Annotated in this window: 113 protein-coding genes, 2 tRNA genes and 1 pseudogene (1 of these 116 cut by a window edge); 56 read left to right on the top strand and 60 right to left on the bottom strand. The window is 56.6% G+C overall.

The features are described from left to right. The 3 genes from rpmG to GC165_18635 all read right to left on the bottom strand — a co-directional run. On the bottom strand, window positions 1-149 hold the 5' portion of the coding sequence (gene rpmG, locus GC165_18645; GenBank protein ID MBI1334890.1) for a 50S ribosomal protein L33. 22 nt of this gene lie to the left of the window's left edge; the window shows 149 of its 171 coding nt (coding positions 1-149); it begins with the start codon at window positions 147-149; the stop codon falls past the left edge of the window. A 110-nt stretch (window positions 150-259) separates the two neighbouring features. Further along, a complete protein-coding gene (locus GC165_18640; GenBank protein ID MBI1334889.1) occupies window positions 260-640 on the bottom strand; it encodes a hypothetical protein in 381 nt (126 codons plus the stop codon). Window positions 641-773: 133 nt separating this feature from the next. Further along, a complete protein-coding gene (locus GC165_18635) occupies window positions 774-2,117 on the bottom strand; it encodes a hypothetical protein (GenBank protein ID MBI1334888.1) in 1,344 nt (447 codons plus the stop codon). Between the two features lie 102 nt (window positions 2,118-2,219). On the opposite strand from GC165_18635, the gene GC165_18630 reads away from it, so the two are divergent. The 3 genes from GC165_18630 to GC165_18620 all read left to right on the top strand — a co-directional run bounded on the left by GC165_18630 (window position 2,220) and on the right by GC165_18620 (window position 4,746). Further along, complete coding sequence (locus GC165_18630) at window positions 2,220-3,656, top strand: peptidase S10 (GenBank protein MBI1334887.1); 1,437 nt, start codon at window positions 2,220-2,222, stop codon at window positions 3,654-3,656. 120 nt (window positions 3,657-3,776) lie between these two features. Beyond that, complete coding sequence (locus GC165_18625) at window positions 3,777-4,520, top strand: prepilin-type N-terminal cleavage/methylation domain-containing protein (protein MBI1334886.1); 744 nt, start codon at window positions 3,777-3,779, stop codon at window positions 4,518-4,520. Between the two features lie 46 nt (window positions 4,521-4,566). After that, on the top strand, window positions 4,567-4,746 hold the full coding sequence (locus GC165_18620) for a hypothetical protein (GenBank protein MBI1334885.1): 180 nt from the start codon (window positions 4,567-4,569) through the stop codon (window positions 4,744-4,746). Between the two features lie 16 nt (window positions 4,747-4,762). On the opposite strand, the gene GC165_18615 is transcribed toward GC165_18620, so the two are convergent. Both GC165_18615 and GC165_18610 read right to left on the bottom strand, forming a co-directional pair. Next, on the bottom strand, window positions 4,763-5,110 hold the full coding sequence (locus GC165_18615) for a hypothetical protein (protein ID MBI1334884.1): 348 nt from the start codon (window positions 5,108-5,110) through the stop codon (window positions 4,763-4,765). 94 nt (window positions 5,111-5,204) lie between these two features. Beyond that, window positions 5,205-6,707: a peptidase S10 gene (locus GC165_18610; protein ID MBI1334883.1), complete on the bottom strand. Its 1,503-nt coding sequence runs from the start codon at window positions 6,705-6,707 to the stop codon at window positions 5,205-5,207. Here GC165_18610 and GC165_18605 point away from each other — a divergent pair. From GC165_18605 to GC165_18580, 6 genes are all read left to right on the top strand, one after another. Continuing rightward, on the top strand, window positions 6,691-7,269 hold the full coding sequence (locus tag GC165_18605) for a DUF4166 domain-containing protein (protein ID MBI1334882.1): 579 nt from the start codon (window positions 6,691-6,693) through the stop codon (window positions 7,267-7,269). The genes GC165_18610 and GC165_18605 overlap by 17 nt on opposite strands. Continuing rightward, a complete protein-coding gene (locus tag GC165_18600; protein ID MBI1334881.1) occupies window positions 7,266-7,763 on the top strand; it encodes a hypothetical protein in 498 nt (165 codons plus the stop codon). Before GC165_18605 ends, GC165_18600 begins: the two co-directional genes overlap by 4 nt. A gap of 47 nt (window positions 7,764-7,810) precedes the next feature. Next, window positions 7,811-8,506 (top strand): AIM24 family protein, encoded by a 696-nt coding sequence (locus tag GC165_18595; protein MBI1334880.1) that lies wholly within the window; start codon window positions 7,811-7,813, stop codon window positions 8,504-8,506. Between the two features lie 187 nt (window positions 8,507-8,693). After that, complete coding sequence (locus GC165_18590; protein ID MBI1334879.1) at window positions 8,694-9,110, top strand: helix-turn-helix domain-containing protein; 417 nt, start codon at window positions 8,694-8,696, stop codon at window positions 9,108-9,110. Between the two features lie 47 nt (window positions 9,111-9,157). Then, window positions 9,158-9,568, top strand: coding sequence for a VOC family protein (locus GC165_18585; GenBank protein ID MBI1334878.1), 411 nt, complete (start codon window positions 9,158-9,160; stop codon window positions 9,566-9,568). Window positions 9,569-9,589: 21 nt separating this feature from the next. Next, window positions 9,590-10,009, top strand: coding sequence for a hypothetical protein (locus tag GC165_18580; GenBank protein ID MBI1334877.1), 420 nt, complete (start codon window positions 9,590-9,592; stop codon window positions 10,007-10,009). A gap of 77 nt (window positions 10,010-10,086) precedes the next feature. Here GC165_18580 and GC165_18575 read toward each other — a convergent pair whose 3' ends face one another. Further along, entirely contained in the window at window positions 10,087-11,121 is a 1,035-nt protein-coding gene (locus GC165_18575; GenBank protein MBI1334876.1) for a response regulator, read from the bottom strand. A gap of 171 nt (window positions 11,122-11,292) precedes the next feature. Next, entirely contained in the window at window positions 11,293-12,330 is a 1,038-nt protein-coding gene (locus GC165_18570) for a response regulator (protein ID MBI1334875.1), read from the bottom strand. Between the two features lie 718 nt (window positions 12,331-13,048). Between GC165_18570 and GC165_18565 the strand changes: the two genes are divergently transcribed. Together GC165_18565 and GC165_18560 are read left to right on the top strand one after the other, a co-directional pair. Continuing rightward, a complete protein-coding gene (locus GC165_18565; GenBank protein ID MBI1334874.1) occupies window positions 13,049-14,908 on the top strand; it encodes a S8 family serine peptidase in 1,860 nt (619 codons plus the stop codon). 151 nt (window positions 14,909-15,059) lie between these two features. Beyond that, the gene (locus GC165_18560; GenBank protein ID MBI1334873.1) at window positions 15,060-17,387 is read left to right on the top strand and encodes a glycoside hydrolase family 127 protein; all 2,328 of its coding nucleotides are present in this window, start codon (window positions 15,060-15,062) and stop codon (window positions 17,385-17,387) included. Here the strand turns inward: GC165_18560 and GC165_18555 are convergent, their stop codons facing one another. The 4 genes from GC165_18555 to GC165_18540 all read right to left on the bottom strand — a co-directional run bounded on the left by GC165_18555 (window position 17,388) and on the right by GC165_18540 (window position 20,946). After that, window positions 17,388-19,139 (bottom strand): hypothetical protein, encoded by a 1,752-nt coding sequence (locus GC165_18555; protein ID MBI1334872.1) that lies wholly within the window; start codon window positions 19,137-19,139, stop codon window positions 17,388-17,390. It lies immediately after the preceding gene. A gap of 96 nt (window positions 19,140-19,235) precedes the next feature. After that, window positions 19,236-19,430, bottom strand: coding sequence for a hypothetical protein (locus GC165_18550; protein MBI1334871.1), 195 nt, complete (start codon window positions 19,428-19,430; stop codon window positions 19,236-19,238). A gap of 7 nt (window positions 19,431-19,437) precedes the next feature. Beyond that, entirely contained in the window at window positions 19,438-20,334 is an 897-nt protein-coding gene (locus GC165_18545) for a prepilin-type N-terminal cleavage/methylation domain-containing protein (protein MBI1334870.1), read from the bottom strand. Between the two features lie 114 nt (window positions 20,335-20,448). Continuing rightward, window positions 20,449-20,946: a MarR family transcriptional regulator gene (locus tag GC165_18540; GenBank protein ID MBI1334869.1), complete on the bottom strand. Its 498-nt coding sequence runs from the start codon at window positions 20,944-20,946 to the stop codon at window positions 20,449-20,451. Between the two features lie 204 nt (window positions 20,947-21,150). On the opposite strand from GC165_18540, the gene GC165_18535 reads away from it, so the two are divergent. The 3 genes from GC165_18535 to GC165_18525 all read left to right on the top strand — a co-directional run bounded on the left by GC165_18535 (window position 21,151) and on the right by GC165_18525 (window position 23,803). Further along, window positions 21,151-21,819 carry a DUF1080 domain-containing protein gene (locus GC165_18535; protein MBI1334868.1) on the top strand — a complete coding sequence of 223 codons (669 nt, stop codon included), beginning with the start codon at window positions 21,151-21,153 and terminating at the stop codon, window positions 21,817-21,819. 70 nt (window positions 21,820-21,889) lie between these two features. Beyond that, entirely contained in the window at window positions 21,890-23,209 is a 1,320-nt protein-coding gene (locus GC165_18530) for a gfo/Idh/MocA family oxidoreductase (protein MBI1334867.1), read from the top strand. A gap of 75 nt (window positions 23,210-23,284) precedes the next feature. Then, complete coding sequence (locus GC165_18525) at window positions 23,285-23,803, top strand: GrpB family protein (protein ID MBI1334866.1); 519 nt, start codon at window positions 23,285-23,287, stop codon at window positions 23,801-23,803. Here the strand turns inward: GC165_18525 and GC165_18520 are convergent. Then, entirely contained in the window at window positions 23,800-25,263 is a 1,464-nt protein-coding gene (locus GC165_18520) for a DUF3459 domain-containing protein (GenBank protein MBI1334865.1), read from the bottom strand. The genes GC165_18525 and GC165_18520 overlap by 4 nt on opposite strands. Before the next feature lie 154 nt (window positions 25,264-25,417). Between GC165_18520 and GC165_18515 the strand changes: the two genes are divergently transcribed. The 10 genes from GC165_18515 (at window position 25,418) to GC165_18470 (ending at window position 34,436) form a co-directional block, all read left to right on the top strand. Then, the gene (locus GC165_18515) at window positions 25,418-25,858 is read left to right on the top strand and encodes a cupin domain-containing protein (GenBank protein MBI1334864.1); all 441 of its coding nucleotides are present in this window, start codon (window positions 25,418-25,420) and stop codon (window positions 25,856-25,858) included. Continuing rightward, entirely contained in the window at window positions 25,855-27,141 is a 1,287-nt protein-coding gene (locus tag GC165_18510; GenBank protein MBI1334863.1) for an aminotransferase class I/II-fold pyridoxal phosphate-dependent enzyme, read from the top strand. Before GC165_18515 ends, GC165_18510 begins: the two co-directional genes overlap by 4 nt. Before the next feature lie 8 nt (window positions 27,142-27,149). Then, window positions 27,150-27,680: a CoA-binding protein gene (locus GC165_18505; protein MBI1334862.1), complete on the top strand. Its 531-nt coding sequence runs from the start codon at window positions 27,150-27,152 to the stop codon at window positions 27,678-27,680. Between the two features lie 73 nt (window positions 27,681-27,753). After that, complete coding sequence (locus GC165_18500; GenBank protein ID MBI1334861.1) at window positions 27,754-28,827, top strand: aminotransferase class I/II-fold pyridoxal phosphate-dependent enzyme; 1,074 nt, start codon at window positions 27,754-27,756, stop codon at window positions 28,825-28,827. A 27-nt stretch (window positions 28,828-28,854) separates the two neighbouring features. Next, window positions 28,855-32,049, top strand: a complete 3,195-nt coding sequence (locus GC165_18495; GenBank protein ID MBI1334860.1) for a hypothetical protein — start codon at window positions 28,855-28,857, stop codon at window positions 32,047-32,049. Window positions 32,050-32,069: 20 nt separating this feature from the next. After that, on the top strand, window positions 32,070-32,267 hold the full coding sequence (locus GC165_18490) for a hypothetical protein (GenBank protein ID MBI1334859.1): 198 nt from the start codon (window positions 32,070-32,072) through the stop codon (window positions 32,265-32,267). Then, complete coding sequence (locus GC165_18485) at window positions 32,216-33,112, top strand: hypothetical protein (GenBank protein ID MBI1334858.1); 897 nt, start codon at window positions 32,216-32,218, stop codon at window positions 33,110-33,112. The genes GC165_18490 and GC165_18485 overlap by 52 nt, the downstream gene beginning before the upstream one ends. A 26-nt stretch (window positions 33,113-33,138) precedes the next feature. After that, the gene (locus tag GC165_18480; GenBank protein ID MBI1334857.1) at window positions 33,139-33,576 is read left to right on the top strand and encodes a hypothetical protein; all 438 of its coding nucleotides are present in this window, start codon (window positions 33,139-33,141) and stop codon (window positions 33,574-33,576) included. A gap of 8 nt (window positions 33,577-33,584) precedes the next feature. Beyond that, on the top strand, window positions 33,585-34,142 hold the full coding sequence (locus GC165_18475) for a sigma-70 family RNA polymerase sigma factor (protein MBI1334856.1): 558 nt from the start codon (window positions 33,585-33,587) through the stop codon (window positions 34,140-34,142). A 24-nt stretch (window positions 34,143-34,166) separates the two neighbouring features. Continuing rightward, on the top strand, window positions 34,167-34,436 hold the full coding sequence (locus tag GC165_18470; protein ID MBI1334855.1) for a hypothetical protein: 270 nt from the start codon (window positions 34,167-34,169) through the stop codon (window positions 34,434-34,436). Between the two features lies 1 nt (window position 34,437). Here GC165_18470 and dnaE read toward each other — a convergent pair whose 3' ends face one another. Both dnaE and GC165_18460 read right to left on the bottom strand, forming a co-directional pair. After that, entirely contained in the window at window positions 34,438-38,088 is a 3,651-nt protein-coding gene (dnaE, locus tag GC165_18465; protein MBI1334854.1) for a DNA polymerase III subunit alpha, read from the bottom strand. Next, a complete protein-coding gene (locus GC165_18460) occupies window positions 37,931-39,091 on the bottom strand; it encodes a hypothetical protein (protein MBI1334853.1) in 1,161 nt (386 codons plus the stop codon). Before GC165_18460 ends, dnaE begins: the two co-directional genes overlap by 158 nt. A gap of 232 nt (window positions 39,092-39,323) precedes the next feature. Here GC165_18460 and GC165_18455 point away from each other — a divergent pair, with 232 nt between their 5' ends. From GC165_18455 to GC165_18435, 5 genes are all read left to right on the top strand, one after another. Beyond that, window positions 39,324-39,872, top strand: coding sequence for a hypothetical protein (locus tag GC165_18455; protein MBI1334852.1), 549 nt, complete (start codon window positions 39,324-39,326; stop codon window positions 39,870-39,872). 172 nt (window positions 39,873-40,044) lie between these two features. After that, complete coding sequence (locus GC165_18450; protein ID MBI1334851.1) at window positions 40,045-40,851, top strand: fumarylacetoacetate hydrolase; 807 nt, start codon at window positions 40,045-40,047, stop codon at window positions 40,849-40,851. Between the two features lie 9 nt (window positions 40,852-40,860). Beyond that, window positions 40,861-42,747, top strand: coding sequence for a YjhG/YagF family D-xylonate dehydratase (locus GC165_18445; GenBank protein ID MBI1334850.1), 1,887 nt, complete (start codon window positions 40,861-40,863; stop codon window positions 42,745-42,747). Between the two features lie 95 nt (window positions 42,748-42,842). Then, window positions 42,843-43,649, top strand: coding sequence for a glucose 1-dehydrogenase (locus tag GC165_18440; GenBank protein ID MBI1334849.1), 807 nt, complete (start codon window positions 42,843-42,845; stop codon window positions 43,647-43,649). Window positions 43,650-43,661: 12 nt separating this feature from the next. Next, window positions 43,662-46,244, top strand: a complete 2,583-nt coding sequence (locus tag GC165_18435) for a glucosidase (protein MBI1334848.1) — start codon at window positions 43,662-43,664, stop codon at window positions 46,242-46,244. A 118-nt stretch (window positions 46,245-46,362) separates the two neighbouring features. Here the strand turns inward: GC165_18435 and GC165_18430 are convergent, their stop codons facing one another. Genes GC165_18430 through GC165_18420 form a run of 3 tightly spaced genes read right to left on the bottom strand, consistent with a single transcriptional unit; the run spans window position 46,363 to window position 48,527 of the window. Next, window positions 46,363-47,286 (bottom strand): aldo/keto reductase, encoded by a 924-nt coding sequence (locus GC165_18430; GenBank protein MBI1334847.1) that lies wholly within the window; start codon window positions 47,284-47,286, stop codon window positions 46,363-46,365. A gap of 35 nt (window positions 47,287-47,321) precedes the next feature. Continuing rightward, window positions 47,322-47,789 (bottom strand): hypothetical protein, encoded by a 468-nt coding sequence (locus GC165_18425; GenBank protein ID MBI1334846.1) that lies wholly within the window; start codon window positions 47,787-47,789, stop codon window positions 47,322-47,324. A gap of 21 nt (window positions 47,790-47,810) precedes the next feature. Next, the gene (locus GC165_18420; protein MBI1334845.1) at window positions 47,811-48,527 is read right to left on the bottom strand and encodes a prepilin-type N-terminal cleavage/methylation domain-containing protein; all 717 of its coding nucleotides are present in this window, start codon (window positions 48,525-48,527) and stop codon (window positions 47,811-47,813) included. A gap of 39 nt (window positions 48,528-48,566) precedes the next feature. Here GC165_18420 and GC165_18415 point away from each other — a divergent pair, with 39 nt between their 5' ends. Continuing rightward, window positions 48,567-49,199, top strand: coding sequence for a hypothetical protein (locus tag GC165_18415; protein MBI1334844.1), 633 nt, complete (start codon window positions 48,567-48,569; stop codon window positions 49,197-49,199). A 661-nt stretch (window positions 49,200-49,860) separates the two neighbouring features. Here the strand turns inward: GC165_18415 and GC165_18410 are convergent. Beyond that, window positions 49,861-50,010, bottom strand: a pseudogene (locus GC165_18410) (prepilin-type N-terminal cleavage/methylation domain-containing protein). A 187-nt stretch (window positions 50,011-50,197) separates the two neighbouring features. Between GC165_18410 and GC165_18405 the strand changes: the two are divergent. Together GC165_18405 and GC165_18400 are read left to right on the top strand one after the other, a co-directional pair. Then, window positions 50,198-51,043, top strand: coding sequence for a phytanoyl-CoA dioxygenase family protein (locus GC165_18405; GenBank protein MBI1334843.1), 846 nt, complete (start codon window positions 50,198-50,200; stop codon window positions 51,041-51,043). 109 nt (window positions 51,044-51,152) lie between these two features. Then, entirely contained in the window at window positions 51,153-51,686 is a 534-nt protein-coding gene (locus GC165_18400) for a hypothetical protein (protein ID MBI1334842.1), read from the top strand. Here GC165_18400 and GC165_18395 read toward each other — a convergent pair. Next, window positions 51,683-53,182, bottom strand: coding sequence for a proline--tRNA ligase (locus tag GC165_18395; protein MBI1334841.1), 1,500 nt, complete (start codon window positions 53,180-53,182; stop codon window positions 51,683-51,685). The genes GC165_18400 and GC165_18395 overlap by 4 nt on opposite strands. A gap of 194 nt (window positions 53,183-53,376) precedes the next feature. On the opposite strand from GC165_18395, the gene GC165_18390 reads away from it, so the two are divergent. Continuing rightward, window positions 53,377-54,279 (top strand): hypothetical protein, encoded by a 903-nt coding sequence (locus tag GC165_18390; protein ID MBI1334840.1) that lies wholly within the window; start codon window positions 53,377-53,379, stop codon window positions 54,277-54,279. Between the two features lie 44 nt (window positions 54,280-54,323). Here GC165_18390 and GC165_18385 read toward each other — a convergent pair whose 3' ends face one another. The 20 genes from GC165_18385 to GC165_18290 form a co-directional block, all read right to left on the bottom strand. Then, window positions 54,324-56,129 carry a hypothetical protein gene (locus tag GC165_18385; GenBank protein MBI1334839.1) on the bottom strand — a complete coding sequence of 602 codons (1,806 nt, stop codon included), beginning with the start codon at window positions 56,127-56,129 and terminating at the stop codon, window positions 54,324-54,326. Between the two features lie 34 nt (window positions 56,130-56,163). Beyond that, window positions 56,164-56,547: a hypothetical protein gene (locus GC165_18380; protein ID MBI1334838.1), complete on the bottom strand. Its 384-nt coding sequence runs from the start codon at window positions 56,545-56,547 to the stop codon at window positions 56,164-56,166. Window positions 56,548-56,589: 42 nt separating this feature from the next. Continuing rightward, window positions 56,590-57,189: a YceI family protein gene (locus GC165_18375; GenBank protein ID MBI1334837.1), complete on the bottom strand. Its 600-nt coding sequence runs from the start codon at window positions 57,187-57,189 to the stop codon at window positions 56,590-56,592. 65 nt (window positions 57,190-57,254) lie between these two features. Next, window positions 57,255-57,971 (bottom strand): helix-turn-helix domain-containing protein, encoded by a 717-nt coding sequence (locus GC165_18370; GenBank protein MBI1334836.1) that lies wholly within the window; start codon window positions 57,969-57,971, stop codon window positions 57,255-57,257. Between the two features lie 9 nt (window positions 57,972-57,980). Next, window positions 57,981-58,931, bottom strand: coding sequence for a CBS domain-containing protein (locus tag GC165_18365; GenBank protein ID MBI1334835.1), 951 nt, complete (start codon window positions 58,929-58,931; stop codon window positions 57,981-57,983). Window positions 58,932-58,978: 47 nt separating this feature from the next. After that, window positions 58,979-59,740: a hypothetical protein gene (locus tag GC165_18360; GenBank protein ID MBI1334834.1), complete on the bottom strand. Its 762-nt coding sequence runs from the start codon at window positions 59,738-59,740 to the stop codon at window positions 58,979-58,981. Continuing rightward, window positions 59,689-60,168 (bottom strand): rRNA maturation RNase YbeY, encoded by a 480-nt coding sequence (gene ybeY, locus GC165_18355; GenBank protein MBI1334833.1) that lies wholly within the window; start codon window positions 60,166-60,168, stop codon window positions 59,689-59,691. The genes GC165_18360 and ybeY overlap by 52 nt, the downstream gene beginning before the upstream one ends. Window positions 60,169-60,217: 49 nt before the next feature. After that, complete coding sequence (gene rpsU, locus GC165_18350; protein ID MBI1334832.1) at window positions 60,218-60,388, bottom strand: 30S ribosomal protein S21; 171 nt, start codon at window positions 60,386-60,388, stop codon at window positions 60,218-60,220. 98 nt (window positions 60,389-60,486) lie between these two features. Continuing rightward, entirely contained in the window at window positions 60,487-60,948 is a 462-nt protein-coding gene (locus tag GC165_18345; protein ID MBI1334831.1) for a prepilin-type N-terminal cleavage/methylation domain-containing protein, read from the bottom strand. 54 nt (window positions 60,949-61,002) lie between these two features. Beyond that, entirely contained in the window at window positions 61,003-62,235 is a 1,233-nt protein-coding gene (locus GC165_18340; protein MBI1334830.1) for a hypothetical protein, read from the bottom strand. Further along, the gene (locus GC165_18335; GenBank protein MBI1334829.1) at window positions 62,235-63,947 is read right to left on the bottom strand and encodes a type II secretion system protein GspE; all 1,713 of its coding nucleotides are present in this window, start codon (window positions 63,945-63,947) and stop codon (window positions 62,235-62,237) included. The genes GC165_18340 and GC165_18335 overlap by 1 nt, the downstream gene beginning before the upstream one ends. Continuing rightward, the gene (locus tag GC165_18330; protein ID MBI1334828.1) at window positions 63,944-65,494 is read right to left on the bottom strand and encodes a hypothetical protein; all 1,551 of its coding nucleotides are present in this window, start codon (window positions 65,492-65,494) and stop codon (window positions 63,944-63,946) included. The genes GC165_18335 and GC165_18330 overlap by 4 nt, the downstream gene beginning before the upstream one ends. Further along, entirely contained in the window at window positions 65,491-66,237 is a 747-nt protein-coding gene (locus GC165_18325; GenBank protein MBI1334827.1) for a hypothetical protein, read from the bottom strand. The genes GC165_18330 and GC165_18325 overlap by 4 nt, the downstream gene beginning before the upstream one ends. After that, window positions 66,234-66,803 (bottom strand): hypothetical protein, encoded by a 570-nt coding sequence (locus tag GC165_18320; GenBank protein MBI1334826.1) that lies wholly within the window; start codon window positions 66,801-66,803, stop codon window positions 66,234-66,236. Before GC165_18320 ends, GC165_18325 begins: the two co-directional genes overlap by 4 nt. Before the next feature lie 2 nt (window positions 66,804-66,805). After that, window positions 66,806-67,399, bottom strand: coding sequence for a hypothetical protein (locus GC165_18315; protein ID MBI1334825.1), 594 nt, complete (start codon window positions 67,397-67,399; stop codon window positions 66,806-66,808). Further along, window positions 67,365-68,540 carry a type IV pilus assembly protein PilM gene (pilM, locus tag GC165_18310; protein MBI1334824.1) on the bottom strand — a complete coding sequence of 392 codons (1,176 nt, stop codon included), beginning with the start codon at window positions 68,538-68,540 and terminating at the stop codon, window positions 67,365-67,367. The genes GC165_18315 and pilM overlap by 35 nt, the downstream gene beginning before the upstream one ends. A gap of 1 nt (window position 68,541) precedes the next feature. After that, window positions 68,542-70,209 carry an HD domain-containing protein gene (locus GC165_18305; GenBank protein MBI1334823.1) on the bottom strand — a complete coding sequence of 556 codons (1,668 nt, stop codon included), beginning with the start codon at window positions 70,207-70,209 and terminating at the stop codon, window positions 68,542-68,544. Between the two features lie 88 nt (window positions 70,210-70,297). Continuing rightward, complete coding sequence (locus GC165_18300) at window positions 70,298-71,329, bottom strand: hypothetical protein (GenBank protein ID MBI1334822.1); 1,032 nt, start codon at window positions 71,327-71,329, stop codon at window positions 70,298-70,300. Continuing rightward, window positions 71,329-72,000: a hypothetical protein gene (locus GC165_18295; GenBank protein ID MBI1334821.1), complete on the bottom strand. Its 672-nt coding sequence runs from the start codon at window positions 71,998-72,000 to the stop codon at window positions 71,329-71,331. Before GC165_18295 ends, GC165_18300 begins: the two co-directional genes overlap by 1 nt. Further along, window positions 71,993-72,397: a hypothetical protein gene (locus GC165_18290; GenBank protein MBI1334820.1), complete on the bottom strand. Its 405-nt coding sequence runs from the start codon at window positions 72,395-72,397 to the stop codon at window positions 71,993-71,995. Before GC165_18290 ends, GC165_18295 begins: the two co-directional genes overlap by 8 nt. 65 nt (window positions 72,398-72,462) lie before the next feature. Between GC165_18290 and GC165_18285 the strand changes: the two genes are divergently transcribed. Then, window positions 72,463-72,789 carry a hypothetical protein gene (locus GC165_18285; protein ID MBI1334819.1) on the top strand — a complete coding sequence of 109 codons (327 nt, stop codon included), beginning with the start codon at window positions 72,463-72,465 and terminating at the stop codon, window positions 72,787-72,789. 1 nt (window position 72,790) lies between these two features. Here GC165_18285 and GC165_18280 read toward each other — a convergent pair. Then, window positions 72,791-72,876: transfer RNA gene (locus GC165_18280), tRNA-Leu, on the bottom strand. A gap of 74 nt (window positions 72,877-72,950) precedes the next feature. Here GC165_18280 and GC165_18275 point away from each other — a divergent pair. Then, window positions 72,951-74,879, top strand: a complete 1,929-nt coding sequence (locus GC165_18275; protein MBI1334818.1) for an ATP-binding cassette domain-containing protein — start codon at window positions 72,951-72,953, stop codon at window positions 74,877-74,879. On the opposite strand, the gene GC165_18270 is transcribed toward GC165_18275, so the two are convergent. The 5 genes from GC165_18270 to GC165_18250 form a co-directional block, all read right to left on the bottom strand. Then, window positions 74,876-75,811, bottom strand: a complete 936-nt coding sequence (locus GC165_18270) for a hypothetical protein (GenBank protein MBI1334817.1) — start codon at window positions 75,809-75,811, stop codon at window positions 74,876-74,878. The two genes, GC165_18275 and GC165_18270, sit on opposite strands and share 4 nt — an antisense overlap. Before the next feature lie 9 nt (window positions 75,812-75,820). Beyond that, on the bottom strand, window positions 75,821-76,618 hold the full coding sequence (locus GC165_18265) for a TerC family protein (GenBank protein ID MBI1334816.1): 798 nt from the start codon (window positions 76,616-76,618) through the stop codon (window positions 75,821-75,823). A gap of 91 nt (window positions 76,619-76,709) precedes the next feature. After that, window positions 76,710-77,144, bottom strand: coding sequence for a type II toxin-antitoxin system death-on-curing family toxin (locus GC165_18260; protein ID MBI1334815.1), 435 nt, complete (start codon window positions 77,142-77,144; stop codon window positions 76,710-76,712). A 9-nt stretch (window positions 77,145-77,153) separates the two neighbouring features. Then, window positions 77,154-77,369: a hypothetical protein gene (locus GC165_18255; GenBank protein MBI1334814.1), complete on the bottom strand. Its 216-nt coding sequence runs from the start codon at window positions 77,367-77,369 to the stop codon at window positions 77,154-77,156. 50 nt (window positions 77,370-77,419) lie between these two features. Then, a complete protein-coding gene (locus tag GC165_18250; protein ID MBI1334813.1) occupies window positions 77,420-78,772 on the bottom strand; it encodes a beta-glucosidase in 1,353 nt (450 codons plus the stop codon). An 85-nt stretch (window positions 78,773-78,857) separates the two neighbouring features. Here GC165_18250 and GC165_18245 point away from each other — a divergent pair, with 85 nt between their 5' ends. Together GC165_18245 and GC165_18240 are read left to right on the top strand one after the other, a co-directional pair. Beyond that, window positions 78,858-79,853 (top strand): gfo/Idh/MocA family oxidoreductase, encoded by a 996-nt coding sequence (locus GC165_18245; GenBank protein ID MBI1334812.1) that lies wholly within the window; start codon window positions 78,858-78,860, stop codon window positions 79,851-79,853. Continuing rightward, on the top strand, window positions 79,850-80,752 hold the full coding sequence (locus GC165_18240; protein ID MBI1334811.1) for an aldo/keto reductase: 903 nt from the start codon (window positions 79,850-79,852) through the stop codon (window positions 80,750-80,752). The genes GC165_18245 and GC165_18240 overlap by 4 nt, the downstream gene beginning before the upstream one ends. On the opposite strand, the gene GC165_18235 is transcribed toward GC165_18240, so the two are convergent. After that, on the bottom strand, window positions 80,731-81,453 hold the full coding sequence (locus GC165_18235; protein ID MBI1334810.1) for a phytanoyl-CoA dioxygenase: 723 nt from the start codon (window positions 81,451-81,453) through the stop codon (window positions 80,731-80,733). The genes GC165_18240 and GC165_18235 overlap by 22 nt on opposite strands. A gap of 20 nt (window positions 81,454-81,473) precedes the next feature. Then, on the bottom strand, window positions 81,474-82,319 hold the full coding sequence (locus GC165_18230; protein MBI1334809.1) for a prepilin-type N-terminal cleavage/methylation domain-containing protein: 846 nt from the start codon (window positions 82,317-82,319) through the stop codon (window positions 81,474-81,476). 2 nt (window positions 82,320-82,321) lie between these two features. Between GC165_18230 and GC165_18225 the strand changes: the two genes are divergently transcribed. Together GC165_18225 and GC165_18220 are read left to right on the top strand one after the other, a co-directional pair. Continuing rightward, window positions 82,322-82,660: a DUF503 family protein gene (locus GC165_18225; GenBank protein MBI1334808.1), complete on the top strand. Its 339-nt coding sequence runs from the start codon at window positions 82,322-82,324 to the stop codon at window positions 82,658-82,660. Between the two features lie 12 nt (window positions 82,661-82,672). Next, window positions 82,673-83,548, top strand: a complete 876-nt coding sequence (locus tag GC165_18220; GenBank protein ID MBI1334807.1) for an FAD-dependent thymidylate synthase — start codon at window positions 82,673-82,675, stop codon at window positions 83,546-83,548. Window positions 83,549-84,268: 720 nt separating this feature from the next. On the opposite strand, the gene GC165_18215 is transcribed toward GC165_18220, so the two are convergent. Then, window positions 84,269-85,912 carry a hypothetical protein gene (locus GC165_18215; GenBank protein ID MBI1334806.1) on the bottom strand — a complete coding sequence of 548 codons (1,644 nt, stop codon included), beginning with the start codon at window positions 85,910-85,912 and terminating at the stop codon, window positions 84,269-84,271. Window positions 85,913-86,030: 118 nt separating this feature from the next. Between GC165_18215 and GC165_18210 the strand changes: the two genes are divergently transcribed. Then, on the top strand, window positions 86,031-86,834 hold the full coding sequence (locus tag GC165_18210; GenBank protein MBI1334805.1) for a polysaccharide deacetylase family protein: 804 nt from the start codon (window positions 86,031-86,033) through the stop codon (window positions 86,832-86,834). A 410-nt stretch (window positions 86,835-87,244) separates the two neighbouring features. Here the strand turns inward: GC165_18210 and GC165_18205 are convergent, their stop codons facing one another. Then, entirely contained in the window at window positions 87,245-88,333 is a 1,089-nt protein-coding gene (locus GC165_18205; GenBank protein ID MBI1334804.1) for an aminotransferase class V-fold PLP-dependent enzyme, read from the bottom strand. Then, complete coding sequence (serA, locus tag GC165_18200) at window positions 88,330-90,219, bottom strand: phosphoglycerate dehydrogenase (protein MBI1334803.1); 1,890 nt, start codon at window positions 90,217-90,219, stop codon at window positions 88,330-88,332. Before serA ends, GC165_18205 begins: the two co-directional genes overlap by 4 nt. A gap of 80 nt (window positions 90,220-90,299) precedes the next feature. Between serA and GC165_18195 the strand changes: the two genes are divergently transcribed. The 12 genes from GC165_18195 (at window position 90,300) to GC165_18140 (ending at window position 101,334) form a co-directional block, all read left to right on the top strand. Then, entirely contained in the window at window positions 90,300-91,223 is a 924-nt protein-coding gene (locus GC165_18195; GenBank protein MBI1334802.1) for a YHYH protein, read from the top strand. Between the two features lie 92 nt (window positions 91,224-91,315). Further along, window positions 91,316-92,206 carry a hypothetical protein gene (locus GC165_18190; GenBank protein ID MBI1334801.1) on the top strand — a complete coding sequence of 297 codons (891 nt, stop codon included), beginning with the start codon at window positions 91,316-91,318 and terminating at the stop codon, window positions 92,204-92,206. A 111-nt stretch (window positions 92,207-92,317) separates the two neighbouring features. Further along, a complete protein-coding gene (locus tag GC165_18185) occupies window positions 92,318-93,334 on the top strand; it encodes a HupE/UreJ family protein (protein ID MBI1334800.1) in 1,017 nt (338 codons plus the stop codon). Between the two features lie 107 nt (window positions 93,335-93,441). Beyond that, window positions 93,442-93,900, top strand: coding sequence for a hypothetical protein (locus tag GC165_18180; protein ID MBI1334799.1), 459 nt, complete (start codon window positions 93,442-93,444; stop codon window positions 93,898-93,900). Between the two features lie 16 nt (window positions 93,901-93,916). Then, complete coding sequence (locus GC165_18175) at window positions 93,917-94,477, top strand: hypothetical protein (GenBank protein MBI1334798.1); 561 nt, start codon at window positions 93,917-93,919, stop codon at window positions 94,475-94,477. Continuing rightward, window positions 94,440-94,979 carry a hypothetical protein gene (locus tag GC165_18170; protein MBI1334797.1) on the top strand — a complete coding sequence of 180 codons (540 nt, stop codon included), beginning with the start codon at window positions 94,440-94,442 and terminating at the stop codon, window positions 94,977-94,979. Before GC165_18175 ends, GC165_18170 begins: the two co-directional genes overlap by 38 nt. A gap of 34 nt (window positions 94,980-95,013) precedes the next feature. Next, a complete protein-coding gene (locus tag GC165_18165) occupies window positions 95,014-95,538 on the top strand; it encodes a hypothetical protein (GenBank protein ID MBI1334796.1) in 525 nt (174 codons plus the stop codon). Between the two features lie 3 nt (window positions 95,539-95,541). Continuing rightward, window positions 95,542-97,071 (top strand): histidine ammonia-lyase, encoded by a 1,530-nt coding sequence (hutH, locus tag GC165_18160; GenBank protein ID MBI1334795.1) that lies wholly within the window; start codon window positions 95,542-95,544, stop codon window positions 97,069-97,071. Beyond that, window positions 97,068-98,705 (top strand): urocanate hydratase, encoded by a 1,638-nt coding sequence (gene hutU, locus GC165_18155; protein ID MBI1334794.1) that lies wholly within the window; start codon window positions 97,068-97,070, stop codon window positions 98,703-98,705. Before hutH ends, hutU begins: the two co-directional genes overlap by 4 nt. 114 nt (window positions 98,706-98,819) lie before the next feature. After that, complete coding sequence (locus GC165_18150; protein MBI1334793.1) at window positions 98,820-99,698, top strand: hypothetical protein; 879 nt, start codon at window positions 98,820-98,822, stop codon at window positions 99,696-99,698. Next, window positions 99,695-100,927 carry an imidazolonepropionase gene (locus GC165_18145; GenBank protein ID MBI1334792.1) on the top strand — a complete coding sequence of 411 codons (1,233 nt, stop codon included), beginning with the start codon at window positions 99,695-99,697 and terminating at the stop codon, window positions 100,925-100,927. The genes GC165_18150 and GC165_18145 overlap by 4 nt, the downstream gene beginning before the upstream one ends. Window positions 100,928-100,983: 56 nt before the next feature. Beyond that, window positions 100,984-101,334: a VOC family protein gene (locus GC165_18140; protein ID MBI1334791.1), complete on the top strand. Its 351-nt coding sequence runs from the start codon at window positions 100,984-100,986 to the stop codon at window positions 101,332-101,334. A 525-nt stretch (window positions 101,335-101,859) separates the two neighbouring features. On the opposite strand, the gene GC165_18135 is transcribed toward GC165_18140, so the two are convergent. The 4 genes from GC165_18135 to GC165_18120 form a co-directional block, all read right to left on the bottom strand. Then, window positions 101,860-102,534: an HAD-IA family hydrolase gene (locus GC165_18135; protein ID MBI1334790.1), complete on the bottom strand. Its 675-nt coding sequence runs from the start codon at window positions 102,532-102,534 to the stop codon at window positions 101,860-101,862. Next, window positions 102,476-102,922: a hypothetical protein gene (locus tag GC165_18130; GenBank protein ID MBI1334789.1), complete on the bottom strand. Its 447-nt coding sequence runs from the start codon at window positions 102,920-102,922 to the stop codon at window positions 102,476-102,478. The genes GC165_18135 and GC165_18130 overlap by 59 nt, the downstream gene beginning before the upstream one ends. 346 nt (window positions 102,923-103,268) lie before the next feature. Next, on the bottom strand, window positions 103,269-104,381 hold the full coding sequence (locus GC165_18125) for a PEP-CTERM sorting domain-containing protein (protein MBI1334788.1): 1,113 nt from the start codon (window positions 104,379-104,381) through the stop codon (window positions 103,269-103,271). Window positions 104,382-104,444: 63 nt separating this feature from the next. After that, window positions 104,445-105,056, bottom strand: a complete 612-nt coding sequence (locus GC165_18120; protein ID MBI1334787.1) for a hypothetical protein — start codon at window positions 105,054-105,056, stop codon at window positions 104,445-104,447. Window positions 105,057-105,137: 81 nt separating this feature from the next. On the opposite strand from GC165_18120, the gene GC165_18115 reads away from it, so the two are divergent. Next, window positions 105,138-105,368, top strand: coding sequence for a hypothetical protein (locus GC165_18115; GenBank protein MBI1334786.1), 231 nt, complete (start codon window positions 105,138-105,140; stop codon window positions 105,366-105,368). A gap of 271 nt (window positions 105,369-105,639) precedes the next feature. Here the strand turns inward: GC165_18115 and GC165_18110 are convergent, their stop codons facing one another. Beyond that, entirely contained in the window at window positions 105,640-106,347 is a 708-nt protein-coding gene (locus GC165_18110) for a PEP-CTERM sorting domain-containing protein (GenBank protein ID MBI1334785.1), read from the bottom strand. A 345-nt stretch (window positions 106,348-106,692) separates the two neighbouring features. Here GC165_18110 and GC165_18105 point away from each other — a divergent pair, with 345 nt between their 5' ends. Continuing rightward, entirely contained in the window at window positions 106,693-107,745 is a 1,053-nt protein-coding gene (locus GC165_18105) for a hypothetical protein (GenBank protein ID MBI1334784.1), read from the top strand. Window positions 107,746-108,641: 896 nt separating this feature from the next. Here the strand turns inward: GC165_18105 and GC165_18100 are convergent. From GC165_18100 to GC165_18085, 4 genes are all read right to left on the bottom strand, one after another. Beyond that, window positions 108,642-108,716, bottom strand: a tRNA-Val gene (locus tag GC165_18100). A gap of 98 nt (window positions 108,717-108,814) precedes the next feature. Beyond that, window positions 108,815-110,422, bottom strand: a complete 1,608-nt coding sequence (locus GC165_18095; protein ID MBI1334783.1) for a hypothetical protein — start codon at window positions 110,420-110,422, stop codon at window positions 108,815-108,817. 2 nt (window positions 110,423-110,424) lie between these two features. After that, the gene (locus GC165_18090; protein ID MBI1334782.1) at window positions 110,425-111,807 is read right to left on the bottom strand and encodes an SAM-dependent methyltransferase; all 1,383 of its coding nucleotides are present in this window, start codon (window positions 111,805-111,807) and stop codon (window positions 110,425-110,427) included. Beyond that, a complete protein-coding gene (locus tag GC165_18085) occupies window positions 111,804-112,001 on the bottom strand; it encodes a hypothetical protein (protein ID MBI1334781.1) in 198 nt (65 codons plus the stop codon). The genes GC165_18090 and GC165_18085 overlap by 4 nt, the downstream gene beginning before the upstream one ends. 207 nt (window positions 112,002-112,208) lie before the next feature. Here GC165_18085 and GC165_18080 point away from each other — a divergent pair, with 207 nt between their 5' ends. Further along, entirely contained in the window at window positions 112,209-112,862 is a 654-nt protein-coding gene (locus tag GC165_18080) for an HAD-IA family hydrolase (protein MBI1334780.1), read from the top strand. A gap of 321 nt (window positions 112,863-113,183) precedes the next feature. Here GC165_18080 and GC165_18075 read toward each other — a convergent pair whose 3' ends face one another. Further along, the gene (locus GC165_18075; protein MBI1334779.1) at window positions 113,184-114,140 is read right to left on the bottom strand and encodes a hypothetical protein; all 957 of its coding nucleotides are present in this window, start codon (window positions 114,138-114,140) and stop codon (window positions 113,184-113,186) included. Window positions 114,141-114,201: 61 nt separating this feature from the next. Here GC165_18075 and GC165_18070 point away from each other — a divergent pair, with 61 nt between their 5' ends. Further along, complete coding sequence (locus GC165_18070; protein MBI1334778.1) at window positions 114,202-115,317, top strand: hypothetical protein; 1,116 nt, start codon at window positions 114,202-114,204, stop codon at window positions 115,315-115,317. Window positions 115,318-115,343: the final 26 nt, after the last annotated feature.

Genomic DNA, 115,343 nt, shown 5'->3' with positions numbered 1-115,343 from the left:
GTGTACTTGCGCAGGTTCTTATTGAACTTCATCAGCTCAAGTCGGTCGGGAGTGTTTCGCTTGTTCTTGGTGGTCGTGTAATAACTCTTCCCATCCTCGGTGCACACGAGCCGGATAATTTCTCTGATTTCGCCTTTTTTCTTCGCCATGGGACAATCCTCAACTCGGTGCGGCTTTGATGAGATTCGGGCGCGCACCCGGCAGAACCTTTATTATGGTCAAAAACTGAATCGTTTTGCAACGGGTCTTCGTCTGCGTTTCAGATCTTTGCGAGTTGCTCGTTTCCTTTGCGGATATCGTCCTTCGCTTTCTCGAAATACAGACCGACCGCGTCGACCGTTTTCTTAGTTCGAATCACCTCGTCGGAAACCGTTGCGTAGGTCTTCTTGGCCGAGTCCACCCAGGTGGCAAACTGCTCGCGATTGAGTTTCGAAACATCGACTTTTGGCATGGATGCCAGCGATTTTTCGGCAGAAGCTAACCAGCGCGATCCGACGTGCTGATGGAATTCGCTAGCCTTACCTTGGACGATGCCAAGTTTGGCCGCCATCGCGTGACGTGTGCCTGCTGGAGCAAACCAAATGCCCAGACCGGCACCTATTCCGAGCAGAAGCCCGGCACGAACAAAACTCTTCAACATGGTCAAAAACCTCAAGTACTTTGTTATGTTTGGCGGTTTTTGCCGGAACTGGAGGCCCGCTGTATATTTTGAGGAACCTACAAAGCAAAGCCCTCACCGTTGAACGGTGAGGGCTTTTAGACGGCTGTACTGGCTAGTACTGCTTGAGCGTGTAGCCCTTTCGATACTTTCGCGAGTAGGACAGGTTGTTCTTGCCGTTGTTGCCAATCACGTCCATCTTCTTCTTGTCGAACTTCACCGTTTGCCCAGAGTACAGGGCCATGTTGGAAAGGTGGCAGGCGATGGTCGTCTGGCCAACTGAGTGAAGATCGGATCGCGGCTTCTCTCGGCTCTTGACGCAGTCGAGGAAGTTTCGCCAGTGATCCGAATCCAACGGCGCCGCTGGTTCTTTTTCAAGTTCTTTTCCGTTGGCATCGAGAATGAGCCAGTTGCCTCGCCAAACTCGTAGCGTTCGTCCATCGGCTGAGATAAATTCGCAACCGTTGCCATCCTTGCCGGGATGATCTCTCAAGAGGGACCAGGTCAGGACGAAATCTGGATCACTGAATCGCATCACCGATTCCACGCTGTCAAAGGTGTCGCGATCGTCGCCGTCGGAAGCCCAGAGTCCGCCGTAGGTTGCGACCTCATCGGGCATCACCAGGTCGAGTCCCTTGCTCATACCCAGCAGGGCAATGTCGATCATGTGGACTCCCCAGTCGGTGGTGATTCCGCCGCCGGTATTTCGAACCCATCGCCAATTGTAGTGAGTCTTGTTCGCTTGGTACGGCTTCATTTCGGCTGGTCCGCACCACATGTCATAGTCGAGGGTCGAAGGAGGGGTTGTCGGGCTTTGATGGCCGATCTTGGTTCCGTCCCATCCCCAGACGCGGCAGTGGGTGATTCGGCCAAGCTTTCCGGCGCGAATGTATTCGATCGCATCGTGAAACTCTCGCGTACTTCGTTGCCAAGTTCCAACCTGCACGACTTTGTTGAAGTGCGCTTTGGCCGCCATCATCGCCTTGGCTTCGACAAAGTTGTGGCTGATCGGCTTTTCGCAGTAGGCGTCTTTGCCCGCCTCACAAGCATGAATCAGGTTGAGGGCGTGCCAGTGGTCGGGCGAGCCGATGACCACCGCATCGATATCCTTTCGCTCCAGCATTTTGCGATAGTCCGTGTAGGTGTCCGGCTTTTTGCCGTTCTTGTCGGTCAGGAATTTGATTTCGTCTCCCATGCGCGAGGTATCGACATCGCAGATAGCGGCAAACGCACAGTCGTCGTAGTTGAGCAGGTTGCGCATATTGGCGGCGCCCATGCCGTGGCAGCCGATGAGGCCCATGACGATTTTGTCACTGGGTGCGGCTTTTTTCTTGGCGCCTTCCGGCATCTTTTCGATACCCATGCTGGCGAATGACGATGTGCCCAAGCTGAGCCCGGCGGCGGTCGTCGCGGTGGTTTGGAGGAATTTTCGGCGGGAGAAGTTCTGATTGGAATCCATGAGTCAACCCTGACTCCTGAATCTTACTACCATCGTACTGATTCGTTCAATGTCAAACCGAGAGTCCACCAATCCATCCCGTCCGGCGGGTAAAAGTTACGAATGAGCGAAGCGCCTCCGAAGGCCGAAGAAGGCAAGAAGGAACAGACTTACCCCCTCGATTTCTCCAAGGGTCCGGTTGTGACCAAGCATAAGGTCGGTGACCTAAAGTACACCGCCACCGTCGGCCTGATGCCGATCAACGATGAATTTGGCGAGCCGGAAGGCGGCATTTTCTACATCGCCTACACCAAAGACGGCGTCAAGGACCCCTCGAATCGCCCTGTGATGTTCAGCTTTAACGGCGGACCGGGAAGCTCGTCGGTCTGGCTTCACCTTGGTGTCGTTGGCCCGAAGCGAGTCGTGATGGAAGCGGACGGCAACATGCCGAAGCCGCCCTTCAAACTCGTCGACAACGAGTACACCTGGCTGGAGAACACCGATCTCGTCTTCATCGACCCGATTGGGACCGGCTATAGCCGCCCGGCCAAAAAGGATGGTGGCAAGAAGTTTTGGAGCTTGGAAGGCGACATCGAGTCGATCGGCGAGTTCATTCGGCTCTACCTGACGCGAAACAACCGATGGGGTTCGAAACTGCACCTGGTGGGCGAAAGCTATGGAACCACGCGAGCGGCTGGTCTGTCCGGTCACCTCATCGAAAAGGGCATTGCGTTCAATAGCATCGTGCTGGTTTCGTCGATCCTGAACTTCCAGACCGCGCGCTTCAACAAAGGCAACGACTTGCCGTACCAAGTCTTTCTGCCGACCTACACCGCCACCGCGTGGTTCCACAAGAAGACGAAGTACAAGACGCTCGAATCCGCCCTGAAAGCAAGCGAGGAGTTTGCCGCCAGCGATTACGTGTTGGCTCTGGCGAAAGGCGCATCGATGACCGATGCGGAGCGCAAGACCGTCCGTTCGAAGTTGTCAGCACTGACCGGATTGAGCGAAGACTATGTGGAAGCCACCGATCTTCGCGTCAATATCCACCGCTTTTGCAAGGAGCTTCTGCGCAACGAAAAGCGTACGGTTGGCCGCTTGGATAGCCGGTTCAAAGGCATCGATGAGAACGCCGCGACCGAGCACCCTGAACACGATCCGTCCATGACCGCGATCATGGCTCCCTATACGGCGACGATCAACGACTACCTTCGCCGGGAGCTTGGCTGGGAGACCGACCAGCCTTACTACGTGTTCAACCCCGGCGAGCTTTGGAAGAATTGGTCCTACGGCGATGCGGGCGCCGGCCACCCGGATACGTCCGAGTCACTGCGCGCCGCACTGTCAAAGAATCCGTACATGAAGGTGTTCATCGCCTCCGGTTACTACGACCTGGCGACCCCGTACTTTGCCACCGAATACACCCTCAACCACCTGGGTCTGGATTCCACCCTGCGAGACAACATTCAGACGAAGTACTACGAAGCCGGACACATGATGTATATCGACGAAGGATGCCTCAAGAAGCTCCACGAAGACATCTCCGATTTCTACAAGTAAGAGACCGACCGTGCATACCAAAGCCACCCTTCCAAAGAGGGTGGCTTTTTTTTCATCCCGAATGAATTCATATAGATACATATACCCCCTATAGGTATATAATATTCGCCGGAGAACCTTATGCGCAGAGCTTTCACTCTTATCGAACTGCTCGTCGTGATCGCCATCATCGCGATCCTCGCCGCCATCCTTTTCCCCGTCTTCGCCCAAGCAAAGGCGGCGGCGAAGAAAGCGGTCGACCTCTCGAACCAAAAGCAGATCGTCATGGCGATCATGCTGTATGCAGGCGACAACGATGACCAAACCTGCAAGACCCACCACGACCTCGCCGCCAACGAGACCATCGCCGACCTGTACACCTGGTTCCAACCGCTCCAGCCGTATATCAAGAGTCGGGACATCTTCCGCGATCCGGTCCTCAATGACACACCGACCCTCTTCCCTTATCCGGTAACCCTTGCCGATTGGCAGACCTACCGCACCGACTACCTCATCAACGGCTTCTTCGCCCACGGCGCAAACCTCACGATGTTTTCGCGGCCAGCCGAGCAGATCATCCTTGGCGAACGTCATGCCGGTATCGCCTTCTTCGACTACCACCCGTGGCCGTCGGCGCCGGATGACAACTGGGAGCGGGGCTTCCTCGACGGCTCTGGCTATCAAATCGGTGATATCGACACGGATTCGCAGATTCCCGATCCGAAGAACGTTGGGCGACACACGAACGGCAATAACTACGCCTTCGTGGATGGCCACGCCAAGTGGTTCCACTTCGCCTCGACCTTGGACAAGACGCTTCCGCAGTTAGACGTTCACAACTGGGGCATGCACAACATCGACAACTTGCCCTCCAACGAGGAATGACCCAAGCTTCGCCCGTCGCTTTCAGACGGGCGGACCCAACTTCCCTATGTCAGCTCAGCAAAGCCAGTCGACGGCCAGCACCGTCAAAATTGTCATCGCCCTGATTGCGATTGCCTTAGCGGTCGCGATCATCGTCATTCTCTGGACCCGAGGAAGCAATTCGTCGGGCACGGTTCAGACCGAGGTCAGGCAGATGAAAGCCGGTGCTCGGTCGAAGGGGCGGTAGTTTCCGCCCCTTCCCCTTAATGGTGATGGGGGATCAGATTGAGCGCGATCACGATGATCGCAATGATCCACATGGTGATGATCCGAACTCGCCGGGCATGCTTGTCATCCTCTCCACAACAACCTTTGTGTGACCGATACGCATTGCGGAAGCCCCACACCAACTGAACTACCATGAACGCCAGCAGGTAGGGCCGATAAGGGTCCAATACCTTTGCAAATCGCGCACCCGTTCCTCCGACGGCGAGCAGAAGCGGCGGCACCCAGCAACAGGCGTTCGCCAATGCCGCAACCCCGAGGGTTGCCAATGCGCTCTTCACAATTTGCAAACGGTGCTGAGACGGAGATGAGACATTCGATATCATGGCGCTAAGGTCAATATACCCTATGGGGGTATATTGACCCTCCTCCTTAAACTAAAATTCCCCGAGGAATCTCGGGGAATTCAATGTTGGGACGCTAGTTGCTGCCGGTCAGGCAGTCGTGCTCGAACTTCTCGACGTCGTCGTGAAGTTTCACACGCGAACTCTTTTCGATGTACATCATGTGGCCAGCCGGATAGTACGCAAACGAGAGGTGCTTTCTCGTTTCTTCATCGAGGCCCATGTGGTCGATCGTATAGAGGGTGGCGTTGAGAGGGCAGGCGAGGTCGTAGTACCCGCAGCAGTAGAGCACGCGCAGGTGCTGGTTCGCGGCGAGAACGCTCCGCAGGTCGGACGACGTCTCTGGATAGCTCCCCTCCGGGCTCTCCCAAGGGTAGACATTGCCAAAGTTGTTGTATTGGAGGTCGGTTTTCAGCCCTAGGTCGTTTAGGAAGTAGTCGTGGATCGCGCTAGTGAACGGCGGCGTCACCGCATCGTCACTTGGGTCATTGGCTTGTTGGCCCCCGACCTTCAGCTCTTCTTTGGCTATCAGTCGACCATCGTACCGGCCGATTGACAGCCCCTCGTCCCGAAGCAGTTCTTTGAAGAACTGCCATTCGGGAACACGAAGATTTGAACCGAGACAGTACTTTTTGGTGAGTCCAAGATACTCGGCCAGCTTGCCGGCGACCTCGTCCTTCTCCTTGGCCGAAAGGTTATCGCCACGAAGCAAAGCGGGGCCGTAGACATCGTCAACCCACTTTGTCGATTCAGCTACGACCTGCTCGACGCTCTTGAACCGCGGAGCCGCCTTGTGGTGGTACCAAGCGCAGGCAGCCATCGACGGCAGAAAGCCGATGTACGTCGCATCGTTGCCACGCATTCCGTCGAGCGTGAGGAAGTTGCTGGAGCCGGAGATGCTCACGAATCCGTTCAGGGCAATACCGTTCTGGAAGAGGCTCTGGGCCAGACCCGAGCCGCGTATGCCGCCGTAGCTTTCGCCCGCCACGAACAAAGGCGACTTCCAGCGGTTATGGACGCTCAGCCATTCCTTGACGAAATTGGTGAACGCCCGGATGTCCTGGCGGACCCCGAAATACTTCTTCCCAAGCTCGGGTTTGGCGAGACGGCTGTAGCCGGTGCCGGGGGCGTCGATGACGACGACATCGGTGAAATCCAGCCACGTGTCTGGGTTATCGACAGCCTGATAGGGTGGCTTCGGCAGTGACCCGTCGTCGGGCATCGGGGCTCGCTTGGGTCCCAGTGCACCCATGTGGAGCCACATCGTCGCACTTCCCGGACCACCGTTGAAAGCAAAGGTCACCGGGCGAGACGATGCGTCCGCGCCATTCTTTTCGTAGGCCACGTAGAACATGCGGCACTCGACTTCGCCCTGCTCGTTTCGAAGCGGGATCTGGGCGGCGGTCGCCTTATAGTCCAGTTTCTTTCCGCGAAGTTCGATGCTGTGATTGGTGACAGACGGCTTGATTTCGATGTTCGCCTGGGCGTCCTTTTTCGGCTCGGTTGGCTTGGGCGGCTCCTGAGCAAGGCAAGCGATCGGCAAAAGGAGGAGGATTCCTGTGATGGCCCGAAAATGCATGGGCAGATGTTACCTATTAGGCCCTAGACGTCAGGCGCATAATCTAGTCGTGGGTCTGTACCGCGATCTGTTGGGGCCGGAGTACGAGCGGTTGGCTCCGTCGCTCCAGACATTCCACGATGGACTGGGTGCAGAGGGCACGTTCGACGTGGTCTGGTCCCCAGGTTGGACAAGCAGACTGGCCTGTTGGATCATGCAGTTGCCGAAACCCGGAAGCGATCTTCCCACCCAACTATTAATCAGCTCGAACAACGGAACCGAGGTGTGGGACCGAACGTTCAAAAAGTCAAAACTCGTCACCATCCAGACAGAGAACAAGGGCTACTTATGCGAGACGAAGTGGCCGATTTCCTTCGAATTTGAAGTGCGGATTGTGGACGGCGGGCTGGACTATTCCTCCATACGAACGCGATTGATGGGTTGCCCTTTGCCGAATTTCTTAAGCATCAGAATCGAGGCTACCGAGCGCCCTAGCGAAAGGGGCTTGCACACAAGGGTGCGATTCCTTTTGCCGGGGCTAGGCCAGATTTGCCAATATGAGGGAGAGTTGTGCTCGACATGAAAACGGCAATCTGGATTCTCTTGGTGCAAGCTATCCTCGGCGCGACCGACACGCTCTACTACCACGAATACAAACTTCGCCTGCCCCACGGCGACCACACGCAAACCGAACTGCGCCTCCACGCCGTGCGCGACTTCTGCTACGCAATTATCATCGGCTCGCTGGGGTTCGTCACCTGGCGAGGACCGTTAGCTTGGATTCTTTTTGCCATCCTGCTTGCCGAAATCGTGATCACCCTGTGGGATTTCGTCGAGGAAGACAAGGTTCGCAAGCTGCCGCCAGGTGAGCGATGCATGCATACCGTCATGGGAATCGTCTACGGCGCGTTCCTCGCTTATCTCCTGCCCGAGCTATACAAGTGGAGCCAAGGGCCCCTCGGTTGGGGACCCAGCTACCATGGCTTCCCGGCTTGGATTCTGTTGCTCATCGCCACCGGCGTCGCCGTCAGCGGGGTCCGGGATCTCATCGCCAGTTTCCGCCCTGAAAAATCCTAGCTTGGTGACTTAAGTACGAATCTGTATAATGGCGTGAGGTAAAGAAGATGGCTGTACCCGTCGCAAAACAAACCAACGTCATGGATGAGAATTTCGGTGGCGTGACCTATCACATTCAGGGCGAACTCGTTCCCGTTCTTCAAATTGAAATCTCTGAGATGCCGGTCTACTTTGAGCACCACATTTTGCTTTGGAAAGACCCGGCGCTCAATATTGGGGTGAAATCTCTCGCTGGCGGACTCAAGCGAATGGTAGCGGGAATGCCGCTATTCATGGTCGAGACGCAGGGACGAGGTCGAATTGGCTTCAGCCGCGATGGCGCCGGTCACGTTTTCGGCATCCACCTCCGCCACGGCGAACGTTTGGACGTTCGCGAGCATCAGTGGTTGGCGGCAACGAATAACTTGGACTACACGTTCACGAGAGTCAAGGGCCTGGCCAACATGCTCTTTTCGGGCACCGGCTTCTTCATCGACACCTTCACCTGCTCCGGCCCAGAGGGCATTTTGTGGATGCACGGTTATGGCAATGTTTTCGAAGTGACGCTCGCTCCCGGTGAGATGATCGACATCGAGCCAGGTGGTTGGATCTACAAAGACGTGACGGTGAAGATGGACACGATTATGCAGCGGCTCTCGACTGGGCTCTTCGCCAGCGCCGGAAATTTGGTGTTCAACCGATTCACCGGTCCGGGGCGCATTGGCCTCCAGTCCATGTATCTGCACCTGGCCAGTTCCGAGTAAACGCCGACGCGCGAACATGAATATTACATGAACAAATTCGGTAGTCCCGACTCAAATTGGGACTACTTGCCTCCGCGCGTCCTAAAATTGCACTTGGGTTAAGCGCGTGTGGGGTTACGCACCTGAAACTTCGTCTTGATTGGGGCTCGCCTAGGGCCCCACGACGAACTCGTGATACGATAGAAGTATGGATCGAGAGGTCATCCACCGACTGGCGGTCTCCCGCGACTTCCTCGCAGACAATTGCGCGGGCGGCGTGTCTTTGAGCGAGGTCGCTGATGCCGCGACGATGTCTCCGTTCCACTTCCATCGTCTGTTTTCCCAGCGGTATGGCATGACGCCTCAGGAGTTCAAGACTCAGCGTAGGCTTGAACGCGCTAAGGAACTTCTGCTTGAAAATTGTCTCTCCATTACCGAGATCGCGTTCGAGCTTGGCTATGAAAGCCCGGCGACATTTTCAACCCTCTTTCGAAAGCGTTTCGGGCTGAATCCGACCGAATTTCGGTTCAGAGCCTGCCGCGCATACGCGCTTGGACGTATTTGGGGACATCGGTTCATTCCCCACTGTTTCACCACCCAGCGGTACTCCCTGCCAACAAAATAGCAAGATCGAAAAAGAAGAAATCGCGTCGTCGCGATATCATCGTAAGCATGGTTACGCGATTCTCACACGCTCCCATCTTCGTCAAGGATCAGGATTCAGCCTACGACTTCTATGTGAATAAGCTTGGCTTCGAGGTGCGCACCGACGCCATGATGGGCGAATTCCGATGGCTGACCGTCGGCCCCAAAACCCAGCCCGACTTCGAAATCATTCTCATGCCCATCCGAAGTCCAATGGCCCAAGAGGGTAGCGCCGAATTGCTTGAGAAACTTCAAGAAATCGGCACGCTGGGGGCCGGGGTTTTTGAAGTCGACGACTGCCGTGCGACCTACGAGGAACTGAAGGCTAAGGGGGTCCAGTTTCGAGGGGAGCCCGAGGAGCAATTCTATGGTATCGAGGCGATCATGGTCGATGATTCGGGCAACTGGTTCAGCATGACCCAACACAAGCCCCACTAGTCATTGGGTTAGAATGGCGGTATGAGCGAGCGAACGCAGACGATCATCCCAATGCTGTCCTACGAGGACGGGGAGGCCATGATGGATTGGCTGATTCGCGCCTTTGGGTGTGAGCAGAAGGAGCGGTGGGTCGAAGGCGGCCGGTTGACCCACGGCGAACTGCAGTTCGGAGACCAAGTGGTCATGCTCGCTTCGCCGACGCCTGACTATCAATCGCCGAAGACTGTTCAGGAGCACTATTCACCGGCTGCCAAATGGTCAACCGCGCCCTACATTTTTAATGGCGTTCTGGTTCAGGTGGCCGACATCGAGTCGCACTTTGCTCGGACCAAAGCCGCCGGTGCGACGATCCTTTCTGAAATCGAGACCGGCTTTCCGGGTCCGCGGTATCGCGCCGAGGACCCAGAAGGCCAGCGATGGTTTTTCCTCCAGCCAATGTAGAACAGAGGTTCGAAACAGCGAGTCTCGGCTGCGTTTAGGAGAGCGATCCTAGCAAGAAATTCCTTCGCGCCAGTCACCTAGCGAAAGTCAATTCGTCGGACAGCCACAAAGGCTTCGACCACAGCGGGGTCGAATCGCGATCCGCTTTCACTCACAATCTCGGCCTTGGCTCTCTCGAGAGCGTCAGGATCCGAGCCAAAGGATTCGAATAGGTTTTGGTAGGCGTCCGCCAGGGCCACCACCCTTGCTTCAATCGGGATTTCTTCGCCTCGCAATCCCGACGGATAACCTTTGCCGTCGTATCGTTCGTGATGATGGGCAGCGATCCTTTCCGCGACCTGCAATAACGGACTGCGGCTGTTCGCGAGAATCGATGCGCCGACCTCGCAGTGCTTCCTCAGCGCACTTTCTTCGTTCCGGCTCAGCCTGCCGTTTTTCGTAAGAATGGAATCGGGAACCCCGACCTTCCCCAAGTCATGAAGGAGCGCGGCTTCCTTGATCAAGCGAACCTGTTGGGACGATAGGCCAAGCGCCGAGGCGATCTTGGCCGACAGTTCACTGATGCGCCGCGTGTGGTCACCATCGTTATTGTCGCGGTATTCGCTCGCACGCGAAAGGCGGTGGATGATATCGAGATAGGATTGCTCCAACTCTCGGGTGTGCTCGCGAACCCTTTCTTCCAGGTCGATATTCCTTTCATTGAGTTCCTTACTCAGGTAACGCATGGAAACAAAGTTCCGCATCCGAAGCAAGATTTCTGTCGAGTCGAGCGGCTTTGCCAGAAAGTCCGTTGCGCCCAGTTCAAGCGCGCGCTTCCGAACATTATGAGTGGCTTGGGCGGTGAAGACAAGAATCGGCAGGTAGACCCCTGAACGTTGAAGGGGACGCAGGATTTTTAAAACCTCGAAGCCATCCAATTCGGGAATTTGTAGATCGAGAAGGATGATATCGGGGTTGAATGCGGCACCTTCGACTACTGCCTCACGGCCCGACATCGCCATTCTCACATCGTCGTATCCACCGACGTTAAGAAGGCGGAGAAGATAGTGGAGGTTGGTCGTGTCGTCATCGACGACCAGAACTTTGGGGCTAAAGTGGCCTGAAACCGCCATCGTCGTCACCTCTATCCATCGAGATCAGGGCGACGCGAAGTCAAACACACCCATGATAGCGTGGAGTTCGACAGGCCAATGTGCAACAACCTGCCCATCGGCTCACGCTATGGATCCACCCGAAATCACCTCATTATACAAATTTTGTTTATCTTTGGCTAATCGGCAGGGTTAGAACAAATCGAACGAACGAACCGCTAAAAAGGCGTCAACCACCTGAGGGTCAAACTGACGACCCTTCTGAGATAGAATTTCCGCCTTCGCGGACTCTCTGTCCCAGGCCTTCTTGTAGGGTCGTTCATGGGTCAGCGCGTCAAAGACGTCTGCCACCGAAACAATTCGCGCCTCGATCGGAATCTCTTCGCCTCGTAATCCGGAAGGATATCCTGATCCGTCGTATCGCTCGTGGTGATGAGCCGCAATCTTCTCTGCCATTTGAAGGAGCGGAGTATTTCCTTGAGCGAGAATCGACGCCCCGGCCATGCAGTGCTGTTGCATCTGCCTAAACTCTTCCTCTGTCAAACGGCCGGGCTTGAGCAAAATCGAATCGGGGATCCCAATTTTTCCAAGATCGTGAAGCAGAGCGGCAAGCTGAATCAGTTTGACCGTATCGGTCGGCAGCCGAAGAGCCGTCGCGATTCGCGCCGACAGTTCCCCCACCCGCCGGGTGTGATGCCCGGTGTCGTCGTCGCGATATTCACCGGCCCGCGCTAATCGGTGAATGACGTCGCGGTGCGATTCCTCAAGCTCGCGTGTGCGCGCACGCACGCGCTCTTCTAAGTCGATATTGCGCTCGTTCAACTCCTTACTCCAGAAGCGCATCGTCAGGAAGTTTTTGACGCGAAGCAGAATCTCGGTTGCGTCACCGGGTTTGGTCAAGAAGTCGCTGGCCCCGAGTTCCAGTGCCTTCTTTCGCGCCGAGTGCGTTGCGTCGGCGGTAAAGACCAGGATGGGCAGATAGACTCCCGAGTTGCGAAGCGGCCGCATCACCCTCAGCACTTCGTAGCCGTCCATCTCTGGCATTTGGAGGTCCAGCAGAATCAAATCGGGATCGTATGAGGCCCCTTCCAACAGAGCTTCTCGACCCGAACTTGCCGTCCGAATGTCATCGTATCCGCCGATATCCAGCAGGCGTTTCAAGAAGTGAATATTGGTGGCGTCATCGTCAACCACCAAAATCTTCGGATGATATTGAGCGGACGTGTCCATCACGTCCTCACTCCACCTCTGTGGGTGGAAAAGTCATTCGGCGAGGCGTCAAACGAAAATCCGCATGAGCAGTTGAGCGGAAAACTTTTTTCCACTTCTCAAATTTTTCAAGCTCCTGTCGGATTCTCCTGTTTGGGTTCATTGCCTCACCTCACGAACCAGTGAAAGTATTATACGAATTTTATCAATACTCTATTAGCCAAATTCTCGCCAAGAGACTTTACGCTAACAACCTACAAACTAGACCAAGCGGGTCATTAGTTCAAGAATGACGCAAAAAACTGGGCTGAACGGGACCTTTGGTACTCCCATGGGGCATCGGGAGTCAGTGAGATACTGTTAGAAATACCGGGTTCCTCCATGTCGATCGCGATGTTAAGGGCCTGCTAGATTGGCCGTTTTAGCTTGCATATAGCTTTAGAGGCCATTCCTGGACAATTTATAGAATTCGAAGTGTCGATGAATACCCGGATGTTAAGAACAAGTCCGTAATCCTAATTTTCGATGGTCCAAGCATAACCATCAAGCTTTCTGTGTCATTTCAAGAAATTGATAAAACTGGCGGCATATTTACGGGGCATATACTGGCCAAAACCCCAACGATGAGCGTGTAGGTCTTTGGGCCCAGTATCAGCCTGACGGTTCTGGTAATGGGCCTTGCCGTTCGACGATTACGACTTTTTCCGGCTCGAAGAGCAAAAAGCGTGCAACTTTGTTCATGAAACTGCCATTGCCACCAGTACCAGAAGTCAGCCAAATTGCCGGAAATTTGTACTCGAAACGCCTAATATTCAATCTCTTTTTTCGACAATCTAGACGGTCTTGTCAAGTTTACTCTTCTCGGTGTAGAATGCGCGGAAGGAGAGAGTCCATGAAATTTCATTTTCGCCTTGTTGCGTCTGCCGCTCTCGGGCTAGCCATCGCGGCATCGTCCATTGCCAGTACTATTCAAAACATTCCCGGTGTCCAAGAGTTCACCGGCCAGATGATCGTCCGCCCTCTCCAGGTCGACGACATGATGGCCAAGAACTGGACTGCGGACAAAATTACAACCGCCCGCAACCGGGCCAAAGGCCGCTTGCGAAGCAACTACCTTCGCTACCACCCGGAGACCGACGAATACGTCGTTCGTGTCCCGTGGGGCAAAAACGAAGTTTCGTATTCGGCTGAGCTCATGCGGACCGGCGACTACCAGTACGCCTGCCCTAACTACCGACTCTATCCGACCAACAATCCGAACGATCCCCTTTTCAGCCAGCAGTGGCACCACCAGACCATCCAGTCTCCGCTCGCGTGGAACTTCTGGACCGGCGGCTCGAATTTCGAAGTCACCTTCGTGGATACGGGCATTACCAAAACCCACCCCGACCTGAAGGACCTGCTGCTTCCCGGATACAACTCCGTTGATCGAAAGACCGAAGCAGAAGGTGGCGACATTACCGACATCAATGGCCATGGAACCCACGTTTCGGGTTGTGGCGCGGCGGCTGGTAACAATGGCGTCGGCGTCTCGGGTGTTGGTTGGAACTTCAAGATTCGCTTCGTTAAGACGTCCAACGTCGCCAGTGGCGGTGCGGCCTTCGACGACATCATGACGGGTGCCCGCTGGGCTGTCGATCATGGCTCGAAGACGATCAGCGCCTCCTACAGCGGTGTCGATAACGATGTCGTCAGCACAACAGGAACCTATATCAAATCGAAAGGCGGTCTCTTCCTGTACGCTGCCGGTAATGACGCCCGCGACCTCAGCGGTTTCTCCTACGACGACGTCATCGTCTGCGGTGCCTCCAATGAGCAAGACGGCAAAGCGAGCTTTTCGGCCTATGGCCGTGGTGTCGGCGTCTTCGCTCCGGGAACCAACATCCTAAGCACGACGATGGACGGTGCCTATGGTCTGGCCAGCGGCACGTCGATGGCTACGCCGGTCACGAATGGCGCGGTAGCGACCATTTGGTCCGTCAATCCCACCCTCACGCCGGACGAAGTTCAGACCATCCTCTACAACACCTGCGACAATATTGGTTCGAGCTCGATCTTTGGTCACGGCCGAATCAACGTGTTCCGAGGCGTCTTGCTGTCGCTATCGACGCTGGCACGTGACACCACCATCAGTGATGTGGGCGTCCAAACCGGCACCTACTCGTCTGGCAATCTCGGCAGCGTTCAAGATTCAAACCTTAACAATGCCTATAAGGTCAACAGTGTGTACTCGGGTGCAATCGGTACGATCGCGGCAACCAATATGGCCTGCTCGTTGCCGACCGACCAAGGTACGATCTCGAGCTTTAGCCTTGCGGCGACGTTCAAGGTTACGGGAACGAAGCCGACCTCCGTGTTGGGCTATGTGCTCAACGTCAACACCGGCAACTACGATCTGGTCTCGACCAAGGGCGCCTTCCCGAACACCGATACCACCATCAACCTGAAGCTTGGTTCGGCGACCTCCAACTACGTAGCCAGCGACGGAACGGTGAAGGTCATCCTTCGCTCGGTGGTTCCTTCCCGGTTCGGCAAAACCAACAATCAATTGTTGATCGGCTACGCCAAAGGGCGATACTCGATCGCACCAACGTTCTAATCCAGAACTCTCTCTCCCTCTCCTCCGGCGGCTTGTTCCGACGGGGGAGTTTTTCTTGATGCAGGAATGTCAAATCGTTCAATATTAAAGTAAAGTGAGGGAATAGATACGGCGGGAGTTATGGTTATTCCCGGCAAGGTCGAAGTTAGCTATGATCACGGTTCCGCTTAGCCTCTGTCTTTCATTCGCAACCGCCCTTTCAAACCCAAGGTCTGCCCCAACGATGACGTCAACCAAAGCCTCCTCGCCTATCGTCGCCGAGCCCTTTCCCCTCAGTAAAGTCCGACTTCTTTATGGTCCTTTCATGAAGGCGGAGGAAGTTTGCTCGGCCTATCTCCTGAAGGTCGACCCCGATCGCCTTCTGAGCAGTTTTCGTGAGCACAGCGGCCTCAAGCCAAAAGGCAAGATTTACGGCGGCTGGGAGAATTCGGGTCTGGCGGGTCACTCACTTGGGCACTATCTCACCGCTTGCGCCCAAGAGTATGCCTCGACCCGCGACAAGCGATTCAAGGAAAAGACCGACTACATCGTCTCGGAGCTGGTCGCATGCCAGAAAAGCCGTCCAGATGGGTACATCTCGGCTATCCCTGATGGCGATGCAAAATGGGCTGAAGTCCGCAAGGGCAACATTCGAAGCGGCGGATTCGATCTTAACGGCATGTGGTCGCCTTGGTATACGCACCACAAGGTGTTGGCCGGTCTTCTGGACGCCTACCATTTAACCGGCAATAAGGCCGCCCTCGGCGTCGCAGAGAAGTTTGCCGATTGGGCGATCTATGAAACCAAGGACCTAACGCCTGATCAATGGCAGAACATGCTCCGATGCGAATATGGAGGTATGAACGAGGTTCTGGCCGAGTTGTACACCCTCACCAAGCAGGAGAAGTATCTCGACCTTTCTCGTAAATTCTACGACCACGTCGTTCTCGATCCGCTGAAGGAAGGCAAAGACCCGCTTCCTGGTCGCCACTCGAATACTCAGATTCCCAAGCTGATCGGCCTTGCCCGGCTATACGAAATTACAGGCGACAAGTCGGACGAGAAAGCTAGCGAGAATTTTTGGAATGAGGTTGTCGATCACCATACTTATGCGATCGGCGGCAACAGCAACCACGAATACTTTGGCCCCGCCGACAAGCTGAACGACCAGCTTTCGTCCAACACGTGCGAGACCTGCAACACGTACAACATGCTGAAGCTGACGCGGCACTTGTTCTCGTGGGACCCGCAGGCGTCGTATTTCGATTTCTACGAGCGAGCCCATGTGAATCACATTCTGGCCTCCCAGGATCCAGAAGGAGCCGGCGTCACCTACTTCATGCCCCTCGGCACCGGCGATGAGCGGCACTATAGCTCCCCATGGGACGACTGGACCTGTTGCCACGGCACGGGAATGGAGAACCACACCAAACACGCCGACAGCATCTTCTTCCACGAAGGAGGGCATAAGCTCTTTGTGAATCTGTACGATCCGGCGGAACTAGACTGGGACGGCACCAAGGTGCGCCTGGATTCGAAGTTCCCCAACGATGGGGCGGTCAAGCTGACCATCGAAGGCAACAAGGAGTTCGAGCTGGCGATTCGTCACCCGGAATGGGTGCAAGGATCGGTCGACTTCAAAGTCAACGGCAAGGTCGCGGCCGTATCGGCCAAGCCTAGCAGTTATGTTTCGATCAAACGAGCCTGGAAGAAGGGCGACACGGTCGAGTTCAATCTGCCGATGACCCTCCATACCGAGGCCATGCCGGACAATCCAAAGCGTGTAGCCATTCTCTACGGTCCGCTTGTTTTGGCCGCCATCCTCGGCAACGAGAACGGTCCACGGCCAAGAACCCCCGTTCTCGTCACCGAAAATACGAACCCATCCGATTGGCTCAAAAAGACTTCCTCATCTGATCTCGAATTCGAAACCACCGGCGTCGGTCGCCCGGATCAACTCAAGTTCGTTCCGTTCTACAAGGTGGATCATCAGCGGTATGGAGTCTATTTCGACCTTTTCACCGATGCTCAATGGCAAGAATCTGAAGCCAAGTATCGCGCCGAAGAAGCGAGAATTCGCGATTTGGAATCGCGCACCATCGACTCGATGCGCGTGGGCGAGATGCAGCCGGAGCGAGACCACCACCTAACGTCCGAAAGAAACGACGTCCGTGAGGCAAACGGCCGCAGTTTCCGAACTCCCCTCAATGGCGGCTGGTTCGAAGTGACGATGAAGTGCGATCCGGCCCTGACACATCAAATCGTCGTCAGCTATTGGGGCAACGACCGCCTGCGGCCCGACTTCGATATCCTTGTGAACGGTGAGAAGATAGCCAGCGAAACGCTTCAGGGTAAGCCCGCCAACGAGTTTTACGACGTCACGTACGACATCCCTAAGTCATTGACCGAGTCGAAGTCTTCGATCGTAATCCGAGTTCAAGCGAAAGAAGGACATACCGCCGGCTCGTTCTGCGGAATCCGGGTGGTCCACACCAAATAGCTAGTCGGCTTTGACTTTCAGGGCGATGTCGCGATTGGAGTGCATGAACCGCTCGTAGTTGATCGTGAACTGCGGCCACGGGTCAAAGCCTTTGACCGTGTCCGCGATCACCCAGCCGTCGAGGACCATCGCCTCCAGAGCTTCCACCATGAGGCGAGGGAATGCGAGCATCTGCTCGCGGGTCATGCCCGACGACGCACGGAACTGGTTTGCCGCGTCGATGATGTCCTTCGCGCACTGTCGCTTAGATAGAAAGTGCGCGAGCCATCCGCACACGCCAAGCATGGGTAACGACTTGTTGCCACGCACATACGCCGGATGGCGATGGATGCGTCCATCGAAAAGGTTGGCTCCATAGGTCTCCTCTGCGCCCTCGAGGTTAACCTTGAAGTGGGTTTTGCCGAAGATTTCGTAGTCCACCGGCTCATCCAGGAAAGTGGCGGTAATCTTCTTGGCCGCGTAAAGGGCGTAACCGCCTACGTCGGCCCCGGCCGTGTCGTGGTCGATAAACCCACCGGTGCCAAACCATCGCCACGCTTCGTCGGACGACATCTCCAGCCCGGCTTCGCCCGCCAATTCCTTGGTGAAGTCCTTGAGGTCGCCGAAGAGGCCATTTTGCGTGTACCAAAAGTCAGCAAACCGAATGTGCTGGAGGATATGGCGACGATGGCTGTCATCGTATCGTTTCTTGAGCCAGTCGTCTTCATAGTCGCCGCGCTCAAGTTCGATGATGGTGTAGGCAACATCGCGCGCGCCCTTGTGCGCCAGGGTCATTCCCGCGGCCAGAATTGGGTCTGCAAAACCTGCACTCTCACCTGCGAGGAACCAGTTCTCCCCCACCAAACGAGAGGCGAGGAACGACCAGTCTTTCGTCGTCGAAAGTTTGTCCTCGCAAACTGCGTTCTTGGTCAGGACTTGGATGATCTCGTCGCTCTTCAGCGCCTCAGTGTAGAGCTCGGCTGGCTTCAAGCCCCGCTCCTTATAGTATTCGGCGGGAACGATGAGGCCGATGCTGGTTCGTGTCGGGCCAAGCGGGATGAACCAAATCCAGCCGTAACCCAGGCTGAGAACCTGAACTCGTGTGCCGCCGACGCCGATGCTGACGGCCCAATCAGCATTGGTCCAGTAATCCCAAATTGCGATATTTTGCAGGTTCGTTGGGCTTTCCACCTCGACGTCCATCGCGCGGCGGAGAATGCCGACGTGGCCTGAACAGTCCACATAGTGACGAGCTTTGACCTCATAGGTTTGCCCGCCGTGCTCGATCGAGAGCCCCGTCACGGCGTCGCCATTGCGATGCACCTGTCGGATCGCGGCTTCCTCAAAGACCTCGCAACCCAACTCTTGGGCATGGTCGAGCAGGATCTTATCGTAGATCGCCCGGTCAACCTGAAAAGCTGTCTGTGTGCGCTGACCAACATACTTGGCTGGCCGCGGCTCGTCCTGAAAGACGCCGTTGTTGAGAAACTCGAAGTCCCATAACTCGTCCGATTTGCCCCACCGGTACGTCGCACCGATCTTGACTGGAAAATTGGCCGCCTCAACCTTGTCCCAAACGCCCATTTCGTCCAGCACTCCCGAAATATGGGGCAACTGGCTCTCGCCTACATGGTCGCGCGGAAATGATTCCCGCTCATAGATCGCGACTTTGAGTCGCGGGCGATACTTGCGCAGGAAGGTCGCAACTGTCGATCCGGCCGGACCTCCGCCAATGATCGCAACGTCGGGAGCAGTTTGAAAGTCTTGGGGCATCGTAGATTACGCTTAATCTTAACTGGTTGATGAAAAGAGCTCAACTATTCGAGTACCGATAGTCGAGCTCTTTATTTTGGGTTATTGACGGTTCACTTACTGCGGGGCGTTGTTCGAGCCTCCAGCTTGCATGCCGGTTCCTCCCGGAGCGGCTCCGGGCTGTTTGTAGCGGTTCGCCTGCGACGGGTTCGGCTTCACGTAGCTTGAGCCTGAGTCATCCTTGCATCCTGCAAGGCAAACCGTCATGATCACGAACAACGAGGCCAAGGCCAGTGATTTCAAGTTAACCATCACGTGCTTAGTTGACCGGCTGATATCCTTGCAGGTACCAACCCCACAGGCGGTTGGGATAGTGCTGGTAGATGAAGCCGTTAGCCCCGTCGTAACCGGGAACCGAGCCTACATGGCAGTTCGAGTTTTGATAGAACGCATTGTTCTTGATCTTGCCCGCATGGCCGTCGGCAAATGCGACTGGTGACGAGTTGTTATGCGTCACGTGCGCAGCATAAACCGGCGGGTATCCGTCGTTCACACTCGGATCGGTATAACTGGGAACACAAGCGTTGTACCAAGGATCGATGTCGATTTGAACATCTGCATAGCTGCTCGACCATGTGGCGACGCCCTGGAGCGGACCAGCGACCGGGAAGAATACGCCGAGCGCGGCTGGCTCGTCGACCGAAGTCACGGAGCGCGGCTTGATGTTCTGTGCGGCGCCGTCCCAAACGTTCAACGCGATGTTGTTCGGGAGGATCGTTTGTTCCTTCGTCCAATCGCCCCAAGTTCCGCTCGGAGCAATCGGCGTCATTGGCGTAGCCAAGCTGCCCGGCTTCGGATTGAGGCCGTTCCACCAAATGTCGTTGTTCTTCACGTACGGGTACATCATCTGGAGAATGCCCACCATTTCATTGGGGGTCCACCAGGTTCCACCGGGCGTGTCGTCGATGTCCAGCGACTGGATCGTCATCGGCATGACGTCGTCCGTATCAGCCGAATAGAGGTTGATGCCGATGGCCAACTGCTTTGCGTTGGAGACCGTAACGGTGACCTTCGCAGCTTTCTTCGCCTGGGCAAAAACGGGGAAGAGGATAGCGGCCAAAATCGCGATGATTGCGATGACCACCAAGAGTTCGATAAGTGTAAATGCCTTCTTCTTTGAGAGCGCTTTACTCGATGTCGACCATCGTTGCTTCATTACATATTGCTCCTTGGGAATGGATATGCCTTCCATTCAATACTATATCATGCAATGTTAAATGATATAGGAACAATGTAAGAATTTTTTGAATATTTATGCTAAATCGAGAATTTAGTTCGAGCGAGCGAGCGAGGCTTCCTTGGCGTCGCCTTCCTCGGTTGGCGTGCAACAGACCGAGTCTGAAGCGCCCGCCGCTTCCAGCAGCGACAATAGTTCTTCGAGGCGCGTGACGTCCAGCGGCCCCATTGCTTCCCGGATGCGGTCGAGATGGCCCGGGTAAATCTTGTCGAACAGTTCTTCGCCCTTCTTGGTAAGCGTGACGAGGACGATGCGACGATCCTCCACGCTCCGCACTCGCTGGGCCAAACCGTCTCGTTCAAGGTTATCGACGACGAGCGTGATGTTGCCACCGGACTGCAGCAGATATTTGGCGATGTCGCGCTGGGGCAGAGCGCCGTGAAGGCGAAGAACCTTCATCGCGCTGAACTGGCTTGCCGTCAAACCTTCGGCAATGAGGCCACGGCTAACGCGGACATGAAGGGCTTCAGCGGTGCGGATTAGCTTCACGTAAGCTTGGATAGCTGCATCTTTACTTGCTTGAACCTTCATTTTCTTTTGAACCTATCTTGCCTTAAGGCTTATTCTAACTCCAATTAGGATTGTTGGGTTACTAGGTATCGCTTTATCCCTGCTAAGTACAGAGTCCGGCGGACCGCCACCTTGCAACCGAGGCCATTGTACCCCTATCGCTTCAATTCGTTTGTAATGGTTCCCGCGCGCGACCTTGAACGAAGCCTGTGATACAATTCAGCCGTGATTACACTGCTTGCCGCCACCGCTGTTCTGCAAGGAATGAATATGCTGACTCCCGCCGAAAAACGGAAAGGATGGGAGCTGCTTTTCGACGGCCAAACCACCAAAGGTTGGCACAATTTTAAGGCCGAAGGCGTCCGCCCGGGATGGACGGTGAGCGACGGAATCCTCAAGGTTGCCGATCCGGGGAATGCAGGCGATATCGTGACGGATAAGAAGTTCGAATGGTTCGAACTTGAGCTTGATTGGAATGTCTCGAAGGGCGGCAACAGCGGCATCATGTTTCACGTCGCCGACGACGGCGATGCCACCTGGCACAGCGGTCCCGAAATCCAAATCATGGACAAGGACGTCGATCCCCACGGACAACTGGCCGGCTACCTCTACGAGCTTTACTCATCTCCGGTCGATTCGACCAATCCTCCTGGACAGTGGAACCACTTCCGCATCGTCATCGCCCCGGACAAGTGCGCGACATACGTGAACGGCGTGAAGTACTACGAGTACGTGCTCAACAGCCCAGATTTCTGGGATCGAGTGAAGAAGAGTAAGTTCGCTTCTATGCCGAACTTTTCCAAGCTAGCGTCCGGCTCCATCGCAATTCAGGGTGACCACGGAGTCGTCTCTTTCCGCAACATCAAGATTCGCCCGATCAAGCCGAAAAAGTAACGGCAATTTCCTTCCGGTTTCTATCGCCTGGGCAATTTGCCCAGGGGTAAGATGGCGTGCGAAGGGGATCATGGCTAGTAATTATTCCAGACGTGAAGTACTAAGAGGCTCAGTGGCGACCGTCGCGGGCTTGGCGATCGCGAAGACCGGCTTGGCCGAAACCGGCGAGCCCGAACAGAAAGCGCCTAACGGACGCTTGCGCTTCGGCATCATCGGTTGCGGCGGCAAAGGCTGGAGCGGCATGCAACAGGCGGCCGAGCACGGCGACATCGTCGCATTGGCCGACATCGATGCGCAGAACCGCACAAAGGCGATGATGGAGCATCCGCGCGCAACCGCATTCGACGACTATCGGCAGATGCTCGATGCAATGCGCGGCAAGATCGACGCAGTCGTGATCAGCATTCCTGACCACCACCACGCTCCGGCATCGGCCCTGGCCATGCGAATGGGTCTGCATACGTACTGCGAAAAGCCGCTTTGCCGAACAATTTGGGAAGCGCGTCAGATCGCCAAGATCGCCCGCGATAAGCGGGTCGCAACCCAGATGGGCAATCAAAGCACGGCCAGCACGCCAATGCGCAAGATCGCCAAGCTGATCCAGGAAGGTCATTTTGGCCACGTAAAGGAAGTTCACCTTTGGACTGACCGGTCGAAAGGTTGGTGGAAGCAGGGCGTGCCGCGCCCCGAACCGTCCGAGCCGCCGAAGTACGTGGACTGGGATCTCTGGCTTGGGCCACGACCGGAGCGACCGTACGCCGAAGGGTATCACCCCTTCGCATGGCGCGGCTGGTGGGATTTCGGAACCGGCTCCCTTGGCGACATGGGCTGCCACATCTTCAACATGCAGCACATGGCGCTCGACCTCAGCCAACCGATCGCGGTTCAGGCCGAGACCAGCGGTCACAACAAGGACAGCTTCCCAGCTTGGTCGATCGTCCATTACGAATACGCGGAAAAGAAGGACCGCCCGGCATTCAAAGTTCACTGGTACGACGGTGGACGCAAGCCCGATCCAGATCTCGCTTCCGACTTCGATTACGGCGGAAACGGCACGATCACCGTCTGCGAGAAGGCGACGATCTACTGCTTCGACGAGTCGAACACCAAGTACGCCCTCCAGGGTGGCGCGGCCATCCCGGACATCGAGGTTGATGAGTCTCCCGGCCATATGGCCGAGTTCGCTCGGGCCGCTCTGGGCGGCAAGCCGGCTCGCTCCAACTTCCCGGACTATGCCGGCGGATTGGCTGAAGCCGTTCTGCTCGGCAACCTGGCGATCTGGGCTAACGGCCCTCGCCTGGAGTGGGACGCCAAGAAGATGCAGGTCAAGGGTACCAACGAGTACGACGACCTAATTCGTCCGAAGTACCGAAAAGGTTACGGAGTCTAAACTCCTTTTGACGAGGGCGGCAAGACAAATCTTGCCGCCCTCGTTGCTGCTCGAGCAGCGAGGTACAGTCGGTTCATGAGCCTTGGACTACCCCAGCATCGAGTCGAGGTTCACCCCTATGATCCCCTTTGGCCCGAACTTTACGAGCGCGAAGCCACCCGACTGAAGGAAGTTCTGGGCGATTGGATTCTTCAAATCGAGCACGTCGGGAGCACCGCGATTCCGGGAATGGACGCCAAGCCGATCATCGACATCGGTATCGCCATCGCCGACTTCGAAGCGGCGTTCGACACAGTTCATCTGATGGCCGAGCTAGACTACGTTTTTCGCGGCGAACAAGGCGTTCCGCGACGGCACTTCTTCATCCTCGGACGTCCGAGAACTCACCATGTCCACATGAGCGAGATCACCGGACCGGACTGGATTCATCGCCTCGCCTTTCGCGACTACTTACGCACTCATCTCGATATGGCCGAGGAGTATCGAGCCATCAAGGCTAGGTTGGCCGCCGAATTCCCACGCGATATTAGCGGATATTCGAGCGGGAAAGACGCCTTCGTTCAGAAGGTCCTCGACCTCGCCCTTCGAGCCTAGCTGGTCGCTTTGAGGATTGCGGTCTGCCAAGGGCCGAGCGTGAGCGGAGTTCGTGAAGTGAGCGGTTTTCCGGTTAGCAAATCTGTATGCGGAGTCGAGACCGGGGTCGAGATCGTAATCGGCGAACTCGAAAGATTGGCGAGGATTCGAACGCTTTCGCCGCCGCTGGTGCGCTCAAAGACCAAGAGGTTATCGTTCTCGCTGGCGACGACGGTTTGGTCGCCGACTGAGAGAGCCTTTGAGGCCCGCCTGATCGTAATCAACTTGCGGAACCAGTTGTAGACCGAATTCGGGTTCGATTCCTGCTCAGGCAGGCTGTTTCCGTCGTGATCGGCCGAGTAATCGTCGCTCCACCATGGGCCGGTGTTCTTGTACCAAGTCGGGGTGCGCGGGTCATCCAGCGTCGCGCCCCAACGGTAGCCGATGCGCATCGGAATGTCGTTGCCGTCCGAGTTCCAATTCCCTTTCTTGCCCCGCATCCCCAACTCTTCGCCATAGTAAATGGAGGGAATACCCTTGACCGTCATGAGCAGAGCGACGGCCAGCTTTTGCTTGACCAGGTCGGGGATCGTCGTCGCGAAGCGAGGAAGATCGTGATTCTCTAAGAAGTCGACGAGGTTGTGAGGATCGGGAGCGATCGTTCGGTAATTGGACAAGACGGGTTCGATCTTGGCCTTGTCGAAGGTCACAAGCGCGCCAAGAAGTTGGAAGTTGAAGGCCGCGTTGGTCGGCGTCTGCCGAAAGATGTCCTGGACTTGAGTGGTTGAACCCCAGTCGGACTGCTCAGCCAGAAAATAGGTGTTCGGAAACTTCTTGATGACATCGTCCTCGATGGGTCGCCAAAAGTGCTCGAAGAGTCCCTTGTTCTTACCTGCATTATCGAGGTTGTCCATCATATGATCGATCCGGTACCCATCGAGACCGGTTTGCGACCAAAAGAGGAAGACCTTTTGGATCGTGCTTCGCACTTCGAGGTTGTCAAGGTTCGCCTGCGTCAGCCTTACTCGCGCTTTGTCGTACCAGAGGGACGCTCGCTTGGGATCATCGGGCACCGCGCTCCAAACCAGATTGGTTTCGCCCTTCAGCGCTCGCTCATACCAAGGATGGCGGCTCGAAACGTACTGCGGCTCCATGTCCAGCAGAATCTTCAGTCCGGCTTTGTGAGCCGACTGGACCAAATGTTTGAACTGATCCAGAGTACCGAACTCAGGGTCAGGCGCAAAGAAATCGTCGGCGAAGTAGTTGTGATAGACGCTGGACTTTTGGATCGGACTCAGCAGGATCGCGGTCGCGCCGAGTTTCTTGATCGACGGGATGCCTTCCTCAATGCCTTTGAAGTCGCCGATACCGTCGTGATTGCTATCCCGGTACGACCGAACAAAGATGTGATAGAGAACCTCGCCCTCCCACGACTTCGTCGGGCTTTGAAAGAAGATGGGCAACAGCAATGGGGCAAGCATTCTCTACACGTTACACCTTCGCAACAAATTAGGAAATTCCTGGATGGGACCTTACGATCCTTTGGTGGGAACGAGAGAGCGGTCGAGCAACAGTATAATTTCCTTGCAGCAATCTCTGCGGCTTGGTCCGCGTAGTACGGAATGCGCACCTCGAATGATTAGACACACTTCGGACGAATATCGGTGGAAAGGCGTGGACCTTTTGCCTTACAAGGAAGATGGAGGGACTCATTTTAAGAGCATCACTCGGCAGACCCTCTTCAACGGTACCAACGATCTGCCCGTCGAATTTCGATACTTTGAGATCGGTTGCGGGGGGCACTCCACGTTGGAACGCCACCAGCACCAACACGCGGTCATGATCATCCGGGGTTCCGGTCAAGTTTTCGTCGGCGACGCGGTGACACCAATTAATACCCACGACGTCGTCCACATTCCTCCGTTCACGTGGCATCAATTCCGAGCCACAAATGGAGAAGAACTCGGCTTCCTTTGCATCGTCGCCAATGACCGTGACCGACCGCAGAGACCGACCCCCGAAAACCTCGACGAGCTTCGGCAGAACGAACAAGTGGCGGAGTTCATTCGAGTATGAACAAACGCCAATTCGGCTTTGATACCCGGATGCTTCATGCCGGGCAGATTCCCGATCCGTATGTCGGCGCGCGGGCGGTGCCGATCTATCAAACGACGTCGTACGTGTTCAGCGATGCCGACGAGGCCGCGCACCTGTTCGAACTGAAGCAGTACGGAAACATCTATTCCCGCATCAGCAACCCGACGACGGCGGTCTTCGAGGAGCGCATTGCTTCGCTGGAAGGAGCGACCGGTTCGGTGGCGGTTGCGAGCGGCATGGCGGCCGAATTCGGCACGTTCATGACCCTCTGCAGCCCAGGCGATGAGATCGTGGCCTCCACTCAGCTTTATGGTGGAAGCCTGACGCTTCTGGCGCACACGGCCAAGAAGCTCTCGATCACGGCACGATTCGTCGATCCCGATGACCTCAACGCTTGGGAAGCGGCCATCAACGAGAAGACGCGGGCTCTGTTTGTCGAGATCGTAGGCAACCCGAGCGGCGCAATTCCCGACTTAGAGGGTTTGGCGGCCCTCGCCAAGAGCAAAAATCTTCCGCTCATCGTGGACAGTACGTTCGCGACGCCCTATCTTTGTCGGCCCATCGAGTGGGGAGCGACGATCGTTATTCACTCGGCCACGAAGTTCATCGGCGGGCATGGAACCAGCATCGGCGGCGTGGTCGTCGACTCGGGCGACTTCGATTTCTCGCACTATCCCACTATCGCCGATCCGTCACCGTCCTATCACGGCCTCAAGTTTTACGACACCTTCGGTCATTACGGATTCCTGATGAAGCTCCGCACCGAAACGGTGCGCGACACCGGTGCGTGTATCTCGCCGACCAACGTTTTTCTGCTCCTGCAGGGGTTGGAAACGCTGTCCCTGCGTATGGAACGGCATGTACAGAATGCGCAAGCCGTCGCTGAATTCTTGGAAGCGCACCCCAAGGTCGCGAAGGTGAATTACGCCGGTTTGGCTAGCCACCCGCACCACGAGCGGGCGAAGAAGTACCTTCCGAAGGGCCCCGGCGCGGTATTGTCGTTCGACTTGAACGCAAAGGATGGCGACGAGCGAGCGGCGGGCAAGCGATTCATCGAGTCCCTGCAGCTCTTCTCCCACCTGGCAAACGTCGGCGACGCCAAGAGCTTGGTCATCCATCCCGCTTCGACGACGCACCAACAGCTTTCGGATGCCGAACTGAAGGCCTCTGGCATTTCATCGGCAATGATTCGCCTTTCGGTCGGTTTGGAGACGGCCGACGACCTGCTTTGGGACCTGGATCAGGCCCTAGCGAACGTATAGGAGCAACCATGTCAACTCTTTCCTGCGATATCACTCTCAACACCAAGCTGACTCCTGAACAGCGAGAGAAGTATCAGAACTCGAAGACGATCCAGGAGCTTCTCGGTGCCGCAAAGGTAATCGCGATCGTGGGTATGTCCACGGAACCGACGAAGGCCTCGAACATGGTCGGTTCGTATCTGATCGACGAAGGATTTACGGTGGTGCCGATCCACCCGAAGGCCGATGAGATTCTGGGGCAGAAAGTCTATCGGAGCCTGGAAGACGTTCCGTTTCCCATCGATATCGTCGATGTCTTTCGTCCGCCAAACGAGATTCCCGGAATCGTCGAGCAAGCGATCAAGATTGGTGCAAAAGCCGTCTGGACCCAGCTTCGCATTATCAACTTCGAGGCCGCCGAGCAGGCGAGGGCCGCGGGTCTGGAGGCGATCGTCGATAAGTGCGTGAAGATGGAGCACGGACGCTACGGTGGAATGCTCCATTGGGCGGGCATGAATACCGAGGTCATCTCGGCCCAGCGTCGAAAGTTTAAGCGGTAATTCCTGCCGCATTCTTATGGGGTGCGGGGCCGTCCAAACAAGCCCGTGACGGCAAGGGGCGTAAAATGTTGGGATGCCTCGTCCCCAGCCCAACCGAGTCGTCGCCAAACTTTCCGACACGATTCCGTTTGTGGCTCCCGAGGAGTTGGAGCGTCAAATGGGCAAGCCGTTTTTGGCTCGCCTCGGGGCGAACGAGGGCGTGTTTGGGGCCTCACCGAAAGCCATCGCGGCGATGGCCGAAGCCGCTCAGGAGGCCCAATGGTACGGCGATCCGATTTCGTTGGATCTGCGCACTGAGCTTGCAAAGCGATTTGGAACGAGCATCGATCATTTTGTGGTCGGGCCAGGCATCGACGGTCTGTTTGCTCACATCGCGTCGGCCTTTTGGGAGCCGAAGAAGAAGATCGTGACGACGCTAGGAAGCTATCCGACCTTCAACTACTTTGTCGAATCGGTCGGGGCGGAGTTGATTCAGGTTCCGTACTACGAGAATGCGGTTGACTTGGTTGGGCTCGCCAATGCCGCGCTAGAACACCGCGCCAACGCGGTCTACGTGGCGAATCCCGACAATCCTTCGGGTCACTTCCACGGCGTCGAAGAGATTCGCATGTTGCTGGAGATTGTTCCCGATTCGACGCTGGTCATCCTCGACGAGGCGTATATCGACTTCGTCGAGCCGTACGACATTTCGGACCCTCGTTTGATTCGGCTTCGGACGTTTTCGAAGGCGTACGGAATGGCGGGCGCAAGGGTCGCGTTTGCGTTCGGCGAACCAGAGACGGTGCGACCTTTGAACCGAATTCGAGCCCACTTCGAAGTCAATCGAATGGCTCAAGCGGGGGCAATGGCGTCCTTGGCCGACGACGAATTCTTAAACGAAGTGAAGCGAAAAACCAGCGAAGGACGAACGGCTCTACGGGGAATTCTGGAAGAGAACGGATTTGCCAGCCTGGATTCCTCCACAAACTTTGTACTCGGCGATGCCGGAAGCCGAGAGCGGGCCGAAGCGATCGTGGCAAAGCTCCGCGACCATCAGGTGTTTATTCGAAAGCCGGGCCAGCCACCGCTGGACGGGTTCATTCGCGTGACGGTCGGGACCGAGAAGGACCACGAAGTGTTCGCTGACGCCCTGCGTCAGTGTCGCTAGGCTGGTAACCTCGCGTTTGGTGTTCACATGCGGCTAACCGGCCTTCTTTTAACTTGTTCGACTGCGACTATTCTTGCCTCATCGGCGATGGCTCAGACTTCGCTCGATGCCGGATTCCTCAACCCTCCCAACTCGGCCAAACCTCATACCTGGTGGCACTGGATCAACGGGAATATCAGCAAAGAGGGGATCACCGCCGACCTGGAGGCGATGAAGAAGATCGGCCTCGGTGGCGCGCAAATCTTCAATGTCGATGTCGGCATCCCGGCGGGGAATACGCCGTTCATGTCCGGCAAGTGGCAAGAGGCGATCGCGTGGGCGTTCAGTGAAGCTAAACGCCTTGGACTGGAAATCTGCGTGCACAACTGCGCGGGCTGGTCCAGTAGCGGCGGACCCTGGGTAAAGCCAGAAGACGCGATGCAAGCGGTCACCTGGTCGGAGAAGGAGGTTTACGGTCCGGGCACGTTTGAGGGGAACCTGGACAAGCCGCCCACCAAGCTGGGCTTCTACCGAGATATCGCGGTTTTCGCGGTCCGCAAGCCGGGCGCGGGAAGCTATCGAGTGTCGAATATCCGGGCCAAAGCGGGCTTTGACCGAGGTGATCGCTTGGCACCCGATGCGTCGGGCATTCCCGCCGACTCGGCAACGCCGATGAGCGACATTATTCAGTTGAAAATGGATTCGAAGGGGCAGGTCCAATGGGATGTGCCGCCGGGAACATGGACGATCATGCGCATGGGCTACACCCCGACGGGTGCGGAGAACGAACCGTCGCCGAGAGTTGGATTGGGACCCGAGGTCGACAAGCTGAGTCGAACGGCGATGGACCACTTCTTCAGCGGCATGATGGCCTCGGTACTGAAGGACAACGGGCCGGTGGGCAAGTTCGGTCTCAACAATGCGCTTATCGACAGCTACGAAGTCGGAAGCCAAAACTGGACGCCGAAGTTCCGCGAGGAGTTTAAGAAGCGACGCGGCTACGACCCTTTGCCGTACTTGCCGGCAATGACTGGGCGAGTGGTGCAGAGCGGAGAGGTAACCGAGCGGTTCCTTTGGGATGTTCGACGAACCATCTGCGACCTTTTTGCCGACAACTACTACGGTTATTTCAAGGAGCTTTGCCACCAGAACGGGTTGAAGTTCTCGACGGAAGGATACGGGAACGGTTCGTTTGATAATCTCCAGGTAAGCGGGATCGCCGATATTCCAATGGGTGAGTTTTGGGTTGGCGGTGGCGCCGCCGAAACGACCAAGCTGGCTTCGTCGGCGGGACATACAAACGGTAAGCCGATCATCGGCGCGGAGTCATTCACGGCCGACCTGGGGAACAGCAAGTATCTGACCGATCCGTATGCGATCAAGGCGCTCGGCGACCGCATCTTTACGCTGGGTATCAACCGTTACATCTTCCACCGCTACGCCCACCAACCGTGGACGAACCTGGAGCCGGGGATGACGATGGGCCCCTGGGGCATGAACCTTGAGCGAACCATCACGTGGTGGGACCAAGGGCAGGCGTGGATGAAGTACATCGCGCGGTGCCAATACCTGTTGCAATCAGGCCGGTTTGTGGCCGATGTGGTTGCGTTTACGGGTGAAGAGGGTCCGAACGACCTTCCGCTCCTGAAGGGAAATGTGGTCCCGCTGGGCTACGACTACGACGGATGCGACGCGACGGTGCTGGAGTCGATGAAGGTCGAGAACGGCCAAATCGTGCTTCCCAGCGGCATGCGTTACCGAGTTCTGCTGTTGCCCGATTCCAAGTGGATGACGCCGAAGACGGCCCGTAAGGTGGCTGAACTATCGAGAGCAGGCGCGACGATCGTTGGTCCGAAGCCGACCAAGTCTCCGAGCCTGAGCGGGTATCCCGAATCGGATGCGGAGTTGGAACGCGTGGTCGACACTGGTTGGACGGGCGTCGCCACCGGCAAGTCACTGAAGGACGTTCTCGTCAGTAAGAAGGTGCTTCCCGACGTCGAATCGACCAAGCCGGTTAATTGGATTCATCGGTTTGACCAGGGCGCGGACATCTACTTTGTGGCGAACCCGGCCTATCGTCCGGTGGACGTGGATGTGACATTCCGAGCCGATGGGCGTCAACCTGAGCTTTGGAACCCCGAGTCGGGAGCGATGGAATCAGCCCCGATCTGGCAGTCGAGTGGAGGACGAACGAAGGTTTCCCTTCGACTGGAGTCGGCCGGTTCGACGTTTGTGGTCTTCCGGAAGCGGGCGAGCGGCGCGCACTTGCGATCCGTGACGTGGATGGGAGAATCGGAAGCGCCGCCAAAACCGCCGAAGGTCGAAGTTGTGTCGGCCCGTTATGAGGCGACCGACGGTGCCGGTGGAGTCGATGTGACGGCCAAGGTCAAGGAGATGATTGCGAGAGGCGAAAGCGAAATTCAGGCCACTAACGCGAACTTCGGTGACCCTGTTTATCTGCACGTCAAGCATCTGCACATCGTGTACACGATCGACGGGAAGCGGTACGAAAAGAACATCGACGAGAATGCGTCGCTGACCTTGTTCGGTGCCGGTCAGGATAACACACCGCCGGACTACCTGATCTCGGGTACGACGATCCAGGCCTGGAAGCCGGGGTCGTATCAGTACGTCGAGTCCAACGGTCACAAGGGGACGTTTAAGGCGAATCCCAAATCGATGCCGTTGGATGTGAAGTGGAAATTGGATGTTCCGGTTCGCGGTGGGGCTCCGGTTTCGACGACTCTGACGAAATTGGAATCCTGGTCGGATTCGGACAACGACGCGATCAAGTACTTCTCGGGTACGGCGACGTACTCGACATCGTTCGATCTGGCGAGTGTTTCGGCGGGGGCGCAGTGGCTGGACCTTGGCAAGGTGAAGAACTTTGCGGAGGTCGAACTGAACGGGCACAAGTTCGACACGCTTTGGAAAGCGCCGTTCCGGCTCGACGTCTCGAAGTACTTGAAGAAGGGATCAAATTCGCTTCGGATCAAGGTGACGAACCTTTGGCCGAATCGACTGATCGGCGACGAGCAATATCCGGACGATGCGAAGTTCAACAACGGACCGATCGCCGAGTGGCCGGAGTGGCTTCTGAAGGGCGAGCCGCGACCGGCAACGGGGCGCACAACCTTTGTGACTTGGAAGTTCTTCAATAAGGATTCGGAGCTTCTGGAGTCGGGAATGATCGGACCGGTGAGGCTGATCCAGCCTCAGATCGTGAAGATCGCGATCCGGTAGCGACGGCCAATCTGGTGCTCATGTGTGGTCTTCCCTGTTCGGGGGAGACCACACGGGCCAAGGATTTGGAAATTGAACTTTCGGCGATCGGCTTGGCACCGAAGCCCGAAAATGACTTTTTTGAAAATCGTTGGAACTGTTTCCAGAAGGTGCGTCTTCTGGAGTCATGCAAAAAACGAAGAAGATTGCCGCCATCGCCGCGATCCCGGTTCTCGTAGTCGGGTGGGCGTTGTTCCGGCCGGAATTGCTGTTCGTCAACAAGACCGTCAATGAAAAGCTCCCGGCCATGTCGGGCGAGATGGCCAAGACTCTTTCGAGCGGCATGTTTGCCTCTTATGCCCACGAGACGAAAGGCGAGGCTCGCATCGTTTCGGTCAGCGGCAAGCGCTTTGTCGAGCTTGCGAACTTCTCTGCCTCGAACGGTCCCGACGTCCATCTTTACCTCGTCAACGGAAGCGACTCCTCGCAGGATGCCGTGAAGAAGAACGGTTATGTTGACCTCGGCACATTGAAGGGCAACATTGGCGACCAGAACTACGAAATTCCGGCCAGCGTGGATTTGGCTAAGTACCAAGCCGTGTCGGTCTGGTGCGCTCGCTTCTCCGTCGCCTTCGGTGGAGCCACGCTCGCCGAGAAGCAAGCGGCCGCGACCGCCAGCTCCCGCTGGCTCGGAGATCGACCGATTGCCCAACTCGCTGCTTTTGGAAGCCCCATCGAAGTCACCTTTGGGAGCGTGATGGGCGACAAGCGGTTCAGTGGCCGCGCCGCCATCATCGAAGACGCGGGCAAGCGCTTCGTCGAACTCAATTTCAAGAAGGCTCAGTCGTTCGAGCTTCGGCTCGTGAAGAAGGAAACCCTCCAAGTCGGAGAGTTTCCGAAGGACGCCGCCTTCATCTCCCTAGGTAAAGCCGCCGCCGGCAAGAGCCGCGTCGCGATTTCGAAAGAGATCGACGCCTGGCTGTACCGATCCATCGCCGTCATCGATGCGAAGACGGGCAAGACGTCGGGCGTGATCCTGCTCCGCTCGGCTCAAGAAAAGAAGTCTGCCGCCGCCCTCGCCTAAACCCAACCAACCTAACAGAAAACACCATGAAAAACAAACTCAGTACCCTCGTCATTCTCGCCACCGCCGCTTCGTTCGCCTTCGCTGGTCCGACGCCGATGAATCCGACCCAACAGAAGTCGAAGGACGCCATGATGATGATGGACGTGGCCAAGACAGGCCAGTTCAAGGGCATCGAAGTCAATGGCGGCACGGCCAACCTGTACAAGAAGGATGGCAAGTTCCACCTGATGTTCAGCGACGACTTCAAGACTCCGGGCTCGCCGTCGCCGCACTGGCAGGTGGTCGATGCCGACGGTAACACCTTCCTGCTTCAGCGAATCACCATCGCTGGAGATAAGACGAACCGCGACATCACCCTGCCGAGCTATGTTCATTCGGTGAAGAAGGTTCAGGTCTGGTGCTCGTTCGCCGAGGTCGTGCTGGGCGAGGCTTCCTTTGACAAGACCGTGAGGTTAAAATAACCGGAATCGTGACTGGGCGTCCCTTGGTTGGGACGCCCCTGCCCACTAGAGACATGCTTCACTCGCCCGCAAAGAAAGAATCCGCCGCCGTAGTTCTCGAACGAGAACTCGAAGTGCTGTATCGGGTGGCGAGGCGAATGACCCTCAACGACGCAGACGCCGAAGACATCGTCAGCCAGACCCTTCTGAACGCCTTCAAGCACTGGGACGACTTCGACGGGAAGCACCCACGAAGCTGGCTGATCCGAATCCTGAACAACGAATGGCTATACCTGCTCCGAAAGCGCAAAGTGCGATCGGAAGTCGATATGGAAGCCACCACCGAGCCTGCCGACGAGAACTTTTGGAAAGTGATCGACGTGCAGATGGATGTAAAGGATGTGGTGAACGCGGTGGACGAACTGCCCGAAGAATATCGAGTAGCGGTGACGCTGTGCGATCTGGAAGAGATGACGTACGAGTCGGCAGCCGATGTTTTAGGTGTTCCGATTGGGACGATCCGATCGCGAGTTTTTCGGGGACGACGTATTTTGCGGCACAAGCTTGTGGGGATTTACCAGTCGTAAGTGGACAATGAAAGGATTATTGATATGAAGCAAGAGAAGAATTCCGAAGGACCTCCGTGCAAGCACATGGAGAATCTGCTTCAGGGCGTGGCGGACGGGTCGGTGCGCGGCATCCGCAAGGCGTTTGTTCTGTTTCATGTGACGCATTGCAGTCACTGCGGCAATTTTCTGAAGCGGCTGAAGACGATGCTTTCGGTGATGCATGACACGAAGCAGGATCTTCCGCCGACAGAGGCGATGGAGCGATTACGGGCGAAGATTCGAGAATTGGACAGCGAGACTCCGCAGAGTTAGCTTAGGTCACCAGGAAATCAGCCACCGGCAATGGCAGACTCTCGTCTTCTCGGAGGTGTTTGTATATCTCAGCGTGGTACGGAAAGATATGCGAGGCCAGAAACGCGATGTGCCCATCACGATCCTGGGCTTCGCCTCGCAAGGTGACGTACTTGTGACAAATCACGTTATGTCCGTAGCGCTGGTAGGTTTCGTCGAAGCAGGTGACGTTGAGGAGGCCGCTTTCGTCCTCCAGGTCAAAAAAGAGCACGCGCTTCCCGCTCTCGGTCGGCGGAAATCGAAGCCGGATCGGGTTGCCGACCACGATCGCCTTCTCTCCCGAGGGCAGTCGGCTAGCCTCGGCCGAGGTGATGCCGCCTTTTGACTTCACCTTTTCCCGTTCGAAGGCCATCAGGTGCGCCTTGACGTTGAGCCCCAACAGACGCCGTTCCTGAACCGCTTTTTCGTGAACATTGAAGTCCTGGATATCCGTCGGCATTTCGGGTTCGGGCAGAAAGATCGGTAGCGTATCGTTCATTTTTCGCACGCTGTTGGCATAGCGAAGGGCTTTGGGGATCGCCCATAACATTGCTCGGCGGTTGGAGTGCAGATCGTCCAGCGCGCCGGAGAGAATGAGCCATTCCAACTCGTCCCGGTTGGGGTGGACCCGCGAAACAAAGTTGTAAAACGAAGTATAGGGATAGCCTCGCCGATGCTCGACGATGCGTTCGAGAAGCTTTTTCGAGACGTTCATGATTTCCGACAGCGCAACCCGAATGCCTTTGTTTGGGAGGGCTAGTCTCGGCTTTCCGTCCACGATCACATCCTCCACTCGGTACTTGAGATTGCTGGCGTTGACGTCGGGAGGCAGGATGACGACGCCACGATTGCGAGCTTCATTGACCAAAGTGCAAGGGCCATAGTAGCCAGCAGGTTGAGCATCGAGGAGGGCGGCAAAGTACTCGGTGGGGTAGTTCTGCTGGCAATAGATCGAGCGAACAGATATCTCCGCAAAGGCAAGCGCGTGGCCCTCGGCAAAGCCGTACCCTTGGAACTGGGCGACGAGGCTGTAGACCTGCTCGGCAACCTCTGGCGAGTGGCCGCGTTCAAGGAATTGCCCAAGAACCTCGTCGTGAATGCGCTGGACATCCTTTTCGCGTCGCTTTTTGTAGATATCTTCGCGAATCTCCTCGGCTTGTCCTGCGGTGTAGCCTCCGAATTCCTGCAGGAGCATGTCAACCTGCTCCTGGAAGACGATGAGTCCGTATGTGTTGCCGAGGATTTTTTGCAGGAGAGGGTGCGTATCGGGGACCGGCTTCTTGCCATTTTTACGGAGGATAAGTTCATTCAGTTTGACGGCGCCACCAACACCGGGGCGAATCCCAGCCTGGACGAGGCTAGCCTCCTTGAGGTTCTTAGTTTTGATGCGGATATGAGCTTGGCGCATTGCTGGCGAGGCGGATTGGGGAACGCCGATGAGTTCTCCAGTACGCATCGTGCGATACACATTTTCGTCATCAAGGGGTAGGTTGAAGACAGAGAAATCCGGTGTATGGGCTTGAATCCGGTCCATCGCGTCCGACAGCACATCGTTACCGCGCAGGCACAGAATGTCGAATTTGTCGAAGTAATACTTAGCGCTTCGTTTGTCCCATTGAAGAATCTGTATACCGTCGACGGCAGACGGAACGACGGGCACAGTGTCGGCTATGGGATCGCGCGAGATGACGACACCGGAGGAGTGCGCCCGGAGGTTGCGCGGGATATCTTGGAGGACCTTGGCAAGGTCGAAAACAAGATGAAAGCGTTCGCGAGGAATGTTGCTGTTACGCAACTCCGGCTTGGCCTCAATGGCAGCTTCGATGCGGGCGGGGCTCACACTTCCGTGGATGCGCTTGGCGAGATAACTGAGGTCTTCAGGCGGGATGCCAAGAACTTTGCCAACCTCGCGAACGATGCCGCGCGTGTTGAAGGTGCCAATGGCCCCAACGGTCGCGACGTGCTCCGGTCCGTATTTTTGCACTAAGTAGTTCCTCACATCGTCCCGGCGACGGGCTTCGAAGTCAATATCGATATCTGGGCGCTTGCTATCGTCCTCGGGAGGCAGGAACCGATCAAAGTGGAGATCATGCTCGTAGGCATCGATGCGCGAAAGTCCGAGGCAGTAAGCGACTGCGGAATCCACCACCGACCCACGCCCGCTGAAGACGATGCCCTGGGATTTGGCCCACCGGCACATGTCCCATGCGACCAGAAAGTGTCCGGCGAAGCCGCGATCGATGATGCGTTTCAGTTCAAGTTCCAGTTGCCATTTTCTCGGGAGCGTAGACTTTGAGAGCCAGCGCGGGAGTCCACGGCTTTCCTCGCGGACGATTGAACGGAGCTTCTTGGCTTCGTTCTCATCGAATTGGGGCAATTGGGTACGAGTGGGCAAGACGTGACCATCACAGAGGTCGGAGAGTCTTTTGGTGTTATTTAGCAGGTCCGGTCGATCAGCAAAGAGCTCGCGCATCTGAGATGCGGAGCGGAGGTATCGCTCGGCGTTAAGCGCGCGTCTCGGCCGTTCGACGATGGGCGGTTGCCCAAGAGTGCGAAGAGGTTTTCGACCCACGATTTCCTCGATCCCGCAAAGGGTTTCGATGCAGACCAGCATGTCCTGGGCGGGAAAATCGGCCGGATTATGGTGGGTAACGCCATTGCCTGCAACGGCAGTGAGCTTTCGGCTTTCTGCGAGGTCGAGGAGGATCCGGTTGGTGCGAATCTCCCACGGAAGGTAGCAGCGTTCTATTTGAACGAAAACTTTGTGGGCTCCGTACAGCCCGATAAAACGATCAAGATAGGCTTCGGCATCGTCCACGCAGTCTTTGGTGATGAGGCGATTGATCGGCCCGTTGTCGCCTCCGGTCAGGCAGAGAAGGTCCTCACAATGGCGTTCCAACCGCTCCCAAGTGCAGAGCGGATACAGGCGAGGCTCGTCTTGGTGGCAGGCGGTAATGAGGCGCGAAAGGCTGCGATATCCGACTTTGGTTTGGGCGACAAGGACGATTTCGCCCCCTTCCTCCATTTCGAACGCGGCCCCGATCAGCGGTTTACGTTCAAGCTCGCGGGCAACTTTGGCGAACTCGACGGCACCTACTAGTGAGAACGGATCGGCAAGGAGGGTGGCTTCGTAGCTTTGAGTTTCGGCATAGGAAAAGATGTCCTGCACGGCCATGGTCGAACGCCCGAAAGCGCAGCCACTTTGGGCGAAGAGGAGTGCGTACGGTTCTGGGTCGACATCATCGTGTTTGAATGATTGATAGTTGGGCTCAGGGGCATAGCCCATTGCCTTCGCGACCTTCTCGTCGCGCACCCGCATCATTTGGCTCAGGCGCTCGAGGGTCCGGGCTTCTCGACGATATTGAAAGGCGTTATGCTCTTCCCGAATAGTCCCCATTGAGTCAACGAATCGACGATACTCAAGTGGGCTTTCACGCTCCCACCACTGTCCGATTTCTCGCCAATGCGCGAGGACCTCATCGCCATCCCGTCGCATGCTTCCATTCGCGCAAGACGCGGACGCGTCGCGGCAGTTGAATTTCTTGTCCTCTTTGCACCGACCGATCGCCAAAGACCGCTCGAATCCGTCGGAGGCTTGATTCGAACTTACGGGGTAGGCGAGAACTGGCGGCATCGAGGAACGACTCCTGGACGGCTCCTGTTTTGCAGAGTTCGGTCAGTGCGGCGTGAACGACGGTGATGGGGGTTTCGAGGGCATCACCCAGGAGAAGATTCAAGCATATGTAAACCGATCTGGCATCCTGGTACGGCTTAGAAAAGGTTCGCTGGAGTGTGAGGGGCGGTTTCTCCTCAAATTCAAGCGTGGCCGTCATCGCGTTCCCTTGCTGGCTTTGCCGATCAAGGCGATCACCTAGCTCCTGCGCGAGCTTTGCGAGACCGTTTTGCAGAACCTCTTCCGTATCGGCGACACCCTCAAATGTAAACTTCGCCAAACAAGACTTTGGAGGATAGCTAGCTTCGACCTCGTCACTTAACGTTCCTTCGGCGGCGCGGGCAATTTGGTATGCGTCCTCGCCAAATTGCTCCTGAAGTACATCGAATGGGATAGCGGCAACCCTCCCAATCTTCGCATAGCCAAGGAAATGCAGTCGCTGACGGTGTTCAAGCGCGGCAGGGACGAGATGATGCACGGAAAGCTCAGAGAGGAAGCCTTTCGGGTCAGTGAGGGGTGAGGGGCCAGTCCCACAACGAGCGGCAAGACGAGCAATCCATTTTGCCTGGGCAATACCCGATAAGACCACATGGTCGGTTTGATGGCTCAGGTGCCGGATCAGCGTTTCTGCAACTTCGAATGGCTCGGGGTGTTGCGAGAGGTCGATCCATAGCGCATGCTGGTCGGCAGGTTCAATCACGTCGGAAAAGGCAATACATTCATCCATCCAGGCGGACTGCTTGGAGGCATAGCGCTCACTCTCCCACGGCAGAAAGACGCCTTCTTTTAGAATCGCTTTAGCCTGCTTGACGGGCATGCCGATGGTGACACCTCGGTCTTTGGCTAGATCGTTGGTATCCAGAACAACGTCATCGCGAACGATGACCTCGGGCAGATTCGGGTTTTCATTTCGAACATAGAAGTGCGCCAGCTCGATCCAAAGAATGAATTTCGACTTGGACATCAGGGCACGTAGCCCTGACGGCTGGTTTCAGTAAGGTCGCTGATCGTTTGCTTTGTCCATTCTCGGGCGCACGTGAGAATTTTCATGAAAATAGTATATATAAGTCTACTAATAATGTTTAGAGGCTTTGAGCTTATCGCCGAAAATAGGGACGTCGGTTTGTACCCGTGACGCGCCTAGATTGCGAATCAGCGCCCTTGTCATTAATAGTAGAATTTTGTACACTATATAAATGAACGAGACTCTCACTCAGCGCCCGAGAGGTTGTCGGCCAAAGCATCCATTCACTTCGTCTTCCCGGTTAGAGCCGCCCCGGCGGTTCGTGGTCCATCTGCATCAGGCGACGACTCTGCACTACGACTTTCGTTTTGAGCTTGGTAACGCTTTGCGGGACTTTGTGATTCCCAAGGGGCCGAGCACCAACCCTTTGATTCGGCGGCTGGCCCTTCCGATGCGCGACCACGCAAAGTCGCTACTGGATTTCGAAGGTCGGATTCAGCCGCAACGATATGGAGCGGGGCCACTGCTGATGTGGGATGCCGGTTTGATTGCTCCTTTGGGTTCCCCGTCGATTTCACCCGACGAGGCTTTGTGGACCGGGCTCGAGAGTGGGTACTTAGAGTTCGAGTTGATTGGGAGGAAGCTCCGTGGAGCTTGGCGACTGTACCGCGAGTGCGAGCGGTGGTTTCTGCAAAAGCTTCAGGACGAATACGCATCGGCTCATGACGTTCGCCTAGATGGCTATTCGATTGCGACGGGAAGGACCATCGATCAGTTGTGAACAGGTTCGCTATTCACAAGCCCACAGCTCTCTCGGCCAGCGAGGAGACATTAATAGACTTTTTTCGGAGCGGACGATTTTCAAGGGTTTTGAACCTAAAATGACGGTTCCTGTACACCTTTTGAGCCTGAGAATTAGGATCAAGGCAAAATTGGGCCTGTAAGATAGGGGAATGCTATTGACTCGGCATGCCTCTCGAGAAGGCATTGTTTGGTGTGTCGATGGCCACGCGCTACCGACCGAAACCACCCTCATCGACCTCCTCCAGATGGATGCTAAGGAGATGAACAGCCTACTTCTGGAGAGCCCTCACGAGCGAACCCAGGACCGCGTTGCGCCCATCGAGCCGCATCAGGAAGTGTGGGCGAGCGGAGTTACCTACCTCCGAAGCCGGGTTGAGCGAGAGGCGGAATCTTCTAGTTCCGACGTCTACTCCACGGTCTATACGGCCGAAAGGCCAGAGCTTTTCTTCAAGTCCGTCGGTTGGCGCGTGGTTGGTGACGGAGACCCGATCCGCATTCGAAAAGACAGCGAGTGGAACGTGCCGGAGCCGGAACTGACTTTGGTGATCAACGCCAAAGGCCAGATCATTGGCTACACCATCGGCAACGACGTCTCGTCGCGATCGATCGAGGGCGAGAATCCGCTCTACCTTCCCCAAGCGAAGATGTACGACGGATCGTGCGCACTCGGACCGGGGATCGTGGTCGCAAGCGCAAAAGACATCGAATTCCTTCCAATCGAGATGGAGATTTGGCGAGGGGACGAGTGCATTTTCGAGGATCGAACCGACCTTTCGCAGATGAAGCGGGAACTGAATGAGTTGGTGAGCTTCCTTTTTCGCGAAATGTCGTTCCCGGATGGCGTTTTTCTGATGACGGGCACGGGGATCGTTCCCGCCGCACCTTTCACACTCGAAGTCGGCGACCACGTCATCATTCGCATCGGCGAGCTTACGCTTGCGAACAAGGTTGGCTAAACTGCGTTTGTGTCATCGCGAGACATCTATGACGTAGCGACGCGGGCGGCCGGCCCGAGCGGCCAGCTACCACTCACCGAAGAAATGCTTTTGAACCGCCCTTCGGGCGACCTCTTCGGCCTTTCGCAAAATGCGGGCATGGGGTGGGAGGCGTCCAAAGTCGTCGGCGATGAGTACCTCATTCTTTCGACCCTTGGCGGACTGCGCGGTGAAGACGGAAAGCCGATCGCCCTCGGCTACCACACTGGGCATTGGGAAGTAGGTCTGCAGGTTCGCGAATGCGCCGAGGAGTTGACCCGGCAAGGTGCGATTCCGTTTGCGGGGTTCGTTTCTGACCCGTGCGACGGTCGAACGCAGGGGACGGTTGGCATGTTCGATTCACTTCCCTATCGCAACGACGCAGCAATGGTTCTGCGACGTCTGATCCGATCTTTGCCGACTAGGAAAGGTGTACTCGGAGTGGCGACGTGCGACAAAGGGCTTCCAGCCATGATGATGGCGCTGGCAGCGATGGGCGATCTGCCGTGCGCCTTGGTGCCGGGCGGAGTGACGCTCCCGCCGGACCATGGAGAGGACGCGGGAAAGATTCAGTCGATCGGCGCGCGTTTCTCGCACGGACTGATCTCGCTAAAGGAAGCAGCGGAAGCTGGATGTCGAGCGTGTGCGACGCCGGGCGGAGGGTGCCAATTCTTTGGAACGGCAGCGACGGCTCAGGCGGTCGCCGAGGCTTTGGGCTTGACGGTTCCACACGCCGCGCTGGCACCAAGCGGACAGCCGATCTGGCTGGACGTCGCCACGCGAACCGCCTGCGAGATTCGAAAGAACGGAATTCCGGTTCGAGACATCGTGACCTCCGAAGCGATTGAGAATGCGATGCTGGTTCACGCCGCATGCGGCGGGTCCACCAATCTTCTGATCCATATTCCCGCGATTGCCCACGCGGCGGGGCTACCTCGCCCAACGGTCGAGGACTGGATTCGAGTCAACCGAGCAGTACCGCGATTGGTCGATGTCTTGCCAAATGGCCCCAATGACCACCCAACGGTGCGGATGTACTTGGCGGGCGGCGTGCCCGAGGTGATGCTCCATTTGCGGGACCTCAGACTCTTGCATGGGTCGGCGATGACGATCAATGGGCGAACGCTCGACGAAAACTTGGACGAGTGGGAGCAGTCGGAGAGGCGGGCACGGCTCAAGGCGATCTTGCGGGAGCAAGATGGCGTCGACCCCGACGACGTGATTTCGTCGCCCGAGCAAGCGAGGGCGAAGGGACTGACGAGCACGGTCTGCTTTCCGGTCGGGAATTTGGCCCCTCAGGGCAGCGTCATCAAGGCGACGGCCATCGACTCTTCGCTCTTGGATGGCGACGGCGTGTACCGAAAGACCGGACCTGCGAAGGTATTTACGGAAGAATCCAAGGCCATCGAAGCGATCAAGCGGGGCGAGATTGTGGCGGGCGACATCTTGGTGTTGACCTGTTGTGGACCGCTGGGAACGGGCATGGAGGAGACCTACCAACTGACCAGCGCCCTGAAGTATCTGCCCTTTGGGAAGGAGGTCGCCCTGATCACCGATGCACGGTTTTCGGGCGTTAGCACGGGGGCGTGCGTTGGCCATGTTGGACCCGAGGCATTGGCAGGCGGACCGATCGGCAAAGTTCGAGACGGAGACACGATTCGCATCGTGGTCAACACCAAAACGATGGAAGCGACGGTCGACTTGATCGACGACCCTGACTTTTCAAAACGAACCCCAGACAGCGGTCTGAAACCCCATCCTTTGCTTCCCGACGACACGCGCCTTTGGGCGGCAATGGTCACTGCCAGCGGGGGACTTTGGGGTGGGTGCGTGTACGATACGGACGAAATCATCACGAAACTGATGAATAAATCGTAGAACCCTACTGTGCTAGCCGGTCCCGGCAAGCTATTATTGACAGTATTATGGTCCTCCCAACCTATGACCTAAATAGGCAAAAAGAGCTTGTTGCCATGTACCCCCATCAACCGTTGAAGGGCCAGAACGCGCTCGTCACCGGTGCGAACTCGGGTATCGGCGAAGGGTGCGTCCGCCACTTGGCCGCCGCTGGCGCGGCTGTCGCCATCAACTACGTGCGCAACCCCGAGGCGGCAGACGCCATCGCTTCCGATATCAATCAGTCGGGTGGAAAGGCGATCAGCGTGATGGCCGATGTGAGCAACGAAGAGCAGGTCATTGCGATGGTGCAAACCTGCGTGAAGGAATTCGGAACGCTCGATATTCTGGTTCCGAACGCGGGCCTTCAGCAGGACAGCAAGATCGAGAATATGACGGTCGCGCAATGGGATCTGGTCATGAACGTCAATCTACGAGGGCAGTTCCTCTGCATTCGGGAAGCCGTTCGAGAGTTCGAACGGCGCGGCATGCGCGAGGTCAGCAAAGCGCTGGGCAAGATCATCTGCATGAGCTCGGTTCACGAAGTGATTCCGTGGGCGGGACACGCCAACTACGCGGCTTCGAAGGGCGGCGTCAAGCTGATGATGCAGTCGATCGCTCAGGAGGTCTCGGACCGGCTGATTCGCGTTAACTCCATCGCGCCGGGAGCGATCGCCACGCCGATCAATCGACCGGCATGGGACACGGATGCGGCGGAAGCCAAGCTCCTGGACCTGATTCCCTACAACCGCGTCGGCCTGCCGGACGACATCGGTCAAGCCGCGGTTTGGCTAGCTTCGGACGCAAGCGACTACGTAGTGGGCACCACGATTTTCGTCGACGGCGGCATGACGCTCTGCGAAGGATTTGCCAGCGGCGGATAGGAGACAAACCATATGAGCACCCCGGAACATCAGCGGCTACAAGACCAGAAGGAAGGAATCGGCCACTGGTACCGGTGGGGCACCTTCCTGTCGGATCGGCACTGGGGCACCGTGCGGGAGGACTACTCGGCGGACGGTAACGCCTGGCAGTATTTCCCGCACGACCAGGCCCGGTCGCGGGCGTACCGGTGGGGCGAAGACGGCATCGCCGGATGGTGCGACAGGCACTGTGAAGTCATCTTGGCGTGGGCGTTTTGGAACGGCCACGATCCAATCCTGAAGGAGCGGTATTTCGGCCTGACCAACCCCGAGGGGAACCACGGCGAGGACGTCAAGGAGCTTTACTACCACCTGGATGGAACGCCGACGAGTTCGTACATGCGGATGGTTTACATTTATCCGCAGGCGGCGTATCCGTACGAGGACCTAGTCAAGACCAACGCGAAGATCGGAGTCCACGCGGGGGAGTACGAGCTAGCCGACACCGGCGTGCTAAAGGACGACCGGTACTTCGAGATCGAAGTGACGTACGCCAAGGTGGACGAGTTTTCGACCATCGCGCGGACGAGGGTGACGAACAAGGGTCCCGAGAAAGCCAAGATTTGGGTCTTGCCGCACCTGTGGTTCCGTAACAAGTGGTCTTGGCGCGACGGGGCCGAACGTCCGTCGATTGTCCTGGAAGGCGACAAGACGCTGATCGCCAATTCGGATCGTTACGGAAAGGTCCAACTCGAAATTCCCGAAGCAAGCGAATTCTTGTTTACCGAGAACGAGACGAACACTGCGCTGATCTTTGGCGGACCGAACAAGAGTCCGTATGTCAAGGACGCCTTTCACCGGTATCTGATTCACGGCGAAAAGGAGGCGGTCAACCCCAAGCAGGTTGGGACCAAGGCGTGCGGAGTCATCACCCTTGAGCTTGGGCCGGGTGAAACGAAGGACTTATACGCCTATATGGCTTGCGAGGGCTGCGCCCTGCCAGATGGTGAATGGAGCTCGGTGGTAGAAACGCGGGCCAGCGAGGCCGACGCGTTCTATCAGGCAATGGCCCTGAAGGAGAAGCAGAAGTCACTGATCCTGCGACGGGCGATTGCCGGGCTCCTGTGGTCGCGGCAGTATTACTACTTCGACTGGGACCGATGGGCGGCGGGAGACGACAATCAGCCCGCACCACCGCCTGGACACGCGACGCGCAACTTCGGGTGGAAGCACCTCCACGCGAAGGACATTATTTTGATGCCGGACGGGTGGGAGTACCCGTGGTTTGCGGCGTGGGACTTGGCGTTCCACTGCGTCACGGCGTCGCTGGTCGACCCAGACTTTGCCAAGGATCAACTACTCCTGCTGATGCGCGAGTGGTATATGCACCCGAACGGACAGATTCCGGCATACGAGTGGGCGTTCTCCGATGTGAACCCGCCGGTTCACGCCTGGGCGGCCCTGAAGATCTTCCGCGATTTGCGAGAGCGGACGGGCGAGAGCGACTACGAATTCCTCGAGCGAGCCTTCCATAAGCTCCTGCTCAACTTCACGTGGTGGATCAACCGGAAGGACCAGTTGGACAACAACCTGTTTGAAGGCGGGTTCCTCGGACTCGACAACATCGGCCTGTTCGACCGCAACACCCAACTGCCGAACGGCGAGATTCTAGAGCAATCCGACGGCACGAGTTGGATGGGCATGTACTGCCTGAACATGCTGTCGATTGCGCTGGAGCTTTGTCAGCATGACGACTCGTATGCTGATGTGGCTTCAAAGTTCTTCGAGCATTTTCTGTATATCGCCAACGCGCTGAATTCTAGTGGGATGTGGGACGACGAGGACGGCTTTTACTACGATATCCTGCGATATCCGTCAAGCACGGAACTCATCAAAGTCCGTTCGATCGTCGGCATTATTCCGCTCTTTGCGATTGCGGCGATTCCGGCCGAGCAGATTGCGACGCTGGAAGGATTCAAGGAGCGCGTGCAATGGTTCGTGCGACACCGACCCGACCTAGCGGATGCATTCCACCAGACGCTGGATGCAGGAAGCAAGCGGCTCAGCTACCTTTCACTCGTGCCGAAGGAGCGGGTCGTGCGCATCCTCTCGAAGGTCTTCAATGAAGATGAATTTCTGAGCCCGCACGGGGTTCGTGGGCTCTCGAAGTATTATCGAAATCGACCTTATGAGAAGGACATCGAAGGGATTCAGCATCGGATTGACTACGAACCGGGCGAGTCGAGAACGGGAGTCTTCGGGGGCAACTCGAACTGGCGGGGTCCGGTATGGATGCCGATCAACTATCTGCTCGTCGAGGCGTTGCGTCAGCACCATATCTCGTGGGGCGACGATTTTCGGATTGCGCTGGATGAAGCGGCGGATGGCACTCGCGTGGGCGAATTGGCCGACCTCCTGAGCCGCCGCTTGATCTCGCTTTACGAGCCAACTCGCAAAGGCGTTCGTCCGGCGCAGCCAGATGAGTTTTCGAAGGCTAACCTGGATTACCTGCTGTTCTATGAGTACTTTGACGGCGATACGGGGCGAGGTTGTGGGGCGAACCACCAGACGGGGTGGACGGCGCTGATTGCGAATCTGATTGCAGAGCAGCACTAGATTCTGGCTACTCCCACCAGTTCGCTACGCTCACATCCACTTCGGTCTTGCCTTTGGGGCAAGACCTATCGCGAACCCTTCCCTCGGCCACCGAGGGAGAATCGATTGGTCGATAAAGCTAGGCCCAGAGGTCGGGCCAGTCGTTTGCTTCGGGCCAAAGGAAGACTTGACCCTTGATCAAGCGACAACCGCGGTCTGCCCAGGCGATGGCTTCCATTTCTTCGTCCATGAGCGTTAGGTCGCTGACAGCATCGAAGGTTGCCTGCATCTGGGGCCGCTTGACGGAAAATGGGATGGGAACCGAGCCGCGTTGGACCTGCCACAAAACGCAAACCACGGCAGGGTGAACGCCGAGTCGGTTGGCCGCGGCCAGGATGGCCGGTTCTTCGATATCGACGGTGTCCTCGGGAGTTCGGTCGCGCTCGGGGCGGCTGGGTGAGCCGATGGGCGAGTAGCCGATCGGGACGATTTGGTTTGCAACGCAATAGTCGAACAGGTCCGGTTGCTGGAAATGAGGATGAATCTCCATCTCGTTGGCGTGGGGCTTGATCTCAGCGCTTTGGAGCACGGCCGTCAGCTTGGAGATCGTCATGTTGGACGTTCCAATGTGGCGCACCAGGCCACGGTGGTAAAGCTCTTCGAGGAGGCTCCAAGTATCCATGTAGCGGTCGAGGCTGAAGGGAACCGCGTGAGGATCGCGAGAATTGACATCGACGCCTTTTTCGTGATGATTGGGAAACGGCCAGTGGATGAGATACAGGTCCAGGTAGTCGAGGCCGAGGTTGCGGAGCGAATTTTCGCAGGCGGAAACAGGATCGTCGTGATGGTTGTTCCAGACCTTGCTGGTCACCCACATGTCTTCTCGGGCAATTCCGGATTTCTGGATGGACTTCAGGGATTGCCCAATTTCGGCTTCATTTCCGTAGACCTCGGCGCAGTCGAAGTGTCGATAACCGATCTCGGCGCCCTCGATGACGGCGCGAGCCACGGTGTTGGCGTCGTAATTGTCGGAGCCGAAAGTGCCAAGTCCAAGCGCCGGCATCTGGGCACCGGACGAGAGTGTCCGGTAAGGAATGCTCACAGACGGCCCCGCATGATTGCCTCGCGGTCTTTGTCCCAATAGCCGCATTCGAGTCGGAGAAAGACGGACGTGTAGGGAATCATCGTGGTGGTCTTGATGACCAGGACCGAGTAGTCGGCCCCTTCCATATTGATCTTCTCCAAAATAATGTCGTGGGCGGCCATGTCTACCGGTAGCGAACTTGCTTCGAACTGGATGCTGTCGCGCAGGGCGGTCACCCCTGGGCAGAGGTCGTCGGTCAGGACGCTGAGTTCGGTGTCGAGCAAGACTTTCGGGGTGATGTGCCCGGCTTCTTCGATGGACTTGAGGACGTACTTGAGGCAGTCATCGACGGCCACGTCAGCGAGGATGACCTCAACTCCCTTGCCCGCCTGCTGGGGGTAGGCAGCGTCGGAGATGACGATCCAATTTCGATGTCCCAATCGCGGCAATGCTGCGTGGAAATGGACTTGCCAAGTCGTCATAATGCGCCGATTGTACTTCGCCTAGTCCTGAACTTTGTGAAGATTCACGTTGGCGGCTAGGTCAAAAGTTTGGGCCCAGGCGAGATTCTTGGTGTGGCCGTCCACAAATCCGAAAATGGAATGCCCATTGTGACGCTGGGTTGCCACCGCGCCGGCGGTCGCATCCATGTCATCCTCGGGAGCTTGCGGGTTCGATTGATTGAACCAGGGTCGGTACATGTAGTTGCAGAACGGCTCAATGCCGTCGACAACGTTCGATCTTCGCTCCGCGTAGATGACGGTTTGCGAGGACCGATCGACGCTCGATTCGTTCAGGCCAAAAGCGAAGTTGCCGTTGTAGATGTAAGACGCCAAGTTTGGAACGTCGGGATTGATGCTTTGGCAGACAATTCCTTTCGGATCGGGGTCTTCGGGACACGATAGATCGGTGAATTTTGCCCCGATGTAGGGGTTTAGCAAAGGGAAAATTGAGCCGTAATCCGGCTCCTCCAGGGAGCCACTGGCATCGTCCACCCAAGGGGCACCAGTCGATTTTCGCGACTGCGGATAGTGGCCATCGCTATCGGTGACGTACAACATTGTCGCCTTGAGAAGCTGGTTGTTCTTCGCCAGGCAATCGGTGGTCTTGGCGGCAGCTTTTGCGCGAGAGAACACAGGAAAGAGGATCGCGGCCAATACAGCAATGATCGTAATGACGACCAGTAGTTCTACTAGTGTGAACGCTCTCCCAAATTTCATATCACCGCGGAGCCGTCAATTCGGCTAACATATTGCATTATGCGCCACTTGGTTCGGTTCTCGACGACCGGTTTTTCGATCACGGCGGGCATCGTTGTTGGTATTTCTTTAGTTGGCTGTCACAAGGAGACTCCAGTTGCTTCGGCCAATACTCCGGCTCCTGCGGTCACCGACGCCCAGAAGGCGCGTCGATCGGTGAAGGCGACGACGGACGCCGACGCGGCCAGCATCGATCAATCGGTGAAGGACACAACCATCGAAGATTTGGTCAAGAACAAGCCGGATGGTGAACTCGGCACCCGACAGGCTCCTTTCGAAACCTCGGTTTGGCGCGTGAAGGCGACGGTCGAAAGTATCGAGCTCAAGAAGGACGGCGACTACTACATGGTTCTGCGCGGCGATAGCGGAGGCCAGTCAGTCGTCGAAGTGCCGGACCCGAAGACCTGCGCCGGCAGTCCTTTCGTGGGCCAGATCACGGCCACCCGCAAAGCCCTCGAAGAGAAGTACCATCCGACTTCGGAAAAGAAAGATATCAATGAGAAGGCGACCATTACCGGCGTTGGCTTCCTCGGCTTCAGCAACAACGCGAAGAAGAAGGGATCGAACGGCATCACCGGTGCGCGACTGATGCCGGGAACCGACATCAAGTTCGACGGCGACAAAGACAAGTAAGCGTCATTCCAAAATGGAAAAGCCCCTTCGAGTTTCGAAGGGGCTTTTCTTTTGCTTGGTCAGCCGAGGCTTACCACTTTTCGTCGGAGGTATCGACCCACGGGAACCACTGCGGGCAGGGCTGATCCTGAGCGACATCCGGGTTGCCCCACACAGAACTCGGGATGGTGGCCCACCACTTGGGCTCGACGTGGTACTTCGCGTGGGTGTCGGCCATCACGTAGTTCGCACCATTCATGTGTCGGTGCATACCAGCGTCGCGGTCCGGTCGAACGATCTCACGGATCGCGCCGGTCGAATCGACTCCTGTTTCTGCGATGAAGATCTTATTCGCAGGAGCGGTGATCGCCCCCATGTTGCCGCCGGTCAGGGAGAAGTTCGAAACTCCGTTCGGCTGGCGATAGAAGTAGTAATTGAGCGCGTAGGAGAGCTTCGATCCCGGAACGGTTACGCCGGAGCTGTTATGAGCCGGGGCGTCGTCGGTCGGACACTTGAAGATCTGAATGTTCTTGGTGTACGGCTGCAGAAGATCGGCCCAACAAAGCTCCGAATTACCGGCGCCGTTGTGAAACGCAAAGACCGTCCAGGGCGGCCCCACGTAGGTGGATGGGTAGTTGGCCATGGGCAGCGTGTCGTCGTTGTCGCTGACGTACATGTAAAGACCGATGCCGATCTGCTTGTTATTGCTGAGACAAGCGGTCTTCTTGGCCGCTTCTTTTGCCTGAGCGAAAACCGGGAACAGGATAGCCGCCAAAATGGCGATGATCGCGATGACTACGAGAAGTTCAATTAAGGTAAATGCCCGCCGCATAATGATTCCTTCCAGATGTAAACAAACACCAAATGATCGCTCAGAACTGAACGTCGTGGTTATGTTAACACACATTTCCAATATCGCGGGGGAATTAGGTCCAATCACGCATTTTTCTTAGATCGTAGGGACTCGATGCCTTTGCGCAGGGAAACGATGTAATATGGCTGTTAGCGAGCAAGCGATGATGAGTGCAGCTGTTGCCGAAACCGCGCGAGATTTTTACCGATCCAACGGATATCTATTGGTCGAAGGCTTGTTTACCGAAGCCGAATGCGACTTTTGGCGCACGTACTTCACCGACATGGTGGAGCGAGGCGGCGATGGATGGGCCGAAGGCGGGGTCGATGTGAACCATCCCGACCCGCTGAAGCGGTATCCACGCCTGCTGCAGCCGCATCGAGGCGACAAAGTGGCGTTTGACTTCATGGTCGATGCACGCATCAACGAGTACCTGTCGTCATTCTATGATCGATCGCCATTGGCGGTGCAGACGATGGTTTACTTCAAGCCTCCGGGAGCCCGAGGACAGGCGCTTCATCAGGACAATCGCTACTTGAAGGCTGACCCGGGTACCTGCATGGCGGCGTGGGTGGCCCTAGAGGACATCGACGAGGAGAACGGATGCCTGCAGGTACTTCCGGGCACTCACGATATGCCGATGGTGTGCCCTGAGTCGGCCGAGATGAGCCAAAGCTTCACCACCGACCGAATCAATCTACCGATTGAGCCAATGAACGTGATTATGAAGAAGGGCGACGTACTTTTCTTCAACGGGTCTCTGGTCCACGGCTCGGGACCGAACCACTCCAAGGACCGCTTCCGCCGAATCATCGTGGGACATTACATCGAAGGTCAGGCGGATCGAGTGGCTCACTACTACGACCCGGTCTATCGCATGGACGGGACAAAAGTAGAAAACATTATGTTTATCGACGGGTCGGGCGGCCCCTGCGGAATTCCTTTTGTTGAAGACGGCGAGCTTCGCTTCCGAATGGATGGCGTGATCGGCGAGATCAGCGGACCGCACTAGCCGTGGGCAGCGAGGTATTCGTTGATCTGAGGACGGCTCCGACATTCCACTTCCGACCTGGCAGATGGAGTGTAGGAAAAACTTGGAATCCGCTATAAAATAAGCTTCGATGTCCGAACCTTCTCAGCCGCCTACGCCGCCGCCAGTCTTCGCGTCCTACCCGCGAGCGGGGTACGCGCAACAGGTCTATGGAACCAGCGAAAAGCTGTGGCGACTCTTTCGCGGATATCACGGAATGTCCTATGCGTTCTTGGCCCTTTGTCTGTCCATTCTTTGCTTGTTGGGCGGAGTCGCAAGCTCAACTCCTCAGGGATCGCTCACAGCTCTTGGGGTAGCGCTCATGGTGGCAGGAATCATCTCGTATATCGGTGCCTTTTACTTGGGAGCACGAGCCGGTGCAGATATTGGATATGGCCAAGGGTGGGCATCTGGCGTTGGCCTCTTCCTAGGATTCATCTCCATCCTCCTTGGCCTTCTCGTGATCGCAATCCTTCAGTACCTCGCTTTAGGGGAAATCAAGCGGTACGGCATTGCACCGCGTTCCTTCGGCGGAATCAAAAAGCGGTCGGTCATGGAAAAGATCGAAGAGCTCAAGGCGTATGAAAGTGGGAGCCAGCCGATGGCGGCCCCCGCAACTTCTTAGTAAGCCTTCGCGAAGATCACACGCTGCTTACTCGGCTTGCCGGTCATGACGCACTGGCCCGGCTGGTTATCGGACGGATCGAGCGGCTCAAGCGGGATGCACCGAATGGTCGCCTTTGTGAGGTCGCTGATCTTTTCTTCGGTTTCGGTTGTGCCGTCCCAGTGGGCGAGCACAAAGCCGCCGCCACCTTCGCCGTCGAACTGCTTCTGGAAATCCTCCCAGGTGTCGATGCGGATGGTGTTTTCGAGCATGAACGTCTTGGCTCGGTCGAAGAGGTCCTGTTGGATGGTCGGCATAAGGCCGACGACGTAGTCGACGATCTTTTCGATGGCGACCATCGTCTTCTCGTCATTATCGCGACGAGCGACGCCGAGTTCACCTGCCTCGAGTTCGCGACCGCCCACATCGACGCGGACACAGACGCCCCGCATTTCCCAATGCTTGGCTTTGAAGCCAGGAGACTCCTTGGCGCGGTCGTCGACTTTGACTCGCAGACCGCGTGCCTTCATCTGAGCGGCAAGATCTTTAGCAACCGAGGTGGTCTGTTCGAGGACTTCGTTCTTACCCATTGGCACGAACACGACCTGAATCGGAGCGAGCTTAGGTGGGCAGACCAGACCTTTGTCGTCGCTGTGCGCCATGATGAGCGTGCCCATCAAACGGGTGGAGACACCCCATGAAGTCGCGTAAACGTACTCAAGCTTGCCTTCCGCGCTCTGGAACTGCACGTCGAACGCCTTGGCAAAGTTTTGCCCCAAGTGGTGCGAGGTTCCGGCTTGGATCGCTCGGCGATCCTGCGTCATCGCCTCAATGCAGTACGAGTGATCGGCACCAGCGAACTTCTCGTTCTCGGTCTTGAGTCCCCGAAACACCGGAACTGCCATCCACTCTTCAGCGAACTTGGCGTACACGTTGTGCAGGATGTTGAGTGACTCTTCTTCCGCCTCCTCGAACGTGGCATGGGCCGTGTGGCCTTCTTGCCACAAGAACTCTGCGCTCCGCAGGAACGCACGGGTACGAAGCTCCCATCGCATGACGTTCGCCCATTGATTGATGAGGATCGGCAGGTCACGGTAGCTCTGAATCCACTTCTTGTAGCTGTTCCAGATGATGGTTTCGCTTGTCGGGCGGATAATGAACGGCTCCTCCAACTCGGCTTCCGGGTCCGGAATCAAGTCTTTTCCATTCGGATCCTTTTTCAGCCGATGGTGGGTTACAACCGCGCACTCCTTGGCGAAGCCGTCCACATGGTCGGCCTCCTTATCGAAAAACGACTTGGGGATGAGCAGAGGGAAGTAGGCGTTGGAGTGTCCGGTTTCTTTGATCATGTCGTCGAGCGCGCGCTGCATCAGCTCCCACATGGCGAAGCCATGGGGCTTGATGACCATGCACCCACGGACCGGGGACTGATCGACGAGATCAGCCTTAATTACCAATTCGTTGTACCAACCAGCGTAGTCGTTCTCGCGGGTTGGAATACCTAAATTACTGCTCACATTAGGATTTTGACAGATTCGAAATTGATGGAACCGGAATGATTACCCGAACGTTAAAAAGAGTGTAAGGCTCCAGTAAAAGAGAGCTAGCAAGGAAAACCTCCCATATCCCTCGCGGCGGTCGCTAAGCCCAAGCAGCGGCCGCCATTTTATTTGCAGACCTCCCCGCTGGTTTATGCGTCAGTATCTAATGTATGTTGTTGCGTTGGGTCCCTCTCGGAATTCTCTTGGCCGCCTCGTGCAGTCCCGCTCAAACCGAGCGCGGACCGGGGCATTATGTCGACAAAGTGACGATCAACGGGACTGAGCGCGAGTATATTCTGCGGATTCCCAAGGGCTACAAACCGGGCATGCGCACACCAGTCGTGATCGCCCTGCATGGCCTTTCGGGCAATATGAACTACTTCTCGTCGGTGACGGGAATCGAAGACGTGGCCGACCAAGAAGGCTTTATCTGCGCGATTCCGAATGGCCTATCGACCAACATGCGCGGGTGGAATACCGGCTTCTTCGCGATGGCAGGCACGACGAGCGACACTGATTTCATTACCAAGATTCTCGACAACATCGACACGGAGTTCACGACGGATAAGAAGCGAGAGTACGTGTTTGGCCACTCGAACGGGGCGATGATGGCCTACTACTTGGGCGGGCTGATGTCCGACCGGCTGGCGGCGGTGGCGGGGATTGCGGGCACGATCGGCATTCCGAAGGCGACGACTTCTATCAAGGAAGTGCCTACTCCAAAGAACCCGATTTCGGTCCTGATGATCCACGGCGAAAAGGACCCTATGGTGGCCTACAAGCCGGGCGCCCAGTCGCTTCTGCAGTGCACGGGTGCGGAGGACGGAGCCAAGTGGTGGGCTCAGCAGGATGGATGCAACCCAACGCCGACGGTGACCGACTTTGTGAAGGACTATGCGACCCTGACGGACTATAAGAACGGGAAGAGTGGGACCGAGGTTCGGCTGATCAGCACCCTCAATGGAACCCACGAGATTCCCGGCGCACACCTATCGAATGGCCGTGAGACGGCGAGCGGCGTGGACGCGATCAAAGAGATTTGGGCTTTCTTTAAGAGCCACCCGAAGAAGTAATTTAGGTGGGCGGAGACTTGTCAGCCTCCGCCCATTAGGCGAACTTAGAAGTTCGAGCCGTACGAGTAGATCGGGCGAACCAGCGGCGTATTGGCGTTGCAGATCCACTGCGGTGCCCGCAAAGCTGCACGGTTGACTGGGTCGACCAAGAACGTGACGATGCTGTAGTAAGGTGCATCGCTCTTGATCATCGCGACGTCAGCCGAGCCGTCACCGTTGATATCACCAATCGCACACGGCGTGTAGAGGGAGTAGTTGAAGGTGCCGGCACTACCGATCGATAGCATGGCATTACCGGTGGAAGACATCTTGCGGATGTCAATCTCACCCGCGTTGTCACCCGGTCGCTGACGGGTCGAGTAGATTTCCGGCAAGCCGTCGTTATCGGCATCGGCCAGCGCATAAATCTTCTCGTGTTGCGAGGCATTCAGTTGGAAAACCCACTTCAGAACCGTTCCAGAAGGGTAGTTCATGAGGGTGAAGACATCTCCCGAAGCGGCATCGGAAAGAAGAAGATCGTCGATACCGTCGTCGTTGATGTCGCCAACCGCGATCACCTTCAGGTAGCCGTTGTTCGTCAGCACCGTCGGAGCCGCGAAGGTCGGCACCACGAAGGGCCAGGAGTTGGTCTTGCCAGTCCAAAGTCGGACATAAAGGACATTATTCTTGCGTGTGATGATGTCGTCCATCGCATCGCCGTTGACGTCGGCGACGGCGACCACATCCTCCCCGCCAAGCGATATCTGGGTTTCAGCGGCGTACCCGTTGTTGTTATCAAGGGTTCGTATGTAGTGGTTGAACGAGCCCCCGTTCACAACTTGACGCAAGACCACGGCACTGTTGGGCGGATAGTCCAAGCCGAACAATCCAAAGAACTTATCAGTTGCCCCATCGCCGACGGCTCCCGCACCGATCCAACTGTTCGTGCCGGAACCGTTCAGATCGGTCGTTGGGCGGAATAAGTTGAACTGCCGCGTTCCACCGCTATCAAGGTAGGTCTGCATGAGATTCGAGCTAAATCCAGTTGTCGTGAGGTTGCCAAACGACGTCGTTCCGTACACGTTCACGATGTCCACGTTGCCAAGATTCCGAATCCAGTTGTTATATTGCTTCAGCCCCCCTACGTTATTGAAAGTGACAGAGCCGAGGTCCTTGTTCGTAGTTCCTCGGACCAAGTACATCCCATTGAGGCGTCTCGGCATCGAAACACGGACTTCGTCGAAGGTGATACCCGCCGACTGATTGTATGTTCCGCCAAAGCCGGGATAGTTGTTATCCGAATTCTGGATCGCCATCATGCGAATCGCCCCGGGTTTGACGATGTTGCCATAGCCGTCCGAGGCTGTGTTGATGCGTCGAGTTCGGAAATGATTATATTGGCCAACCGTGCCATTGAGGACGACAAGCCCCCCGTTTGCCGGCGATCCGAGTTCCCAGTAGGTTCCGTTGTAGACATCGATCCTAAACTTGCTGGGCGCACCCGTTTCAGGCTTGTACCAAAAATCGAAGTCCACGGTTTCAAATTGGCGACTGAAGTTCCCATAAAGGGGCGTTCCTAAACCCGCAGTGCCGTTATTGGCCGAGTCGCCGTTGGCGGGCCAGTTGTACATGCGCACTCCCTTCCCAATGTAGCCTCCTGCATCGCTGAAGCTCACGCCGACGCTGTACGCCGTGACACCCACATTGTAAAAGGGGGTGCCGTCCATCGATATGTGCGACATTTCGGTGGCACGGGGTGGTTGGACGTAATCCGAAAACGCGACTTCCTGGCCCATCGAGAGACCAGCGAGAGCAAACCCACACACGAACTGAAGAGACCTTATGAAAAGCGTCCTATTCATAAGGTCCATCTTACTACGCTTGACGAATTGTTGCTGGTGAGACCTAGTTCGACGACTTGAGTTTCATTCGCCAGGCGATCAGGGCTGCAATAACGCCAGCAATCCCGAATCCGATGCGGAAGGCACCCGTGAAGAAGTCGATCGTCTTGAGCTGAGTGGGATAGATTTGGTGGGCTTTCAGGTAGCCCTCATCGACCTGGTAGACACCCTTATCGTCGGGACCGCCAATGAAAGCCTTGGGGTCTTCGATGACATATTCGGCGGGTTCGCCGATTGGGGTTCCAGCGTCACCGAAGAGGTCGGCGCTCGCCGACTTTTCGATCCGTTGAATCAGCTTCGCCTTGCCGTGGTAGCTCGACTGCACGGCGAAGGTTGCGAGAAAGCCAAGCGCGCAAAGGATGGCGATGGCGAAAAAGAATTTCTTCATGAGAAGGGGCCGGCCGGAAACCGGCCGGCTTGTGGGGGTTGGTTATTTGGTCGTACCGACGACGGAAACGCTGATCGAAATCGAATTCGACACCTTGTCTTTGGCGATATCCATGATCTTGATGCCATAGTCGCTGAGTTTGATATCGAACTTGGTCTTGACCTGAATGACGTCGCCATCGAAGTGGTTTCGCTTAGTGAGGTCGCTCTCCGGCATGTACTTGATCACGGCTCGGGTCTTGATCGTCTTGGTGACGCCGTGAAGGCTGAACTTGCCGGTCACGTCGAAGTTGTTGCCGCCCACAAACTTCACGGCGGAAGTCTGGAATTCGGCGGTGGGATACTTGGCCACGTTCAGCCAACCTTCGCTTCGCATGTGTTCATCCCGAAGATCGACACCGGAATTCAGCGAAGCCAGATCGATGGAGATTTTGCCGGTGCCAGATCGTTTTGCGACGTCGCCGCTGATCGAACCCTTCACCTTGTTGGTGCGGCCAACGATGTCTTCCAGTGCGGTATTGCTTTCGAAAACGACGACCTGCTGCGGTGCCAGGTTCGGGCGGCTAAAGTCGAAGGTCTTGTTTTCGGCCAAAGCCAACGGCGAGATTGCATGGAGTGCCAGGGAGGCGATCAGTACGCTCATGATTTTTCCTACCTCTAACGTACTCCTGCTCCGAGACAAGAAACTGTATGCGGGAATACAGTCGGTCAGCTTTTGGCGAGTTCTTCGAGTTTTTCGGTGTTTTTGATGACGGCAAAGCCCTTGATGATCTCGACGATTCCCTGCTGTTTGAACTTGCTAAGGGTGGCGCTGACGGCTTCTCGGTTGGAACCGACAAGGTCAGCTAGTTCGGCGTGGGTGAGCTTGAGATTCACGAACGGGCGTCCGTTCTTGGTGGTGCCGGGAAACTCGCCAGAAAGGCGAAGGAACAGCTTGGCCAATCTCTGAGGGACGGTCAAAAAGAGCACGTCTTGGATAAGGTTAACGACCTCGGCACGGCGATCGCCGATCATCTTCGACAGCTTGAGGGTCACATCGGGGCTGGATAGAATCGCCTTTTGGAGCAGGTCCACCGGAACGGCGTAAAGCTGGACCTCGCCGATTGCCTCGGCGCTTTCGCCCACTGGCAGTTCGTTGTGAAAGAGATCGACGTCGCCAATCAGTTCCCCGGGCTTCAGGATGCCGAGGGTGAGTCGCTTACCCGTCGGATGGTTGTGAACGATGCGTACGTTGCCTTCTTTCACCAAGTAAGCGTGGGTGTGCTTGACGCCCGCCATACAGATATGGTCGTTACGCCCGAACGTTACGACGCGGCTGGCCTGCAAGAGCCCATCCAAGTCCTGGTCCCGCAGAGTCTTGAATAGATCGAAGTTGCGGAGGACCCAAAGCCGACGGTCGGACTGCAGAGGGGCGACAAGACTCATTGAGGTTTCCTACGCACTGGGAATTTGTTCCGTTAGTGGCATTGGCGACGAATCCAGCGGATCGGGCGGAATAATGCGAATTTTAAGAATCCGTTTGCCGTCGGTGTCAGCGATATTGAATTGGAAACCTTGATGTTCTAGCCACTCGCCCTGCTTGGGCTGTCGGCCAAAGAGACCAAAGACGAACCCGCCGATGGTGTCGAAGTCTTCGCTTTCGAACGCCGAGCCGGTCAGCTCATTGATGTCGTCCAGGTGGGTTTTGCCCTCGACGAGATACCCTTCCTGCGTTTCGGATACTTCCGGCATTTCGTCGTCATGTTCGTCCTGAATCTCGCCCACCAACTCTTCGATGATGTCTTCGATGGTGACGATCCCCGAAGTGCCGCCGAACTCGTCCTTGATGATCGCCATTTGAGATTTGGTAACCCGCATCTCGGCCAGCAGTTCGTCGATGCTCTTGTTCTCAGTAACATACAGGGCCGGGCGCATCAGCGAACTGATATTGACGGGCTTACCGCGGAGCATCGCGAGGAAGAGATCCTTCGCATGGACGATGCCCACGATCTCGTCGTCGCTTCCTTCGTAAATGGGAATGCGCGAGTGGCCCGACTGCTGGATGATTTCGACCAGGTCGTATGGATTGATATCGACCGGCACCGCGTCCATGTCGGTTCGCGGAGTCATGATCTCGCGAGCAACGGTATCGGAAAACTCGAGAACGCTATGGATCAGTTCGGTCTCATCGGATTCCATTTCGCCGGTCTCTCCGGCGGAATCCACGAGCGAACGGATTTCCTCGCCGGTTTGTCCGCTGGTGCGAAGAACGACCGAGCCACCGGCGGGCTTGGCAAAGACATTGGCAATGCCAATGAATAACTTCGAGATTCCGAATAGTAATTTCTGGGTTAATTGCTTTAGCGGACCAGGCGCTTCGCGTTCACCAGATGAAGATTCACTCATTCTTTGTTTCTGCACTCAATATATCAAATTTGACGTTCAACGCAAAGTCACTTGCTAAACGACACAAACATCAGTAGGCCAATGATCACGCCGACGGCGGCTCCGATCGACAGTTCGCCAATCGTGTGGAACTTCGCTTCGTAGCGGCTTTGGGCGATGATGGCGGCAAGGAGGACGGCCAGCCCGGCGGCGAGGGCGTTGGTGGTGAGCAAGACGGCGCAAGTAGCGAAAAAGAACCCGAGGGCCGCGTGCCCGCTCACCAATCCGCCTTGAAGCACCTGTCCACGCTTGCCGAGACCCTTACCAATAATGGTGGCAAGGATGCACAAGAACGCGCCGATAATGATGCGCAAGCCGGGACCGATGACCGGAGCCTCGGAACTCAGATGCACCTTCAGGGTTTCCCACCGGTTCTCACCGAGGATGAGCATCGCGCCGACCACGAGCGCGATCATCGTCGTGATGAGCACGGCTCCGGCGGAGATGTCCTTTGCGAACTTCGCCATCGGGTTGTAGTTAGGACTGACGAGGTCCACCACCGCCTCAATAGCGGAGTTGAACATTTCGGCGACGACGACGAGCGAGATCGTGAAGAGCAAGACCAGCATCTCGCGCAGGCCAAGGTTGACGAAAAGGCCGAGCAGGATGACGACGAAGACCACGTAGAGGTGGAACCTCATGTGGCGCTGGGTCTTGAACGTGAAGATGATGCCGTTCAGAGCGACCTTGAAGGGTTCGAAGATGTTACGTCGACTCTTCATCGCTCCATCCGGGCCGAATCGTGTGCCTGATGTAATACAGACGTCCATTCCGCGTCGATTGGAATCCCCAATTTCTCGCCGATCTCGTTCATTTTCGCCTGCATCGCCGCTTTGTCCTCATCCTCGACATCGTCATACCCGACCAAATGCAAGCATCCGTGAACAAGGAGGGCAGAAAGCTCATCATCAAGCGAAAACCCACGAAGGGCGGCCTGAGCCTCGCCGTAGGGAACGCAGATGGCAATATCGCCGAGCGGCAACGGGTCGGCAAGACCGGAAGGAAAGGTCAGCACGTCGGTGCTAGATTCCACCTGGCGAAACCGCGTATTGAGGTCGATCATCTCCGCATCGTCCATGAGGCGTACGGCGATAGGTCGGGAAATTCCGAGCAGTTCTTTCGTGGCGACGAGGGTTCTTTCAAGGCTCTCAAGATTGACCGTAGTGTTGGTCGCATTGTGGATCGGCTCGAAACTCATCGACGAAAAAGGGAGCGTTCGCTCCCTGAAAATCGGATCAGGCTGTGAATTAGCCTCGGGTGGTTCGGCGTCGGGCCTGTCGTCGGCGCTTCTCGCTCGGCTTCTCGTAGTGCGAGTGCTCTTTGAGCTCTCGGAGAACGCCGCTCTGCTGCAGCTTCATGTTAAATTTCTTCAGCGCACTGTCAATAGATTCGTTAGGTTGGACTACGACGTAGATCAATGAAAACTCCTTTGAATAGTCTAGGATACCCGAAATGAAGATGCGGACTCAGATTTGCATCTAAGTCCGCATCCGCGTGGCTCAGAACCGAGTGGTTCTTACCAGGTGTTATAGTTCGTGCCGTCGAGAGCGGTACCAGAGCTGGCGTTGATCTTACCGACCGAGCCAGAAGCCGTGCTGTACGTGAAAGCCGATCCATTGATGTCAACCGGGACATCCTGGACGTAAGGGCCGCGCCAGTCGGTGTTCGTAATACTCTTGGAAGTACCACTGTTGTCCAGACCAGCAGTCGGAGCCGAGGTCGAGGACAGGTCAGACAGTCCCGCCGGATAAGCGCCGGTGTCAGTCTTGAAAACGTCGATGGCGTCGCGGACGACCTTCAGGTTGCTTCGCAAAGCGGATTCCTTACTCCGGATGCCCGAGTCCTTGAACTTGGGAATCGCGACGGCGGCGAGCACCGCGATGATGATGATAACGATCAGGAGCTCTACCAGAGTAAAGCCCTTCTTCCAAACCTTTCCGAGCCGAATGTTTTTCATAAGCCTCTCTTCTCTATTCATGTCGGAACCTGGTAATTCGTTCTCCAGGTTTATGGGACAAAAAAGTTCGACAAATTAGTGAATATTCTCGACAACAGAGTAGATTGGACCGATGATCGAGACCGTAATTGAACCTACGATCACGCCCATCGTGACAATCATGAGGGGTTCGATGATCGAAACCAGCGCCTTCAGACGGTTGTCAATTTCTTGCTCCATCGTGACGCAGATCGTCTCCAAAAGCTGAGAGAGTCGCCCGGTTTTTTCGCCCACAGAGATCATTTGCGTGATCTGTTTGGGGAAGACTCCGGTCTCTTCGATGGCTTCGAATAAAGAACTACCGTGTTCGATCTGATCGCGGGCATCGAGGAGCGCCTTTTGGACATCGGGGTGACCCGCCACTTTTGCGCCCTGTTCCAGCGCAGTCAAGAGCTGGACATTGGAGGTCGAAAGGGCGGCGATCGTCTGCAGAGAGCGAGCGATAGCCAAACGCTTGACCAAATCGCCCAGCACGGGAATTCGATTAACCACCTTCGCGCGGAGCTTCTTCACCGGCTCTAACCGCAACAAAAAGACGAGGGCGAGAATGGTTCCGACGACGGCGATGGCGGCCCCGACGGGATTTGCGCGAATGGCATCACCGGCGCTGAGGAGCAGCTTGGTCGTGACGGGAATCTTCGCCTTCATCTGGCTGAAGATCTTGCCGAAACGCGGCATGACGAACAAAATGAGGATAAGGACAGTCGACAGCGATACGCCGAGCATGACCATCGGATACATCATCGCGTTGATGATCTTTTTGCGAAAGTCGGCGACGCGGGCGAGATAGTTTGCGCCGTTGCGCAGGGCCTGGTCGAACTTGCCGCCCGACTCGGCCACGCGAATCATATCCGTGATGATCTGGGGGAACATGTTCGGGGCGAGACGCATCGAGAACGCGAGACCTTGTCCACCGACGACGCCTTCCTTTACGGCGGTTAGCGACTCCTTGATGGCAGGCGTTCGGGCACCGTAGATGACCGCATCCAGGGCCTCGACGAATGGCACACCGGTCTCGGACATGATGGCAAGGTTGCTGAGGACGTCGGCCGAATCCTGCGCCGAGACTTTGCGACGCACGGTCTTAACCGATCGGTCGGATGACTCCGACTTTTTGATCGCTTTTCCGCTCGCCTCGGGCCGAAGAACATGAATCGAGATGTTTTGGAGAGACAGCTTCTTCTCGGCGTCTTCGATTGATGCGGCTGAAATATGCCCCTCGATCTTGCTGCCGCCGCCGTCGATTCCCTTGTAAGCGTACGAAACCATTAGACGTGCTCTGCGGTCACCCGCAGGACCTCCTCAACCGTCGTTCTTCCTTCCAAAACCTTGTCAGCGGCGTCTTGGCGAAGCGTGAGCATGCCAGCATTGACGGCTGCCTTCTGAATCTCCGACGCGTGACGCCCAGACAGAATCATCCGGCGTAGTTCGGAATTCATGTCGAGACATTCGTAGATGCCGACTCGTCCCCGATAGCCGGTCTTCGAGCAGTGCTCGCATCCACGGCCACGGACGTAGTTAGCCTGGACTTCGAGCCCCAGCCGCCGAATATTCTCGGGGTCGGGCTTGTACTCTTCGAGGCACTTCGTGCAATTCGTTCGCACCAGTCGCTGGGCGACCGCGCAGGTGATAGAACCGCCCAACAGAAACGGTTCGACGCCCATATCGAGCAGTCGGGTGATCGAGCTCGACGCATCATTGGCGTGGAGCGAACTCAACACGAGGTGGCCAGTCAAAGCCGCTTCGGTCGCGATCGAAGCCGTATCGGCATCGCGAATTTCGCCAACGAGAATGACGTCCGGGTCCTGGCGAAGCATGGCGCGAAGGCCAGTGGCAAACGACACGCCTGCGCGGACATTGAGGCTTGCCTGGGTGATGCCTTCCATCTGGTACTCGACCGGGTCTTCGATGGTGATAATGTTTCGATAGATCGAGTTGAGGTGGTGCAGTGCGGCGTAAAGCGTGGTGGTTTTGCCCGAACCGGTTGGTCCGGTAACGAGGATGAGGCCCTGCGGCTCCTCCAATTTGGAGATCAGGGTCTTCATGCCGCTCTTGTGGATGCCCAATCGAGACAGGTTGATCATCGCGGCGTTCTTATCGAGGATTCGGATAACGAGGGTTTCGCCGAAGACGCTGGGATATGTTGAGACGCGGAAGTCGAATTCACCTTGCGGCGCGACGAGGGTGCAGCGACCATCCTGCGGCGCTCGGCGCTCGGCGATGTCGAGTCCGGCCATCAGCTTGATCCTCGACGCGAGTGGAAGCTGGAGATCCTTGGGGACCACCATGATCTCCTGTAACAGGCCGTCGATACGGACACGGACGCGGACCTTGCGTTGGAACGGTTCGATGTGGATGTCCGAAGCTCTCATGCCGATAGCCCGTACCAAGAGCGCGTTGGCAAGCTTGACGACAGGTGCACCGTCACCGACTTCTTTGAGGTCAACGACGTTGACCGGGTCCTGGTCTTCTTCTTCGGCTCCTTGAAGCTTGACGCTGTCGGTGTCGACGCCGCGGACGGCTTCTCCAAGAATTTCACCGAGGTCGTCGTAAGCGCCGAAAGCCCGGAAAATCGACTCGCGGATGTCGGTCTCGGTGGCAATCAGCGGGTCGATGTCTCGACCGGTCAGGTTCGTGAGTTCGTCGAGGGCGGAGAGGTTGAGCGGGTCCACCATCGCCACCGATGCGGACACTTCGGTGACTTCGACGGGGAAAACAAGAAGGCGAACCGCGACCGAGTGGGAGATGATGTTGGCCGCGTTAACGTCGAGCTCGGTCTTGGCGAGATCGACAAATGGGACACCCATCTGGATGCCCATACATTGAAGCTTTTGCTTCTCGGTGATCTTCTTCAGCCGGACAAGCAAGCTACCGAGAGGCTCGGTCGTGTCCTCTCGGTGGGCGAGAATCTCATTGAGCTCCTCGCGAGTTACGAAACCTTCTTCAACGAAAATCTCGCTTAACGGCTTGTCGATGTTCATTGAGAATTGATGATGTGAGGTGTGATGCTGATCAGAAGCTGGGAGCTGTTCTTTTGGGTGTTGCGACTCTTGAAGAGTTCGCCGAAGAACGGAATCTGGCTGAGGAGCGGAACCTTTTGCAGGTTGACGATCTCCTCGTCGCGAAGCAGTCCGCCCATGATCATCGTTTGGCCATCCTTGAGGATGAGAGTCGATTTCGACTCACGAGTGGAAATCTGCGGATAGCTGCCGCCGTTGATCTGCAGGAAGCCAAGGATGGACGAGACCTGAGCGTTGACGGCCAAGGTCACGGTTCCGTCTTCCGACACATCCGTCGAGACCAGTAGGTAGATGCCGACGTTCTGTTCCTCGGTCGAATAGATGAATTGTCCATTGGCGCTCGTTCCGTTGACGACCGGGAAGCGCCGCTTTTCGCCGATCAAGATCGAGCCGATTTCGCCGTCCATCACGCTGACGTTTGGCGAAGCAAGGAGCTTGGCTTTGTTCGCGGTCTCGAGGGCGTGAATCGTATTCACAAAGGAAAGCCCGTCGCGCTTGAACGTACCGAAATTCATGTTGCCGCTCGGCGTTTCGGAAATCGTGGTCTGTCCGAAGTCCCAGGTGAAACCGGCGTCTTTGAGGGCATCGTTCGAGACGTCGTGGATCGTCACCGTGATTTCGACCTGCTTACGGGCCACATCCATCTGGTTAAGAATGTTCAGCGCATCCTCGACCGCACTCTTACCGCCGGAGAGCAGCACTCGCTTCTGACGGGAATCGGAAGCCGGGCCAGATGAGGTCTGGATGCCGCCGCCACCATTGAGGCCGCCGCCACCTGCGCCGGTCAGGCTAGGAATCGTGGTATTCGGCAACGCTACGATATCCACCCCTTTGCCTTTCAGATATTCCTTAAGGGCGTTGGCGATCTCCATCGCGCCCTGATGTTTCAGGGTGTAGACCCGCTGAATCACCTCTTCCTGAACCTTTTCAGTCGTTGGTTCAGCCGGAGTGTCGGGTGTCTTTGGAGTGTTGTATTCGGCGTCGAATTCTTTCGGATAGGCACTCTTGAGTGTCGCCTCGTCGGCCATGACGACCGCGTTATTCACGCTGAGGGTGCGCAGGTTGGCGAGCATCGCCAAATGCTTGAGCGCGTCGCCAAGAGTCATGTTCTTCACACTCATCGTGACCTTTTCGTCGCCCTTGGTCATGAGGACAATATTCACACCGGTCTGTTGGCTCAGGCTGGCGATCACGGTTTCAATCGGCGTTGCCGAAAGGTTGAGGGTGACAAGCTTGGATTCGAGGGCCGACGGGTAGACGGCAAATGCGAACGGCGAGCCGGCCGCCGGGCTATTGTCCCCACCTGGGACCATCGCCAGCGGGTCGGTCAAAGAAATCGATTTGAGCGTGAGCGGAATCGCGAGTTTGGTTTTCGTGGCAACCACGTTCGGAGCCGGATGTGTCGCTGCGCGTGCCGCCTGCTGGTGCATGTCGTGCAAGTGGAGAAAGCTGAGGGTTGAGCTTTGCCAGCTTAGCGAAATAAGGGAACTTAACAAAATTGACGTCATAACTCAATCTCCCGACCGACGAAAATCGTCTTGAGCATCGGACCGACGCGAACAATAATCCTTTGTCCAGTGATGGACTTGATCACTATGTCGGTGTCGATGAAATCGCCGATCGCTACATTAAAAGTTGAATCCTTGAAGGTAATAACGGCCATCGGCTTTCCGGCATCGATGAAGCCATCGAACCGAAGTTTGATCGGTTCCTTCTTGACCGGCGACTGCATACCATCGGACGGTTGGGCGTTCGGCAGCTTTGTCCCCGGACCACTTATGTCCCCGGTAAACGGACTCTTCGGCATGACATCGCCTCCCTCATCGGTCGAAGAGGTTTGCGTCATGGTCTCCTTCGGAATGTGGATCGGTTTCGGCTGACTTACCGGCGGTGAATCCTTCTTGGCTTGGGTTGGAAACTTCGCAAATGCGTCGCGGAGGGGAACCTGAATGGTCGCCGCGGCCTTGGGCGCGGGCTCAAGCTTGGGGGTTGCTTCGTTTGCAGTGGCCTCGATTGGCGTTGCTTCGGAAGCCTTCGTTTCCGTTTGTTCGTCCGTTTTGGGTTCGGTAGTAGCCTTCGAGTCGGTCGGATCTGGGTTGTCGGCCGAGGCGCTGCCGCGCAATTCTTTCACGACGAGAGGTCGTGGTGCCGAGCCACTAAACATTCCGATGGCGGTTTTGCCGAGAAAACCTAACGCACCAACGGCGACTACGCCGAGTGCGATTGCCTGCTTCTGGTCACCGATCTTCATGCCCCTTCCTCCTGACGCATCACCTGGACTCCAAACTTGATGGAAACCAACTGATGACCGTCCAACTCTTTATCTATCGGCGCAATTTCGATTGTCTGAAGCTCCACCGGGGCGGAAATCGAAGTCAGGTCCCGGAGAAACTTGACGGCGTTCTCGGCTGAGCCGATGGCCTGGCACTGGTAACCCTTCTGCTTCCAACCTTTTCCGTCAGCATCGGTCTTGTATCGCGAAAGGTATGGACCTTCCTCGGCAGCGGCGGTGACTTCGATTAGCTGACAGTCATTCTTGGCCGCCGTCTGGTCGATGGTGTTTTGGAAGTAAGACGACGTGCTTTCTTTGAGATCCCCAAAACGAACATGCTTCGACTGGTCGATCATTTCGCGAAGCTTCTCGGCGGCTTGGGCAGTCGCAGCCAAGCGAACCTCCACTTCGTTCTTGCGGAAGTAGTTGATCGTCGCGCTTCCCAACAGAAACACGCCGAGAACGAGGGAAACCGAACCGGTCGCGAGAATGGCCTGGTCAAGGCGGCGAACCGTAATGGCGTTGATAAGGGCGATGCCACGCATGACTACAAACCCACCTTCTTGAGGTAATCGAATTCAATGCCCGCTTCGGACATCTTGTTTTGGCGAATCGACGTCTGGCCAGACATCAGCACGTTGGAACCCTTCGATGCCGAATCGATGAAGGATCGTCCTACGGCGGCGGTGATCGCATTGGCGTCAACTTTGATTGAGCATTGGCCGCCCGTGATATTGGCTTCCAATTGGTCGAAGTACATGCCGTCTGGTGCAGCGTTGATGACTTTGGTGAGTTCGTCGATGACCGACTTGGAATATTGCTGGCAGCGGACAATGGTTTCCTCACGCTTGAGTCCGGGCGCGACTTCCTTGGCGTGGCGCTCCAACTCGCCCCGCTTTTGTTGGCTAGTGGCGAGCGCCATCTGCGAGCTTTCCAAGTTGCGGCCACGGTCGGCGTTGAGGCCCCATAGGAACGGAATCATCGCAACTGCGGTGATGAGGATGCCGGACAGCAGACCCAGCTTGCGCAAGACCTTGCCTTCCAATTCGACACGCTGAAGGGCCCATGCGTCGAGCATGTTCACTTCGACGTTGATCGTCTTGATCTTATGCTGAGCGGATCCAGTTGTATTCGCGTCCACCTTCGGCTTGACTCCTCTTCAGCACGTTCTGACTTAGCCCTGCGAGGGCAAGTCCCATGACGACAGAATAGGCCTCCTGGCGATTCGATACGTTCGCAAAGGTGTCCTGATTGAACCGGGTCATCATTCCGGCAATCGGCCTTGCGAACTCGATGCGGAGACCGAGCTTGCGCTCAAGATAATGGGCAAATCCATCGAGGCCGACGAGGCCCCCCACGAGGATCGCCTGGTCGAGAATTCCTGCGTAGCTTCGCTCCGGGTGCAGGGAGCGGAAGTAGCGCATGAGCCGCCAAACTTCTCGGGTTAGCTTTTCCAGTTCAGCGGAGAGGTTCACCAACGCGATAGAGTTTTCGTACGGAAGGGTTAGGATTCCGTCTTCATTAAGGACCGTGAACGGGTCGTGAAGCATGATTTCTGCTTCTTCGGCGGAGACGTTGAGCCCCTTGGAGACCGCATCGTGGAACATGGCCGAGCCAAACTTCACGCCGCGGATGAACTGCAACTGCTGGTTCTGCACGACGTACATGTGGGTGTTCGTCGCGCCAAAGTCGATGATGGTGAGCGATGCATCGCGCCAGAGGGCCGACTTTCGATTGAGCTTTCGCTCGACGATGCGCAGGATGGCTTGAGCCTCCAATTCGGCACGAATTGGCACGATGCCCGCGTTCAAAATCGCCTCGGCGCGGCTGTCGATGACCTTCTTGGGGACGGCGACAATGAGGCAAGGCGCGTCTTTGTCCATGCCGTTTCGCTGAGCGACTTCAATATAGGCGCTATCCAGCGGAAAGGGCAGGTGCTTGCGAACTTTGTACTTTGCCGCTTCCTTCAGTTCCCCGCCTTCGAGATCGGGCAGGACCACCCAGCGCAGAACTGCGAGGTTACTGGGGATGTCGAATACGGCGGTTTCGCAGGAGACAGAGTTTTCGGCCAGATAATTGGCCAGTCGGCGTCCAAACTCTCGCGGCTCGCTGATGATGCCGTTCTTGACTCCCGAGCCAGGGTTCGTAAATGACCCGGCGGCCTGAATGTCGATGCGATCGCCAATCTGGTTGAGAAGGAGAACTTTCGTCGACCGAGAACCAAAATCGACGCCCAGAGATTGGGCGCCGCTCTTATCGACTTGGAAGGAGTTGCCAAACATCTTACGCGGCTTGGTCCTCCTGAACTTCCAGCGGCGGCTTGACGGTCCAGTAGTCCACGTAAAGCGGATCGAGTTCGCCAGCGGTCAACAGTTCCTTGAGGGCTTCGACGACGACGGGGTCGAACTGGATACCGGCACCTTTGGACATTTCGCCCATCACGTGACCCATATCCATAACGCCACGATACGGTCGGCGAGAGCTCATGGCGTCGAAGGCGTCGGCGACGCAAACGATACGGAGCGAAAGCGGGAGTTCGCCGCCCTTCAGGCCGTCGGGATAGCCGCTGCCATCCAACTTTTCGTGGTGATTTCGAATGATCAAGAGCACGCCTTCGCTGAGCATCAGCGGGCGGCAGATTTCGTAGCCGATGACCGGGTGGGTGCGCATGATCGCAAACTCTTCGTCGGTCAGACGGCCAGGCTTATTCAAGATGTGGTCGGGAACGCCGATCTTGCCGATGTCGTGCAGGATCGTTCCGATTCGGAGTTCTTCGAGGGCGTCCGGAAGCAGACCGAGCTTGGTGCCGATCATGACCGACAGATCGCAAACGCGTTGCGAGTGGCCCCGGGTGTACTCGTCGCGAGCTTCAAGTGCGGTTGCCAGCGATTCCAGCGTTCGGATGAACGTGGCGCGCGATCGCTCTTCCATGCGGGCGTTGTGGACCGCGTTGGCGAGAAGCGAGGAGAGACTTTGCAGAAGGTCGAGTTCCTCGGGTTCGAGGGTGACGTTCTCTTCCGAGTTGATGATGGTCATGGCGCCGATCATCAGCTCCGAGTGGGAAACGCCGACACCAGCGAACTCGCGGTTGACGAGCGGAAGACAGTAGGCGGACTTGACGGGCAGGCCGATTCCGTCGCAGTCGATCAGTTCGCCATCTTTGGCCGTGAGGGTGATCGGCTGGCCGGTCTTGGCCACGTAACCGGAGATGCCCTCGCCCATGGTGATGACGACGGGGAAATCGAAGTCACCCTTGACGCCGTAAGCCGCCTCGGTGAGAAGAATGCTATTGTCCTCTTCGCAGGTGAGGGTCACAGTTCCGGCGCTCGCCCCGAGGTCGTTGACGGCGGCGCGAAGCGTGCTCAGGATGAGGCTTCGCAGGTCACCGGCCATCGACATGTTGGCGGCCGTGTTCATGAGCGTCGTTAATCGGCGATCACGCTCGCGAAGGATGCCATCTTTCGCCTGGAATTTGGCAAACAGATAGCCTAGGAACTGGGTGAAGATGAGGGAGCCGGCGGGAACGGCGATCGACTCGAGGTTCCCCTTCATCATGCCGTTGTAGCTGACGATGGCGATCGCGACGGCGGTAAAGAGGAAAGAGCGATGCCCCTTGGTCGTGCTGAGACACTCGATGAGGATGATAGGAATCGCGATCAGCCAAAGGTTGCGCAGGTTAATTGGATCAAAGATGCTGGCGCCGCAAAGGGCGATGAGATCGGCAAGCCGCAAAAGGCCGGGATATCGATGCCCCTTCGCCTTGTAGATTTCGAGGTTCTTTACCGCGAAAAGGGTGCCAACGCCAAGCAAACTGGCGATCGCCAGGTTCGCGCCGATGAACAGCGGATTGACAACGCCAAAGGCGACAAACGCTGCGAATCCGAGCATGAGCCAACGGAACCGCAGGTACTGTCGATCCGCCTGGAAGGCGAGAAGGAGATTCCTTCTCATGCCCTACCTCCCCAAAGAACCCGGTGAAATTGCATGGATTTGCCAATGTATCCATCGGAAGGTTTGACGAAGCTCTTTAGGTTTTGCCTTACCATTGACCCGGAATCCAGTAGCGGTAGCCGCCATTCGTGTTGGCGACGAAGTAGTTGTCGAAGTTGATCGTCATTAGGGATCCGTTGCCGCCATCCGTGTTCTTCAGAATTGACCCCGCCAAAGAACCGTTGACGATTCTGTTACCGCCGCTCGAAGTCGATGAAATCATTCCGGTGCAGATCACAAATACGCCTGAAGTGCCCGTATCCAAATAGACGTCGCCGTCGCAGATCACGACCAGACGACTGAGAATGTTAGTTAGCGGAGTGACGGCTTTGATCGTGGCCGTCCCTTTGACAAAAATCGTGATTTCTCCCGTGATAGTGCCACGGATCGTTAGGTTTCCGGTGTGATAACGCAACTGACTTTGTGTAGCCGCAAGCAGACTTGAGGGATTCGTGAGGGTCGTATCGCCCGATGTCGTCACCGAAGCCGAATTTGCGTAAGCGGTGTCGTCTAGCGAGATTTTGAATCCTGGTTGGCGTCCGATGAATGAGCCAGTCAGGCTCGAGAATGTAGGGCTCGTTGTGTCGGGAGAATATACATCACCACCGATGGTCAGCATTGAGCCGTCGATCGATCCGTAATAATAGAGATCGCCGGTGTTGGAAACACTGCCGGTCGGCGTGATGGCCGATGTAAAGAAGAGGCCAAACTGGCAGGGCTGCACAGTGGCTCGCTTGCCAAAGTAGAGAGTCGATGTTTTCGACTTTCCGTCAAGGGTGCCTTTGACCGTCGTTTGGACGCCGTAGGGCGTTTGCCACGTGCTAAGGGCGGAGTCCACTTTGAGCGTGATGTTATTGACGGTGAGGTTGAAACTTTGCGTGTATGTGCTCTTGCTGACGAGGTTGGCCGTGACATAAGCCTTGGCTGAATCCAGACAGAGTTGCCATTTGCCATCGCGTTCAATCTGTCGCTGCTTGGTGATGGCCATGCGCCCAACATCAACGGACGCCATGATGATCGTCGTGATGGCGATGAGCATCATCGAGACAAAGATCATGATCATCGCGCGTCGGCGTCTCATCACTTGCCCGCCTTCCAGAAGCAGGTTCTGGTCATAGTGATGTCGGGGATTGGCAGAGCATTGTTGCCGGAGTAGCCCGAAACTGATCGGTTGGGTGTGGACGTCGTGTCGGTTTTGATCGTAATGGTCGTCGCTAAATTCGTCGCGTCTTGGGTGAAGGTCACCGAGCCAGGGATGTAGATGCCGGCCTTGGTCCCAACGGGATACGTCCAGGCTTTATCGACATTCGACGAAGTCACGGTCGTGTCATCTGTTACAATGCCTCGGTACCAAAAGCTGCCGACGTTTCCAACGCGAATCGGGTTGGTGGACGGGAAGTACCAAATGCGTTTACCGGGCGAGTAGTAGGCTCGAAGAGTCTTGTAGACGCCGGTTGGCTGGTATTCGTCGATGATGCCGTCGTTGTCGTAATCGGTGCCAGAGTCTGGCATCGTGCATTTAAGAGCGGTCACCGAGCCCAGAGTGATGCTTTCGCATTTGATGGCATTGGAGGCGGTCTTCGCCATCGACTTCATTAGGCCATTGGTTTGCTGAAAGACGTTGTATTGGGTGATCGAGTCGCCGGTTCGCGCGGCCACAAAGGCGTAAAGCGTGACGGCGGCACCCATCGTCACAACCATCAGGGTCATCGTGAAAAGCATCTCGACGAGCGTCGTTCCGCGTTTACGCATTGTCCGGCCCTCGCAGGTAGACCTCGTAGGTGAGCGAGTCGGTAAAGAAGCGAGAGCCGCGGCTCTCTTGCCAGGTGGCCGAAACTTGCAGCAAAGTGAGGTTGAGGCCAGTGACCTGGGTTAGCTTCTTGGTGATCGTCACCGTTCGACTACGGACCAGCGTGACGGTTGTGGTGGATGTGCTGTCGGCAGGCAGAGCGGTGAGAGTGCTGCTCCGAGTGGCGTCAACCACCGACTGAACGTAAGCCTGAATGATCGAGCGGCGCTGGGCGTAGCTGATATTGCGCATCGAAAACGCCAGCGAATCGGCAACGGTTGCAGCGCAGGCGGCAAGGAAGGCCGAAGCGACGACGACCTCGACGTATGTTACGCCTCGTTTTCGATTTCGGACCCTCACATGATAGGTATCGGTTCTAGGGCAAAAAACCCGTAGAGTTACGAGGCAAACGGTTGGGTTGGGTCGTGGACGTAGAAAATATTGCCGCCTCCGAAGAGAAGCGGCTTGAGGAAAATGTCATGACAAAGAGCGAATATCGAAGTTGGCTGGAAGAACGGCTCTCGAGGACGCAAGCCTCGATGGAGGTGACGCCACGACTCGGCTTGGCCGGAGAAATCGGAGTCTCGACATTTGAACAGTCCGACGTGAACGCCATCGCCGCCCGGCAGACTTCCCTGCTTGAGGACGAATTATCCCGACTCCAGAGTGTGTCGCCAGTCAGCGACTACTCGCTAAGGAAGGCCGACCTGGCCGAGCGCTTGGATTCCGTCAAAGTCAACGACGAAAATTAGGTGGTGCCGGGGGAGGGACTCGAACCCTCATGAGTTTGAGCTCAACGGTGTTTGAGACCGCCGCGTCTACCATTCCGCCACCCCGGCAAGAGTGGAGGATATTAATGTACCTTGATCCCCTTGCCGTTCTCTAGGTTGTCTGCGCTCATGAACGGTAAACTGTGGTGGTGCTTCTGTCCGTCTCGAATGTCAAGAAGGCATTTGGGCCTGACGAAATCCTGACCGGGGTTACTTTTCGGCTCGATCCACGCGAACGCGTAGCCCTTGTGGGCCGCAACGGTGCAGGCAAGACCACGCTCCTCAAGATTTTGACCGGCCAATATGAGCCTGACACCGGCTCGGTAACGCTGAGCCGAGGGGCCAAGATTGGTTACCTGCGGCAAGAACAACCGGTGACCCTGGGACGCTCGGTGATCGAGGAAGCCCAAGCCGGAACCGAAGAGCGGCTGGCCCTTCAGGTTCGGTTGCGTGAGCTTGAGGAGATCATGCATGCCGATAAGGCCACGCCCGAAGACCTTGAAGAGTACGCGCTGGTCCATGAGCACTTCTTGGAGTCCGAAGGCTACTCGGTGGAACGCGATGTGCGGACAGTTTTGGTTCGAATGGGGTTTGAAGAGTCGGAATTTGATAAACCGACCAATGCCCTGAGCGGTGGCGAAAAGACTCGGTTGGCCATCGCTCGGCTCCTGCTGGAAGAGCCGGATCTTTTGATCCTCGACGAGCCGACGAACCACTTGGACCTGCAGGCGACCGAATGGCTGGAAGGCTGGATTCGGGCTTATCACGGGGCAATCCTGCTGGTCAGCCACGACCGGACGTTTTTGGAAGCAACGGCCCAGCGCGTGTTGGATATGAACGATGGAACAGTCCGAGCGTGGCCCGGACCGTTTCAGAAGTTTCTCGAACTGAAGAAGGAAGACGAGGAGCGCCAAGCCGAGGTCGCGCGACGACAGGACCAGGAGATCGCCAAGCTCGACGAGTACGTGCGGCGGTTTATGAACAGCCAACGGACGGCGCAGGCGCGCGGCCGCCTGAAGCTGATGGAGCGATTGATCTCGGAGAAGGTGGATGCTCCGAAGAATGATCGGCAGATGGCGGGCGGTTTTGGCGACGCCAAGCGATCGGGGGACATCGTGCTGGAGACGAAGAAGCTGACGGTCGGGTATCCCGATCTCACGCTGATCAAAGACCTAGATTGGGTCGTTCGCATCGGCGAGCGGTGGGGCGTGATCGGCGAAAATGGCGCGGGCAAGTCGTCGCTGATTCAGACCTGCATGCGAGAGATCGAAGCCTTGTCGGGCATTTCTCGGCTAGGGAGCAACGTGGTTGCCGGCTATTTCACGCAGGACGCAAGCGATCTCGATCCCGAGATTTCTCCCATCGATACGCTGACGATGGTGGACGGCATGCAACCGCCCGACGCGCGCAACTTGCTTGGTCGATTTTTGATCTCGGGCGACGATGTGTATCGCCCGGTGCGGACCATGAGCGGCGGCGAGAAGAACAAGCTGTCGTTGGCGCGGCTGACGAATTTGAACCCGAACCTATTGGTACTCGACGAGCCGACCAACCACTTGGACATGGCATCGCGTGAGGCGTTGGCACAGGTTCTGAAGGACTTCGCGGGGACGCTGATCCTGATTAGCCACGACCGATATCTGCTGGGAGCGGTCACCGACCACACGCTGGATGTGCGCAAGAGCGGTCCGGTTCAGTACAACGGTTCGTATTCGGAGTACCGAGAATCACAGCGGCGGTCGACGCCTTCAGTTCAGAGTAAAACGGCGGCCAAGGTGGTTGAAGCGCCGACCTTGACGCCGCGCGAGATCAGCAAGGCGATCGAGCGGCTTAAGCGCGAGGTGGATGCGGCGGAGAATGGCGTCACGGCCAAAGAGGCCGAGTTGGTCCAACTTGAGAATCGCTTGGCGAATTTGGGTCCGAAGGACGACGTGGTGACCCTGAGCCAGCGGCACCACGAGCTTCGCCAAGAGGTCGCGGATGCGATGAATGCGTGGGAGGCGAAGGTCGTGGAGCTGGAAGAGATGGAAGCCAAGCAGGGCGAGCCGGGCGTGACGTTTAGAGCGCGCTAGTCGGACGATGCTTCCGCTAAGAAGCGACGGTCAACCTTGACATGTTTCGACTCCTCGCCATAGACTTCTTGCCGATCGAACGGCTCGGGCTTTAGTTGCGGCGACCGATTCTGCGATAGCTTGTGGAACGCATACGTCTCTGGTTCTGATCCGCCCTCTACCGCAATCCTTCCATCACGTACGACCAAGGTTCGGTGGCTCATTCGTTCGACCTTATCCTTTGCCGCCGCGTAAACGATCCAACTGCTCATGAGGGTCAACGAACCGCCAACGAATGCCAATAGGTCTCGCTTCCAAAACACCTCGGCCAACATGAACGCGATGGCGGCGATAGCCGTCAACTGGGCACCCAAAATCTTCTTCTTCAATCCTTCCAGGCCCTTATATACGTAGGCCTTACCCTCAACTAAGGAGACCGGCACTCGATATCGTCGAAGATTGTCGGCTCGAACGCCGTAGGCCATCGCGTAGAGCACGTTGAGGAAAAACATCGAATAGTCGGAATCGTCGAAGCGAGCCAATGGCTCCCAAACCGTGGCCGTTCCCTGTTTCGTCACGATCTCGAATGTCCAGCGGCCGGTCGGTCGAACATCCAGCACCTCGTCCCAAGGAACTCGGAAGAAGTAGCCGTTGCTGGCGCTAACCTGGAGCTCTCGCTCTGAAAATCGGATCACTCGGGTCTTTGCGAATCCGAAGAACAGGGTTAGACAGAGCAAAATGACGACGGCAAGGACAACTCCATAGGCGGCGGCAAATGGGCTTCCCTTGAGATACCCGGCGATACCAGCCACGAGGCCAGCCGCCAGAGAAATTATTACGACTTGGCCAAGCTTCGGAACCGCGATCCATTCGACATAGACCATCTCATCGGGCAACCAATAGCGAAACTCTTCTGAGCTCAGAACTTCACGGACGGTTGCCGATTGCTCCATTTGGTTACTTTACTCGCCCACGTATTCTTCTTCGTGCAACTGAACCGGATTCGATTTCCGCACACGGATATTGATCGTTTCGACAATCACGGCGAAGGCCATCGCGAAGTAGGTGTAGCCCTTGGGCACGTGGACGCCGCACCCGTCGGCGATGAGGTTCGCGCCAATGAGGACGAGAAAGGCCAGCGCCAAAATCTTGATCGTGGGATGCTTATCAACGTATTTGGAAACAAGCCCACTGTAGTAGATCATGAAAATGCCGGAGACGACGACTGCGGCGATCATCACTTCGATCTCCTTCACCATTCCGACGGCGGTGATGACCGAGTCCAGCGAGAAGATGATGTTGATGCCGAGGATGGCAAGGATGACTTTGGCGAATTCCGCCTTGGCTTTGGCGTTGGGCGCGTCCTCTTCGACACCTTCTAGTTTGTGGTGAATCTCCTTAACCGACTTGTAGATGAGGAACAAGCCGCCGCCGATCAGGAGGAGGTCTTTGAGGCTGATCTCGGCTGCCTCTTTCGCAACCTCGATGGTTTCTCCACCCTTGACCATCGCGTCGTAGAGCAACGGAATCTCAAACAGCGGGTGCGTGGCGCGGACGAGAAGGCCGATTCCGAGCAGAAGCAGGATTCTTGGGACGATCGCCAGGAGCATCCCCTGCTTGCGAGCCCGCTCTCGCTCCTCTCCTTTTAGCTTCCCGCTGAGGATGCTGACGAAAACGATGTTGTCGATGCCCAAGACGATTTCGAGAATGGTCAGGGTCAGAAGCCCGATCCACGCGGACGGGTTTAAGAGGAGTTCCATCAAAGTTCAGAGAGATTGTATCAGGAGTGAATACGGTGGAATAGTCGTCCGGGTTTCTTTCCTTTCGAACCTATTTCGGATGCCTCTCGAACTACAGAAGAAAGTCATCGACTTCTTTCGACGCACCTGACGAATGTCCCCATCGGAGGCGGACATGATCAGACATGATGTCAATAAGTTGCTGGCGAGACATGTCGCTTTGCGCCAATTTCATGGTGATATCCTCCACCTCATCGTCAGCGAAATCCATTTCGTATCCGTTGGCGATGAGGAAGACGGACGTGACCATCAGCCCGATTCGCTTGTTGCCGTCCACGAAAGCATGGTTGCAGACGAAGCCGTGCCACAGAGCGGCGGCTTTGTCCGAGATCGTGGCATACAAATCTTGCCCAGCAAAAGTTTGCTGAGGAGTTAGAAGCGCGCTCTCTACGAGCCCTTCGTCACGCACGCCTGTGCTTCCACCATACAGGAAAATCTGAATATTGTGGAAGCGGTAGACGTCGTCGAGCGACGGATACCAAATCACCGGATTATCCTATTTGGCGAGGTTTCGAAACGCCTTGTCGTACTTGGCGAGCGTCTCTCGGACGGCGCTTTCGACGTTGGGGTCGGATTGAGGGTTGCGCAGGACGATGCACCCTCGCTCGAAAGTGACTTCGATCTGGTTGTCCGTAAGGCCCAGATGGTCTCGCATGTCCTTGGAGAGGATCAGCGCCGTGCTGTTACCGCTTTTAACGGTTTGTCGAATCATAACTTTATTATGACCGATGTAAGACAAACTTTATACATCGGTCATACAAATTAATGAATACTCGCGCCGTTGCTTCGAATCACATCGCGGTACCAGTACGCACTTTCCTTCGGCGTTCGCTTCTGGGTTTCGTAGTCCACATGCACTAATCCAAACCGGAACCGGAAGCCCTCGTTCCACTCGAAGTTATCCATGAACGACCACAGGAAGTAGCCATCGACCTGCACGCCATCGGTGGCGGCGCGCTCGAGTTGGCGCAGATAGCGCGTCACATAATCGATGCGCTGCGGATCGTGAATCTTGCCGTCCAACTGCACCCAGTCGGACAGGCCCATGCCGTTCTCGGTGATCACGATCGGCTTGCCGTACCGCTCGTAGAAGAACTTCGGACCCCAATACAGAGCTTCTGGAGTGATCGGCCAATGGTAGATGGTTCGGGCACCGCCAAACGGATATTCCACCGTCTCCGGCTTGCCGTCCTGGCCCATCTTGACCGTCGAAGCATGGTAGATATTCGCCCCATAGAAGTCGAGCGGCTGAGCGATCGTCTTCATATCGGCGTCGGTTGGCTTTCGGTAGCAGGTCTCCCAGAACTCTTCGACCACCTTGGGATACTTGCCGAAGAACACCGGATCGCTCCACAGCGGCGTGGACCACGTATCCACCGTGGTCATCTCGGTGGTCAGCATGCGAGCGGCCTGGACGTCTTCGGGTTTGTCTGACGCGGGAATAGCGCACTGACCTACCGGCGCCCAGCCAATGCGCGAGTCCTTGACGTTGGCCCGAATGACCTGCACAGCTTTGCCGTGGGAAAGCAGTGCATTGTGCGCAGCCCAAAGAACCTCTTGCTTACCGAGCTTGTCGCCGGGAGCATGGTGTCCGTTCTCCATACCGAGACCGATGAAGCACTGTGGCTCGTTCAGGGTCATCCAAGAGGCGACGCGGTCGCCCAGTTTCTTCACGACGATCTCGGTGTAACGAGCGAACCATTCGGAGATATCCGGATTCAGCCAGCCTCCTCGAAGGTAAACCTCGTACGGCGTGTCCCAATGATACAGGGTCACATGGGGCTTCACACCGTTGGCGAGCAGTTCGTCGATCAGCCGGTCGTAAAAATCAAGGCCCTTTTCACTCACGGCTCCCGTGCCGTCAGGAATGACTCGGGGCCAAGCAATGGACATGCGGTAGTTGGGAATCCCGAGCTCCTTCATCAGGGCAGCGTCTTCTCGGTAGCGGTTATAGTGGTCGCATGCAACGGCGCCATTGCTTCCATCGAGGACTTTGCCCGGACGCTGGCAGAACATATCCCAAACGGAATGTCCGCCGCCGGCCATATAAGGGGATCCTTCGATTTGGTAGCTGGCGGTAGCGACGCCCCAGGAAAAGTCGTTGGAAAACGGCATAAGAACTATGTTGAATGATATATTTCGTTAAACGGGTGGACTGTAGCCTTAATTCTTGACGATTTCAAAGTATCCTTTTGCCGGTATGTCAAAACGGCTTCGTTGGGGAATCCTCGCCACCGGAAGTATCGCAAATCAGTTTGCCGAAGGCCTTTCCGTCTGCAACTCGGGCGAATTGGTTGCCGTCGGCTCGCGCACCCTCGATCGCGCGACGGCTTTTTGTGAAAAGCACGGCGGGACGCCTTACGGTTCCTACGCCGAGGTCTATAACCATCCGGATGTGGACGCGGTCTACATCGCGACCCCACACCATATGCACATGGATGACACCATTGCCGTCGCGAAGGCTGGCAAAGGAATCCTGTGCGAAAAGCCGTTTACGCTGAACGCCGTTGAAGCGGAGCGGGCATTAGCCGCCGTGAAGGAAGCAGGTGTCTTCTTCATGGAAGCGTTCATGTACCGATGCACCAAGCAGACGGCCAAGGTTCGCGAATGGATTTCGAGCGGCGCAATCGGCGAAGTGAAGCTCGTGAACGCCGAATTCGCTTTCCAAGCCGGTGAAGACTGGGCGAACTTCCGCAACGACCCTGAACTGGGCGGCGGCGGGCTGATGGATGTCGGCACGTACTGCGTTTCGATCGCCCGAATGGCCTTTGGCGAAGAGCCCTCCGATGTTTCGTATATTTCTCAAAAGAGCGCGAAGGGAGTGGACTGGATCGGTAGCGGCCAGCTACGATTTTCCGGCGACCGATCGGCGGTCTTCACCACCGGCGTCGGCATTGTCTGCGACAACGGCGCGACGATTTATGGCAACAAGGGCCGAATCGTCATCGAAGACCCATGGAAGCAGCGCACTGGTGCGAAACTGCACCGCTATGAAGGCTATAGCCTCGCCGAAACCGTTGATTTGAGCATCACGAACGCGGAATTGTACGCCGCCGAGGCCGATGCGGTCGCCGAGTTCTTCGACCAGAAGGAATGCCCCTACGTCACGCTTGAAGACACCATGCAGCAGATGCGAACGCTCGACAAGCTTCGCAAGTCGGCGGGCATCGTGTTTGGCGCGGAGGCAAAGGCGTGAAATACGGACGGATTCCTCACCTCGACAAAGATATTTCTAAGATCGTCTGTGGCACCGACTGGCTGATGGGCGCGGCTCCGGCTGACTCCTTTAAGACGCTCGACGCCTTTGTGGCGGCGGGCGGGAATTGCTTCGATACCGCCCACTGCTACGGAGCGAACAGCAACATTCTTGGAGCGTGGCTGAAGGCTCGGCATAACGCTCACAAGCTGGTTTTTCTGAACAAAGGCAACCACCCGTACGGTTCGCCGCGGCTATCGGCAGGCGATACCAGCTCCGACATTTTTGAGAACCACGCCAATCTGGGCATTGACCACACCGACCTCTACGTTTTCCATCGCGATGACGAGAACGTGCCGGTCGAAGAGGTTGTGGACTTCATGAACGGCTTCATCAAACGCGGTCTGATCACTGCCTATGGCGGATCGAACTGGCGCGTGGAGCGTGTCGCCGCCGCCAACGCCTATGCCGAGAAATCAGGCCAGCAAGGCTTTTCGTGCAACAACCCTAATTTGACTCTGGCCCACAATGTGAAGCCGCTTTGGGGCGGATGCTTGACCATCGATCGCGCCGGACGGGACTGGCACCAGGAGTCGCAGTTACCGCTCTTCGCATGGTCGTCGGCTGCTCGCGGATTTTTCGCTGGCACTGATGATCCCGAAGTCATCGCCGCCTATGACTGCGACGTTAGCCGCGCTCGCCGCGAACGGGCAAAAGAGCTTGGCGAGAAGCACGGCCTCAGCGCCACGCAGATCGCACTGGCGTGGGTGCTCAATCAGCCGTTCCCGGCCTTTGCGCTTTGCGGATTGAGAAAGGTCAGCGACGTCGAGCAGAACGTCAAAGTTCCGGACGTCACTCTGACGCCGGAAGAGATGCGCTACCTCGAAGACGGCGAGTAGGCTCGACGCCACTCCAGTGGGGCGGGCAAGCCCTCGTACGCGAAATCAAGGTGAAGCACACGCCTCGGACGGTCGGAAATTGATCGATTCGAGGCGTGGAACAGCAATGGCTTCATCATGAGGATTTCTCCGGCCTGACAGGCGCAGAGCACCGGGTCCTCGGCGACAATTTCGTTGATTCTCAGCTTCCCCTGAAGGTGGCTACCCGGCTCGACCATCAGTGCACCGTTTTCGGCGTCGGTCGGGTCGAGATGGAGCCGCAGAGTGAGCATCTTCTGAAGGACGGAAGCTGGTGGCTGAACCGAAATGACTCCTTCTTTAACCGACCACGGTCCGAAGCCTTCGATTTCGTGCCTTTCCGCCACCTCGATGGTGACGTCTTGGTGCCACGGCACCGCCCAATTGGAATCCTGGGGCTTGTCGAAGAGGGTGCTACGAACGAGAAACGCCTGGGGATGCAAATAGCGATGCGCCAGCGGTAACAGAGCCCGATCAATTAAGCCGGAGAGGTGGGAAGATTTTTGCGCTGCATCGCGAACTCCGAACCTGTTTTCCGCCTGGTCGAAAAGTGGTTGGCACGCCTCGACAAAGGAGCTCGTGACCTCCGAATTGAGAAACTCCCATGCGAAACCGTCAACGTCGAGCCGATCACATCCAAACAGTATATTGAGCGTCAAAATTCCCTCACTAGCAATACGCATCGTGAGGGAATTTCGTTAACTTATCGGAAGCGCCAAATGACTTTTCCGAACGAATTCAGGCTGTTTGAGGAGAAGACCTTTGCGTGGCCGTCGGCAAAAATGACCGGCGTCGCGCCGTTACCCTGACGATCGGCTCGGAATCGCCCATAGACTGGCTTGAGGGCTCCAGCCGATAGCGACGAGCAGTCGAAAAATCCTCCGCCGAGGTCGGTGCATGGGGTGCCAATTGGCATCTTTCCCGGCGTGGTGCAAAGGTTCACGTCGGATATGAGGGGCAAGCCGTTCATGTAGTTCTCGGCCGCCGTGCCTGTCGTGGGCGTTGCGCCGTTGTAAGGGTTGAAGACGTAACCACGCTCCTTGGTCGTGCCGACCGTGTGCGGAGTCGTGACGATCAAACCTGTGCGGGCTGACTCCTCGGCTTGGGAAAACGAAGCCGCAGACGTGAATCCTTCGGTGCCCGGAGCCGCTGAACCAGGAACGGCCGTGCTGTTAGGATCGACACCGGTCGCGTCGCTATAGCCGACGCTCTGAATGCGCCGAGTCGACCAGTTCTTCGCCATCTTGGAATCCGAGGCAGCAGGCGAAACAAAGATGTCTTCGTTCTTGACGTACGGGTAAAGCCCCTCGGTCCAGATAACCGGATCGATTGAAGTATCCAGGCTTCGTGCCGAAGCGGGTACAAAGTAGTCGTCGTTGTCGCCAGAATAGATCATCAGCGATGTGCCGAGTTGCTTCATTTGGGCTAGGGCCTTCGTCTGCTTGGCCGCTTCTTTCGCTTGAGCGAAAACGGGAAAAAGGATCGCAGCCAGGATTGCAATGATCGCAATAACGACCAGAAGTTCAATCAAAGTAAATGCTCGTCGCATAGATGCTGATTATAGGGGAAGTCAATCACCGACGAGCGCATGAAAAACACATCATATACGGGGTTTTGAGAGTCGAAATACGCATAAACAGTACTTATTCCTTAAAAGATAAGCGAAGCATATTACGAAAACAAATTGAACGAGTACGGAATGCGTTTCACGTCAGTATTCATGAAGTCGGCGACCATGATCTACTGGGCAATGCGACCGTCGGCGTCGCGGTGGCCGGATCGGATGCCGTGCAGGTTGAAAACGTCATCCAGAGCATCCTTCGCATGATCGAAGAAAATCCCGAAATGGAAGTCTACGATTCGGTCATCCTGGTCGAGCACTTCAAGTAAAATTCAGGTCCCATGGCACGCACCGTAGTCCCCGAAGCCGAAGCCCTCCTCGATCAAGAGATCAAGGTTCTGGACAAAGGTTTCGTTCGACTGGTGGACTATATGGGTGGCGACCAACGCATCGTGCAGTCGGCCCGCGTGAGCTATGGCGAAGGGACCAAAACGGTCCGCCAAGACCGAGCGCTGATCCATTATCTGATCAAGCATTGGCACACCAGCCCGTTCGAGCAGGTCCAACTGACGTTCCACTGCAAAATGCCGATCTTCATCGCCAGGCAGTGGATCCGCCACCGAACGGCGCGCCTCAACGAGATTTCCGGTCGCTACAGCATCATGAAGGACGAGTTCTATGTGCCGGAACCGTCGCAGGTGGCGTTTCAAAGCGCCAACAACAAGCAGGGCCGCTCGGACTCACTGCCCCTCGACGATGCGCTGGCGATCATCGCGCAGATGGAGAAGGAGCAGAAGGACGCGTACACCGACTACACGGACATGATCGACAAGGGTGTGGCGCGCGAACTGGCGCGCACGAACCTGCCATTGTCGCTTTATACGGAGTGGTATTGGCAGATCGACCTGCACAACCTCTTCCACTTCATCCGGTTGCGCATCGACCCGCACGCCCAGTACGAGATTCGGGTGTATGCCGAGGCACTGGCCAAGTGCGCCAAGGCGGTTGCGCCATTCGCCTACGAGGCGTTTGAGGAGCATATTCTGGGCTCGGTGACGTTTAGCAAAGCCGAGTGTGCGGCGTTGTCGAGGATGCTCGATGGCGGCGAGCCAGAGCTGGATGAGCGTCCGCTGAAGGCGTTTCTAGAGAAGGTCGAGAAACTGCGAGCCTCGGTGCCGGTCGAGGCACCAGAAGAGTTTGTCTCTCCGACGGGCTAGGTTGTCTCATAAGTCGCGTGGCTTGCCGGAATGAAGAATGAGACTTGCCTGCATTTCTTTAGTCGGCCTAGTGGTAGCAGGCTGTCAACAATCGACTACGACGCCGAGTTATTCCGGTGCAAACAGCACACGGTCAGAAAGGACGTTTGTTAGTCATCGCATTCAATACGAGATTCCTTCTGGATTCTCAATTCGGGAAGGAAGGGACGGTGAAGTGGTCATCGTCAGCGATGGGAACAAGAATTTTGGAATTAGTCATCTTCGGCCAAAAGTCCCAAAGGATGCAAGTCATACCTCCATGGAGATTGTCCAAATGTTGATTCCGACCTTAAAGCGAGATTTGATTCGGGAAGGAAAGAAGTCCCTTCAACCATCCTCGGAACAATTCGGGCCGAATAGCTTTGTCGGGTTTAGCTACGACGACTTACTGGCTAGGCAAACCTTGGACGGCTATTTGGTCGTCGGCAAAAGGGTCTTGGATATGAGAATCTATCTCCCTCAACAAAATCCGAACAGCAAAGACCAGCAAACTACTGAAGCTCTAAGACATGTTCTTAGCACCATGCGAGACAATTAAGCATCTTAGGTGTTGTCATCAAATGATGAAGCGTTCGTAGAGATCATAGCGCTGAACATTTGGTGGTCAGCGTCGGCGTACCACCCCGGCGACTTGTTCGCCATAGCAAAGCGAAGGAGGAAACTGAGAGTCTGAGTATGCATCTAACCGCCGCTAAAGGCCGCTTCGGCGAACTCTTCCAGATGCGTGTAGTCACCCCTCCAGGTTGTATACATGACGCCATCGACGCCCTTCGTACCGGCGGCTAGAACCTGCCACTTCTTGATGTCACCCACCGGACCATCGTAAAACCCGGCGAGAATTTGCTTACAGCCTAACGAGTCGAAGAACGGCAGACTCTTGGCCGCATTTCCAGAGTTCCAGTTGACGACGGTCACGTCGGGCGAGAGGCATTTCCACGACTCCTTCCAAGTGCCGTTCGATAGGTAATAGTCATCGACGGCATTGTGAGCAGGATCGAACATGTCGCTCCACACAAACAGCCGGCAGTTCGACACCGTCTTTCGCGACAAGGCGATGCATTGGCGAAGGTTCTCGGCGTAGATTTGGCCCGGGGTTAGTCCACGAGATCGGCAGAGCGGACACTGGTCTGCCACGCGGATTTCGTCGTGGGCAAGAAAGAGGCTCTTGGGCTTCCAGAGGTCAGCCACCCGCTTAATCTGGTCCGCAATGAGTTCCATTGACTTCGGCTCGCTGGGGCAGATGGCGGTCTTGCCCGAGTCGGTCGAAACCGCGTGTGTGAACGAGGCGAACACCTTGCTCCCTTCCGGCAGGGACGTCTTGATGAGCGGCGTGGCCTGATCGAACGTGTACTCACCCGCCCACGGTTTGACGCCGAGATTGGGGTCCTTGACCGGATCAAAATCCTTGCCCTCGACTAACGTCTTTCCGTCCTCGGTTTCCAGCCGAACCGGAGTGCCCGGACGACGCAGGACGTTCAGGAATCCGGCCTCTTGCACGTCGATATCGTCCACCCAGAATCGACCTTCGCTGCCGCCCCAAATGCCAACGTAGAGGGTCGCCTTGGTAAAGTCTTGGCTGTTGAAGACGATGGTGTGCTGGGTCCAGTCTTCGGTGGGCTTCGCGCCGACATCCATGAAGTCCAGCACCCTTCCGCCCTCGCCCATGACGAAGCACCGAATGTCGCCCGCGTTCTTGACCCCGTCGGTTTTGAGCCAAAAGGTGATTCGATACTGTTGCCACGGACGTAACGCGAGTCCGTGCATCAGGCGGGCGTTTCCCGCCTCGCTTCCCAGATGGAAATGCTCGAACCGCATCGACTGTCGACCGCCATGTTTGACGTTCGAATCGAAAAACGTGCTGGTTCCGGGCCCATCCTGGAAAGTAAGACCAGCGGCGTGGTTGTCTTGGCCCTCTTCTAGCCCGCCGTTGTTGAACTGAATCTCGTGAACTGGTTTGAGTTTGCCGCCTTCCACCACGAACGGCGCTTTCTTGACCGGCTGGCCTTCGACGAGGTTCACGTCGTGGGAGAGAAGGCCGTCTGACCAACCCACGTCCGCCACCACGGGGATGATCTCGATGCCGAACTCGGCGGCTTTAGCCTTGACCTTGGCGGCATTGGCGAAGTAGCCGTCCGGCACCGAATCGAGGTGCGAAAACTTGGAATCGGTGAGGACCATGCCGTTGTATCCCGCCAAATGGGCCCGGTCCATCACGTGCACCACCTCCAGGGCGTTGTCTGCGACGGCCAGGTTGGTCTGCATATAGAACCAGCGGTTTGTGACCGGAGAGGCGGCCAGCGCAAAGGACAACAGTGTCGCAAGCATGGTAGCTGTATCGTAGCAGGTTTTGACTTGGCTCTCTGGGACCTTGTTCTTGCGCAAATTAGGTTCCAGCGCTGAATCGTTCGAATGGCGTAGACCGTCCCTTCCCCTAGTCGAACCTATGTCCTTTGCTCTCCTTTTGGTCCTGCTATCCCACCCAACCACCCCCCGACGCGCGCCGGAGCCATGGCATATCGAACTGGCGCCGAAGGTGAACTCAGCCAAGCTTCGGGTAGAGGCTTCAACATGGAAGTCGGCCCAGCGAGAGGTTTCGGCGAACAAGAGCCGATTAGAGGGCGGTCCTGAGACCTTGCAAGAACTCCGAAAATCGATTCTTAAGGAAGGGCCGGAGACTGGCAAGAAGATCGCATTGACCTTTGACGATGGTCCGCATCTGAAGGCCACCGACGACCTGATCAAGATTCTAAAGGAAGAGCATGTTCCGGCGACCTTCTTCGTGGTGGGCTTTATGGCCGAGAAGTATCCCAACCTGGTCCGTTCGATCAAGGCCGCAGGGTTCGAGATTGGTAACCACAGCTACAGCCACGTGACGCTGACCAAGCTGACCACCGAGGAAATCCTGACCGAATACAAGGCCAACAACGACGTGATTCAGCGGCTGACGGGCGCGCCCGCTCGCTACTGCCGCCCGCCAGGTGGGGACATCGACTCCGAGGTTGTTCGCAACGCGGCCAAGCTGGGCATGACCACCGTCCTGTGGACGGCCGATCCGGCGGATTATTCGAATCCCAAGGACGACCTCTTGCTCGATCGTGAAGTCGCCAAGCTGGATTCGGGCGCAATCTTCCTCCTCCACGACGGCTCGAAGAGCACGCTCGCGACGCTTCGCGAGTTCATCCACGTGGCGCGGAAGAAGGGTTATAAATTCGTCAGCCTTGACGAGATGCGAGCCGACACGAAGTAGCCGCTTGGCCAAAAGGACCTTGGCTATTGACCCAACAACGAAACTCGGACAAAGAGCCGAAGATTCGCCATTCGAAACTCAAAGCACGGTTTCGTAGATGAAACCGTGCTTGGCGGCGATAATCGCCGGGTCGCCCCGATTCCGCACCTCATTTTCCTTGCCTTTGTGGCAAGGAAAACAAGGACTCTTGCTCCATTTCCCTCGCTACGCTCGGCGGGGTCTTCGACTTCGCTCCTCGGACTTGTGTTGCTTTGGGACTATCCAGGGGTCTGCGCTAACGCTCCGACACCCTGGCTAACCTATGCGATCCTCCGGATCGATCATCAAAAAACTTCTTCTGTCTCCAGGCGGAAAACGAGGATAAGGCGGCATCGGCTGAAAGGTTCACCTGTTAGCCAATACCGCAGCTATCAGACTTTCGCCATCGATGCTTCGCGGATCGCGTTCAGCATCACTTCATGCTCTTCCGACGTGTGCATCGGGAAGTTGGCGACGCGGAAGTTGCCATCCTTCAGCGGTCCGTAGCACGCACCAGTCCAGATGTTCTGCTTAGCCCATTGAGCCCGAAGCTCGTTGGCATCGAGGCCATTGGTGCTCACAGCAAACAAGGTTGGCGAGCGGTATTGCTTTTCCTTCACAAGGCAACCAAATGAGGTTTCTTCCAACGCCGAATAGAACGCCGCCGCACGGTCGCGGATGCCTTGCCGCAGGACATCGAGGCCGATTTGCTGATACTTCTTGGCCGCCTTGTTAAGGAGGTAAATCGCCAACACGTTTGGCGTCTCCGCCGTCATATGCTTCGCCGCGTACCCAGCGACGCGGTTGAACGCATGGAATGAACCGATGCTCTGCGTCTTTTCGAGTTCGTCGGCGCGCTCCAAAGCTCGCTTCGAAACGACCGTGACCGAGAGGCCTGCCGTGCTGTGGAAGCCTTTCTGCACCGACCACATCGCGACGTCGACCAGACTCCAATCGAGCTCGCAATGGGGCATGGACGACACCACATCGACCATGTACATTTTGTCTGGATAGCGCTTGGCCAGCTTGTGAATCTGATCCTCGGGCGTCCAAAGGCCGATGCTGGTTTCGTTATTCGTGATGCAGATCGCCTCGGCTTCGTCCGGGACGTCCACGTCGCCAAAGTCGCCGTCAAATTCGTGGCTGTACTTCCACTCGATGGCGTTGCGGCCCAGCCAGCCGTCGTATTGATGCCATCGCATAGCGAACTCGCCACCGACCATGTGGAACGAGGCCTTCGAGGTGAGACACTGCAGGGCGCGCTCCCAAGCCTCGTTGGATGAGTTCATGAAGAGGATGGTGTGAGTATCGGGGATCGAAAGGAGCGACCGAACCCGATTGCACGTTTCTTCGAACAGCGCCAGGAACCACGGCGATCGGTGGGACTGCCAAATGGCTCCCTCTTCGACCGCATCCTGAAGCCATTGGCCCATCTCAGGGTGGACTTTAGTAGGACCTGGGGCAAGAACAACTGGTTTCATGGGTAGACAACCCTTAGTTTAATCGTTTCCGAGACCTCTCTGATCTCCATGAGCATGTCATCCGGCACTTTATCGGCAATTTCTGTGACGAGGTAACCCACCGAATCGCGAGTCTTCAGGCTTTGACCGACGATGTTCACGCCGTGCTTGGCGAAGATCGAGCTGACATTCGCCACGATGCCGGGGACGTTCGAATGGATGTGCAAAATGCGCATGCCTTTCTGAAGCGGCGGCAGATAGACGTCGGGGAGCGAGACTGAGCCGAGGGTTTCGCCGTGGGCCAGGTACTTCAGCAGTCGCTCCGAAACATAGTTGGCGATGTTGCGCTGGGCCTCGATGGTGCTACCCGCGATGTGAGGGGTAAGGATGACGTTGGGCAGGCCCTGCAAAACCGACTCAAACGGTTCCGCATTACTCTTGGGCTCGTTGGGGAAGACGTCGATGCCGGCTCCGCCGACTTTACCGCTCCGCACGGCCTCGGCCAGGGCCTCGTAGTTGACGACCGTTCCTCGACTGAGATTGAGGAAGATCACGCCCGGCTTCATCATATCGAACTCCTTCTCGCCGATGAGGTTTTTGTTCGAAGCACGGCCATCGAAGTGCACGCTGATGATGTCCGACTGCTTGAGGAGGTCTTGCAGAGACAGAGCCCGCTTGGCGTTACCGTGCGAGAGCTTCTCCGCGATGTCGTAGTACAGGACCTCGATGCCGACGCTTTCAGCCAAAACCGATAGTTGGGAGCCGATATTGCCGTAGCCGATGATGCCGAGCTTTTTGCCGCGAATCTCGAACGAGCGATCAGCAGTCTTGGTCCACTTGCCCTGGTGCAGGGCCGTGGAATGCTCGACCACTCGGCGCATCAGAACCATCGCTTCGCCAAGGGCGAGTTCGACGACGCTTCGTGTGTTGCTGAACGGTGCATTGAAGACCGCGATTCCCTTCTCGGCGGCTCCGCGGACATCGACATGGTCGGTTCCGACGCTAAATACGCCGATCGCCATCAGCTTTTCGGCGGCGGCCAGCACACGGGGTGTGAGCTTTGTGCGGGTGCGAACGCCGATGATCGAGACGTTTTTGATCGCTTTGACCAGATCGTCTTCGCTGAGCTTGGCTCCCACCTGCTCGACCCGGTAGCCCTCGGCCGCCAGCTTGTCGGCGGCGTCGGAGTCGATGTTGTCCAGGAGCAGGACCTTGATCTTGCTTCGTGGGAACGAATAGCGGGTTGGAAGGTCGCTTTCGGCCAAAACCTGGTCGATGCCATAGACGACGCGGTTGGCCTTGGCTTTGACTGCGGGGCGAGCCACGATTTCGGCGTAACAATAGAACTTATCGGCGACGCCGGCCTCCTTGATTTGGTAGTCGGTGTAGCCGTCACCGACGACGATGAGCGGCTTTTTGTCGGCCAGTTGGCGTGCGACCTCGACCTTGCCACCCGCGCGGCTCAGCGGATTATCCTCATCGAAGCCGATGATCTTGCCTTTAGTATTGAACTTAAACGTGTTGGCGAAGAGATGGTCGGCGGGAATCTTCAGCTTTTCCAAGATCGGCTCGACGAACTCTCGAAAGCCGCCAGTCACCACGTAGATGCGATCTGCCGACCCTTGAATCTGCTTTTTGTGCGACTGGAACGAAGGCGAAATGGACTTCTGAAGACGCTTGATCAGAGTTTCGATGTGCCCTCGGTTGGCGTCGAGCAACTCGATCCGCTTGGTGAGTGATTCGCGAAAATCGAGCTTTCCTTCCATCCCCAGCTTGGTCAGCTCTTCGATCTTTGCTTGCCGATCGGCCCGCTCTGGGTGCTTGGCGAGCGAGATTTCCGCGAGCAGATCAAGCGATTCCACGCTCACGATGGTGCTATCGAAATCGAGAATGAGGGTCGGCTTCATAGGTTTTCTTTCCGAGCCCCGTTGCCCAAGAGATGGTCAGAGTGTACCGTCCGAAACTTTTACGGCCAAATGAAATCCAAATGAAGGCCCGCTACCATAGAGGCATGACTGGACCACTTCTACTTTTGGTCGCATTGGGGCAACGGAGCTACACCAATCAGGTGAAGATCGAGATTCAAGGCGACTATCGCGTCATCACCTCGAACGGAATTCCCGACCACACGACAGGAGCCTTTCCCAATCGCGGCAATCCCAACACGATCAGCCCGCAGAACTATCATTTCAAGGTTCCGGCTCAGCCAAAGACGGCTTCATTCTTAACCGATCTTGGCCACCAGGATTTCGGCATCGCCCTGAACGGTGTTCCGTTCGATCCGCTAACGGCCGAGTATTGGAACAACGACCGCCAAGCAGGATGGAACTACGAAGGCATCATCCACGGGATGGGCACGCTGGGCATCGACTTTAACAACGCCCACGTCCAGCCGAACGGCGCGTACCACTACCACGCAAATCCGGTTGGGCTGGTGAAGAACCTGCACGGCGACAACACCAAGATGACGCAGATTGGCTGGGCGGCCGACGGCTTTCCGATCTATAGCCTTTATGGCTACGTGAACGCGACCGACGCGAAGAGCGGTGTGAAGACTTTGAAGTCGAGCTGGAGGCTGAAACAGGGCACGCGGCCATCCGGCACAGCGGGACCGGGGGGCGTCTATGACGGCACGTTTACGCGCGACTGGGAGTACGTGAAGGGCTCTGGAGACCTGGACGAAGCGAACGGCCGATATGGCGTCACCCCCGAGTTCCCGAATGGAACCTATTACTACGTGGTCTCCGAGGCGTACCCTTGGATTCCGAGAAAGTTCGTTGGCACCCCCGATTCGAGCTTCCGACGTGGACCGGGCGGTCCCGGAGGTCCCGGTGGACCTGGCTTTGGACCTCCTCCACCCGGGTTCCCACCTCCTCCGGGTGGACGACGAGGTGGTGGCGGCGGAGAATAGCCGCCTAAACGACCAAGGGAGACACCCAGTATTTCCCTTGGTCCTACTTCGCAACCAGTCGGTTATCTATCCCGTCCCTTATAATAGAAACGATGTTTGACCGTTTTAATCGAAGCTGGGCGCTGGCAAAGCAGTCCTGGCAAGTGATGCGAAGCCAACCTTCGCTTGCTATTTTTCCCGTCATTTCCGGCATTGCAACGCTCCTCGTCACGGTGAGCTTTATTTTGCCGATCTTCTTTAGTCTTCAGGCCAGTGGGGCGTTTGAATCCGGTTCGAAGCTGAATTCTCACAATTTCCCCGTGCTGTACTACGTCGTGATGTTCTGCTACTACCTGGTCAGTTACTTCGTGGTCGTCTTCTTCAACGTCGGCTTCATCCACTGCGCTAGCAAAGTACTGAACAACGAGCCGACCAGCGTTTCCGAAGGAATCAGCGTCGCGCTGAAGCGATTTGGCCCAATCCTTGGTTGGAGCCTGGTTGCGGCGACCGTCGGCCTCATCCTTCGCGCGATCAGCGAGCGGGTTGAGATTGTCGGCAAGATTATCGTCGCGATTGTCGGTGCCGGTTGGAACGTCGTCACCTACTTCGTAGTTCCTGCGGTCGCGCTGGAGGGTCTTGGTCCGATTGCCGCCATCAAGGAGTCGTTCGGCACGATCAAGAAGACGTGGGGCGAGACGGTTATCGGCAATGTCGGCATCTCGTTAGCGATGGGGCTGCTGACCCTGGTTCCGATTCCGATGATCATCGTCGCCGCCTTTACGCAGTCGGTTTGGGTCATTGTTGGTGCCGTCGGCTTCGCCATTCTCTTCTGGCTTGGACTCGCCATCATCGGCAGTTGCCTCTCGAGCATCTACACCACCGCCGTGTTCCAATATGCGCGAACGGGTCAGATTCCGAACGTATACACGCAGGACCAGCTTCAGATGGCGTTCATGCAGAAGCCGCCTTCCAAAGTCAGCGGTTACTTCCGCCCCGGTCGATAACCTCATTGTCGGGACCTTTTCTCATAGGGGAAGGTCCCGCTTTCATGAACAGGTTCTGAATTCTTTCTGAACCCAAACGACTTCCAAACGCTGACCGAGTAGCATGAACCCATGCGCTGGTTCGCCACCTTTGTGCTATTGATCGCTAGTTGTCTGGCGTGGGCACATGACACCAGCATTTCCGGTCTGAAGTTCATCTTGGACGCCAAAGGCGCGACCGTCGCCATCCAGACCACGCTGACGAACATCAAGAAGACGGGAACGACGCCCGAGGCGCTGGGTTCAGAGATTCATCTTCAGGTCAACGGCCACAACTGGACCTGCGAGAAGCCGAACCTGATGGTCGATAAGCCGACCGACAATGTAACACTCCAGGCTCGAATCGATGAGCCGGTTGAGTCGCTGGACGTCTCGCAAAGGCTCTTTGCCAACGATCCGACCACGAAGACGATTGTGACGGTGATGAAGGACGGCGACGTCGCGGGTCAGGCGGTTCTGACTTCGGAGTTTCCGTCTTGGCGGTATGGCGCGGCGAAATCATCCACGCCACAGCACGTGAGCGTTTTGGCGACGATGAAGACGTTCCTCCTGATGGGAATCGAGCACATTCTGTCGGGACCGGACCATCTGCTTTTCATCTTCGGACTGATGCTCGCCCGCCCGCGAATTCGGGAGCTAGTCAAAGTCGCGACCGGCTTCACCGTCGCCCATAGCATCACGCTGTCACTTTGCGCGCTCAACATCTTCACGTTGCCTTCGCGGATTGTAGAGCCACTGATTGCGCTTTCCATTGTCGCGGTGGCGGCCGAGAAATTCTTTAAGCCCGACGACAAGGTTTGGCGAACGGTTTTGATCGCCTTCAGCTTCGGCCTGATTCATGGCTTTGGGTTCGCGGGAGCGTTGACGGAGGCCGGTCTGCCGCCCGGACAAGCGGCCGTCTCGCTCGCGTCGTTTAACATCGGCGTCGAGCTCGTTCAGATATCGCTGATCCTGGTCGGTATTCCGATCTTGCTCTGGTTCCAGGACCGGAGGCCGAAGCTCTACCAACCGGCAACGGTCGCGACTGCGGTTTGTATCAGCCTCGTTGGCCTGTTCTGGTTCGGCGAAAGAATCATTCGCGGCGGCTAAAATTCTGTCTTAGGCACTTAAGCGGCTCGGGGAGTGTTAGGGCTAATAGGAATCATCACGTGCATCGACTACGGGCATTTCAAGTTTCTTGGGGAATCTGGTTCCTCTTGGCACCGGCGATCCTTATTGTTTCGAGCTTGGGCATTCCTCTCCTCATCCATTTGGTGACGCAGCCTCTTCACCCTGTCCCGGACTTGTCCAAGAGCGCGTTCTACGACCATCCGATGTTCGAATATTGCATCAGTGCAGTGATGGTGCCCTTTGTAGCTCTTCTTGCTTGCGCCATCACCGCTCCCCAACAAAAGTTCCTCGCCGCCGTTCTCTGCCTCTTCGGCTTTGTCTGCTGTCTTTCGCTGGGGAGTTTGCTCGATGACGAGCCAGGTCCCGCGTCGGCCGAAAGATTGATTCGGATTCTGGACATAGCCGGAGCCTTTACGGCTCTAGTTATCGCTGGAGTGATGGACTTTCTTAACTGGAAGGCTCGGAATACTGGCGTTCCTTATTCAACCAAACTCGACATGGAAGCCGACAATCAGTCGAATATCGCCGATCTTCCCTTACAATGAGAGGAGGGTTGGGCCGATGGATTTTTCGAAATTCGAACGACTGCCGATGATCGATGTGGGGTTCAAATGCCCCGAAGATTGGGACGCGATGGAAGGCGACGAGCAACTACGGCATTGCGCCGGTTGTGGATGTCAAGTTCACAATATTGCTGAACTCAGTGCCGAGGAGGCAGAAGCTCTGGCCATTCGGAATGAGACCGAAAGGGTCTGTATCCGACTTACTTTCAGTAAGAAGCTTGGAATCTTGACGAAGGACGGCTGGGTTCCACGTTTGGCGGCGGCCGGCATCATCGCGGCCACTGCTGCTGGTTGCGCGACGAGTCCAACAACAGCCGCATCTGCAAGCGCTCCACCGCCTGCCTTCGGAGGAAAGACCCCTGGCGAAGCCTTCGACGATATGAAGGACAAAGCGTCGGAAGTGGCTGAGTCTGTGAAGGAAAAGTTTCTGCCAGGTTCCAAGAAGGAACCTGAAGTCTATGCCATTTCCGGTTGGGTGTCGTTGGTAAGCACCAAATCAGGTGCTGGAGGTGAACCTATTCATGAAGCCAAGTACGTTCCAGAATCTGCGAAGAATTAATGTCTCCTTCCAGTGCCCCGAGAGTTGGGATTCGATGGAAGGCGATGAACGCCAGCGCTTCTGCGCCGGATGCGGTTGCCATGTCCATAACATCGCGGAAATGCCAGCGGAGGATGCTGAAGAACTTGCAAAGCTTAGCCAAGACGAGAAAGTCTGCATCCGTCTGACTCTACATGAAAGATTGGGGATTCGGACGCGGGACGGCTGGATCCCGCGCTTAGCTTTAGCCGGAATGCTTGCTGTCACTTCCGCCGGATGTGCCCAGCAACAATCGGAAACCATCATCGGTTCTACGACGTCGGCTCCCGTGAACAGTGCCCCGAACCAAGAGCTGGCTACGATCACTCATCAACCTTCGAGTTCACCCAAGACGGACCCTAGCGTTCGGGTTGTGACCGGAACCCCGGCGAACATCGACAGCTATTCGAACGACACTTCTTTTGACTGGTCCAAGGCACCCGACCATGAAGGGCTCCAAATTCAAAAAACTACAAAGAATTGACGTTTCCTTCCGGTGCCCCGAGAATTGGGACGCGATGGAAGGCGACGAACGTCAGCGTTTTTGTGCCGGGTGTGGTTGCCACGTCCATAACATCGCCGAGATGCCTGCCGAAGAGGCTGAGGCGTTGGCGGCATCGACAGGAAAGGTTTGCGTTCGCCTGACCGTCAACGAGAAATTCGGCGTTCTAACCAAGGACGGGTGGATTCCTCGTTTGGCCGTCGCGGGAGCTATCGCGGCGACCGCGGCCGGATGCGCCTCCAGTCCGACACCGGTTGCGGTGGCAACGACTCCGCAAACGCCGGTTCAAGCTCAAGCTTCGAGCCCGGCTACGGCGAGCAACCTCGACGAATTCCCGGACGTGGCCGACACTCATTGGGCTTCGGATCCCAAACCGACAACCTTCGAGGCGATTGAGGAGAAGGTCGAGGAGTTCATCGAAGAAGTGAAAGAGGCGATCATTCCGAGTTCAAAACCTTCGCCGAAGACGACGGTCTTCGTTGGCGATTTGATGGTGCCAACGGTTACATCAAGCCGTTCTTCTTCACCGCCATCCAAGTAAACTATGGGCGTGCTCACCGTCGAGCCTAAGCCGCTCACTCTTGCCCAAATTGCCGACGTGGCGTTTGGCGCAACCAAGGTCCAACTCTCGGACGCCACTCGTCGAATCGTGGCGGAGTCGCGCCAAGTTGTCGACCACATTGTCCACAACCATGTCGTCACGTACGGCATCAACACCGGCTTTGGCCGCCTGGCCGACGTCCATATTCCCGACGACGAACTGCGCCAACTTCAACTTAACCTGGTTCGAAGTCATGCGGTCGGAGTGGGTGAACCTCTCAGCATTCCCGAAACCCGAGCGATGATGCTCCTTCGTCTCAATGTCCTAGCTCAGGGCTTTAGCGGAGCGCGAGTCGAGGTGATTGAATTCCTCGTCGAAATGCTCAACAAGCGCATCACTCCGGTCGTGCCGTCCCAGGGTTCGGTGGGCGCGTCTGGCGACCTTGCGCCGCTGGCACACCTTGCGCTGGCGATGATCGGCGAAGGTGAATGCTGGTCCGGCTCGACGAGAGTTCCCGCTCGCAAGGCACTGGAAAAGCAGGGACTCACTCCATTGGCATTGGAACCGAAAGAGGGTCTGGCCTTGCTGAACGGAACCCAAGCAATTGGAGGCGTTGGATGCCTAGGCCTGATTCGCGCGTTGCGGTGCGTCCATGCCGCGGATATCATCGGCGCGATGACCTTGGAAGCCCTGATGGGCACGCCAACCGCTTTCGATCTGCGCATCCACGAGGCTCGGCGGCATGAGGGACAGATTGCCTCGGCCAAGCACTTGCTCGGCCTGATGGAAGGTTCGGAAATTCGCGAATCGCATCGGGTGGGCGACTCGCGCGTGCAAGACGCCTACTGCCTGCGGTGTATGCCTCAGGTTCATGGGGCAGTGCGTTCTGCCCTTCGGCATGTTCGGGAGACATTGGAGCAGGAGACCGGCGCGGCGACGGACAACCCGCTCGTATTCCGCGAGAATGGCGATGTCATTTCGGGTGGAAATTTCCACGGTGCCCCACTTGCCTATGCGCTGGATTACGCGGCCATCGTCATGACCGACCTGCTCTCGATTTCCGAACGTCGGATGGATCGACTGGTGAACCCCGATGCAAACGAGGGGCTTCCGGCATTCCTAAGCGGACACCCTGGCACGGGATCGGGCTTTATGATGCCACACGTGACGGTCGCTGCCTTGCTGAATGACTGCAAGGTGCTCAGCCATCCCGCCAGCGTCGATTCGGTGCCGACTTCGGGCGGGAAGGAAGACCACGTTTCGATGGGCATGACCAGCGCGCTCAAATTCCGGCGGATCGTCGACAACGTCGAGCGTGGCCTCGCCATCGAACTTTTGACCGCGGCCGAAGGGCTTGAGTATCGGCGTCCCTTGCGAGCTGGCGCGGCGATCGAACGTGCGCACGAAACCGTGCGCATTGCCCTCGACATTCCTCGGGTCCAACAGGACCGCTACCTCGCCCCCGACTTCGAAGCCATTGCCGCCGCGATTGGGCGTGGCGCATTCGATTCGGGGTTGGAAACGATTCTATGAAAGCTCCCACCGGATCTCAACTCACGTGCAAGGGATGGCAACAGGAGGCCGCCCTGCGCATGCTCATGAACAACCTCGACCCGATGGTGGCCGAGGACCCCGACCATCTGATCGTGTACGGCGGAACTGGAAAGGCGGCGCGGAACTGGGACGCTTTTCATGCGATCGTTCGGTCGCTTCAGTCCCTGGAGAACGATGAAACGCTCTTGGTTCAGTCGGGCAAACCGGTTGGTATTTTCCGAACGCAGGCGGACGCGCCCCGCGTTCTGATCGCCAATTCGAACCTGGTTGGGAAGTGGTCGAATTGGGAAGAATTCGGTCGGCTGGAGAAGCTGGGGCTGATGATGTACGGCCAGATGACGGCGGGCTCGTGGATTTACATCGGGAGCCAAGGCATCGTGCAAGGGACGTTTGAGACCTTTGCCGCGGCGGCGGATCGGCACTTCGGTGGGTCGTTGTCGGGCCGCTTGGTGGTTAGCGGCGGCATTGGCGGGATGGGTGGCGCTCAGCCGCTGGCGGCCACGATGAACGGCGCGGTTTTCCTGGGCGTCGATGTGGACGAATCGCGAATCCGCAAGCGCCTGGATACGGGTTACATCGATGAGATCAGCTTTACTCTGGACGAGGCTTGGCCCCGAATCGAGCGGGCTCTGGCGGCCAAGGAAGCGGTAAGCATTGGGTTAGTCGGCAACTGCGCGGACGTTTTGCCCGAGCTTCTGAGGCGGGGGATCACGCCCGACGTTTTGACCGACCAGACCAGCGCCCACGACCCGCTGAACGGCTATGTGCCGAACGGCATGTCGCTGGCGGAAGCGCTGGAATTGCGCAAGCGCGATCCTGACGAGTACCAGCGTTGGAGCATTGCGACGATGGGTTTGCACGTTCAGGCGATGCTGGACCTGAAGTCTCGCGGGGCGGTTACGTTTGACTACGGCAACAATATTCGGGCCTACGCGGTGCAGGCGGGAGTGACCGACGCGTTCGAGATCAAGGGATTCGTGCCGGAGTACATTCGCCCCCTTTTCTGCGAAGGGAAAGGGCCGTTTCGATGGGCGGCGCTCTCGGGCGATCCGGCGGATATCCGCCGCACGGACGAACTAGCGGCATCGCTGTTTCCCGAAAATGAGTCGCTTCAGCGGTGGCTCCGGCTCGCCTCGGAGAAAATTCAATTTCAGGGCTTGCCCGCGCGTATCTGCTGGTTGGGCTACGGCGAGCGGGCAAAGATGGGCTTGGCGATCAACGGGTTGGTGCGAACGGGCGAGATCAAGGCACCGATCGTCATTGGTCGCGACCACCTCGACTGCGGGTCGGTCGCCTCGCCGAATCGCGAGACGGAATCGATGCGAGACACCAGCGACGCGGTCGCCGACTGGGCGCTGTTGAACGCCTTAGTGAACACGGCGGCGGGGGCGACCTGGGTCTCGATCCATAATGGCGGCGGGGTCGGGATTGGCTACTCTCAGCACGCGGGCATGGTGGTGGTCGCCGACGGAACCGAGGCGGCGGCGAAGCGATTGGAGCGAGTACTGACGTCGGACCCGGGGATGGGAGTTATTCGGCATGTCGATGCGGGATACGACGAGGCGATCGAGTTTGCTGAGCGGGCGGGTGTTCGGATTCCGATGAACGGCTAGCTTTGATGCGACTCTCCCGGTTCGTGGGCACTCACCGACCTCTCTCGCCAGAGAGGTAGCTTCGGCTTTTCACCAACTTATGGCGCTCCACCGTGTAACCTAGTGAACAGGACAATGGCGTACGACGACCCGGGCTGGAATCGAGCATCTGCATGGCTGAAAGGCGAGAGCTTGGAACCCCATGTCGAGCTTCATGTGGTCGGGGTGCCGATCAACCGGTCAGTGACGCCGGGGTCCTGCCACCTAGCTCCCGCCGCGATCCGCGAAGCGCTGTTTCGGTACAGCACACAGACGTTCTACAACTTCTCGGACGTGCGCCATGCGAAGGCGATCGACCACGAGGACACGGTTGAAGTCGAGACGCTTTCAAGCATCATGGCCAGCGGTCCGACAGTCTTGTTGGGAGGCGATAACGGAGTCACCCGCTTGGGCGTGAATGCGCTGGCCAAAGCTCTTGGCAAGCCGTTGACGGAGATCGGGTTGATTACTCTCGATGCTCACCTCGATTTGCGGCACCTGGACGACGGGCCGATGAACGGCAATCCAGTTCGGGGACTGCTGTCGGACGGGTTGTTAGGGAGCAATGTCGTTCAGATTGGGATTCAGTCATTTGCGAATTCGCCGGAGTACGCTCGTTTTGGGGTCTCGCAGGGAATCCGAACCGTGTCGTCCGAGCTTTGCCATTCTGGGGATTTTGAAATTCTGTTCGAGACCGAATTGGAGCGACTGGCCGACCGATGCCAAGCCGTCTATTTCGATCTCGACCTCGACGTGATGGACCGAGCTTTTGCGCCGGGGTGTCCGGGGTCTCGTCCCGGCGGTCTGACTCCACATCATATTCGTCAGGCGGCACAAGTTGCGGGTGCGAATCCCAAGGTGCTAGTGATGGACCTAGTCGAGCTCGATCCTGAACTCGACATCAATTCGGCGACCAGTATGGCGGCGGCAGCGTGCTTGCTAGAGTTTGCTTCGGGAGTGCTGGCTAGCTCGTGAGCCGCGTTGCCGTTCGCAATATCGGCCAGTTGGTGACGATGCGCGGCTCTCAGCGCGGGCGAGCGGGAGGTGAGATGTCGGATATCGGACTCGTTTCCGATGGCGAGGTCCATATCGTAGCGGGACAGGTTGTTTTTGCGGGATTGTCGTCGGACGCACCTTCCTTTACGGCCGACGACGAATATGACGCGGCGGGCGGAGTGGTCACGCCGGGGCTGGTCGATGCGCACACGCATGCCGTATTTGCTGGGGATCGCGCGGATGAGTTTGAAGAGCGCGCGACGGGAATGTCTTATCAGGAGATCGCGGCCCGGGGAGGCGGAATTCTCTCGACGGTTCGCAAGACTCGGGAAGCCTCGGAGAGCGATCTTTACCAGCAGTCTTTGAAGCATGCGCAGTGGATGGTTCGATGTGGGACCACAACGGCGGAAATCAAGTCCGGTTATGGGCTCGATTTAGAGACCGAACTGAAGATGCTTCGGGTTGCCAAGGACCTAGCGACCAGTGGTTTGACAGTCGTTCGCACCTTCCTGGGGGCTCATGCGGTGCCGCCGGAAGCGCGTTCCAACGTTGAGTACCTGGACTTTGTGATTCACGATATGTTGCCGAAGATTCGAGAGCATTGCGAGTACGTCGATATGTTTGTCGAGGACAAGTACTTCGATAAGAAGGATGCGACGCGATATGCGGAAGCGGCGAAGGCGTTGGGGCTTGGGGTGCGGCTCCACGTGGACCAGATGCGGGATTCGGGCGGGGCTTTACTGGCAACCCAACTACAAGCTGATACAGCCGACCACCTTGAATATTCGGGGAAGGAGGGATTGGCTTGTATGGACCAGAGCCGGACGATGCCGGTTCTCCTGCCCGGTTCGGTCTACGGCATCCGCGCGGATAAGTACCCAGACTTTGCGTTCATGAAGGAGATTGGCTTGCCAGTCGTACTTGCGAGTGACTTCAATCCGGGATCATCGCCGACTCCATCGCTTCCGTTCTGTATGTCCTTGGCGGTGACGAAGATGGGTCTGTCGGTGGCGGAAGCGCTGACGGCGTGTACGATCAATGCGGCTTATTCTTTGAAGCGGGGGCATCGGGTTGGGAGCCTCGAACCGGACAAGCAGGGCGACCTCGTGATTTGGGGTTTGAAGGACTATCGAGAGATTGCTTATTGGATTGGGTTTTCGCCAATTCGGCACGTTTTGGCACAGGGATCGTGCCTTTTCTCCGGCTAGTTGGTCGAGATATTTTTATTCTGCGTTTTCAAGTCTTAACAAGAATGGGTTAGGATATGGGCATGTCAAATCCTGTTGTCTTTTTCGAAATCGGATGCCGAGACTCGGAGTCCACCAGCCAGTTCTACTCTTCGCTCTTCGATTGGAACCTCTCGTCGACACCTACGGGGGCGATGATCGACACAGGCGAAGGCATTCCGGGACAGATCACTTCGCTGGGGCATGAGCCCCACCAGTACACGACGTTTTATGTGCAGGTGGACGATGTCGAAGCGTCGATCGAGAAGGCAAAAGAGCTCGGCGGGACTTTGATCGTCGGTCCGGTGCCGATTCCGATGGGAACGTTTGCGTGGATTTCGGATCCGGGTGGGAATGTGATTGGGTTGTGGAAGCCGAAGGGGGCATAGGAGGGCATAGGGCTCGTCGGTTTAGTCGTCAATCCCACGGTCCCGCAAGGCGGGATGTCGCTAGCGCTCCATTCGCCAGGTATTTCTTGCCAAGGGATGACCGGTTTGGGGCTCGTTCGGATGATGGGAACAGAGGTGGGCCCTTCGCTCATGTTGGGGTTGCTAGCAGCTTTGTGTCCTCCCCTCCGTCGTCCCGATCATATGCTTCGATAGTTTGTTTTGAGTGATCGGGACGCCACCTCCCCCAGTGGAGGAGCGTGGCTAATAGGCTTGTTCAAGAGATTGCACTCAATCGCACGGTCCCGCAGAGCGGGATATCGCTGCGCTCCATTCGCCAGATGCCCTTACTCGTGAATCCGTTCGCCAAGGGATAGCTTCGTTTGTGACAAATTTGGAGCCTTCTGCCTTCTGCCTTCTGCCTTCTGCCTTCTGCCTTCTGCCTTCTGCCTTCTGCCTTCTGCCTTCTGCCTTCTGAAAGGTTGGTTACCTATTTCGAGATTGGGTTTGTTTCGACGGCGAACCTTTTTAGAGGCAGGAGATGATCTCGTCGATGTGAAGAGCCTCGATTCCCGCGCTTTGGGCGCCTTCGATATCGGCGAGTTGGTTGTCGCCAATCATCACTACTTCGCCGGGCGGGAGTTCGAGGCGGCGGCATGCAAGGCGAAAGATTTCGGCAGCGGGTTTTCGGACAGCGACGTCGGCATCACCAGAGATCAGGATGGATTGGAAGTCGTCATGCAGTCTGGCCGACGCGATGGCGGCGCGCTGCATGTCGCTGGGTCCATTGGAGACGATCGCCTTCGGCAGACCTTCGAGGAGTTCGAGGAGTTTGCTGGTGTGAGGCAGGCGCGAGATTCCATCTGCATATTGGTCAACCGAAATTTGAACCAGGTGGTCGAAGTCCTGCGGCTTTGACGCCCCGATCACCTGCAAGGACCTCTCGATACTCTCGCGAAATGTGACGCGGCCATCTTGGACGATTTGTTGGTGATAGATTTCGAGAAAAGACTTCGGGTCCGAGATTTCAAACCTCTCGGCCAAATCGGCGGCGAAGGAGGCGTAGTTTCTTGCGTATTCGACGAGGGTTCCGTCGAGATCGAGAAGGACCCCTCTTTTGCTCAGAATGCGATCCAGCACGGGACTAGGATTTCTGAAAGAGCACCAAGCCCTCACTCCACTTGTAGAGGTATGGATAGTCAAATGACTTGGTCAAGATGCAGATGCTGGTCGCACCTTTTTCGATGCTTGGCCAGCTTTCACCTTTCTGAGGCCCGGTCCGCAAATATCCCTGGGATAGTATTTCGCCGAGAATTTCACGGTACTGGCTGTTTTTGGTTGGAGTTTCAAGCAGTTGGATCGAGGCTCCTCCCTTTGCTTTGAGCTCGAAGAGGACCGCTTGCCTCGGCTGACGGGCCGGAAAGTCCGCTAATGTGGGAATCCAAACGATGCTAGTCCTTTCGATTTGGCAACCTTCGCTGGCCTTTGGCAGATAAACGTCAAACTGAATGCGACTCGCGTCGGCCGGAAAAGACAGAGGTTTTGCTCCCCAATCTACGCCAACGATGAACGCCATCGTTGCGATCAGCATTTCCCTTCTCCTCCCGGAGCGTTCATAGAGCCATTGTATCACTTGGGGAGTAGTCAGCTTGTTTCGGAAGGCTCGTCTCTTTTGGTCGCTTTGCACGCGGGAGAGGCCTATCCCCTAACACTATCAGTACCGGTCAACCCAACTTCGCCCTCCTTCGTCGTCGGACTTCGGCGGACGCGCAGATGTCTTTACCAGTGCCACATTGGCTCGCACCTCAAGGTTGATACAATCCACTCCCACCTGTTCATTTTGTTCACATCCACGTCGGTCTTGCCTCTAGAGCTAGACCTCTTGCGGACTCTTCCCTCGGCCAGCGAGGGAGAATCAATCATGCGATGGCTACGGTTCAGCTCTTTCGACGGCGAAGGAGGGCGAGGCATCCAAGGCCGAGGGCGAGGATACCAGCGGGTTCGGGGACGGGCTTCAGCAAGAAGTTGCTTTGGACCCCGTTGTAGGTTCCGGTGCCGATGATGTATCCGTTCTCGTTGACGTCGGTCGCGTCTTGGAGCACCCAGCCGGTATTGGCCGAGATCAAGGAATTGAGGTCGAGGAGACCAGTTTCCTGGGTCCATCGAGTGGCACGATCTCCGTTTCGACCGCCAAAGCCTGTCCCCACGATCACTCCGTTACCCGAGACTTCATGGAAGCTCATGGAGTCCCAACCGGCGAGGTTTTCGAAGGTTTGAACGCCTAGTTCCGGGTTGTAGAGGAACGACCACGTCACGTTATTGGCATTGTGATAGATTCCGGTTGCCCAGCCTTGGTCGTTCAGATTGGAAACCGTGCTGGCGTTTGCGCCCGGCAAAGCGCCGTGCAGATCAAGCAGCGTTTGGTCGTTGAAAAATAAGGTCGCGCGCTGAGTGCCGTTCACTTTGGCATAGCCACCCATCGTGTCCGCATCGTTGATGCAGTAGAGTTGCGAAGCCTCTTGCGGCCCATAGCCCGGAATGGTGAAGCCTCCGAAATTGATGGTCCACCCCGCGGCGCGGCGATCGGTCGGCGAGATGCCGGTGTTGCCGACCATGTGCTCGAAGTTGTTGAGGCCAAAAGTTTGGCTGTCGGTGTCGTTGCCCACCGGTTCGTTGTAGTAAATGTAGTTGAAGCCGGGGAAGGGCATCACATGGATGTAGCCCTTCGTCACCCCATCCTTGGTGAAGCTTCCGACCATTCGTCCGTTGTCGTTGATATCGTTCATGACGCACGAGTCGAAACCCCACATGTTCATGTCGATCATGCCGTACTGCTCTGACCACTGAAAACCATCTTTGACTCCGCCAGTCGATGACCAACCGACGATCACGTTACTGTTGTTGATGGCCGAGGCGTGCCCGAAGTCGGCGCCGGACAAGTTTCCAATGTTGACGACCTCGTATTCCTGATTGGCCGAGGAGATCGATCCCAATGCAATTGCGGCCCCAATAGCCAAGGCTCGCGACGAATATGTTGTTACCACTTTCATAGCTTTAGTGGAACATTATACTCGGACTATATGTATTTTCCTATTATATAATGATTCTAGGGATTACGTCCTACGTTTGCTCTCCTGCTGAGTCGGCAGAGACATGACCGTGAATTGGACTCGGACAAACTCGCCATCTTCACGAGCATCGGCGTTGGTTTCTGAGAGTTCCAGGATGAGGCTTTGAAGTTCGGCGATGGCCAATTTGAGGCGGAGGGCTCGCTCGCGATCCACGAAGAGGGTGTGGTACTTGTAGATGAGAAAGTCCGTGTACGAAGGATCGTTCGCCACGGCTCCGTAAACGGCATCGTGCTGTCGTTCGGCTTGGCGCATTTGACTCTTGAATCGAAGCTTGTATTGCTCAATGCCGTCCGACGTCAGGTCATTGAGAAAGAGCTGAGTAGCCATGCCGGCATGAACGTAGAGGGCCTCCGTTCGGGATCGACGCTTGCGGGTGCCAGCCGGAATAATGAGCTTCACGTCGAGGAGTTTGGCAAGTTGTTCGCCTACGCTAGCGGGACTACGGTCAATGTCACTTGCGACTTCACGGGCCGAGCGGGGCTCAATTGCGCTCAGCGCGTCAAAGACCTCGCTGCAAGGCGAAGAGATGAGAGTATGAATTTGCTCGGCGTTCAGCCTCAGGCTGGCGACTTGCCCTTCGAACCGCGGATTCATAATTGGAAAATCTTCTCAAACTTAAGTATACAGGAATTCCCGCTGTATGGTAAGGACCAGACTATAGTACCTTTCATACTCATGACCGATCGCGATCCGTCGACCGTCTTGGAAGATGAGAAAGAAGCGAACTTGCTTGCGAATCCAGTCTCCCCTTTCCAGCCTTCTTTCGATGGCCGCCAAGGCTCGCAGGTCGTATATATCTGGAACCGTTTTGCCAGTGTAGAGGCCAAGGACGGGTCCGTCAACGATCACAGCATGGGGCCCTTGCGGCGCGAACAGGAGAGCGACCAGAGCAAAAGAGGGGGCTAACGCAGCAATCGCAGTCATTTGGCTGATAGACGGGCCGAGAGCGCCTGGCGTCATGAGCACGATTGCGAGCGGCAAGGTCAGAGTTCGCCACGATCCATATATGAGACGGCGCAAGCCGATTGTCTCCCATCGCCGGAGGAAGACCATTGTAGGCAGGGGCTCGCTCGTCGTCATTCGGTGATCGCAATGACTGATCTACACCGGCGATGTTCGGCAAATATTGGCCCGAATGCTTTTTGCTAGACATTGCCAGGCAATAAGGGCAGTAGCTCTAACCTATTCGACTGATCTTTCGACGGCGGCCAAGAACGGACAATCCTCCAAGCACCGCCAGGAATGCAGAGGGCTCGGGGACGACATCGGTTTGAATCGTGGGGTTGTCGATATCGAAAGTTACTTGGTTTGTCGACAGCGAATCGCCAGTGCGAGCGTCAAGGCCAACGCAGACAAGGATTGGAGCTCCGGTCGGCGACAGATCAATATTTCCAGATTGGCGCGAGAGAAGGGAGCCTACTGATATCGGACCGGTTGAGAAGTGCTGCCAGTTCGCCGAGGTGATTGCAACGGGCGTCGAAGCATAGAATGTTTGCGATCCTTGAATTAAGAGAATTCCCAGGTTGGCAGTGATGTCGCCCACTGACGAAATGTAGCGCCCATCAAGTTCGACCTGTATGTTGGCGAATGAACCCTGGCTGGACGGATCGTAGTAGGGCCACTGACTGACGAAGGGGATCGTACGATAGATTCCGACCATCATGCTGGCCGGTCCGCCTGTGTTCGATGCACCATGAGAAGTCACTTGAAGAAAGCGATTGCCGCTCTCCGTTCTAGCCGAGGTTGTTACGGTTCCACCGGTCAGAAACTTCACGCCGAACTGGCTTGAGTCTTCGTAGTTGTCGGTGTAAATCCACGCGTGGGCAACGCCAGCGAGAGTCACAAATGCAGGAATAAAGGCTAGGCGCAAGGATCGATGAGTCATGGAGAAACCGAAGTATATTCCCCATCCGCAACAATACTAGCCTGGCATTATCACCGGGCACTAAAGATTTAACGATAATCTTACACCTTCATGCGAAAGAGTTGCATCGATTAAAAATAACACTATCTCGAAACATTTAAAGCAATTTAATTATACATTACGGCTCTCTCGGTATCTATTTTATAACTTTAATTTACCACTTATCATACTAGTTGATGAATTCAAACTACTGCAAAACCTAGTATTTGCACATAGCACTATGCTGGTGTATAACGGAACACGAGCAGGCTCATTTGCCTGCTTCCCTCCTTAACGTTGAGGTTGAGGGGGCGAGGATTGTCAAAGATGAAATCAATCTCTAGAACACTCGGAATCGCTGCACTTTTGGGGTGTGCGTCATTCGTTTTTGGGCAGAAGAACTACAACATCATGTACGACGACTTTAACGACGGTTTTAGCGTTAATAGTCCGACTGCTAAGTGGTTCTATTTCGCTGCGGGGCCCTTCGTGGGTGACGACGGAATTGTAAGCACCTCCAACAAAGGGCTTTACGTTCGGGCCAAGGGCACGAACCCGCTCACGGGTCTACCGGCGTTTACACTGTCGGTTGGACAAGAGACCGATCCGTTCAGCCTTCCCGGAGGCTTCGATCACGTTAAGTGGCTCGCTTATGCGAACCATTTGGCTTCGACAGGTGTGCCAGGGTTCGACGCGGTACCAGGTCAGGAGCTGACCTTCGAAACATGGATCGGCGGGGAGAGCTATGGCAACGAGCAGCATCCGTTTGGGGCAAACGTCACCGACCCGGATGACGACGTTCGACTGGCCGCGCCGGCAATGAATACCATCGACTTGGAGTCGTTTCTGGTTTCCGACTTCTTCATGACGAATAAGCGGATTTACGCTCTGTATGAGCGATTGCCGTTTGGTCGCACGCCCGGCCACAACTATGCGGCCTTTACGTACGTGATCCCGGTTGCCACACGTAAGAAGAGCGAGATGCAGCATCTTTCTATTGCCTACGATCGATCTGCCGGACGAATGCGATGGATGGTTGATGGCAAAGAAGTCTTCCGGGTTGATCATGTCGGGCATCGAATTGATCGGAAGTACATGCTCTTGGATCATGGTGGCATCGAAGAGGACGTCGACTGCCGCCAGAGGGATATTGGTTTTGGTACTTTTACCTTGCTCGACGGTGGAACGAACGGCCAACCTGGCCTCGTGCAGCTTTCGAGCGTGCCGGACTTTTACTTCAATACTGCTCTTGGTGAGCCGTATGGACAATCGTTCATCGATTCGCTGAGTTTGCCGAACAGTCGCTTGTGGGGTGAAGGCGCGGACCTGTGGGTGAAGAAGGTTCAGGTATCGAGCAAGGCCGCGAACGGAAACGGCTAAGTCTTCGGGGTTCGATTGGTGTCCGCCCTTGTCATTACGGCGGACACTTTTTGTTTTCTCAGCTTTTTCATTATTAGGTGAAGGCAAAGGCGGCTGGTAGGTCCGCTTTGTTCCTCCAATAGTCCCATGGTCAGGCTCTCAACTTTGCCCTTCACTTCGGCTCGTAGAGGTCGGTTGAGTGGTCCCAGGCAAGCGATCACTCCCTCGTTCGCCCTCCGCTTTCGACTTGAACCGGAGATCGCTTCGAAAGTCTCACCGTCTATCGGTCTTTTGAAATGCGTTTGACCAAGCGACGCCAATAAAGATGGAGGCAATGAGCCAGCCTGGTACCGGCAAACCGGGAGTTCTGCCCCCGGGAGCACTTAGCGTCCACACGTCTCTCGCCACTTCGTGCCCGGAAATCGGCAGTAAAGCCCAGGCGCCCCACAGCAGAAACAGAGCCGTCAGAAAGATGGCGAAATAGGAGCGTCTCCAAGGGTTCGCGACGGTACGAGCACCGCAAATCGAGCAGAATGGTTGGCCAGTGTGGTCGTGAAGGGGAATTCTTTGTTTTGGCTCAGTTGGATCCCGATTGTCCGCTCCACAGGCCCGACAAAACAGGTCGTCGGGGCCCATTGGTCGATGGCACTTAACGCAAAGATTCATTTGGCACCGCCAACTCTGCTTTCACTCGATAGCAGTGTATACGTCCGTTGGATACAGGCGAAAGGGCAAACGATGTGAATCTTGAATAATTAAGTGCTAACTGGCTCAACTATTCACATGTGACTATTACTGGTAAATCCCAGCTTCGCAGACGTCTTTGCCACTACCATTGCTTATATGAATTCTCGGAGAAGGCATCAGCCTCTTTCCACAGGCGAGACGCCTGTGCCCCCAAATGCTCTAATGGAAAATGGTGGGCGGTATAGGACTTGAACCTACGACCCCTTCGGTGTGAACGAAGTGCTCTACCACTGAGCTAACCGCCCCTGCGAACTAGGATACCAGGAAGATCGACGACCCTCCCGATGGATCGGGATGCTCTGCCACTCAGCTAACAGCCCGAAACGGAATTTGATTGTACCCATCAGTCATCGCCGGCCGGAGGGCGCGGTGGAAACTTCGGCAAGGGTACGGTTGGCATCTTCTCGTGGTTGGACAGGCGGTTGGTGACTTCGATGAAGTCGTACGGTTTGGGATAGGTGGAGTACCAGCTTCGGTCGGGGCGGAGGGGCAGGTTATCGCCGAAGAGGCCGTTGAAAAGGATGCGGAACGAGTTGACCGGCGTGATGCCAGGATAGAGGTTCTTGCGGACCGCGTCGGGGACGAAGTAGGCGTTGAGGTTGGGGAAGCACTCGTCAACGTCGGTGTGTTCGTAGGAGTTCTGGTCTAAGCGGAGTTTGGAGCCGTGATCGCCCTGGACGATGACGACGGGTTTGAGGCCGGGTTTAGCAAAGAGGACATCGAGCGACTTGAGTAGACGCTTACCGACGTATTCGGCTTGGCCCATATAGCCTTGGCGGTAGTCCTCGGGCGTGCCGACGTGATCGATGAAATCGCTTCCGTCCCAGTAGCCGAACGGCCCCTCGCGGCGCGTCGGATTGCCGTCCTTATCGAATACGAAGGGCGGATGGGGGGCGAGGACATGCATGACGACAAAGCGAGGCTTGGCGCTGGTGGACGCCAGCGATTCGAGGGCTTCGAACTCATTCCGCATCGTCGCGCGACGCTGGTCGAATAGCGACGTTAGGTTGCCCTGGAACAACGTGAACGGCGTCATTTGGAGCAGGGCGGACTCGATCAGCGTGTAACCCGTGCGCGTTTTCATGTTGATGTCGGCGTCGTCCAGCTGGATCGGCGGGAACTTACTGGTGATGGCGGCAAAGACGTAGCCGCGTTTGTGCAGGTAGTCGGCGGCGGCATTGTGGTCAATGAGTTCGCCGAGGGGTGAGCGGTCGTTGTCTTCGTCGTTGAGATTGGGGAGCAGACTCTGCAGGAGGTCAAAGTTGAGGGAAGACGAGACGGACAACTCGGTTTGGCAGTAGTTGGAGTGGGCGTCTTTGGCGACGTAAAACCCGCGCGATTCGAGCCCTTGGATGAAGGCGTCGTTGTTGAAGCCCATCGCGCGCTTGAGGGCGTCGGACCGGCCGTAGCCGTCGAGGATGATGTAGATGATGTCTGGCCGTTCTTTGGGGAGTGTGATCGGGGTCGAGTTGGTTGTTTTTGGCGGCGAAAAAGTGGCGGCTTGGACGAGACCGAAGGCGATTTGCCCCATGGCGGCGAGAACCAGCGATGCAGAGACGATATTGAGGAGCTTGTGCCATCGCCAGACGAACGCGGATACGAGCACGACGACAATGGTGGTGCCGAGCCAGACGTTGGGGCGGATGTCTTGGGGAATGTCGATTCGGTACAGAAGTCGGTTGAATCCGACGAAGGTGAGGAGCATCAGGGTCAAGGCGGCGGTTGCGGCGGCTCCCCGATCCAACCGCCGCAAGATGAGGCTCAGAAGACCCCAAACCAGGAAGGCGGCGATGGCGACCGCGACGACGGGCCGGATGATCATGCCGAAGGGGACGAGTGAGAGGTTGGCGGAATAGATGGACAGGACGGGAAAGATGGCGAAGAGGACCGGGTAGAAAATGCGGCCCTTGCCGCTGGGCTTCTTGGCCTCGACCACCGGGTTTTCGTCCATTGTCAGATCCTTCGCATAAGGAAGAGGGTGCGGCAAGTGCCCTCGATTTCTTGTTTTTCGACCGTTTCGAATCGGCGCTGGAAGGCTTGTTCGAAACCGGAAAGGTCGTAGCTTGTAAAGATGTATTTGCGGGCGACGAGCATCCGCTGGACCTGGGAGTCTTCTTTGGGGACGAACTCAACGATCAGCCAACGACCGACCTGGGCGAAGAAATCGGCGAGGCGATCGAGGGGGACGTTATTGCCGATGGCGAGATGGTGGACCAGGGCGAGAGCGAGGACGACGTCGGCGGGGCCACGGGACTGGAGCGAATCACGCTCGGCTCCGGCCCAACCGAGATCGGTCGAGGGGTTGCGGAGGTCTTGGAGAAGCGGAAGCAGATGATCGGCTTTACTGGATTTGCAGGCGAGGTATGCCTGTTCGACGGCGGCGGGATCGATATCCCAGGCGATGGTGTATAGGCTTCGGGCGGCGGCGAGGCGGCTGAATTCTCCGTTATTGGCGCCGAGGTCCCAGCAGGTTTGGGCATCGCCGGGGACTTTGGCCAAGAACGACGCGACGAGTTCGGCCTTGCGAGACAGGCTCTCTTTGGAATAGTTGGTGTTGGCGTAATAGTCGGCCCATTCGGTGCCAGCGGGCTTCCAAGTGAGACCAGAAACCGTGCCTTTGAGGTTGTCCACCAGGGCGAGCAAGCTAGTCTTCGAAATAGTTGGCTTGCGGTCAGACGTTTTTCCGCCGCCATCGTGAGATTGAGCCTTGGCGTGCAGATGGATATGAGTCAGCAGGCCAGGCTGAAATTTGGTTTTGCCGGGGAGAAGGTTTGAAGCGAGGTCGAGCGGGATTCCGTCGATGTTCGTCTGCAGGAGGCTTCCGAGTCGGATATCGACGTGGGACATCAGAGCCAGTGGGGCGAGAAAATGTTGGCAGAACTGCTTATAGGCCACCCAAGGTTCACCTTCGACATACGGCTCGAACGAGAGGGTGTCGATAAGGACCGGCCGCGTCCCAACGAACTGGACGTTATAGGCGCTGGCGTCCTTGAGGGACATGCCTTTGCCGAGTGCACGGCGCATGACCTCGAGGGTGAGGAGAGCAGCGTCCTTTAACTGGCTGAATGACCACTCGTAGGGATAGGAGACGAAGGGAATGCGGGCAGGGCGGATGACCTTTGCCGCTTCAGGCGTGACCGCCAGACTGAGGTCGGCTTCTTCTACGGCGACCACGAGACCTGCGTCGGTCAGCTCGTTTTGCAGGCCGGACGAAACAAGGAGTTCAAAGTCCGCTGCGGCGGACTGATTGATCTGACGATACAGGACACCATCCCTTTGGAAAACAAACCCGCTAGGGTCGCGGAAGGATGATGCCGAGCGAACGGCTTCCGTCATTGATCGGAAGGATTTGAGCCTCGATGTCGCAGCCGCGAAACGGCCGCTACGAGGTTTTGCCATTGGGTTTTGATGGCGTATCCAACCGTGACACTGGCGGCTATGAGCATCTGGAAAATGAGGCTGCCCGACCCTCCGTCGAGGTAGGCGATTGGCGCCACATGGACATAGCTGTTTAAGTGATCAAAAATCATTGTTGGCATAACGAAGTATATATGTAAAGGTTCAGTTAACGACCTGCGGTCCTTCGAAGTACCTATGAACTTCATCCGACCTTCATTAACGGGTTAGTTTTGAGCCTAATTTGTCGTCTTTTGGAGGGGATCGCTTGGGTTCGAGGGGGACCAACGATCCATCGCGATTTGGAGCCCAAAGACTTTCTTACCTTTTTCTTACTATTCATGACAAGGGTACGCTTTGCCCCTGTGAGCCACGACTCCATCGTTTTTGACCTCGATGGAACCCTTTGGGACACCTGCGAACCCTGCGCCATCGCCTGGAACAACGTCTTGCGGGCCGAGGGGATTCCGTACCGAACGATCATTGCGGAGGATGTCCGGGTGGTGACGGGCCGTCCGCACGAGGAGTGCATTCGCCGAACCTTTACGGACCTTAGCGAAGAGCAGATTCAGCGCATCTCGGACGCGACGATGGTCGAGGACAATCGGGTCATCGCCGAAGTTGGCGGGGTGCTGTATCCAGGCGTGCGAGACGGTCTGTTTCGATTGCGGGAGCGGTATCCGCTATTCATTGTGAGCAACTGTCAATCGGGCTACATCGAGACGTTTCTGCGGCTGAACGAATTGGAAGAGCTGTTCTCGGACATCGAGTGCTGGGGTAACACGGGGAATCCAAAAGGAGACAATCTACGCGACCTGATGGCGCGGAACGATTTGACCTCGCCGATGATGATCGGGGATGCCGAGGGCGACGAGACAGCGGCGCGGCAATGCGGCGTGCCGTACGGGTTTGTGGAGTATGGCTTCGGCACGTGCACTTCGCCAGACTATCGATTTGCCTCGTTCGCTGATCTGTGCGCCCACTTTTTGGGTTAGTTGGTCGTGACTGGACCGTACATAAGGCTGCCATCTATCCCCCGGTTCGCTTTGCTCACCTTCCTCAACATTCCTGCCTTCGTGGCAGGAATGTTGTGGACCCTCCTTCTCCAAGGGGCATCGTGGATTAGCACCTAACGTAAGTTGGACCTTCGATGCCCGGAACCTGGTGGGCGAGATTCGGCTTCGGACCGGAGAGTCCTTGGGCGCAGAAGGGGAGACAGATACCGCGCGGCTAGACGCCGCTCAGCACCGGAACGAAGTGGATCAGGAGCAACGCTTATCCGCGGGTAAATAGTTAGACCAATTCCCAGATAGCTTCTAGTTAGTCGTAATTGGACCCATCTGAACGACTTCGAAATCGGAGCCTTTGACTTGCTTGAGGGTATTCAGTTCGTCGTCGTTCCAGCGGGCGTCGGGTGCGCCGGAGACATACCAGTTACTGCCATTGTCGGCGACGAACATGCCGTATTTCTTGAGCGCCGTGAGGATGACTTGTGCGGAGTCCGGGTAGCCGGAAAGATCGAAGCTTGCTTTGAGGCGAACGCGCATGCCCATCGGCGGGCGATTGGGGTCGGTGGATGAGCTGGCATAGTGCCGGGCTGGGGCGACGTAGGCATGGCGGGTTTGAGCGACGGTGAATCGGAGCGCATGGTTGATGGCTCCCTTGGAGACTTCGTCGAAGCGCACAAGGCCAGGCAGAATGGGCAGACCCGCGGCATCGGCGGAGGTCCAGCCAGCCGGGCGGGTGGTGCCGTTGGTCATATCGAAAATGGCTCCGCTGCCAGCGGTCCAGGTGCCGTCCCTCTGGGGGTAGGCGGCGTAAAGTTCGTAGAGAATCCAGTTATCCTTGTCGATGACCAGGACGTGGCGGTCGCCGCTGGAGCTGGCTCCCCCTTCGATGGGAGCATCGGACGGGATCGGATAGGGACCGGGGTCGCTTTCATCGGCGTAATCGAATGCGACGTTGACCTTCTTTTGGGTGCCCTCGACGATGACGTACGGGATTCCGAATGGGCCGCCATTCCAGTTCGCACCGAAATCGGGGTGGAGGCTTCCAGTGAGGCCAATAGAGGCGATCAGATTTGCGCTGTTGGGATCGACCGGCTCGATGTCGATCCGGGTGTTCCACGGGTCGTCAACGGGAAAGATACGGCGTCCCTGAAGGTCACCGTTAGGGTCGGTGGAGCCGGTTGATCCACCGACAACACTCCCACCTCCACCGCCGCAGGCGACGAGACAGAAAACCAGGGTGGAGACGATCGCCAAGTTCCTCAATTGAACCCAATTCCAGTATATGGCGGAGTGGGTTCGGGTAGTTTTGGTAGGGACTATTGCCATGCTAATCCTTGCGGCTATTGGGTTGATTCCCGCTCAAAATCCTCATTTGAACCCGCTACCTCACTGGGCTTTGGGCGGATTCGTGCGCCCGATTGGCATTAATCCAATCATCAGCCCGGACGAAAGCGCGCGGTTTTTCGATCCGATGACGAAGAGCGACATTGCCTGGGAATCCAACGATACGTTCAATCCTGGGGCGACCGTTTACAAAGGTCAGATCGTGGTCTTGTACCGGTCCGAGGATAAGACGGGTGTGAAGATTGGAACCCGGACTTCGCGCCTCGGCTATGCGTCGAGCCGTGATGGGGTTCATTTTGAACGCCGCGATAAGCCAGTTTTCTATCCCGACGAGGACGGGCAGAAGGCTAACGAGTGGCCCGGCGGTTGTGAAGACCCGCGGGTGTGCGTGACCGACGACGGCACGTACGTGATGCTCTATACGCAGTGGAACCGGAAGAACGCCCGATTGGCGGTGGCCACCTCGAAGGATTTGACGCACTGGATGAAGCATGGGCCGATTTTTGAGCGCGACGGCATCGACCTGCCCTTCTACAAGTCTGGTTCGATCGTGACGCACGTCAGCCATGGCCGACAAACCGTGGCCAAGATCGGAGGAAAGTATTGGATGTATTGGGGTGAGTCGGCCGTGTTTGCGGCGACTTCGAAAAATCTAGTCGATTGGACGCCGCTTCGCACGGCGGACGGAAAACTGAGGGAGCTTATCAAGACTCGGAAGGGGTTCTTCGATAGTTCGCTGACGGAGTGCGGACCGCCTGCGGTTTTGACCAAGGATGGCATCGTGCTTCTGTATAACGGGAAGAACGATGGCGGCGACAATCGGGACCCGCGATTCACCCCGAATGCTTACTGCGCCGGTCAAGTTCTGTTTTCGAAAGATGATCCGACCAAGCCATTGGGGCGCTTGGACGTTCCGTTTTTGAGGCCGATGGAGCCGTTTGAGAAGAGTGGCCAGTATGTAGCGGGAACGGTGTTCGTCGAAGGGCTTACGTTCTTCCGGGATAAGTGGTACTTGTACTACGGCTGTGCGGACTCGCGGGTCGGGGTTGCGGTGTTTGACCCGCGGCATCCGGGGCCGGGCGACCCGCTTCCTTAGGAATTCATCTTCTATTCAGGCTTAGT

This window comes from Armatimonadota bacterium, assembly GCA_016125185.1.
Classification (GTDB): domain Bacteria; phylum Armatimonadota; class Fimbriimonadia; order Fimbriimonadales; family Fimbriimonadaceae; genus Fimbriimonas.
This window is presented reverse-complemented; position numbering and strand designations above follow the sequence as displayed.

Bases quoted from the DNA above. Each gene is read 5' to 3' on its own strand.
- GC165_18640 (MBI1334889.1), bottom strand. From the start codon at position 640: ATGTTGAAGAGTTTTGTTCGTGCCGGGCTTCTGCTCGGAATAGGTGCC.
- GC165_18635 (MBI1334888.1), bottom strand. From the start codon at position 2,117: ATGGATTCCAATCAGAACTTCTCCCGCCGAAAATTCCTCCAAACCACC.
- GC165_18630 (MBI1334887.1), top strand. From the start codon at position 2,220: ATGAGCGAAGCGCCTCCGAAGGCCGAAGAAGGCAAGAAGGAACAGACT.
- GC165_18625 (MBI1334886.1), top strand. From the start codon at position 3,777: ATGCGCAGAGCTTTCACTCTTATCGAACTGCTCGTCGTGATCGCCATC.
- GC165_18620 (MBI1334885.1), top strand. From the start codon at position 4,567: ATGTCAGCTCAGCAAAGCCAGTCGACGGCCAGCACCGTCAAAATTGTC.
- GC165_18615 (MBI1334884.1), bottom strand. From the start codon at position 5,110: ATGATATCGAATGTCTCATCTCCGTCTCAGCACCGTTTGCAAATTGTG.
- GC165_18605 (MBI1334882.1), top strand. From the start codon at position 6,691: ATGGCCCGAAAATGCATGGGCAGATGTTACCTATTAGGCCCTAGACGT.
- GC165_18610 (MBI1334883.1), bottom strand. From the start codon at position 6,707: ATGCATTTTCGGGCCATCACAGGAATCCTCCTCCTTTTGCCGATCGCT.
- GC165_18600 (MBI1334881.1), top strand. From the start codon at position 7,266: ATGAAAACGGCAATCTGGATTCTCTTGGTGCAAGCTATCCTCGGCGCG.
- GC165_18595 (MBI1334880.1), top strand. From the start codon at position 7,811: ATGGCTGTACCCGTCGCAAAACAAACCAACGTCATGGATGAGAATTTC.
- GC165_18590 (MBI1334879.1), top strand. From the start codon at position 8,694: ATGGATCGAGAGGTCATCCACCGACTGGCGGTCTCCCGCGACTTCCTC.
- GC165_18585 (MBI1334878.1), top strand. From the start codon at position 9,158: ATGGTTACGCGATTCTCACACGCTCCCATCTTCGTCAAGGATCAGGAT.
- GC165_18580 (MBI1334877.1), top strand. From the start codon at position 9,590: ATGAGCGAGCGAACGCAGACGATCATCCCAATGCTGTCCTACGAGGAC.
- GC165_18575 (MBI1334876.1), bottom strand. From the start codon at position 11,121: ATGGCGGTTTCAGGCCACTTTAGCCCCAAAGTTCTGGTCGTCGATGAC.
- GC165_18570 (MBI1334875.1), bottom strand. From the start codon at position 12,330: ATGGACACGTCCGCTCAATATCATCCGAAGATTTTGGTGGTTGACGAT.
- GC165_18565 (MBI1334874.1), top strand. From the start codon at position 13,049: ATGAAACTGCCATTGCCACCAGTACCAGAAGTCAGCCAAATTGCCGGA.
- GC165_18560 (MBI1334873.1), top strand. From the start codon at position 15,060: ATGATCACGGTTCCGCTTAGCCTCTGTCTTTCATTCGCAACCGCCCTT.
- GC165_18555 (MBI1334872.1), bottom strand. From the start codon at position 19,139: ATGCCCCAAGACTTTCAAACTGCTCCCGACGTTGCGATCATTGGCGGA.
- GC165_18550 (MBI1334871.1), bottom strand. From the start codon at position 19,430: ATGGTTAACTTGAAATCACTGGCCTTGGCCTCGTTGTTCGTGATCATG.
- GC165_18545 (MBI1334870.1), bottom strand. From the start codon at position 20,334: ATGAAGCAACGATGGTCGACATCGAGTAAAGCGCTCTCAAAGAAGAAG.
- GC165_18540 (MBI1334869.1), bottom strand. From the start codon at position 20,946: ATGAAGGTTCAAGCAAGTAAAGATGCAGCTATCCAAGCTTACGTGAAG.
- GC165_18530 (MBI1334867.1), top strand. From the start codon at position 21,890: ATGGCTAGTAATTATTCCAGACGTGAAGTACTAAGAGGCTCAGTGGCG.
- GC165_18525 (MBI1334866.1), top strand. From the start codon at position 23,285: ATGAGCCTTGGACTACCCCAGCATCGAGTCGAGGTTCACCCCTATGAT.
- GC165_18520 (MBI1334865.1), bottom strand. From the start codon at position 25,263: ATGCTTGCCCCATTGCTGTTGCCCATCTTCTTTCAAAGCCCGACGAAG.
- GC165_18515 (MBI1334864.1), top strand. From the start codon at position 25,418: ATGATTAGACACACTTCGGACGAATATCGGTGGAAAGGCGTGGACCTT.
- GC165_18510 (MBI1334863.1), top strand. From the start codon at position 25,855: ATGAACAAACGCCAATTCGGCTTTGATACCCGGATGCTTCATGCCGGG.
- GC165_18505 (MBI1334862.1), top strand. From the start codon at position 27,150: ATGTCAACTCTTTCCTGCGATATCACTCTCAACACCAAGCTGACTCCT.
- GC165_18500 (MBI1334861.1), top strand. From the start codon at position 27,754: ATGCCTCGTCCCCAGCCCAACCGAGTCGTCGCCAAACTTTCCGACACG.
- GC165_18495 (MBI1334860.1), top strand. From the start codon at position 28,855: ATGCGGCTAACCGGCCTTCTTTTAACTTGTTCGACTGCGACTATTCTT.
- GC165_18490 (MBI1334859.1), top strand. From the start codon at position 32,070: ATGTGTGGTCTTCCCTGTTCGGGGGAGACCACACGGGCCAAGGATTTG.
- GC165_18485 (MBI1334858.1), top strand. From the start codon at position 32,216: ATGCAAAAAACGAAGAAGATTGCCGCCATCGCCGCGATCCCGGTTCTC.
- GC165_18480 (MBI1334857.1), top strand. From the start codon at position 33,139: ATGAAAAACAAACTCAGTACCCTCGTCATTCTCGCCACCGCCGCTTCG.
- GC165_18470 (MBI1334855.1), top strand. From the start codon at position 34,167: ATGAAGCAAGAGAAGAATTCCGAAGGACCTCCGTGCAAGCACATGGAG.
- dnaE (MBI1334854.1), bottom strand. From the start codon at position 38,088: ATGCCGCCAGTTCTCGCCTACCCCGTAAGTTCGAATCAAGCCTCCGAC.
- GC165_18460 (MBI1334853.1), bottom strand. From the start codon at position 39,091: ATGTCCAAGTCGAAATTCATTCTTTGGATCGAGCTGGCGCACTTCTAT.
- GC165_18455 (MBI1334852.1), top strand. From the start codon at position 39,324: ATGAACGAGACTCTCACTCAGCGCCCGAGAGGTTGTCGGCCAAAGCAT.
- GC165_18450 (MBI1334851.1), top strand. From the start codon at position 40,045: ATGCTATTGACTCGGCATGCCTCTCGAGAAGGCATTGTTTGGTGTGTC.
- GC165_18440 (MBI1334849.1), top strand. From the start codon at position 42,843: ATGTACCCCCATCAACCGTTGAAGGGCCAGAACGCGCTCGTCACCGGT.
- GC165_18435 (MBI1334848.1), top strand. From the start codon at position 43,662: ATGAGCACCCCGGAACATCAGCGGCTACAAGACCAGAAGGAAGGAATC.
- GC165_18430 (MBI1334847.1), bottom strand. From the start codon at position 47,286: ATGCCGGCGCTTGGACTTGGCACTTTCGGCTCCGACAATTACGACGCC.
- GC165_18425 (MBI1334846.1), bottom strand. From the start codon at position 47,789: ATGACGACTTGGCAAGTCCATTTCCACGCAGCATTGCCGCGATTGGGA.
- GC165_18420 (MBI1334845.1), bottom strand. From the start codon at position 48,527: ATGAAATTTGGGAGAGCGTTCACACTAGTAGAACTACTGGTCGTCATT.
- GC165_18415 (MBI1334844.1), top strand. From the start codon at position 48,567: ATGCGCCACTTGGTTCGGTTCTCGACGACCGGTTTTTCGATCACGGCG.
- GC165_18405 (MBI1334843.1), top strand. From the start codon at position 50,198: ATGAGTGCAGCTGTTGCCGAAACCGCGCGAGATTTTTACCGATCCAAC.
- GC165_18400 (MBI1334842.1), top strand. From the start codon at position 51,153: ATGTCCGAACCTTCTCAGCCGCCTACGCCGCCGCCAGTCTTCGCGTCC.
- GC165_18390 (MBI1334840.1), top strand. From the start codon at position 53,377: ATGTTGTTGCGTTGGGTCCCTCTCGGAATTCTCTTGGCCGCCTCGTGC.
- GC165_18385 (MBI1334839.1), bottom strand. From the start codon at position 56,129: ATGGACCTTATGAATAGGACGCTTTTCATAAGGTCTCTTCAGTTCGTG.
- GC165_18380 (MBI1334838.1), bottom strand. From the start codon at position 56,547: ATGAAGAAATTCTTTTTCGCCATCGCCATCCTTTGCGCGCTTGGCTTT.
- GC165_18375 (MBI1334837.1), bottom strand. From the start codon at position 57,189: ATGAGCGTACTGATCGCCTCCCTGGCACTCCATGCAATCTCGCCGTTG.
- GC165_18370 (MBI1334836.1), bottom strand. From the start codon at position 57,971: ATGAGTCTTGTCGCCCCTCTGCAGTCCGACCGTCGGCTTTGGGTCCTC.
- GC165_18365 (MBI1334835.1), bottom strand. From the start codon at position 58,931: ATGAGTGAATCTTCATCTGGTGAACGCGAAGCGCCTGGTCCGCTAAAG.
- GC165_18360 (MBI1334834.1), bottom strand. From the start codon at position 59,740: ATGGACGTCTGTATTACATCAGGCACACGATTCGGCCCGGATGGAGCG.
- ybeY (MBI1334833.1), bottom strand. From the start codon at position 60,168: ATGAGTTTCGAGCCGATCCACAATGCGACCAACACTACGGTCAATCTT.
- GC165_18345 (MBI1334831.1), bottom strand. From the start codon at position 60,948: ATGAATAGAGAAGAGAGGCTTATGAAAAACATTCGGCTCGGAAAGGTT.
- GC165_18340 (MBI1334830.1), bottom strand. From the start codon at position 62,235: ATGGTTTCGTACGCTTACAAGGGAATCGACGGCGGCGGCAGCAAGATC.
- GC165_18335 (MBI1334829.1), bottom strand. From the start codon at position 63,947: ATGAACATCGACAAGCCGTTAAGCGAGATTTTCGTTGAAGAAGGTTTC.
- GC165_18330 (MBI1334828.1), bottom strand. From the start codon at position 65,494: ATGACGTCAATTTTGTTAAGTTCCCTTATTTCGCTAAGCTGGCAAAGC.
- GC165_18325 (MBI1334827.1), bottom strand. From the start codon at position 66,237: ATGAAGATCGGTGACCAGAAGCAGGCAATCGCACTCGGCGTAGTCGCC.
- GC165_18320 (MBI1334826.1), bottom strand. From the start codon at position 66,803: ATGCGTGGCATCGCCCTTATCAACGCCATTACGGTTCGCCGCCTTGAC.
- pilM (MBI1334824.1), bottom strand. From the start codon at position 68,540: ATGTTTGGCAACTCCTTCCAAGTCGATAAGAGCGGCGCCCAATCTCTG.
- GC165_18305 (MBI1334823.1), bottom strand. From the start codon at position 70,209: ATGAGAAGGAATCTCCTTCTCGCCTTCCAGGCGGATCGACAGTACCTG.
- GC165_18300 (MBI1334822.1), bottom strand. From the start codon at position 71,329: ATGAGACGCCGACGCGCGATGATCATGATCTTTGTCTCGATGATGCTC.
- GC165_18295 (MBI1334821.1), bottom strand. From the start codon at position 72,000: ATGCGTAAACGCGGAACGACGCTCGTCGAGATGCTTTTCACGATGACC.
- GC165_18270 (MBI1334817.1), bottom strand. From the start codon at position 75,811: ATGGAGCAATCGGCAACCGTCCGTGAAGTTCTGAGCTCAGAAGAGTTT.
- GC165_18265 (MBI1334816.1), bottom strand. From the start codon at position 76,618: ATGGAACTCCTCTTAAACCCGTCCGCGTGGATCGGGCTTCTGACCCTG.
- GC165_18255 (MBI1334814.1), bottom strand. From the start codon at position 77,369: ATGATTCGACAAACCGTTAAAAGCGGTAACAGCACGGCGCTGATCCTC.
- GC165_18250 (MBI1334813.1), bottom strand. From the start codon at position 78,772: ATGCCGTTTTCCAACGACTTTTCCTGGGGCGTCGCTACCGCCAGCTAC.
- GC165_18245 (MBI1334812.1), top strand. From the start codon at position 78,858: ATGTCAAAACGGCTTCGTTGGGGAATCCTCGCCACCGGAAGTATCGCA.
- GC165_18235 (MBI1334810.1), bottom strand. From the start codon at position 81,453: ATGCGTATTGCTAGTGAGGGAATTTTGACGCTCAATATACTGTTTGGA.
- GC165_18230 (MBI1334809.1), bottom strand. From the start codon at position 82,319: ATGCGACGAGCATTTACTTTGATTGAACTTCTGGTCGTTATTGCGATC.
- GC165_18225 (MBI1334808.1), top strand. From the start codon at position 82,322: ATGCTGATTATAGGGGAAGTCAATCACCGACGAGCGCATGAAAAACAC.
- GC165_18220 (MBI1334807.1), top strand. From the start codon at position 82,673: ATGGCACGCACCGTAGTCCCCGAAGCCGAAGCCCTCCTCGATCAAGAG.
- GC165_18215 (MBI1334806.1), bottom strand. From the start codon at position 85,912: ATGCTTGCGACACTGTTGTCCTTTGCGCTGGCCGCCTCTCCGGTCACA.
- GC165_18210 (MBI1334805.1), top strand. From the start codon at position 86,031: ATGTCCTTTGCTCTCCTTTTGGTCCTGCTATCCCACCCAACCACCCCC.
- GC165_18205 (MBI1334804.1), bottom strand. From the start codon at position 88,333: ATGAAACCAGTTGTTCTTGCCCCAGGTCCTACTAAAGTCCACCCTGAG.
- serA (MBI1334803.1), bottom strand. From the start codon at position 90,219: ATGAAGCCGACCCTCATTCTCGATTTCGATAGCACCATCGTGAGCGTG.
- GC165_18195 (MBI1334802.1), top strand. From the start codon at position 90,300: ATGAAGGCCCGCTACCATAGAGGCATGACTGGACCACTTCTACTTTTG.
- GC165_18190 (MBI1334801.1), top strand. From the start codon at position 91,316: ATGTTTGACCGTTTTAATCGAAGCTGGGCGCTGGCAAAGCAGTCCTGG.
- GC165_18185 (MBI1334800.1), top strand. From the start codon at position 92,318: ATGCGCTGGTTCGCCACCTTTGTGCTATTGATCGCTAGTTGTCTGGCG.
- GC165_18175 (MBI1334798.1), top strand. From the start codon at position 93,917: ATGGATTTTTCGAAATTCGAACGACTGCCGATGATCGATGTGGGGTTC.
- GC165_18170 (MBI1334797.1), top strand. From the start codon at position 94,440: ATGAAGCCAAGTACGTTCCAGAATCTGCGAAGAATTAATGTCTCCTTC.
- GC165_18165 (MBI1334796.1), top strand. From the start codon at position 95,014: ATGGAAGGCGACGAACGTCAGCGTTTTTGTGCCGGGTGTGGTTGCCAC.
- hutH (MBI1334795.1), top strand. From the start codon at position 95,542: ATGGGCGTGCTCACCGTCGAGCCTAAGCCGCTCACTCTTGCCCAAATT.
- hutU (MBI1334794.1), top strand. From the start codon at position 97,068: ATGAAAGCTCCCACCGGATCTCAACTCACGTGCAAGGGATGGCAACAG.
- GC165_18150 (MBI1334793.1), top strand. From the start codon at position 98,820: ATGGCGTACGACGACCCGGGCTGGAATCGAGCATCTGCATGGCTGAAA.
- GC165_18140 (MBI1334791.1), top strand. From the start codon at position 100,984: ATGGGCATGTCAAATCCTGTTGTCTTTTTCGAAATCGGATGCCGAGAC.
- GC165_18130 (MBI1334789.1), bottom strand. From the start codon at position 102,922: ATGCTGATCGCAACGATGGCGTTCATCGTTGGCGTAGATTGGGGAGCA.
- GC165_18125 (MBI1334788.1), bottom strand. From the start codon at position 104,381: ATGAAAGTGGTAACAACATATTCGTCGCGAGCCTTGGCTATTGGGGCC.
- GC165_18120 (MBI1334787.1), bottom strand. From the start codon at position 105,056: ATGAATCCGCGGTTCGAAGGGCAAGTCGCCAGCCTGAGGCTGAACGCC.
- GC165_18115 (MBI1334786.1), top strand. From the start codon at position 105,138: ATGACCGATCGCGATCCGTCGACCGTCTTGGAAGATGAGAAAGAAGCG.
- GC165_18110 (MBI1334785.1), bottom strand. From the start codon at position 106,347: ATGACTCATCGATCCTTGCGCCTAGCCTTTATTCCTGCATTTGTGACT.
- GC165_18105 (MBI1334784.1), top strand. From the start codon at position 106,693: ATGAAATCAATCTCTAGAACACTCGGAATCGCTGCACTTTTGGGGTGT.
- GC165_18095 (MBI1334783.1), bottom strand. From the start codon at position 110,422: ATGGACGAAAACCCGGTGGTCGAGGCCAAGAAGCCCAGCGGCAAGGGC.
- GC165_18090 (MBI1334782.1), bottom strand. From the start codon at position 111,807: ATGACGGAAGCCGTTCGCTCGGCATCATCCTTCCGCGACCCTAGCGGG.
- GC165_18085 (MBI1334781.1), bottom strand. From the start codon at position 112,001: ATGATTTTTGATCACTTAAACAGCTATGTCCATGTGGCGCCAATCGCC.
- GC165_18080 (MBI1334780.1), top strand. From the start codon at position 112,209: ATGACAAGGGTACGCTTTGCCCCTGTGAGCCACGACTCCATCGTTTTT.
- GC165_18070 (MBI1334778.1), top strand. From the start codon at position 114,202: ATGCTAATCCTTGCGGCTATTGGGTTGATTCCCGCTCAAAATCCTCAT.